We start from the raw sequence: 115,343 nt of genomic DNA on the forward strand, positions 1-115,343 counted from the left end.
CGCTATACTCCGATGGCTCCTCGAACTGGACTCGAACCAGTGACCCAATGATTAACAGTCATTTGCTCTACCAACTGAGCTATCGAGGAATTAATTTTATCTTGTTCGCAACACACTTCCTTTAAGAAAGATGGCGGAGGAGGAGAGATTCGAACTCTCGGTAGGCTATTAACCTACGCCAGTTTTCAAGACTGGTGCATTAAACCGCTCTGCCACCCCTCCGTTGCGAGCGAGATGTATATTACTGATTTGAAATTTCAGTGCAACATTTTTTTGTAAAAAAATTAACTTTTTTCACTTATATAGCCTTGTTCAGCCGAAGTACGTATCCAAACATTGGAATACCAGTAATATTGGCGACCAGAATTATCCGGCATAGTGCAGTTAATGCGACCACGACCTGTATTAAATGCCTTGCTTGCCGTAGCAATCACTTCTGTATCAGATACCCACTCTAACGTAGCCTTACCTTGGCCAGAGATATAACACGCCAAATCTTTTAAACGATATTCACCTTGCTTAAAGGTTAAATTGATAGAAACAGGCTTGTCCGTTGCGAAGTCACCGCCAGTCTTCTCAGAGATAAGTGGCATTGGTTTTGAATTGAGCTTCGTTTTTAGAGTGGATAGCTTTGCATAAGCACCTGACGCAGGAAAACGAGGAAGGTTCTGAAAATCGGAATCCGCACTTACCACACCAGACTGTTGACCAAATCCCACAATCTCTCTCTCTTTCAACATATTGCGAAGGGTAATATTAGACTCACCATAAGGATATGCTAGCATCTTTGGTGAATGACCAAGCTCTGCAGTCAATAAATTTTCTACATAATCCACTTCATTTTCCATTCGAGACAACCAAGCCTCATCAGACTCCCCTTCTTCTTTACGCAACATATAAGGGTGGTTAATTGTATGGTTTGCGAACACGCCGCCAGCTTGCTCCATCTCTTTCATTTGTTCCCATGTCAAAGCATTGCCACGCAGCTCTTCAACAGGCTCGCTATTAATGAATACTGTAAACGGGTAATCACGTTCAGATAGAATAGGAAAGGCTCCGCTATAAATATCACGATAGGAATCATCAAAAGTAATTGCCACCGCCTTATCAGGAAGAGCTTCCCCCAACCTCAATTTGTCTAAAGCAGTACGAAGCCCCACCACTTCAAATCCAGCGCTCTCTAAATAGTTCATATGCTCGGTAAATTCAGCTTCCGTAAGAGAAGTTGATCTAGGCGTCGTAGCACTCACATGGTGATATTGGAGAATAGGCAGATAATCTTGAGCCTGCGCCAAAAGACTAGCACTCAACGCCCCCATCAAAATTCCGTAGCGAACCTTAGATAACATACCTCTTCCTCATTTGTTTAATATTTGTGTTCATTCTACTAGGCCAACCAAACCAATGACTAGAAAAGCAACATAAAGCATAATTTCGAGCTCATTCTTTACCTGTTATAACACTATATTCTCAATCTTTGAAAATTCTACTATGACGTTAAATTGCATTTAGACCAAATACGATTAAAGGAAAATAATGATGAAAACACTTACAAAACTTCATGCCGAAAGAGGCATATGGATGATTCAATCCGATCACCCTAAATGCAGTCGTCATGAGGTAATCATAAAAATAAGGAAAACTGCAATTTGTGGTACTGATATGCATATTTATCAATGGAATGACTGGGCTCAAAATACAATCCCTACCCCCATGATTATTGGACATGAATTTATTGGAGAAATCGTTCAAGTAGGCTCCGACGTTACTGAACTAAAGATTGGAGATCGAGTTTCTGGAGAAGGGCACATCACATGTAATCAATGTAGAAACTGCCGTACTGGCCACCAACATTTATGCAGAAAAACAATAGGAGTTGGCGTTAATCGAAATGGCGCTTTTGCAGAATATCTTGTCATTCCGGCTAACAATACGATTAAAATCCCCAGCAATATTAGTGATGACATAGCCGCTATTCTAGATCCTCTAGGTAATGCCGCACATGCTGCATTATCTTTTGATTTAATCGGAAAAGATATTTTAATTACAGGAGCAGGCTCGATAGGCATTATGGCTGCAGCTATAGCAAAGCATGTTGGAGCCCGCCATGTAGTAATTACAGATATCAATGACTTCCGCTTAGAACTTGCAAAGAAAATGGGAGTCACCAGAGCAGTAAACGTGACAAAAGAACCTTTAAATAGCGTCATGAATGAATTAGACATAAATGAAGGATTTGATGTAGGACTAGAAATGTCAGGGAGCAGCAATGCTTTCCACTCAATGCTGGAAGGTATAAATCATGGAGGTAAAATCGCCTTACTGGGAATTCTTGAAACAAACACCACGATTGATTGGAATCAGGTTATTTTCAAAGGCCTTACTATCAAAGGAATCTATGGGCGAGAAATGTACGAGACCTGGTACAAAATGATTTCGATGTTGCAAACTGGGTTAGATATTAGCCAAGTCATTACACACCACTTTAAAATAGATGATTTTCAAGAAGCTTTCGATACCATCATTTCAGGACAATCAGGAAAAGTCATTCTAGACTGGAATTAAATACCGCTAAGATATTGCGTCTCGTAAGCGATCGAGTTAGCGTAATTCTTTTGAACGCAAACAGAGTAACAACATGTTAGAAATTGGCACTCAGACTCACCCTCTTCCTAATCAAGATGCCCTTTATATTTTATTGCATCGAAACCAAGTTCTGGTTGAGCAAGATAATCAATTTCTAATTCCTTTTACTCACTTCCAGCCCAACGCCAATATGAACGCAGTATATTGCGGTCAATGGCATGGACAAAATATCTTCGTCTGCCGCTTTAAATCTGTTCCAAAAGGCTTTAAAGAAATGGATCTGAGGGAGCTACTTTTCCTCCAAGACCAAGACAGTTACATCCTACTCAGCAGAGCACACCAATTATCAACTTGGGATAGAGATCACCAATTCTGTGGCCGATGCGGCACCGCTATGGAAGAAAAGCATGCAAAAGAACACACTAAGATATGCCCATCATGTAACCTTCGTCACTACCCACGTATATCTCCTTGCGTAATTATTTCGATTCGAAAAGATAATCAAGTATTACTTGCCCGTGGTTTGCACGCACCAAAAGGAAAGTTCAGTAACATTGCAGGCTTTGTTGAAGCTGGCGAGACGTTGGAACAAGCTGTTGCTCGTGAAATACGAGAAGAGATTGGAATTGAAGTCAAAAATATACGTTATGCGGGTAGCCAGCCTTGGTCTTTTCCACATCAACTTATGGTTGGTTTTTTTGCCGATTACGCAAGCGGTGAAATTACTCCTGCTCCTGGCGAAATAGATGAGGCCGATTGGTATCCTATTGATAACCTACCTCATATTCCCAATAGCGTGACGATTTCGGGGCAACTCATCCTGAACCATATAAAACACATAAAAGAGCAAAGTTAGCCTCCAATTTTCCTTTAAATTTATATTACCTTAATGAGAACTATGTGAACGAGTTACTGGCATCAATAGAACAAAAAGTACGACCGCTAATAGGACAAGGTAAAGTCGCTAACTACATTCCCGCTCTGGCAAACGTTAACCCGAATCAATTCGCTATTGCGGTTTACAGTAATGATGGACAGGTTTTTCAAGCCGGCCAAGCCAGCACAAACTTCTCCATTCAAAGTATTTCCAAGGTCTTCAGCTTAGCTCTGGCAATAAAGCATAATGGCGAAGAAATGTGGCAACGAGTGGGTCGTGAGCCTTCTGGCAATCCATTTAATTCATTGGCGCAACTGGAATACGAAGCAGGCGTTCCAAGAAACCCATTCATCAACGCTGGCGCTTTGGTCATCAGCGACATGAACCAATCTCGTTTTGCCTCACCTCACTACGCCATGAGAGAGTTTATTCGACGCCTAGCGGATAACCCTAATATACGTACTGACAAAGTCGTTGCCGCCTCTGAATACGAGTTTCGAGCACGCAATGCCTCGATGGCGTATTTAATGAAAGCGTTTGGTAATTTCGATAATGACGTAGAAGCGGTATTACACAATTACTTTGATAGCTGTGCGGTGAGTATGAACTGCATCGATCTCGCCAAAGCTTTCAGCTTCTTGGCAAACAAAGGCTATTCAAAACACAACAATGAACAAGTGTTAACACCCAAAGAAACGGCCCACGTTAATAGCTTACTTGCCACCAGCGGCTTATACGACGAAGCAGGAAGCTTTGCTTATCATGTTGGCTTACCAGGAAAAAGCGGCGTGGGCGGTGGTATTATTGCCATAGTGCCAAATCGCTTCTCAGTCTGCGTTTGGTCACCAGAATTAAACAAATCAGGAAACTCCTTGGCCGGTATCGCCGCCCTTGAAGCGCTATCAGAAAGTATCGGCTGGTCTGTGTTTGGTTAAGAGAGCACGATAAATAAAAAAGGCCTCATTATGAGGCCTTTTTTATTTATCCACACTATTCAGTGATGACTTTATAACACGGTACATAGGCCGTGCCAGGGAGCTTCATACGCTGCTGGCGTACAAAAGCTTCTAAAAGTGCATCCAGTTTATCTAATAGCACCTTATCACCATGTATTTCAAATGGCCCAAACTCTTTTATGTACGCCACGCCTTGCGCCTTCACATTGCCCGCGACAATAGAAGAAAAAGCACGGCGTAAATCCGCCGCTAACAAATGCGTTTCTTGATTAAAATGCAAATTCAGCTCACGAACCTTCGCGTGCGTTGGCTCAAAAGGATGCTGAAATTCTTCGGAAATGTGCAGCTTCCAGTTGTAATAAAACGCATCCTGATGCGCTTTACGGTACTTACGCACTTCTTCCATGCCTTGTTTCATCACGCGAGCCACTTCCACTTCATCTTCAATGATAATGCGGTATTTATTCTGCGCTTCAGCACCGAGAACGTCACCAATAAAAGCGTGGATTTGCTCAAAGTAATCAGCACTTTCTTTTGGTCCAGAAAAAACCAACGGAAAAGGCACATCGGCATTTTTAGGGTGAAGCAAAATGCCCAAGATATAAAGAATCTCTTCTGCGGTACCTGCCCCACCAGGGAAAACAACAATACCATGACCCGCACGTACGAAAGCTTCAAGGCGCTTTTCAATATCTGGCATGATAACCAGTTGATTCACTATAGGATTTGGAGATTCAGCAGCAATGATACCGGGCTCTGTTAAGCCCAAATACACACCATTTTGAATACGCTGTTTAGCATGGGCAATGGCGGCGCCTTTCATTGGCCCTTTCATCGCACCGGGGCCACAACCTGTGCAAATATTTAATTCACGCAACCCCAACTCATGACCCACTTTTTTCGTGTAATCGTATTCATGACGGGCAATCGAGTGACCACCCCAGCAAACAACCATGTCTGGATTTTGAATACGACGAAATACATCCGCATTACGTAACAATTCAAAAACAACGTTGGTTAACTTGTCAGAACTGGCGTTCTTTAAACCACTTTCGAGATTGTACTCATGTTGCGTAAAAATAATGTCTCGCAACACACTAAACAACATCTCACGGACGCTGCTAATCATTTTGCCATCGACAAAAGCACTGCTTGGTGCGTTTTTTAATTGCAGCTTAACGCCACGTTCTTGCTGTATAACCTGAATATCAAAATCTTTAAACTCTTCCATGACAGCTTGTGGGTCATCAGAGTCACTACCACAATTTAAAATAGCCAAAGCACAACGATGGAATAAGTCATAAAGAGAGCCAGACTCCTCTGACAAACGGGCTATTTCATCCTGTGACAACATTTCTAACGCACCTTTTGGTGCCACTAACGCATCAACACGATCTTCTTTTTGCATGATCGTTCTCCTTAATATCATTTTATTGCTTTTATTCAATTTCGATCATTTCTTTAAGGGTTATTTTTTCTTTATACGTCATCATATTGGTTCTTGATGCCGCATTTAGCAAGTGCAAGTTTTCAAAGGCTACAAAAAAATACTTAGAACAAAATCAATTATTTAGTACGTAATTGTTGATAATAAAGCGATTTCATTTCAATTAAACGACTGAAAGTCCGACGAAACTCAAATAACAAAGTACCATTCAAATAAAGGCTATCTAAAGGCACAGCAGCGCTTAATAACAACACAACTTGATGGTCATAGCATTCGTCAACCAAACTGATAAAGCGACGCACAGCGTCGTCCTTAACTCCTAAAGAGACCGCTCGCTCCCCTGTTCGACCTGAGCCTATTGCGCCATCTTCCGTTCCTCGCGCTTTAATATGCTCAAATGGCTCACTACTCAAATCAGGAATGCCTGTCACCATAATAGTTGCATAGCGTTTTGCTAATTCAATGTAATCCAGTGCGGAACGTGGACCATCGCATAAAGCGAAAAAATCAAACCATGCAATATTCGCAGCGACGGATCTCACATTGATTTTTCGACCACAAATTTGTAATGGCAATGAAGAAATATCACCAACAGCAATGCTTTCAAACAAAGTGGTCATATCTCGCGTATTTTGCTCGAAATAAACCTCTGTCGAACCTTTATGACGTAATCTATGATCAGCTTGGCCATTAAGGTGAATGCTGTCTAAATGATTCTGTAACAAGGCAATAGGCGCTTCAAAACGCTGTTTTTCTAACTGATTTTGAAAAAGGTTCTTAATCGCAATATTAGACGTTGCGACCAACACAACACCTTCTTCAAACAAAGCTTCCATCAAACCGTTTAACAACATGGCGTCACCAATATCGGAGACAAAGAACTCATCAAAGCACAACACGCGGCATTCAGACGCTAATCGCTTAGCAATACTTTTTAGTGGATTCGCCTGCCCAAAAGACACATTCAATTCCCGATGAAGACGTGCCATAAAATGATGGAAATGCAATCTCAAACCAATAGAAGGAGGCAAACAGGAAAAGAAAAGATCCATGAGAAAGGTCTTGCCACGGCCAACATCCCCCCATAGATACACGCCTTTAATAGGTGTGGAATTTGATTCAGGGGTGGAAGACATCAAAGCCGAATACACACGACTCAACGACGCCAATGCCACTTGCTGGCTCTCATCATAAATCGCGTGATTCCGCTCTAATTGCGTTTTATATACTTTTAAAGGAGATGTCATTTGAGGTAAATTCTCTTTAGCCTCTATCGACAATTTTTTGATACGCCGATTGTTGCTCAATTTGCTTTAGATAACGCCCAATATTTGGGTAATTGGTTAGATCTACTCTTCCACCGGCGACAATGAGTGGAAAGCTCATTTGAATGTCAGCACCGCTAAGCGTGTCACCAACAAACCAAGTTCTGTCACTTAAGGTATGTTCAATAAAGCTAAGCTGAGGTTCAAGACGGGGTGCAATAAAGTTCTCTTGAATTTTTCCCATCAACATTTTCGCAATGGGTTTGATAAAAAAAGGCATTGGGTTTTCAGGCACTTTCATCAGCACAAGCTTCATCACCAACAAAGGCATGAGCGAACCTTCTGCAAAATGCAGCCAATAACGATAATCCAGAAGCGCCTGACCCGATGTTGGTCGCAAGCGATTTTCTGTATCATATTGATCCAATAAGTACTCAATAATGGCACCGGTTTCTGCGATGGTGATATCACCATCTGTAATAACAGGGGATTTCCCTAAAGGATGAATCGCTTTTAAAGATTCAGGGCCAGAAAACGTAATAGGGTCTCTTTTGTACTCAACAATCGTGTATCCCACACCCAATTCTTCAAGTAACCATAAAACACGTTGTGAGCGAGAACGCTCTAAATGATGCACTTTTATCACAACCTTGCTCCTACTCTTCCTATTATCGTACTTAAAAAGTACCTGACTTCAAACAACACACATCCGCTTTATTAAACATAAAAATCGCAAATTAATACCATGCATTATCAAACAAATACAACCCAAAAACACTTCCATATTTTTTACACCTTTTAACATCACCTTTACTCCAAATCACCGTATCTCTTCAAAAAAAGGGCTGATATAGTTCACCGCGATTTTATGAAAACCTGCTACTTTCTATTAAAAAAATAAAATCAATATCCTTGAGCTATCATAAAGATATATGAAAATAGGCACTTTGTAACTTGTTGTATATGCGTTCTTCATTAAATGTTGAGAACTGATTTCATAATGAACAGGGTTTAAAACTTCTGGTATATAAACCATAAAGAACCTGCTCTATAACCATTTCATTTCTCAAAAACGCTCTATTCACAAGCCAAAGACGACTATCTATAAATATTGCCAGAAATCGTCCTCGGCTAATGGTCGACTCTTAGCAAAACATAATGAGATAACGAAATGAATTTCAAACAATTAGAAAATGTCAGCGAAGAGCAAATGCCCGTCGCCAAACACAAACGACATGGTGTGAAACACTTTCTTGGTCTGTATGCTGGTGAGCACGTTGCTGCAACCGAATTTGTAATTGGTGCAACCTTTGTTGCATTAGGCGCAAAGACCATGGACATCTTGTTAGGTCTTTTAATTGGTAACATTCTAGCCATCTTAAGCTGGACGTTAATCACCTCGCCTATCGCCACGCAAACACGTCTAAGCCTTTACACTTACTTAGAAAAAATTGCGGGCAAATCCATGACCAAGCTCTATAACTGGGCCAATGTCATCATATTCACCGTCATATCCGCCGCCATGATTACGGTCTCCAGTACCGCGGTGCGATACGCATTCAACATTCCCGCTCAATTAGATTGGTACCCAACAAACGCCTTGTTTGTTTTGGTAGTATTAGCCGTCGGTATTGTTGTGGTGTTTGTTGCCATGTACGGTTTTAAAGCAGTCTCTGAATTCTCTAGCATTTGTGGACCTTGGTTGTTCGTTATGTTCGGTTCAGGTGCGCTTGTGATGATGCCAGCCTTAGCGGATTCCGTATTAGGCACAACCTCCCTAAGCAGCTTTGGTGACTTTATTACCATTGGTGATCAGTCCATTTGGACAGGTGTGAACGCACAGGGTGAACCGGGTATTGGCTTACTTGAAGTGATCGGTTTTGCATGGGCAGCGAACACAATTACGCACTTTGGTCTAATCGACATGGCGTTACTACGTTATGCGAAAAAGCCAATTTACGGATTAGCAACCAGCTCTGGTATGCTTTTCGGTCACTTTATCGCATGGGTTTCTGCTGGCATCATGGGTGCAGGTACAGCGGTTTTGGTTCAAAAATCCATCAGTGCATTGGATCCAGGTGATGTAGCGACACAAGCACTTGGTCTATCAGGCTTTGTGATTGTTATCATCGCAGGTTGGACAACCGCCAATGCGAACCTTTACCGTGCCGGCCTTGCTGCGCAGGCGATCTTCACCAACTACTCAAGAAAACAAACCACCCTTACTGTTGGTTTAGTCACCGTTGTTGTGGCGTGTTTCCCATTTGTATTCGGTCAAATCCTACCGCTTCTAACCTACGCAGGCTTGTTGGTGGTTCCAGTGGGCGCAATTGTATTCGCTGAGCACGTTATCTTCCCTAAAATCGGCTTCAGCCGTTACTGGGTAAGCTACAAAAAAATGACCCACAGCACGCCAGCCGTTGCTTCTTGGGGAATTGGTTTGGTTTTCGGCTTTGGTCTCAACTTCGTAAACATCATGCCTTTCTACTACTTGTTCTTGCCAACTTGGGCATTAACTATCGTTGTCTACACGCTATTAGCAAAAGCTTACGGTGCCGGTAAAGCATACCCAGCTGAGCAAGCAGAAATGGAAGAATACGACCAACTGGTTGACGCTTTCCAAGAACAGCAAGCAAAAAAAGAAACGCCAATCGTAGAAGATACGTCTTTCCTATCGAAAGCCTTATCTCTTATTTCTTGGATTAGCCTTGCGATCACATTGGCTCTCGCTTGTATCACTATGTTTGATAGCGCCGATATGACGAGCTACCTAGAAAACCGTGACGCATTTTATTTCTATGGCTTTATTTGTACTGTCGTTTACTTTGTAGCGGCTTACACAGTATTACGTCGTAAAAAAGCGTTACAAGCATAAGCCATTTTTAGGACAAACTGATGACAACTTCTATTGAACTAAACCAGAAAAGCCTTCAGTCCTTGCCAGAATCCTTCGCTCGTCCAAGCTACGAGCGAAGCAATCTAAAAGCAGGCATTGTGCACATTGGCGTGGGCGGTTTTCATCGCTCTCATGAAGCGTATTACACAGACAAGCTTTTAGCGGAAACAATGACCCAAGACTGGGGCATCTGTGGCATTGGCTTACGTGAAGCGGATCGAAAAATCGGCGATATTCTGAAACAACAAGATTATCTTTATACTCTTGTTGTGAAGCACCCTAACGGCACAATCGAAAACCGCGTCATTGGCTCCATCATCGACTTTATGTTGGCGACGGACAACCCAACCGCAGTGATTGATAAAATGGCTCATGAAGACACGAAAATTGTCTCTCTAACCATTACCGAAGGTGGCTATAACTTTAATGCGGCAACCAATGAATTCGATTTCTCGAATCCAGACGTACAGCAGGATTTAGTGAACTTAGATGCGCCTGTCACTGTATTTGGCTATTTGACGGCGGCGTTGAAAAAACGTCGTGACCAAGGCTTGCCAGCATTCACTGTGCAATCTTGCGACAACATCCAGCACAACGGCAACATGACACAAAAAATGCTGCTTGCGTTTGCTCGCAAACAAGACGCTGAATTGGCTGATTGGATCGAGCAAGAAGTGCGTTTCCCAAATGCCATGGTTGATCGTATTACGCCAGTCACTACGCCAGCCGACATGGAAACGCTACGCGCTTCTGGCGTGGAAGACGCTTGGCCAGTGGTTTGTGAACCTTTCTGCCAGTGGGTTATCGAAGACGAATTTTCAAATGGTCGTCCACAATGGGAACAAGTGGGCGCGCAATTCGTACCGGATGTTACGCCATACGAAACCATGAAAATCCGCCTACTCAATGCTGGTCATTCTGTATTGGGTTTATTGGGTTCCATTCATGGACACGACACCATCGACGGCTGTATTGCAGATCCTTTGTTTGCTACTTACCTACGTCGCTTCATGGACATCGAAGCCTCACCGGTTCTAGATCCAGTAGAAGGCATTAACTTAGATGTGTACAAAAACACGCTAATCGAACGCTTTGGCAATCCAAACGTGAAAGACAATCTGTCTCGCATCTGTTTAGAAAGCTCAGCAAAACTGCCTAAGTTCCTGATCTCTACTATCAGTGAAAACCTCGCCAACGGCGGCAGCATTCATCATGCTGCTCTCGTCATTGCCGCTTGGTGTTATTACTCTGATAAAGGCACGGACAAAAACGGTAAGGCGCTGGACATCGTAGACGAGATGAAAGCATCGCTTCATCAAGCCGCGTCTGGTACAGAAAGCGACGTATTGTCTTTCTTAACGCTGAAAGACATCTTTGGTGACTTGATCGAACAGACCGCTTTCACGGAAGAATACACTCAACAAGTGAAAGCCCTGTACGCCAACCCAGACATTGCAGTCTTAATGCAAGAAATCATCAAATAATCTCAAAACAACAGCTATTAAAAAGCCCGATAAACTCACCTGGAAATGAGTCTATCGGGCTTTTTAATCCACTAATCGGTAATGAATTTATCAACAAACTTTGTCAAAGGTATCGCTCGGCTGTAGTGGAAACCTTGCATATAATCACACCCTAAATGGCTTAACTCTTTCCCTATGCTTTGGTTTTCTACCCCTTCAGCAACCACACTGCAGTTTAAGCTTTTAGCTAAAAACAATGTGGACTTCACTATTGAGTGATTGACGGATCCAACGCTCATATCAACAATAAATGAACGATCAATTTTTATTTGATTAACGGGAAGCTCACGTAATAAAGAAAGAGAAGAAAAGCCTGTACCAAAATCATCAACACTGAACCGGAAGCCTATTTCACTTAGCTTAAGCATCATTTTCTTACCTGCATATAAGTCCTTCATCATAGCGCTTTCCGTTATCTCAAACATTAAGTGACCAGTACAAGAAGAATCTTTTTCAATAAGCTGAACCGCCAACAGATATAGAGTTTCACTTTGTAAATCTTGAGCAGATAAGTTGATATGCAAGCAGCCAGTGAAGCCACTTTTTTTCATTTCCTGTAAATCTAAAAACGATTTATTCAACACCCAAGCAGTAATTTCACCGATTAAAACGCTCTGCTCGGCAATCCCAATAAACTTATCTGGGGAGATATAACTACCATCAGCTTGAGGCCAGCGAATAAGCGCTTCTGCACCATAAATAGTGTTATCTGGATTCACAATAGGCTGATAATGCAGCTCAAACTCGTCTCCTTCTAGTGCTGCTTTTATACCCGTAGAAATAATAAGTTTTTCGCTTCCACCAGCATCAAACTCATCCTTATAAAGCACATACTTTTGATGATGCTTTTTAGATTCGTACATAGCAATATCTGCTTGCTTCTGCAGCTTATCTAATTCAGTTGCTTGGTGCGGGAATAGGCTAATACCAATACTCAGGTACACATTGATATCATAACCCATCACTTGAAAGGGTTGTTTTAAGGAATCATGAATAAGGTCCACGACATGAAGATAGTTCTTCTCTTCATTGGTATTCACGATTAAAGCGAACTCATCACCGCCCATACGGGAAACAAAGGTATCAGGAGGTAAAAGCTCTCTAAAGCGAGCAGACACAGCAATTAATAACTCATCACCATAATGATGCCCTAAAGCGTCATTCACCTGCTTAAAGTTGTTTAAATCAATCGACAATAAACTAAATGGCGTTTGGCTTTCTGCATACTCCGTCATACGCTGTAAAATATGCTTTCTATTGGGTAAATTGGTCAAACTGTCATGCAAGGCATTATGGTGTTCTATCTCAGCAATTTCTTCCAATTTAATAATGCTTCTATGACTCAATTTACTCACCATAAAAACAAACATGCCGCCACCAAATAAAATACAAGAGATTATCGAGTGAATCAGATCAGAAGCAAGCAGTTTGAACTGCAAATAAAGCACTCCAATATAACCTGCAACAAAAAGAACAATTAAAAAAAGTAGAATATTCCAGCCAAAGTCTTTACCCCTAGAACAAATCTCATAGGTCGGCTTGAGGCTTAATATCAAAGCCATAATACCCAGTAAAATCAACGTAATATAAAACCACACCATAGCATTTAAAACCTATAATCGAAGATTCTGTTCTCGGATAACACTTAATAAATGACAATTTGAAAATGGTAAACAATAACTTCTTATGAATTTTCTTCCACTTTTACACAATGCCTTTTCTTCATTATACGACACCTTGCCGTCGTTAGGAGAAATAGTGAAAGATCAATTAGGACTATGAATAAACAAAAATGGCTGGTTGCTTGAACCCTAAACACTTCCTCGGACGATTGTTTATTCGTCTCTAATGCCTTAGCTATCTCAGGGTAATAGGTCAACTCTCGGCCATTGTCCGTTATGATTGTATGTAGGTGATCTTTAAACGACATCAAGAGTTTTATGTTAGTTTGAGTCATATCTTTAGCCGACTTCGAACGCACTTCCTTTCCAATAAAGCCACAATGGAGTTCGTCCCATATTTGACTAAAATCGTGTCTATCTCCCAATCACCAAAACGTTTTTTTGTCTCTACAATGGCTAGACGCTCATCAATAGATGACCTTATTAACCTCATAACATTCGATAAAACACATTCCCCTTGAAGAGGTATTATTTAATAACTATCATTACATAATAATTATTATTAAAGTTATCCAATGGAAAAATCAAAAGCGTCTACAAAAAGCAGCACTCTATTTGTTGCCTCCTTAGAAAAAGGTTTGCGTGTATTAAAGGCCTTTGGGCAAAAGCAAGATGGCTACAACATGTCGAATCTCAGTTTAGCTGAAATTGCTGCGGCTTGTAATCTTGATAATAGCGCCGCCCAACGATTTACGAACACACTTGTTGAACTGGGCTATTTAGAAAAAAACCCTCGCACCAAACGTTATCGCCCTAGTGTTAACTTAATGGATTTGTCCTATTCCTATTTGCTTTGTGATCCTTTGGTTGAAACCGCAATGCCAATATTGATTGAGGTGAGCCGTAAGCACAATACCTCGATTAACCTTGGTGTGTTGCAAGGCTGTGACATTATTTATTCTGCTCGAATTCCCCATGAAAAAGTGCCTTATGCGGCGACGATTCCTGGGCGTCGAGTGCCGGCATTTTGCACCTCTGGAGGGATTGCCATCCTTTCTCATATGCCAGATGATTATATAGACAGTGTTTTGCACATATCAGATCAAAAAAAATACACAGATTGGACGATAACAGAAACGGAAGAAATTCGTGCACGTATTAAGCTTGCACGTTCCAATGGCTATGATTTAAGTTTCCAGCAATTAGAACCGGGGGAAATAAGTACCGCAGCGCCTATCCTTGATAGCCAAGGCATTCCTATTGCGGCCGTACAAATTCCGGTTTATATGCCAACGTGGACAGTAGAATCCGCAAGCAAAGAGATTGCTCCTATTGTCGTGGATGTGGCGAACACGATAACAAGAGCCCTTCGTTCTCACCCCAATCTGGTTTAATCAAAACGGCGCTTTTAACGCTGTTTACAAGGTCAAGGTGCGCTGTTAAGAGCGAAAAAAGCTCTGAGGCGCAATGTCTACTCTGCTATCTTGGGTGATCAATAAGTTGGCTTTATGCCCTATAGAGGCAAATTGATCCCCATCCCATTTCACACCACACCCTTCAGGCAATGCTAAAACGGTTTCGGTTGGATTCATGTAATGGAATTCTTCTAACCGTTCAGATCTTGATTCACCATTATGGCCGTCGATCGTTTGATCGGTAAAATGCGGATTCAAATGAACAGGAACAAGCTTCAAAGCATCGAATGATTGTGGTTGGCAAATTGGCATGTCATTGGTGGTTTTTATCGACAATCCCGCCACATTAGCGCCAGCACTCCACCCAATATAAGGGGTTCCGCTGGTCACTCTTTCTTGTATAGCCTTTATCAACCCGTGTTCTTCTAACGCAGCAAGTAAGGCGAAGGTATTACCTCCTCCCACCAAAATTGCCTTTGCGTTATGTACCGCCTGAATCGGGTCCGCAGCGTGATGAATGGAGGCAATCTTGTACCCAGTGGAAGCCATGGCATTGGCGACTTTTTCCTCGTAGGCGTCATAGCCGCCTTTTGTGCCAGCGTAAGGGATAAATAAAATCTCGTCGGTTTTATTACCAATAAAGTCCGTTATGAAAGGCAATGTGTGCTCAAGGTAAGGGGTTGCTCCGAGCTTTGAGCTGCTCAATAAAAGAACCTGCATTTTAAGCTTCCCTATTCGTTACGTTGTTTTGAAACTCGATTAACACTTGCTTATAGGTCTCTAAGTCTTTGGCTTTGTGAGTGCTGCAAGCAACCGTACGTAAAATTTGATGCCTTGGCTCGGATGGGTATTTGAAATAAGGAATCAAGAGACCCGCATCCTTAAAAGCCTCACTCAGTTTTTGCGCTTGAAACTCATCGGCCATGGCTAAGGCAACCACGGGTGAATCTTCTGTTACAACAGCAATGCCTGCGGATTTGGCCGCCGCTCTCATCGCTTTAGCGTCCTCTGCAAGGGCTTCTCTTAGTTGCGGCTCTGAGACAATGATATCAATCGACTTTGAACACGCAGATGCAATGGCGGGCGCTGTGATGGCGGTACCTCGACACAATGGGCTTCGAAGGCATTTGGCGATCCAATCCGCTGAACCAACAATAAAACCACCCGTACAACCTAGGGCTTTACTCATGCTGCCCATGATAATGGCATCGCCTGGCTGTAAGCCACACGCTTGCGCAACACCGCGGCCAGTTTGTCCATTGGCAAATACCCCATGGGCATCGTCTATAAACAACTTTGCGTGGTATTTCTCACAAAGTTCCGCCATGGCTTTTAGGTCTGGAATTTCACCACTGATACCAAAAATCCCATCGGTTGCCACAACGATACGCTTATCCGAGTTAGCACGTAGCTTTTCTTCAAGGTCATTAAGGTCAAGGTGTTTGTAAGACTGGAATCCTAGCGAAGCGCCGCGAATACCAAGCATCATGTTGGCGTGGGCGTTTATGTCACATAACACATGGTCATAACCCATCTCAGCGGCCGCATGGAAAAAAACAGGCCCACCATGATAACCCGCCCCCAAAATGACGGCTTTTTCTTCACCATAAAAAGCGGCTAATTTTTCTTCCAGCTCAACATGGATGTCACGTAACCCATAAGAAAACCGTGAAGACATTGGGCTAATTCCATATTGCCTAACCGCATCGACGACAGATTCAATCAGGCGATTATCGTTCGCTAGGCCTAAGTAATCATTTCCAGAAAAAGGCGTTAGTTTCATATTAGGTAAGGTATCTCTCTAGATTAAAGTGTTTTTTAAATTCAGGTGCTTTTTAAAACAAAGTGAGAACGATACACGGCGTTTCTAAGGTGGTTAGATCGCCGTATATCGCTTCAAGCATGCTATTAACAATGATTGTTATGGTAAGAATTTATTTACTTGCTCGTGGGTCAATCTCTTCACTCAGCCAATCTGCTAACAAATTCAAGCTGAAAATGATGCTCATCAAGACGATGCCGGGGCAAAGGATCAAGTACCATAATCCCGCGTAAATGAAGTCCTTTCCTTGGGCGATCATCATGCCTAAAGAAGGCTCGGTTATCGGCACACCAATACCAAGGAAACTCAACGTCGCTTCCAACATAATGACCACACCAAAATCAATCGCCGCGATAACAAACAAAGGGGCAAACGCATTAGGCACAATGTGTTTAATGGCGATACGGAAGTTAGACGCGCCAATGGCTCTTGCCCCCGTCACATAGTCTTCTTCTTTCACCACTAAAACAGATGAACGCATTGTGCGCGCATATTGCACCCAGCCACCAATAGAGATAGCGCAGATGACCAGCAGCATACTACTGCCTTGAAAAAGCCCTAAAAATAACATGGCGATTAGCGTGGTAGAGAAAGAAAGAATCGAATCCCCCATGCGCATAATGATTGTGTCTAACCAACCACCATAAAAACCCGCAATGAGCCCGACAAAGCCACCGATGATAGAAGTTAAAAACACCACGCTCACACCGACAATTAAAGAAGTTCGACTACCGTAAAGAATGGTACTCAAAATATCTCGACCTTGTACGTCTGTGCCTAAGTAAAAAGGCGCTTGCCCACCTTCTGCCCAAATAGGCGGAAGTAGCGAGTTATCCATACTCAAGCTTAAAAGATCATAAGGATTTTGAGGGGCAAGCCATGGCGCAAATAAGGCACCTAAAAACACCAGCGTTAATATTCCAGCACCGAAAACAGCCAGTTTGCGACGCAGGAAACGGCGTAATAACTTCCGCCCAGGGGATGCAGGAGCGGCAATCGAATTAGTCATAACGGATCCTCGGATTGAGAAAGGCATAAGTAATATCAACGAGCGTGTTGAGAATCACGATAAGGGTTGCGATTAAGATGATGTAGGTTGAAACGATAGGAAAATCGTTATCAAAAATCGCCGACAGTAATAAGTTGCCCGTACCCGGCCACTGAAAGATTTTCTCGGTCACAATCGAAAAGCCGACCAACTGACCAAACTGCAAACCAATAATGGTGATAACAGGAATCATCACATTACGTAATGCGTGCTTAAACAAGATAGGAAAACGGCTAAGCCCTTTTGCCCTAGCGGTACGGATATAATTTGAACGCAACGCTTCTTGCATACCGCTTCGAGTTAGACGGAACAACAAAGCAAGTTGTAAAAGCCCAAGGGTTAAAGCAGGTAACACTAAATGTTTGAGACCATCCCATGTAAGGAAGCCCGTTTCCCAACCCCAAGGTAATGTGATGAGTTCGCCTCGACCAAAAGGAGGGAAAATCGGAAACTCAACGGCAAAAAATAAAATCAGTAAGATACCCACGGCGAAAGTCGGCAAAGAGATACCAAACAATGACCCAACCACAGAGAATTTACTGAGTAGCGCACGAGGGAAAGCGGCAACCAAAACCCCCAATAAAACGCCAAATACGATGGCGATCACTTGTGCTGCGATGGCCAGCTCTATTGTCGCGGGTAAGCGTTGAAGAACAAGCTCTAACGCGGGTAAACGAGTCACATAAGAAATACCAAAGTTACCTTGCAACGCATTCGTTATAAAGTTGAAGTATTGAATATAAATAGAACGATCTAGGCCTAACGATACCCGTATGGCTTCAATCTCGGCTTGAGTCGCATATTGCCCTGCCATAGCAATGGCTGGATCACCAAGAAATTGAAAGATAATAAAGCCGAAAAAGGAAACGATAAACAGAACAACCATTCCTTGCATTATTCGCTTAGAGACGTATCGCCACATTGATAAAGCCTTTATTAGGAGATGAATAAAAGACTCCAGTAAATGTTTACCGGAGTCTAATTGTACTGATAGAAATGTCGCTTATTTACTTGTCACTTCTTTGAAAACCAACCATGTGTCTGGACGTGGTTTGAAATCAAATTTCGCGTTTTTAGTAATCGCATAAACATCCATTTGGTAATGGAGAGGGATAAGAGCAAAGCTTTCTTGAGACGCTAAGTTAAGTGCTTGCAACGCTTTTTCACGCTTCGCAACATCAATGATTTTAGCGGAATCTCTGATCATTTTATCGAGTTTGGCATTTGAGTAAGCCGCGCCGTTCCAACCACCTGTCCCTTTTTCGCTATCAACCGATGTCACTAGTTTGTCGAAAGAACGACCATAGTCATAAGAGCCATCGAACCAACCTAACAGGTAGAACTCTAGTTTGTTTTCTTGCAGTTCTTTAAACACGATAGATTTAGGCTTGGCCGCTACGTTTACTCGAATCCCTACTTTTGCTAGGTCGGCAGCAACCGCTGCGAGGATTTGCTCATCTTGGATATAACGGTCATTCGGTCCTGTTAACGTGATCTCAAAACCATCCGCGTAACCCGCTTCTTTTAATAAAGCTTTCGCTTTACTTGGGTTAAATACTGGTCTTTTAATGTCAGGGTTGTAACCAATTGTCGCAGGATCTGGAACCTGAGCAGCAAGGCTTGCGGCACCAAACATTACCTTATCAATAATTTGTTCTTCGTTGATTGCTATGCTGATCGCTTCACGTACACGTACATCAGAACCTGGCTGGCCTTCTGCATTAGACAAACCAAGGAAGATAGAACGACGAGCCGGTGTTTTTAGTACGTCGATCTTTTTATTTCTCTCGATCACCTTGATAGAAGAAACAGGCACATCTTGTAAAATATCGACAGAACCACTCATGATAGAAGCAAGTGCCGTTGATGCTTCCGTCACTGGTCGGATCGTTACCTTGTCCATCGCCGGAGCACCGCCCCAGTAATCTTCATTCGCAGCAAGAGCAACATGAGAACCTTTAATCCACTCAGCTAATTCATAAGCGCCGGTACCTATTGGATTTTGGCCAACATCGCCAGGTGAACGGTCTTGCGTAGACTCTTTATCCATCATAAAGATTTGTGGCAAGTTTTGAGAGAAAAACGCCACTGGCTGGTGTGTTTTGATATCAATAACCCATGGGTTACCTGCTAACGGCTCGATAGAAGCAATTTGAGCACCAAAGTTCACAAAGTTTGAGATTTCAGGATTGGTTAAGCGGTTAAAAGTAAACAACACATCATCAACCGTAAAGTCATTACCATTATGAAACTTCACACCCTGACGTAGGGTAAAACGCCACGTAAGTGCATCAATACGTTCCCAATCGGTTGCTAAAGAAGGGATAAGTTTACCATCTGAATTTCGTTGCAATAGGCCGTCGAAAATATTGGCCATCACACTCAAGTTTGAATCTGAACCAGAGCCATTAGGTTCCATTGTGGCCACATCGGAAGAAACACCCACCGTAATGTCAGAAGCAATGGCTGTTGAGGCGCAAGCAGTAAAAGCAAACATCGCTGTTACTGCTCCTTTTAATAGCGTTAATTTTTGCATTTTGTTTCCTTTGTAATATTTAGAATGTGTGACAATTAATTACATTGTAATATTTATTATTGAATAATAATCATATATAGCTATTATGAGGGAGTCAATATGACCAATAGGATTCCTTTTTAAAGAAATAAACTAAGAAAAACGAAGAAGGAAACGAAGGAAATGCCTACTTAATTTCCTTGGCTATTTGAAAAAGAATTTGAACGAATTGACTGTCTATCTTGAAGTGGATTCACCGTCGTAATAAGAAGCTAAACGATCAAGAGATGATATGGTCGTTATAAAAATGATTATCTAAGTGGTTTGCTATGTTTACTCTAATTAAAAATGCCAATGTCTACGCACCTACCGCCATCGGAATAAAAGACATTCTAGTGGCTGCGGGTAAGATTGTTAAAATCGAAAATCACATATCAGCGGATGCTCTGCCTGATATTGATGTCATAGACATGCAAGAAAAAACATTGATCCCAGGTTTTATTGACGGCCATGTGCATTTGATCGGTGGTGGCGGTGAAGGCGGTTTTCACACAAGAACACCTGAAGCACTCTTGAGCGACTTAACCCTTGCTGGCATTACAACGGTAGTGGGGTTGCTAGGAACAGATGGCGCAACTCGCCACAGTGAAAGTCTATTTGCCAAAGTGAAGGCACTGACGACAGAAGGGATCAGCAGTTACATGTTTACTGGTGGGTACAAAATCCCAACCAACACCATCACGGACTCTATTCAAAACGACATTATCTTTATCGACCCAGTTATCGGTTTAAAAACCGCTTTATCAGACCATCGCTCTTCACAACCTACTGTCGATGAGCTGGCTCGTATGGCGTCAGAGGCTCGCATTGCTGGGCTTGTATCAGGAAAGTGCGGGCGCATTGTCGTTCATATGGGTAACTCACCAAAAGGTTTCGACCCACTATTTGAGTTGATCGAAAAATCCGACATCCCTATTTCTCAATTTATACCGACACATGTGAATCGTACAAAGCACTTGGCAGAACAAGGTATGGAATGGTTGAAAAAAGGCGGTTATATCGACCTTACCTCAGGTGTTGACCCTGATTTGGGGGCAAGAGGCAGTATCAAAACATCCAGCTTTTTCAAGCAATGCAAAATCAATGGCCTCGACACTAGCAAAGTTTGCATTAGCTCTGACGGAAACGGCTCTATTCCTGTGTTTGATGAGAATCGAGCACTTGTCGGTATTGAGGTTGCTGGGTTTGGGTCATTACTCGACCAATTTAAAGCCATGATTCATATAGAGAATTTATCCATAACAGAAGCACTTGCTCCATTGACCTTATCCCCTGCAAACATGCTTGGTTTGGCGTCAACAAAAGGCAGCATTGCCGTTGGGAAAGATGCTGACTTCTTAATTCTTAATGAAGACTTAAGCATAGAACACACCTTTGCAAAGGGTATTTGCCATGTGAAAGCAGGCATTGCGCAAATCAAAGGGACTTTTGAGAAGTAAGATTTTTGAGAAGTAATGTTCTTAAAAAATAATAGTTTTGAGAAGTAATGTTTTTGATAAACCGTTTTTCAATTTAAGCAAACTAACAGAAAGGAACGTTTTTAATGTCATCTTTGTTAAGTGTTAATAATTTATCTGTCTCTTTTAATACGAACGACGGTATATTTGATGCCGTAAAAAACATTAGTTTCTCTCTAGAAAAGGGCGAAACCCTTGCCATCGTAGGCGAATCTGGCTCAGGCAAATCCGTATCAAGCAGTGCCATCATGCGTATTTTGCCGCCTAACGGTATCATCTCTAAAGAGTCCGACATTCAATACGACAAGCAACCTCTTCTTAATCTCTCTGAATCTGAGATGCGTGCTTTTCGCGGTAATCGCATCGGCATGATTTTCCAAGAGCCGATGACCTCTCTTAACCCTTATTTACGCGTCGGCACACAGGTCGCAGAAGCGGTCATGACACATCAATCGAGTGTGAATAAAAAGCAGGCCAAAGCTCGCGTACTCGAGTTGTTTGAGCTGGTACAACTGCCGTCACCCGAGAAAGCCTTCACAAAATATCCCCATGAGTTTTCAGGTGGTCAGTTGCAGCGCATTATGATCGCGATGGCGTTAATCAATGAACCAGACATTCTTATCGCAGACGAACCCACAACCGCTCTGGATGTCACGGTACAAAGCGAAGTACTTGATCTAATAAAAAGCATTCAACAAAAGATTGGCATGGCGATACTTTTTATTACTCATGATTTAGGCGTTGTTAAGCATTTGGCCGATCGAGTCATTGTCATGCGCCTTGGTGAAATCGTTGAAGAAGGCAGTACCGACGATGTTTTCAATAACCCGAAACACGACTACACCGAAATGCTGATTAATTCGATTCCTTCCGGAATGAAAGACCCAAGCGTTACCACGGATAAAGACTTAATCAAAGCCAATGACATTAAAGTTCAATACTTGATTAAGTCGAGTTTCTTGAGCAAAAACAATGTTTACTTCGATGCCGTGAAAGGCATCTCGCTTGACCTAAAACAAGGGGAAACATTGGGTGTTGTCGGTGAATCTGGCTCAGGTAAATCTACTCTAGGGCGAGCATTAATTGGCTTACAACCTAGCACTGGCGAGGTTCATTTTAAAGGCCAAGACATGAGCAAGCTAAGCGATAAAGAAAAGCTTGCTATGAAAAAAGACATTCAAGTGGTGTTCCAAGACCCATACAGCTCACTGCCTCCAAGAATGACGGTGGGCGAAATCGTTTCAGAAGGTTTAATAATTCACTACCCTGAGCTGAATAAAGAACAACGCTTAGCACGAGTTAAAAGCACGCTAGAAGAAGTGCGTTTAGATCCAGCGACCATGACTCGTTATCCCCATGAATTTTCTGGTGGCCAACGTCAACGTATCGCCATTGCTCGAGCACTCATCTTAGAGCCTTCCTTTATTGTTTTGGATGAGCCAACCTCAGCACTTGATCGGTCGGTGCAGCTGACAGTCATAGACTTACTACGTGAAATCCAGAAAAACCATAAGATTGGTTTCTTATTCATTAGCCACGACTTAAGCGTTGTAAAAGCCCTATCGGATCGTGTTTTAGTGATGCGCAATGGTGAAGTATTAGAACAAGGTACCGCTCAGGACATCTTTGAAAAACCACAGCATGATTATACGAAGACTCTTATCAATGCATCGTTTGATTTGGACTTAGCAAAACCAACCGATGCACTGCCTGCCTAAATGTGAGCAGTTGTACTTTAATGGTTCTTGAATTCAAATATAAGCTCTTCTTATTTATCGCTTTTCCAAAGCTTTACACCTTATAAAGTCAGGAGAAATAGTGAAAGATCAATTAGGGCTATGAATAAAAAAATAGCGCCTAAGTTAGACGCTATTTCAGTAAAAGGGGATAGGGCGTTTGGATTACTTTGAGATCGAGAACTTATTGTCGAACTCACGGAGCAAATACAGCACCAGGATCGCTGCTAACATTGGCCACGCTGCGAAAAAGAGAAGGTTTGATGCTCCCCAAGGATCCATATAACGGCCGAATGACACCAAGGTCGAACTCAAGTGCATGATCAAAATGACCAGTGTTACCCAGCGCTTTTGGAAGCCAATCAAGAAGCTCAATATAAGAGCCAACTGCAAGCCGCCCAGCAAATAAGAAACACCTGAGCTTAGCTCCGGAATAGAGTAAAAAACTTTAAACACAATGGCTGCGTGTTCAGGGTTAACAAACTTATCTAATGTCCACATTAACAAGACAATAAATACCCCTAAACGTAACCCTAACAAACTCCACTCTAGTTTCTCTCGTGGTACCGCGACATCATTTTTCATGAATAAAGCCTTCCTTTTAGATATCCAATTTAAGAGGTGACAATTATAGAGGGATCAAAAGCATGTAAGTTGCTTATTAAAACCTCTATAAATCACCTCAAGAAAGGTTTCATGATAAAAATAAAAGGAGATCGAAACAATTAGCCACAATCCATATGAACATTCTTATCTTGTTCAAGAGTTTGTGAACAAATTGATACTAAAAAGGAAAAATATGTCATATACATATTCAGCTATATCAAAGTGAGTTGAAATATTAATGATCGGTTGTCAAGACACGTAGCGCCACTCCCGCCGCCGATGTTCGATTTTCAACGCCCAACTTTGGAAAGATTTGCTCTAAGTGTTTATTCACAGTGCGAGGGCTCATTTCTAAAATCTCAGCGATCTCCCGATTGGTTTTGCCATTAGCAATCCAATGAAGTACTTCAGACTCTCTGTCTGTCAGGCTAAGCTCAAGCTTAAGACGAGCTGGCCCTGTTGGTTTGTCACCGTCTTCTAATTTAAATAAAAACTCTTTCTGTTCCGTCACTCCCATCATTTTCAACGCCAATGGATAATCCAAACCTTCCAGCGTCAAAACGTGACCAACCTCTGGTTCATGAGCAAGCCAAACACGAATCTGCAAGGCCAATTCAGTATTTTGCCACTCCTGACTGACTCGTGCTTTGGCTAACAAAGCATGAGTTTGTGGTGTCGCCCATGCAATTTGTCCTGTTGTTGTGGCCGTCAGTAGATGCTGGCCCATGCTGTCTAATGCCGATTGAGCATTGTTACTTAATCTTGCATTCGACAAATGAACGCGCATACGAGCGATCAATTCATTGGGTTGGATCGGCTTAGTAAGATAATCCACACCTCCCGCCTCCAGACCTCGCACTATGTCATTGGTGTCGCTCAAACCTGTCATAAAAATCACAGGAATAGAGGCCAAACTCGGATCGGCTTTTAAGGCCATACAAGTCTCGAAGCCATCCATATGAGGCATAATAGCATCCAATAAAATGATGTCTGGTCGAATTCGTTTCGCTATGGTTAAGGCTTGCTTTCCTTCAAGTGCTACCAGAACATCCATATTCGCCGCTTCCAAAGTATCGTGAATCAAACTCAGCGCATCTGGCGAGTCGTCCACTACTAATACAATGTCGCTTTTACTATTGGCTTTCATTATCGATCTCAAGTTTCACATAAATTTATAGCGAATGGCGTTTAACATATTGCACAATGCCATCAAACTGGAAGCTATCATAAAGGCTTTCTAATTGCTGCAAATGAGCTTGCGAGACTATCTCACGGCCTCGTAATTGATCCAACACACCTCGTACGCCTTTTTTGTAGCCCATTTCTGCAAATGCCATAAGCTCTCGCACGCTTTCATGGTCAGGAATACTCTGCGCTGCAAACTCTTGGGTATTTAAAGAGGCATCATCCCCTATGGCTGTGCGTGAATGAGCGCCATAAAATGCCGTATTTTGAATTGCCTGCTGCTCTGTGACTTCCTGATAATCCCAGTCCAGATTCAGCCAAGTTTTCATAGTTTCCAATAAAATACTGTTGTTGATTGGCTTCACCAAATACTGATTAAACACCGCTTGCTCATCCGGTTTACGAAGATCCTCTTGCGCATCGGCAGATAACATCACAATCGGTGCGCTAACGCCTTGATCACGAAGCTTCTTCGCTAAGGTCAAACCATCCATTTCAGGCATAGACACGTCCAGAATAAAAAGATCTGGCGACACCGAATGCATTTTATTCAAACAATCCAAACCATCATGCGCTTCTAAAACAATAAAACCAATCGGCGACAAAATATCAGACAACAAACCTCGCACAACAGGATCGTCGTCCACCACCATAATGTTCCGTTGGTAACCGCCATAGCTCACGATGCGCTTATTCTCAGGCACACAAAAGTCCCCTTGGCTCACCCAAGGCAACATCAAACTCACCGTAAACTCACTGCCTTCACCGACCACAGATTCGGCTTGCAAATCCCCACCCATGATTTCAGTAAGCAACTTAACAATCGTGAGGCCCAAACCAGTGCCAGGAAGATTTCCGGTACTGATATCGCGAACTCGTTCAAAAGGATCAAACACATGTTGCAAGTCTTCATCCTTAATACCGATGCCTGTGTCACGTATCACAAATTCCGCCACCTGATTACGGTAATTCACTTCAAACAATACCGCACCTTGCGGCGTATATTTCACCGCATTCGACAACAAATTAATCAGAATCTGACGCAATCTCTTCTCATCTGTCACCACATGCTGAGGCAAAGGCGCAAGGATTTTCGATTGGAATTGGATGCCTTTTGCCCGCGCCTGCATCGCAAACATACTGTTTAGTTGATCAATTAACTTAGGCAAATCCACAGTGTTTCGATAAAGATCAAAACGCCCCGCTTCTATTTTGGAAATATCCAACAACCCTTCAATTAAATCTGCCAAATACACACCACTACGCTGGATAATATCCAAACCATTTTGATGCCCTGAAGGCGTATTTTCTTTTTCCGACAAAAGCTGCGCATAACCTATTATCGACTGTAATGGCGTACGCAATTCATGGCTAATGCCGGTTAAGTAGCGGCTTTTCGCATCATTGGCTTTTTCAGCTTGTTCTTTCGCATCCTGCAATGCCATGTCTGTTTCTTGGTGAGCGTCAATTTCTCGCACCAATTTTCGAGTCTGACGATTAGACTCTTTCTGCGCCACCACACGACTCTCATGAGCCAATAAAAAGAGCCAAGACAAAACACCAGAGACAATTAATAGAATAAAAAACAACGCCCACATGGTGTCTTGTAACAAAAGTTTTTCTGTCGCCAGATCGGGGGCCATTTGCCGATAAATCAACATCATCAAAGCGCCATTGATCAAATTGATCAAAGTAAGCAGAGACAAAAAAGCGCCAAATCGAGACTTTAGCCCTCTCACCAAACTTTTCGGCAAAAACAACTTAAAGAAGTAATCACTTTGCTTACCTATATTGGCTTGTGGCTTACAACTATCCAAACAGCGCACATCCAAAGAACAACACAATGAACAAATCGGCTGTAAGTAAGCGGAGCAATAGCTCATGTCTTCGGATTCAAAACGGTTCTGGCAAATACCACAGGTTAACATCACATAATTCGACTGTGGGGTTTTCGCCGCCTCAATCAAAGGAATCAACTCAGGGCTTTGTCTCGCAATGTAATATTTTCCCTTGGTGTACCACGCAATCAGCGGTACCAGAACAAAACAGCTAGCAAGGGAAATAAAGTGACACAAACTTTTCGCCACCTCACCAAACACGCCCAAATAACTGACCAAGCCCAAAACAGTTGCAAACAACATAGACCCTGTACCAACAGGATTTATGTCGTACAAATGCGCCCTTTTGAACTCCACATAATTAGGACTTAATCCTAAAGGCTTATTAATCAATAAATCCGCTGACAAACTGCCCAGCCAGCTCACCGCACTGATGGCAAAAACACCCAATATGGCACCGAGTGCTTGATAAATCCCCAGCTCCATTAACAACAAAGCAATAGTGACATTAAACACTAACCACACCACTCGTCCCGGATGCGAATGAGTTAACCGAGAAAAGAAATTCGACCAAGCAATGGAGCCTGCATAAGCGTTGGTGAGATTGATCTTCATCTGACAAATAAAGACAAACACCGCCGCCAACAACAAAGCCGTCGTCGGCGACGAAGTCAAAAAGAAAAAGATGCGCTGATACAAATAGGTTGGATCGGTCGCCTGCACCGCGGTCGCGCCATCAGAAATAGCAAGGTAAGCAAGAAAGGAGCCGAGCAACATCTTCAACGCCCCCATAAACACCCAACCAGGCCCTGCTAAAATCAGCCAAAACCACCAGCGTTTACGATTCGCCTGTGTCTTTTCTGGCAAAAAGCGCAAGTAATCGACCTGTTCACCAATTTGCGCCATCAAAGCAAACAACACAGACGCCGCAGAACCGAATAGAATCCAATCAAAGCTCGCACTATTCGCCATATCGCTTGGCGCATATTGCGTCCAACCTTCAAAGGCCTGATATTCTTGCGTCACCACCACTCCCAACGCAGCAAACTGCAAGACTAGCCAGATCCATTGGGTTGAATGCTGAAAACGACTAATGGCACGAATACCATGGGTTACGATGGGAATAACAAAAAAAGCGGATAAGGCATAACCGATCACCAAAGGAATACCAAGTAACACTTCCATGGCGGAGGCTAGAATCGCCGCCTCAATGGCAAAAAAGATAAAGGTGAAAGACGCATAAATCAGCGACGTAATCGTCGAGCCAAGATACCCAAAACCCGCGCCACGAGTCAGTAAATCAATGTCTAACCCATGTTTCGCTGAATAATAAGCAATTGGAAAACCAGTAACGAAAAACACCGTCAACACAACCAAAATGGCGGCAACCGCATTAGTAAAACCGTAGCCTAAAGTGATAACCGCCGCTAAACCTTCTAACGCCAAGAAGGCGGCAGCGCCAAGCGCAGTATGCCCGACCCGCTCAATACTCATGGTGTGACCTTGCTTGGAAGTGTAACGCAATGCGTAATCTTCCATAGTTTGGTCAGCAACCCACTTATTGTAGTGGCGTCGCACTTTAAAGATTTTCTGCGCAGCGGGCATATTTACTCACAATTAAAAATGAAAACATCAAAGTGAAGGCGAAAAATTACGCAACACTCAATAGCAAGCCTGTCGCAGCAATCATAGAACCACTAATACGAATCATCATAGGTGACGCAAAGCGTGTCATCACTTGCCCTAAACCAAGCCCAAGAGCATGCAAGCCCGCTGTTGCAGAAACAAAACCCAACGCATAGTGAGCGCTGCTTGCATCAATCGGCATTTCTACTCCATGAGCCGCACCGTGGAACAAAGCGAAGCTACCAGCAACCGCCACACAAGTAATAAATGACAAACGCTTAGCAGCGAACACCAAGGTACCTAAAACAATCACAGAAAGCAGAATACCTTGCTCAACAAAAGGCAGATTCAAACCTGCAAGCGCTAAGCCACCACCAGCCAACATAGTCAGCACAAACGCCGTCGGTACAGCCCACAAAGCACGACCTTTCATATTCGATGCCCACAAGCCAATCGCCAACATTGCCAAAAGATGATCTAAGCCACCAAAAGGATGAGACAAACCACTCATGAAACTGGAAGCATGGTCGTGCCCAGGATGTGCAAACGTCATGCAAGAAACCAATAAAAGCGCCGCTGCTGTCATGCCTTTATACATTAATGAAACCATCGTTTTCTCCTAACTATTCTTTTCTTAAATAATCTTTAAACGACTGCTTTTGCAGGCGGTAACTCTTTTGTTTCTAGCATGCCTTCAGCCACAATAAATTGGATAATGTCATCCAAACCTTGCGCTTGCTTCAGGTTAGAAAAAACAAAAGGGCGATCGCCACGCATCATTTTTGCATCACGATCCATGACATCCAATGAAGCGCCTACCAAAGGCGCTAAGTCCGTTTTATTAATGATCAACAAATCCGATTTGGTAATACCCGGCCCGCCTTTACGGGGGATTTTATCCCCTGCCGATACATCGATAACGTAAATGGTTAAGTCGGATAATTCAGGGCTAAAAGTCGCACTCAAGTTATCCCCACCAGACTCCACAAACACCACATCCAACTCACCATGGCGCGCCAATAATTGATCAATCGCCGCCAAGTTCATAGACGCATCTTCACGAATGGCAGTATGAGGACAACCACCTGTTTCAACGCCAACAATGCGATCCGCCTCAAGGGCTTCATGCTCCGTCAGAAACTTCGCGTCTTCTTGAGTGTAAATATCATTCGTCACCACAGCGATGTTGTAATGCTCTCGCATCGCAGAGCATAAAGAGCGCAATAAGGCCGTTTTACCAGAACCAACTGGGCCACCAACGCCAACACGCAATGTTTGCTTTTTCATGTTTTTTATTCCTGTTTTATCTAATTAAAATCTGATCTTGTAAGCTCTAGCTAACGTCACCCTCTCCTTAAAAAAGGGAAACTGGGAGGGTCAAGAGCGAAACAATCTTGAATATTGAGTTTCATGTTGAGCACTGGCAATGGAGATCATAGGTAAACCAGCGCCAATACGTTCTTCGTCTATCTGGGTAGAAAGCTCAATAGCCTGTTGAATCGAGTCTTGTAATTCACCCAGCAATTCCTGCGCTTGGGTCTGCCCAAGTGGCACTAATTTGGTGGCTGCGACCACTTGATTCTCTAACCAAGACCAAGCGAACCCTAATGCCGCCAGTTCGAATTCGATATTCCAATGGTTTGCAGCCAAGGCGAACAAGCTGACAAAGCTGATGTCTTCTGAACGATCAAACGGCGTTTCTATACCTAAGCTCGTCATTAAGCGTAATAAAGCCTCGCCCATGGCCGTGTCATTGAGTCGTAATTCTTTGGTTTCACGACATGCCAATACCAAATCATTCAGCTCGATCAATCGGGTAGAATCTTTTTCCACAGCCGCCAGCATACAAAGACGTAAAATAGGCAAATCCACACGAGCGACTGAGGTTTCCATTTGCAGACCAACCCAATCTGCCACATCTGTTTTCTTTTTCACCCAGCCTTTGTCTATAGCGAATTCCATACCCTGAGAAAAGGCATAACCGCCAACAGGCAAACTCACGCTGCTCAACTGCAACAAACGTAAAACACTAGTGTCCGTGGCTGTGATGACCATGGCTGTAAGCCCCTGATTCTGGATTAAACACAGCGTCTTCGTGAGTCACCACCAAACCAAGCAAATGCAGCATTTCTTCTAATACATGATCTGGCTTGATGCGTAACCAACGTTCGCCTACTTGCACTTTTGTGTGTCGGTTACCAAGGTGATAACAGGCTTTCGCAAAGGTTTCCCAGTCGTCACAACTAGCATGAGCAACACTTTCGACAGCCCCTATTATTTGGATGGTTTTACCGCATTCTGAACGTAAGTATTCGCCCACTAATAGCGGCTTACCACGTTCTAAAAACACACGAATCTCTTCGCCGTTTTCCCCTTCTAGCTTTAAACGGCCACGCTCTCTTTGCTCATGACTTAAGATGACGCTGGTGTAAACCTCATCATGGCAGTGTGTGCCAAGACGAGTGTAAATATCTAACATAAAAGACCTCAAAAACGCCTAACGATGCTGGCTTAAAATAAGTTATAAAGCTGTGCCAAAGGCAATGATTCTGCTGGTTCACACGTTAATAATTCACCATCCGCACGCACCTCATAAGTTTGTGGATCAACCTGAATATCCGGCATCCAATCATTATGAATCATGTCTTTCTTGGCGATATTACGAGTGTTTTTGCACTCTACTAAATTACGCTCTAATCCCAGACTTTCTTTCAGTCCATTATCCAATGCCGCTTTAGAAACAAACGTCACAGACGTAGCGGCAGCGGCCTTACCAAAAGAACCAAACATAGGGCGATAATGCACAGGTTGCGGTGTCGGTATAGACGCATTTGGGTCACCCATTGGCGCATTCGCGATCATGCCGCCTTTGATGATCAAAGAAGGTTTTACCGCGAAAAACGCCGGACTCCACAAAACCAAATCCGCCAACTTCCCTTCTTCAATGGAACCTACTTCATGGCTAATACCATGAGTAATGGCTGGGTTAATGGTGTATTTGGCGATATAACGTTTCGCGCGGAAGTTATCCGCACCCAATTCTTTATCTTCTGGTAACAAGCCAAATTGCTGCTTCATTTTGTGAGCCGTTTGCCAAGTCCGCGTTACCACTTCCCCCACTCGCCCCATGGCTTGAGAATCAGAGGAAATCATCGAGAAAGCACCACGATCATGGAAGATGTCTTCCGCAGCAATGGTTTCTTTACGAATACGAGAATCCGCAAAAGCCACATCCTCTGGAATATTGCTGTCCAAGTGATGACACACCATCAACATGTCTAAATGCTCGTCGACTGTGTTGTGAGTATAAGGTCGCGTTGGATTCGTAGAAGATGGCAACACATTTGAAAAACCCGCCGCGCGAATAATATCTGGCGCATGACCACCGCCCGCGCCTTCTGTGTGATAAGTATGAATTACACGATCTTTAAACGCCGATAACGTGCTGTCTACAAAACCAGACTCGTTCAAGGTATCCGTATGAATTGCCACTTGCACATCGTACTTTTCAGCAACCGACAAACAACAATCAATAGACGCTGGCGTGGTGCCCCAATCTTCATGGAGTTTTAAACCACACGCACCGGCTTCCAATTGTTCTTCCAACGCTTCTGGCAAACTTGCGTTGCCTTTACCAAGAAACCCCAAATTCATCGGCATGTCGTCTGTGGCTTGCAGCATTTTTCCCATATGCCACGGCCCCGGTGTACAAGTGGTTGCTTTGGTGCCTGTCGCTGGGCCAGTTCCGCCGCCAATCATTGTGGTCACGCCAGAGGTCAGCGCCTCTTCAATTTGTTGTGGGCAAATAAAGTGAATGTGCGCGTCAATGCCACCCGCCGTTAAAATACTGCCTTCACCAGCAATCACTTCTGTGCCCGGGCCAACGATAATATCAACGTTATCTTGCACATCGGGATTACCCGCTTTGCCGACTTTGGTAATGCGGCCATTTTTGATGCCCACATCGCCTTTCACAATTCCCCAGTGATCCAATACCAGCGCATTAGTGATGACAGTATCGACCGCAAACTCATTACTGACTTGGCTTTGTCCCATGCCATCACGAATAACTTTACCCCCGCCGAATTTCACTTCATCGCCATAGGTGGTGAAATCTTTTTCCACCTGAATCCAAATATCTGTGTCGCCTAAACGAACTCGATCGCCAGTGGTCGGGCCGAACATTTGTGCGTAGCTTTGTCTGTCCATCGTGGTCATTTCGCAGCCCCCTTATCCAGTGTTCCCATGACATCGCCACGGAATCCATAAATCGTTTTCGTGCCAGCGTATTCCACCAGCTCTACTTCCCGACCTTGGCCCGGTTCAAAGCGAACGGCGGTACCAGAAGCAATATTCAAACGAAAACCTTTGGTAGGCTCACGATCAAACGTTAAAGCCGGATTCACTTCATAAAAATGATAATGAGAGCCAATTTGCACTGGGCGATCACCCATATTTTCAACACGAACTTTAAGCCTTCTGCGGCCTACGTTCAGTTCAATATCACCTTCCGCAACCTGTATTTCACCTGGAATCATGATGTTTCTCCTTCCCTTTTCAGGAATCAAAAAAAGGAACTAATTGATCGGGTTATGGACTGTTACTAACTTAGTACCGTCTGGAAATGTCGCTTCTACTTGTACCTCGTGAATCAAATCCACCACGCCATCCATCACTTGGTCTGCGCTGAGCAAGGTTTTACCGTAACTCATTAATTCCGCTACGGTCTTTCCGTCGCGAGCACCTTCGATAATTTCCATGGTGATGTACGCCATGGCTTCAGGGTAATTGAGCTTAAGCCCTCGATTTAAGCGACGTTCAGCCAACAAGGCAGCTGTAAACACCAATAGTTTGTCTTTTTCTCTTGGAAGCAATTCCATATTGTCACCTTCAGAAACAAAATTAAGTTGCCCAGATTCTAGGCTCACACGCTGTTTTTCCCTTCAGTACTGGGCGAATGTCTCGCCAGCATTGAATAAATAACTGTTTCATTTGCTCAGAATCATCATGCACACTTCGCACCATAATGTATTCGTCTACCAAGCTTGCTCCGCTTAAAGAGACGTGATTCGTACAATGTGTGCGGAGTTTATCAATCAACTCATCATGATTTGCATTTGAGTCAAATGGACCCGCAATCATCAGACCGTTAATTGGGTTACCACCCAAGCCAGCTTTAGCATAAAAAATATCTTGGCTGTCTTTGTCTATCACAAAACGCTCACGCACTTTCAAACGGCCGTTTTGTCGAATTTGAAAACCCTGTTCAGCATACCCCTCTCCAAAACTCGCTTTGTTAGCGGGCAATCCAAAACAAGTAATTTCCCAGCCAATAAACTGAGCGTTTTCTTCTAGATCGATGCAATTTTCAAGTCGGGTATGCGCATTCGGGTAAAGAATGGTTTCCTGTGGAAGCCATTCCATCAGACTATTTCTCCCTACATGTAATTGAGTAATTTGGTGCTGCAAGGTTTTGTCTTCACGAGCCCGATACACTCGTCCAGCACCGGGAGTGGTTATCAGAACATGAGTGTTTTCAGCCAAATTCGCAGTAATCGTTAAACAATCACCTGACACCAAACCACCTGGAGGATGCAATAAATACACATGAGCTGTATCAGCGCCTTCAGGATAAAAGGGCTTTTGTACGTACAAAGGCCCTTTATGATCGCAAGTTTTTAATACTGTACCGCGTGCTGTCTTACTAAAGCCTAAAGTAAGAAAGGCATGCCATTGGGAAACCGTCAAAGCTATACCGCCAAATATTGTTTGATCAAAGTATCATTCAAATTTTCCATTTTATCTGATGCAACAATACGTCCTTTTTCCATTAATCGAAACTCTTTACCCACTCGTCTTGCGAAGCCAAGTTTTTGCTCAACAAGAATTACCGTTAGGCTTTCTTCTTCATTGAGTTTAAGAATAACGTCACCAATTTGTTTCACTATATTCGGCTGAATACCTTCATTTGGTTCATCAAGAATCAATACTTTCGGCTCTAACACCAAGGCGCGACCAATCGCCAGTTGCTGCTGCTGACCGCCAGACAAATCCCCACCGCGACGGTGCAACATGTCTTTCAATACAGGGAACAGCTCAAAGATTTTCTCTGGTATCTCTTTCGGACTGTCGCTTGTGCGCTTACCACGAACGGGCAAACCAATGCGCAGGTTTTCTTCCACTGTGAGCATAGGGAAAATATCTCGTCCTTGGGGAACATAACCGATGCCAGCGTAAGCGCGCTTTTCCGCACTTTGCTTGCTCAAGGCTTCCCCTTCCATGGTGATGTCGCCACTTTTGATTGGTAGCAACCCCATGATGGCTTTGAGAAGCGTGGTTTTACCCACACCGTTGCGTCCCATAATGCAGGTAATGGAGCCTGCTTTTATCTCTAAGTCCAACCCCCAAAGAATTTGAGTGCCGCCATAGAGTTGATCCACATTATTAATTGAAATCATGCGCTTTCCCCTGCTTCTTCTCCTAGGTAAACCTCAATCACCTCTTTGTTACTTTGGATCTGATCCATCGTCCCTTCGGCAAGAACAGAGCCTTGGTGCAATACCGTCACGGTTCTGGCGATACTGCGGACAAATTCCATATCGTGCTCGACCACAATCACCGTACGCTCGCCCGCTAAAGACGTTAATAGCTCAGCGGTGCGCTCCGTTTCTTGCGCCGTCATCCCCGCAACAGGTTCATCAATCAACAGCAAACGAGGGTCAGCCGCCAATAACATACCTATCTCTAACCATTGTTTTTGCCCATGAGACAAAGCGCCAGCAAGCATAAAACGATGCTTAGCAAGGCCAATGGTTTTTAGCACCTCATCAATGCGGTCAATTTGTGTCGGCGTCAGTTTTGAAAACAAGGTTGGCAATACGCCTTTGTCTGTCTTTAGCGACAACTCCAAATTATCGAACACCGTTTGCTCTTCAAATACAGTGGGTTTCTGGAACTTACGCCCAATACCAAGCTGAGCAATTTCCGCTTCGTCTTTATTTAACAGGTTATGGTTTTGACCAAAATAGACGGTGCCGGAATCACATTGGGTTTTGCCAGTAATCACATCCATTAAGGTGGTTTTACCCGCGCCATTGGCACCAATCAAACAACGCAATTCGCCATCATTTACATAAAGGTTAAGATTATTCAGAGCCTTAAAACCATCGAAGCTTAGGTTCAAATCTTCCACGTATAAAATCATCTGATTATCAACGTTTACCTTAGCGTCCGCTGGCGCGAGAAATGGCCACACTTGATCACGACGAAAAGTGTCACGCAGATTTTCTACGGTATTTTCTAGGCTGCTCATACTTGCGCCTCCTGTGAATGCTTAGAACGACGTTTCGCCACTAGCTGCTCGTACAATCCCATCAACCCTTTTGGTAAATACAAGGTCACTAAAACAAACATGGCACCCAGAGCAAACAACCAAGCGTCTGGCAAAATGGCCGTAAATCGCGTTTTTGCGTAGTTCACCAAAATCGCCCCAATCACCGCACCAATTAAGGTGCCACGGCCACCAACGGCTACCCAAATAACAATCTCAATGGAATTAATTGGCGAGAACTCACCCGGATTAATAATGCCCACTTGAGGCACATACAACGCCCCAGCAAGCCCTGCAATAATCGCTGAGAACACAAACAACCAGACTTTATAACGATCTGTGCGATAACCAATAAAGCGAGCGCGGGATTCCGCATCACGCACCGCCAGCACGACCTTACCAAAACGAGACGACAGAATGCGCTGACTGATCACAAACACAATCGCCAAGAGAAACGCGGTAATCATAAACAAACTGACCCGAGTCGAATCCGCCTGTAAGTCAAAACCAACAATCTCTTTAAAATCCGTTAAACCATTGTTGCCACCAAAGCCCATTTCATTACGGAAAAAAGCCAGCAATAAAGCGTACGTCAGCGCCTGCGTCATGATCGACAAATACACGCCTGTCACTCGTGAGCGAAACGCCAACCAACCAAAGACAAAAGCCAACAGACCCGGAACCGTCACCGCCATAACCATGGCAAACCAGAATTGATCCATCCCTAACCAGAACCAAGGCAATTCTTTCCAATCTAAGAACACCATAAAATCGGGTAACAATGGATTACCATAAACTCCTCTGTCACCTATTTGACGCATCAAATACATTCCCATGGCGTAACCACCAAGCGCAAAAAATGCGCCGTGACCCAAACTCAAAATACCGCAATACCCCCAAATAATGTCCACCGCCAAGGCCAACATGGCGTAACACAAATATTTGCCTAGTAAAGTGATGGTGTAAGTACTCACATACAAAGCCGAATCGGCAGGGAGAAACAGGTTCGCCGCTGAAGCCAATAAAGTAACGGTTAAAAGAATCACCACAAACGGCAAGGTATGTTTGCCGGAAGAGCGCCCAGCGCAAAACCATTCTGTAAGACGTGTCATTCTGCCGCCCTCCCTTTTTGTGGAAAGAGTCCTTTAGGACGTTTTTGAATAAAGAGAATAATAAACACCAGCACGATGATTGCCGCCAGAACCGCTCCTGTAGTTGGCTCCAGAAACTTCGTCGCAATGCCCAAAGAAAACGCCGCAACTAAAGTCCCCAATAAGTTACCAACGCCACCAAACACAACCACCATAAAGGAATCAATAATGTAAGCTTGACCAAGATTCGGCCCCACATTGGTAAGCTGGCTTAACGCCACACCAGCCACGCCAGCAATGCCCGAACCCAGACCAAACGTCATAGCGTCTACCCGATGGGTTTTCACACCCATGGCTTTTGCCATATTACGATTTTGCGACACAGCACGAACGTTTAAGCCCAATGAGGTTTTACGCAAAATCACCACCAAAGCGATAAACACCAACAAGGCAAACGCCAAGATATACAAACGATTCAGAGTTAAAGACAACACGGGATTAATTTCCCACGAGCCACTCATCCAGCTTGGTGTGGACACTTGGCGATTCAAAGGAGAAAAAATAGTACGTACAAGCTGCTGTAGAATGAGGCTAATACCGAAAGTCGCCAACAAGGTTTCCAATGGACGACCATGCAAATGACGAATCACCAAGCGTTCAATCAATACGCCCATCAACCCCGACACTAGAAACGCCGCAGGAATAGCGACCCAAATAGAATGATCAATATGATTCGGCATCAATAACTGCACCACATACGTGGTGTACGCGCCAAGCATAATCATTTCACCGTGTGCCATATTAATCACGCCCATGACACCAAAAGTAATGGCCAAACCGATGGACGCCAACAGCAACACAGAACCCAAACTCAAGCCAAAGAACAGCTGATCCACAAAAGCAAAACGCTGTGCTCTTTGAGCGATTTTTTCTAAACCGACACTGGCGGCTTTGGCAATGGCTGGATTGTCATCGTTCACGAGTGTTGTTAGCTGATTTCGCACACTGTTTTCCAAGCTACCTGACAAGGTATCAATGGCAATCAAACGACTGGAAACAGACAAATTCACTTGTTTAGATGTATACATGGCTAATGCCAAATCCATTGCTTCTTTTACATCGCGATTCTGTTCATTTGGGTAACGCTCTTCCAGTAAAGCAATCGTACTGTCATCCAATTTAGATAATAAAGAACGTACCGCGGTTTCACGCACAATAGGCGATTCGGCCGTTAGTTGAATTCGCGCGATAGCCGTACGCAAATGACCGCGCAATTTGTTATTTACTCGTATTTTTTTAACATCACGTTTACCAATGCCGTCTTGATCTTGCCCGGTGAAAACATCTTGATATCTTTTCTCACCCTTAGCTTCGTAGCGGCCAACAAGGCGCTTATTTGCTTTAACGTAATACAAATCGCCTGCCAATAAAGTCGAAAATAAAGGCAATATGCTTTCGTCTGAATTGGCTTCAATTTTTTCTAACAAAGGCGGCATATCTTTTAATTTAGCGCCAGTCAGCTCTGTTAATAAGGCATCCAATTGAGTGGACTCAGCATACGACGGAAGGGATAAGAGCCCAAAAAGACAGCAACAAAGTGCAATAAAATGTCTCAAGGTTGTACTCCATGCATTGGTAAAAAAGAGAGAACGAAAAAGAAAACTAAAAAAGGCTCTCTAACGGTAAAGTCAGAGAGCCATTATTAGCTAGGTAAGCAGTCGTTGCTTAGAAATTCTGACCAGAACACGCTTTCGTTTTCGTGTTGTAGTTACCGCACTCAATTGGCGCTGTCCAATCAGAAATCAGATCTTTAGATCCGGGCAGGAAGTCAGACCAAGCATCACCCGGCACCACACCTTCTGTTTCCCAAACCACTTCAAACTGACCATCGTCTTGGATTTCGCCAATCAGCACAGGCTTGCTCAAGTGGTGGTTCTTGTTCATCACGGCAATGCCGCCAGTTAAGTTTTCAGTCTTCTGACCGATCATGGCTTTCTCAACCGCATCCACATCCGTTGTACCTGCTTCGGTGACGGCGTTCGCCCACATTTTGAAACCAATGTACGTTGCTTCCATTGGGTCATTGGTTACGCGATCCGGGTTGTTAGTGAAAGCTTTCCACTGTGTGATGAACTCTTCGTTCGCATCACTCTCAACACTTTGGAAGTAGTTCCATGCCGCTAGGTGACCAACCAAAGGCGTAGTGTCTAAACCAGATAACTCTTCTTCACCCACAGAGAAAGCAACAACCGGAATGTCTTCTGCTGAAATACCTTGGTTACCTAACTCTTTGTAGAAAGGTACGTTGGCATCACCATTGATGGTAGACACCACGGCTGTTTTCTTACCTTCGCTACCAAATTTTTTCACATCAGATACGATTGACTGCCAATCAGAGTGACCAAAAGGTGTGTAGTTGACCATGATATCTTCTGGCGCTACACCTTTTGCTTTTAAGTACGCTTCAAGAATTTTATTTGTTGTACGTGGGTAAACATAATCCGTTCCCGCAAGAACAAAGCGTTCAACATCCAATTCATTCATCAAGTAATCAACCGCTGGGATCGCTTGCTGATTCGGCGCAGCGCCTGTGTAAAATACGTTTTTAGACGACTCTTCCCCTTCGTATTGAACAGGGTAAAACATCAAACCATTTAGTTCTTCAAGAACTGGCAAAACAGACTTACGAGACACAGACGTCCAGCTTCCGAAGATGACATCTACTTCTTCTTGAGTGATCAACTCACGCCCTTTCTCAGCAAACAAAGGCCAGTTTGATGCTGGGTCAACCACAACCGCTTCTAGCTTTTTACCTAGCAAACCGCCTTTTTTATTTTGCTCTTCCACCATCATTAAGACAGTGTCTTTCAATGTCGTTTCAGAAATCGCCATGGTGCCAGACAAAGAGTGCAATACACCGACTTTGATCGTATCAGCCGCCATAGAAGGAAGTGCGATCAGGGTTGCACCAGAAAGTGCTATCGCAGAAGCAAGAGTCTTGATTTTCATAATTGAAGCCGTCCTATTGTGATTTATAATTTGTATTGAGCAGTGATAGAAAGTCTCAAGCGGCTTAAGTTAAGCACCGTCGAAACATCAATATCAGTCCACTCAGTATTCAGAAACCACAATAAGAAAGGTATGCGCGAAATGACCTAGAGGTATACGTCATTTGACGTATACCTCTAGGAAAGAAAAGAAAGAATTACAATTTTTGAACGATGTTTTCTGTATAGCCATATGAAACAGACTTCGCTAATTCAACAATAGCGCATTTCATTTTTCCATCCGTCAGGTTTTCCCAACTGGCATGAAGGCTAAGGAGCGGTGGTGATTCTACACCTTGCAAAACAACTAAATCACCACTATCCAATTCATTTTTAATGGCAGCTATAGGTAACGTTGCAATACCTAACCCTTCTTGAACCAAATGACTAATAATCGATATAGACGTCACACAATGTATTTGCTTTGGCTTTAAGCCTTTATTCTCAAACATAGAGCACAAAGCCAAATGAGGTTGAGAATCTCGAGTAAAGGTGATGATTTCTGATTCAGCAATGTCATCGAATGTAGCATGTCTATGAACCAAGTGACTGTCTTTATGACAAACCCAACAGATTTCCAAAGGATTTAAAGCAGAGCTAACAACTGTACTATCTAAAACTGGAGCCGTTTGAATAATTATGTCCAAAGCCCCTTTGGCAAAGAGAGCTTGCAGATGCATCGTCGGTTCTGCGGTTAATTCAAACTCAATATTAGGGTAAAGGATTTTAAGTTGAGTTAGGAATTCCCCCAACCAAGTGTGAACAATGGATTCAATTACACCAATTCGTATATTTCTAACGATACTATTATGGTGCTTTAAGGATTCTAGTAGGTCTTGTTCAGCGTCTAATAAACATTCCGCTTTTTCTAATAGCAAATACCCTTTATTTGTCAGCACAACATCATGCTTTGTTCGATCAAACAATCGACAGTCAAACTCTGCTTCAATTGAAGAAATTCGCCCAGATATCGTCGCCTGAGACACATTAAGTTTTTGCGCAGCCGCACGAAAACTTTTTAATCGAGCCACCCATACAAACGCTTCAACAAACCTAATATTCATTTTTTGCCTCAGTAAAAAAGGAAAGCCCCATTAATCCGGCCTGCTAACAATCCGTTTTCGTCCTATAGTACTCACCTCTGCTTCCAGTCATGAGCCACGCCACTTAACAACTACTTTGAATTTGTAAAAAATCTGTTACCAACTTTCTTCGAAATTACCTTTATCCCACGCCCGCCGCACAAAACAAGTATCATAAAAGCTGATCACTCTCGATCATAATTTACCGCTTGCTTAAGTGAAAATGAAATATTATTTTCATTAATGGAACAAAAAGTGCAAGTAACAATTAACCCTACAAACAAAATAAGAAATAAATAAATAAATCCAAAAGGTGCAAATATGAAGAAAAAACTGGTCTACCTCCTTTCAGCAATAACATTAAGCTCCGCTTCACTTCCTGCTTTTGCCGCAGATGAACCCATTAGATGGAAATTAGCCGAAACCTGGCCTAAAGGTTTGCCAATTTACAGTGAAGGTTCGCACGAGTTCGCAGAAAGAGTAAAAGAGCTTTCTGACGGCCGTTTAATTATTACGATTGATTCGGCGAACAAACATAAAGCGCCTCTAGGTATTTTTGACTTCGTAAAATCAGGTCAATATGAAATGGGACACTCAGCGTCTTATTACTGGAAGGGAAAAGATATAAACACTTTATTCTTCACAACTATGCCTTTCGGCATGATTACCGCTGAACGTTTTGCTTGGTATTACTACGGCGGCGGTGCAGAGCTTGCGCAAAAAGTTTATGGCCAATACGGCATCACCCAGTATCCAGGTGGTAATGGTGGCAACCAAATGGGGGGCTGGTTTAAAAAAGAAATCAACGGCCTAGAAGATATTAAAGGCCTGAAAATGCGCATTCCTGGTTTCGCTGGCGAAGTTATGGCGAAAGTCGGTGCAACCGTTGTCAACATTCCACCAGGCGAGCTTTATACAGCACTAGAACGTAACACAATTGACTCATTAGAGTGGGTTGGGCCAGCGATGGACCTTCGTATGGGCTTCCATAAAATTGCACCTTACTACTACACTAGTTGGCACGAGCCAGGTTCTGGTTTGCAATACATGGTTAACGACAAAGCATTTAATGAATTACCGAAAGACCTTCAAAGCATCTTAAAAACAGCAATGAAAGAATCCGCTTTCGAAATTTCAACTCGTATGACCCATGAGCATTCGGAAAACTGGGAAAAGATCAAACAAGAGTACCCAAATATCGAAATCAAAACTTTCCCACCAGAAGTTATGGACGCTTTGAAATCAGCTAACCAAGAATTGATTGCTGACCTAGAAGCTCGTGGAGGATTAACTGCTGAAATTATTCAGTCCCAACGGGAATATTTACGCAAAGTCAGAAACTGGACAAGTATCTCTGATAAAGCTTATTTGAATAACTAAGTTAAGAAAAAGCCCTAATCTCCATTAGGGCTTTTTCTATTGTAATAATGGATTCCTTCATGCTGCTAAAAATAGAAAAAATCATTAATAAAATCATGGATATGGTTGGTCATGTGTCGAGCTTTTTACTCATCGCACTTACCCTGATTATTTCCTATAACGTTATTGGCCGTTACGCTTTTAATCGTTCTTCCATTGCTTTGGATGAACTGTCTTGGCATATCTACTCTTCACTTTTCTTGTTAGGTGTCTCTTACGCTTTAAAAACCGAGTCTCACGTGAGAGTTGATATTGTATTTGAGCGTTTATCCTCTCGTACGCAAGCCATTATTAACACTGTTGGCTCTTTAGTGTTCCTATTTCCGCTTTGTTTAATCACTGTTTATTACGGCTGGCAGTTTATGATGGAAGCCTATCAATGGGGTGAACATCCAGACACATTAGCGGGCTGGCTTACACAATTATTCACAACAGGAATCGGAGAAAAAAGCTCAGACCCTGGTGGCCTACTCAACAGATTTTTAATCAAAGGAATGATTCCTTTGTCTTTTCTTTTCTTAATCTTAAGTAGCGTGGCATTCCTTATAAAAAATGTCTCAACCTTACTCAACAGACAAAATGAAACCGCCAATTAAAACACTCTCTACTGGCTGTCTTTTTTTAAGTATTCAAGGTATTAACATGATCGGAATTTCCATTTTTATTTTAGCGCTGGTACTGCTTTTGTTTGGCTTCCCTGTCGCCTTTACATTTGCTGGCGTTGGTATTTTATTTGTAGTTTTGTTCGCAGACCCAAGCCAACTGGCGCAAATCCCTTATCGTATCTATGCCAATATGGGAGAAAACGGTGGCGGCACTGTGTTGATGGCCATTCCACTGTTCATCTTTATGGGACTCATTTTGCAACGCACCAAACTGGCTGAGCAGTTGCTCGTTTCAATGGGGCGTTTATTTGGCTCTGTACGAGGTGGATTAGCCATTTCAACGGTTCTTGTGGGAACCTTATTAGCCGCTTCCACAGGTGTAGTAGGTGCCAGTGTTGTCGCAATGGGTTTGATCTCTATGCCTATTATGATGCGCTATGGCTACAACAAAGCATTATCCGCTGGCACCATATGTGCGGCCGGAACATTGGGTCAATTAATCCCACCTTCTATTGTGCTTATCATTCTAGGGGATGTACTCAGCATTCCTGTAGGGGATTTATTCCGTGCGGCGGTGAAACCAGGATTAGTCTTAGTTGGCTGTTATATCGCATACATCGTCATCTTCTGCCTTATTAAACCCGATGCAGCACCGGTTATTCCTTTAGAAGACGATGATACATCACGAAAGAAAGCCATTCTGGATGCATTGATGGCAGTCATTCCGCCTCTACTTCTTATCCTAGTTGTTTTAGGCTCCATTTTTTATGGCATAGCAACCGCCACAGAGTCTTCTGCTTTAGGTTGTATCGGTGCCGTGGTATTGGCCATTGTCTATCGTAAATTTTCTCTATCGATGTTGTTTGAAAGTGCCAACGAGACAGTAAAAATAACCGCTATGGTATTCGCGGTTATTATTGGCGCATCAATTTTTTCCATGGGCTTTTCCTACACAGGCGGAGAAGACGAAGTCGAGCGTTTATTGCTGAATATACCGGGTGAAAAATGGGGATTCTTAGTTTTCACTATGCTGCTTGTGATGGCGTTGGGCTTTTTCTTAGACTACATAGAAATCTCCTACATTGTCCTGCCTCTTGTGTACGTGGTTGTTGAAGCGCTAAATATCAACCCAATCTGGTTTGCTATTTTGGTCGCGATGAACCTACAAACCTCATTCTTAACACCACCTTTTGGCTTCGCTCTGTTTTATTTAAAAGGCGTCGCCCCGCCAGGTGTTAATACATTTGATATTTACAGAGGCGTTATTCCGTTTATCTTGATTCAAATTGCCGTTGTTGTGTCCTTGCTACTTTTCCCAGAGCTATATGGGATCAGTCCTGAAGCACCTAGTTTGTGGTAGATAATTAGAAAAGTGGGCTCTTGCTATCTGAGCAGGAGCTCACTTACTTATGCATTTAATTCTAATTTTTCAAAAAACAAATAATCAAACATGGTTATCAAAAAGTCATTCTTTTATCACTTAGCCATTCGAATAGCACATCTCCTTTCTCCCAAAGTTTGAAACAATAATCGCGAATTCCACATTTCATGACTATTAAATAGTTAGCAGTCAAAGGATAATCGTTACATTAGCTAACAATAATTTAAGGAAGAGTATGTTTAATCAAGTTGTCAGTATTTTGTTTCCAATACTAGGATTAGCATTCGCAGGCTTATGTGTAGGACATTGGATTAAGCCAGACTTCCGACCTATCAACCGAGTGAACATGGATGTGTTTGTCCCAGCACTGACCTTCTCCTCTCTTGTCGTTATGCCGCTTGATATCAGCCAAATACCTCTACTAAGCGCCTCAGTTTTTGCCGTTATCATTCCGGGGGCGTTAATGCTACCGGTATGTTACTTCCTCAAAATCAGATACAAGGTGTGGGCACCGCCATTGATGTTTCGAAACAGTGGGAATTTAGCAATTCCTCTGTTCACATATGCTTTTGGACAAACGGCTGTCGCGCCCGCCGTTATGTTATTTGTCGTGTCATCTTGTCTTCACTTTAGTCTTGGCTTAGCCATTGTCAGCAAAGGCATTTCGCTTTTACAGCTCACTCGCATGCCAATTTTTGTCTCCGCTGTTTTCGCACTAGTACTCAACTTGATCGGCGTGGGGATTTGGGAACCTTTGCTGAATGCGACCACTTTACTAGGGCAAGCCGCCATTCCAATTATGCTTGTGTCTTTGGGAGCTCAAATGTGCAATATGCGTTTGAGTGGACTAAAAACAGGACTAATGTGTACCGGGTTATCTCTAGTGACAGGCGGCATTTCATTTGGGTTAATTTACCTGTTTATCCCGCTCTCTACGTTACACCTGAAAATGATGCTGCTTTTCACTCTTTTTCCACCAGCCGTACTCAACTACTTGCTGGCAGAGCGTTTTGATTTAGAACCTGAACGCGTAGCCTCCATGGTATTATTCAGTAACTTCTTTTGCGTTGTGACCTTGCCCATAATGCTCTCCATTGCCCTATCTCTAGAATAAAGATTTTAGCTTTCACCCAAGCTCAGCCTTAGCACGCGAAACAATTCTCCGCTACGCTCCAAACCAGCCGCTTAACGCGGCCTCAACCCCATTATCGCCCTTTTAATCACAAGTAACTCTCTAATAACACTCAAATATTCAAGATGAGTGTTATTAGAGTTGAATGAATGACGACGTTAAAAAGACAAGCCACAAAAATATTAGCGGTTCTTCATTCCTCAAAAGAACCTGTAGTCAGAAAAGATCCCTTCAACTAAACTCGTTAAACGCCTGCTCTATTTCCGCGAAACACTCCGATCTCAGATCAGAGTGTTTGGCTTATTGAGTATGGGAAATACGTCTCGTTATTTGGCTAACTCAGACGTTATGTCTTCGATTTGTTTTGTAATCGCGTCGTCTTTCTCAGGGCTGTATTGATCCGCTTTGATGAATTGCACATCGCTCACGCCGATGAAGTTTAAGCAGTGAATTAACCATGGCGTTAAAAAGTCTTGGTCAGAGCCAATCTGTGTGCCACCAGAGGTAATCACAACAAAGACCTTTTTGTTTTCCAATAAACCAACTGGGCCATTCTCGCCATAAGAAAAGGTTTCTTTGGCACGACAAAGAAGGTCAATAAACGCTTTAAATGACGCGGGTGCGAAGAAGTTGTAAACCGGTATACCGATCACCCAAACATCGGATTCTTTTGCGGATTTAACAATATTATTTGAGACGCTTATTACGGATTTTTGCTCTTCTGTTCGTTGGTCATCTGGTGTGAAATAACTGGTTACCATTAGATCGTTTAAAAAAGGCAAACCCGCACTGACATCCAGCGCATTGGTTTCTACGGTTGTTTTATTCGATAAGGTTTCTACGAATTGCTTTGTTAAACGTTTACTGTGTGATTGCTCATTTCTAGCGCTTGAGTCAATGTGCCATATTTTCATGTTATTCCCCTTAATCAGAGTCATTCTAAAAGTGTCTCAATCAGTATTTTTGATGTTTATTAAAGCGTCGTTATTAAAGAAAAAGCGCCATTAATCGTCGTTATTCCGCTCTTCTGGTAAATCACTAAGATACTCCACAAACTCAACCTCATAACCATCAGGGTCTAAGAAGTAAGCGTTCTTTCTAAATGCATTCTTTGCACCCTCTGTATTTACATCAAAACCAGCGCTCTTTAGACGAGCGATAACAGCATCCAAACTATTAGTCACAAAAGAAAAATGCGCCAAACCTACTTGATGGCCACTTAAGTCACGATTCTCACCGACACCGTTATCGTTCAGCGCAATGTATTGGTAATCATCGCCAAAATGCATCCAGTGGCGATCCACGCCAGACCATTGATTAGCGCCTTTACTTCTAATCTTCCAATGAGGTAACGCTGCCTGATAAAAATGAAGAGACGCTTCAATGTCTTTTATCACTAAATTTACATGTTCTAATTTCATTCGGTTTACCTCCTAATTTCATTTCCTATTTTCTTTCTATCCACAAAGAATGATGCCACTATAAAACCTCAAGTTAACCTGAGGTAAAGTGTTTTGATCATTTATTTGGAGTGAATGTGAAACAAGTGGATCTAACCGTTGGTCGGGTGGCCGAAAGGTGTGGCGTAAAAGTATCAACTTTGCATTTTTACGAAGAAAAAGGACTCATACATAGTTCCCGAAATCAGGGGAATCAACGACGCTATAAAAAGGACGTGCTGCGCCGCGTATCATTAATTAAAGCGGCACAGAAAATGGGAGTCAGTCTAGAAGAGATCAAAAGTGCTTTGGCCACCTTGCCAGAAAATCGAACCCCAACAAATGAAGATTGGGCGGCGTTGGCTTCCCATTGGAAACAAGGTCTAAATGAGAGAATACAGTATCTAGAAAATCTTCGAGACCTATTAACAGGTTGTATAGGGTGTGGTTGTTTATCAATGGGGAACTGCCCTATTTATAATGAAAACGATAAATTATCTGAACAAGGCCCAGGGCCCGTTTTACTAGATAAAAAATAATCAAAAAAACATCTGCGATATGACAACCCACCTTTTATTTAGTAAGTTAGATGTCATCAATTCACATTAGTAGAGAACATAATGCGTCCTAGTACCGAACTAAAAGAACTGTGTGTAGATGACTGGAAAGCCGCCTCTAGTCATGATTTTTGCCAAGAGTTAGCTAAGGGGACATTGCCTTTAGAGAAGATGAAAGTGTATTTAGTACAGGACTACACCTTCATTGATAATTTTGTAAAACTAGCGGCAAGCGCCATACATCATGCACCGACACTTGCTGACAGATTACCTCTAGCGGCTTTTCTTGGCATCATCGCTGGCCCTGAAAATACCTACTTTCAACGCTCATTTGATGCCCTTGGAATAACAGCCGAAGAGCACATCAACCCTCAACTATTAGAGCCTTGTGCGAATTTTCAAATGCTGATGGCAAAAGCCGCACAAAGTGGTCAATACGCTAATATGATTGCCGTTTTATGTGTCGCTGAGTGGACTTACTTAAGCTGGGCTGACAATTTCAAATCACTGGCAAAAGACCTACCCTTTTACTTTCAAGAATGGATAGACCTACACAGTGGCGACTACTTTGAGTCTGTCGTTGAACATTTGCGTTCTCAACTTGATAGTGCATATTCCTCAGCATCACAGGCTGAGAAAGAGTCCATCCAGCAATACTTTAAAGAAGCCGTCCGTTTGGAAAAACAGTTTTTTGATAGTTGCTACCAGAGCATCAAATAAAATGAACTCGAAGTAGCCCCTCTAGGGGGCTGATTTCTCAAACTGTCATAATACCAAAGCACAATTTATTATTGTCTAAGTCCCTTACATACGCGGAGAAAAACGGCCCACGAACGTTTGGTTTTCCGTCACAGCGGCCGCCAAGTGCAATGGCTTTTTGATGCAAACGTGTGACCTCTTCCTCAGAGTCGACACCAAACCCCAGCATGGTGCCATTGCCATTCGTCGCTTCTTCTTTATCAAAAGGAATCGCTAGTGCAAACGCGGCCATCTGATCATTTTGCCAATAGGTCATTCTGTCTGTGGCAAAGGTTTGCATAAATCTCGTCTGTTCAAATAAAGCATCGTAAAATTGAACGGCTACAGGCATGTTGTTGGTACCCAGTACGACGTAATTCATGTTCATTTTAAGATTCCTTATCCGTCATAGTGTCAGAAGTAGAAGCCACAGCAGACGCAAAATACGCCATGATCTCAGCTCGGGTCATTTCTTTGGTTTGGTTCGAGAAGCAATAATAATCAGGGCGCTGATCGCTGAAATATTGCATGTCCATTTCAATCTCATTCAGATCTGAGAAAATCCCAACAGGCATGTTATAAGCCCCTGTTTCCTTCAACTGATAAAACAAATGAGTGCCGCAATCCGAGCAAAACCCTCGCGACGCCCATGCGGATGAATCATAGTGTTTTATGTGATCTTGCCCTTCGATAATCACCTCTGTGCCGCATTGCACAGCAAAGAAAGGCGCTCCGCCCCAACCACGACAATCGTCACAATGGCAAACGGTAAATTTAGGATTAATCTGATTGGCGGTGATGTTCACAGCACCACACAAACACCGTGCTTTTGCTTTTAACATTAGGCTGTTCCTTATTCAGTGAGAGTGTTCGGATAAATAATTTGAACACTCAGATGTCTTACGAAATGCATTCTACGAACATCAACTGACAGCCCTATGTCAGGGGTTGAGGGAATTTTTTTATAAGAAGGGAATTATTCTGTATAACGACGAAAATAGTCTTCCAATGTCATGTTGTGAGGTGTGAAAGTGTCGGTGAGTAGATCGAGGGTTTGTATTCTATCTAGGCGGAAGTTTCTAAAGTCTTGTCGTAAACGACACCAAGCCACAAGAATCCAACCGTTTCTGGTGTTTAATAAGGCAAACGGCTCAATACGCCGGTTTGTTGGTTGAGCGCTTTCATCTTTATAAGCAATATCAACCAGAAAAAAGTTGGTCAGCGCTTGTTGCAAGATGGATAAATTATCGCTGTTTTTTTCTTGTGCCTTCATTTGGCTAAATTGCGTTCGCTCTGAAAGGAGATTGACCTTCGCCTTATTGTCACTGTTAAGCGAGGCTTTAATTTTATCAATCGCATCGGAGTAATACTTTACCAGCGAAGCGTCTTTGTTGTGCAACACCAACTGCTCTACCATCACCAAGGCATTGGCTTCGTTTTCGGTAAACATAATAGGCGGCAAGCGATAACCGTCTACCAGCCGATAGCCTTTCCCTTCGTCCGTATAAATCGGCACGCCTGAACTTTCCAAGGCTCGAATATCACGATAAATCGTTCGTACACTGACCGAAAAGCGTTCGGCTAATTCGATCGCCGTCACCAAGGATTTCGTCTGTAATTGCGTTGTAATCGCTGACAACCGAGACAATCGTTTTACATCACCGTCACTCAAAGCACCTGCCCCTTTTTAGATATTTAAAACTACAAATATTTGAAATAAAACTCTACGGCGCCACCCTAACCCCTTTTTAGAGTGTTTCACGCTATGAATCAATGTCACTGTACAGATGCAATTATGATCCAGACTGTCCTAATCATGATCCAATTTCATTATCTTTCAGCTGTCATTATGATTGAATAGCATTAACTGGGCTTTCTAAAATGAACCACTAATATGAAAAAATTAACGCTATTAGATGGCGGTATCGGCCGTGAACTCAAGCGCATTGGTGCACCTTTTTCACAACCACTGTGGAGCGCGCAAGCTTTGATAGAGGCGCCTGATTTTGTTGCTCAAGCTCATCAGAACTTTATTGATGCAGGCGCTGAAATCATCACGGTTAACAGCTATGCTTGCGTGCCTTTTCATCTTGGTAAAACACTTTATCAAGAACAAGGCGCTACACTTGCAGCACAAGCCGCCATCATTGCCAAAAACGTTGCCACCAAAGCCAATCAAACAATACAAGTTGCAGGATCACTTCCGCCACCTCTTGGTTCCTATCGTCCTGACTTATTTGAAGCAGATCAAGCTCATGACATATTAACCACATTGCATGAAGCCCAAGACGAACACGTTGATTTATGGATCGCAGAAACCATCGCCAGTATTGCCGAAACAACCACCATTGCTCATGTTCTTAAAAGAACAGACAAACCTTGTTATTACGCCTTCACACTAAGCGATGAGTTAGGCGAAATAGCGACATTGCGTTCAGGCGAGTTAGTCTCCAATGCCATAGAACATCTCTTAAAAGAAGCACACTTGAGGGAAAATATAGACGGCATATTCTTCAACTGTTCCATTCCTGAAGTCATGAGACAAGCCATCATTGATGACGAAAAGTGTTTTAGCTAAACACTCCAAAACACTTAACATAGGCGCTTACGCCAATAGTTTCAAACCCATAATTCAAGGCCATGAAGCCAACCTCAATATACAAGGTTCCCGAGATTTATCGCCTGAAGAGTACCTAGACTACGCGAAAGAATGGCACAACCTTGGCGCCAACATAATCGGCGGTTGCTGCGGTATTGAACCAGGTCACATCAAAGCGCTCCAAGAGTGGGAAAAGAAACTTTAAAACAACACTACACAATAAGCGCATTAAAAAACCTAGCAGGCTAGGCTCTTAGTTCTTTCTTAAACTAATCTATAAATTAAAAAGCTTGGACTGCAAGCTTATGCGCCTGTCATCATTAAGCTGGAATGACAGAATCCATATTGGAATTCTCAGCAATGAAGCTCACTGCAGAATGTTGCTTTAGTTGCGAAATGATTTTTGGGCTCTTATCATGAGTCACATTGACATTGACATTGACAATGACAATGACCTCACCATTATCTAAGTGGTGATGAAAGAAACACCTCTTACCAAAGCCAACTACAATATTTAGGAGTGGTGCACTTCGAGGTTGAATTCGCGGACTTTATTATTTTCTTTATTTTACATGTATATTTTTGTATCTAAATTCAAAAAATCAAACTTAGAAATTACAAAATCACAACGTAAAAATTGGATACTCCTATTACTTTGATGATTAGATTTAAATACAGCCTTATTTGGACCTTCTCATTTAGATGAAAACACCAATCGAAACTCCCCTTTCATTATCCACACTGCCCTCAATTGTATTCCAGTTTTCTTCTGATGGTGTGATGCTGACGGATGACCAAAGGAACGTTATCGACATTAATCCCAAATTCGAGCTGATAACAGGTTACTGCAGAGAAGAAATTATTGGAAAAAAACCAAGCATACTTTCTTCTGGTGTTCATGATAAGAAGTTTTATGATGAGATGTCAGCATCACTAAAAACTCATGGTAACTGGTGTGGAGATATATGGAACACACATAAAAATGGAGAGATTTATTTAGAAAACCTTTCTATTACAACAGTTTATGGCAATGACAAAAAACCTTTACTTTATTTGGCCATGATAAGAGATATTACGGAACAGAGACTGCACAGAGATAAACTGGAACATGAATCTTTATATGACCCGTTAACAAACTTACCAAATAGAAAACTCCTTACTCAAACATTAGAAGATTCGATTCAGAAAGATGATTTAGGCGACAATAAAATTTGCGTATTTTACTTAGACCTAGATGGCTTCAAGCAAGTTAATGACAATCTAGGACATCATGTAGGCGATCAAGTACTTGTTGAAATCGCTACACGATTTAATAGATGCCTCCATAAAAAAGGTATTATTTCAAGAATAGGTGGGGACGAATTTGCCGGTATTCTTAAAGCCAATAAAAGTGATCTACACCACTTTAAAACTTTGCATGAAATTCTTAATTCAGTCACCACACCATTAAATTTAAAAGGACAAGATGTGGTTTTATCCGCAAGTATTGGAGTCACATTCTGGCCACAATCAGAAAAAATAGAGAGTAATAAACTATTACAACAAGCGGACTTTGCAATGTATCAGGCAAAGCGAAAAGGCAAAAATAGATTTGAGACTTTTGACCAGAGCCACATATTTGATGAAACAAAAAAATCCCCTTAAGACTCTCGCCTTAAAGGGATTTCTAATATCTAGATTATTAAACCGAAGATATTAATCTTGATTAATAAAGTAGTTAATCACATAAGCTGGCAACTCTGCCGCTGGTACAACGATTTGCTCCATTGTGTCGCGGTCACGAACCGTCACTGGTGCGCCTTCTTTTTCAATAGAATCAAAGTCGACTGTCACACAGATTGGTGTACCGACTTCGTCATGACGACGGTAGCCTTTACCTACGTTACCTGTGTTTTCATAAAGAATACGACCCAAACCCAGCTTCTGAAGCTTGTTTTTAAGCTCCTTCGCAAGTGCGACGATTTCTGGCTTGTTCTTTTTAAGCGGCATGATAGCGACTTTGATCGGCGCGAGATGTGGCTTAAATTTAAGAACCGTACGAGTCGAGCCGTTTTCCAGTTCTTCTTCTGTATACGCTTCTGTCATAACCGCCAACAAACCTCGGTCAAGACCAGCAGAAGGTTCGATACAGAAAGGCACTTCCCATTTGTTCGCTTCCAAATCACGAACGGCTAACTTAGCCGTAGAGTGCTCGTTTTTCTTCACTTTTGCAGAAAGACCGAATTCTTCTTGTGCTTTAGTGTGAGAACCCAAATCGTAATCTGTACGGTTAGCAACACCTTCTAATTCTTCAAAACCATGTGGAAACTTGTACAAGATATCCACAGTTGATTTTGAATAATGGGCAAGATCGTCACCTGTTACGTATTCAAATTCGATATTTTCACTGGTTAAACCCTGATCCAACCACCACTGTTTGCGTGTGTTGACCCAGAATTCATGCCATTTTTCATCTTCACCCGGCTTACAGAAGAACTCCAATTCCATTTGTTCGAATTCACGAACACGGAAAATAAAGTTACGTGGAGTGATTTCATTACGGAAAGATTTACCAATTTGCGCAATACCGAAAGGCAAGCTGCGAGATGTCGAATCCACCACGTTTTTGAAGTTGGTAAAAATACCTTGTGCTGTTTCAGGACGAAGGTAAGTATAAGACTCTTCATCAACCATTGGGCCAACGTTGGTTTTGAACATCAAGTTGAAATCACGAGGTTCCGTCACACTGGTTGAACCACAATTGTCACAGACTTTTATGTCTTTCATGTGGTCAGCACGCATGCGTGATTTACATTCGTGGCAATCCACCATTGGGTCGGTAAAAGTGTCTTCGTGACCTGAGTATTTGTAGACGTGCTTGTTTTGAACAATCGCCGCGTCTAAGCCTTCTACGTCATCACGCTCATAAACCATTGAGCGCCACCAAGCGGCTTTTAGGTTGTTTTTCAATTCAATACCTAACGGACCGTAATCGTAAGCACCTTGCATACCACCGTAGATTTCACTGCCTTGGAAAATAAATCCACGACGTTTACAAAGAGAGACGAGTTCATCCATTGTTTTAGCTGGCATTTCTAAACACACCTTAAGCAAAATTCGTTAAAAAAGACGTAAAACCAAGCGATTCTACGTTCAAGCAATCGTTATAGCCGTACATTGTACTCTTTGCCCGTATTTCGCTCAATGGCGATTCATCTAACAGATAGAGGGTAAAGCTATGTAAAAAGCACAAGAGAAGACGATAACAGGCTGGCATTTATAGAATAATTCGTATGAATACACTATTTTACACCTGCTTGCGCTCTACCCGCATCAATAAATCCAATCAAATTTGATCTAACTTTCCTTTGGTCGCGTATCAATAGTCTCTGATCTAAACAAATAAAGACGATAGAGTATTGATCATGCTGACGATTTTTTATGATGGTTATTGCCCACTTTGCACAGCAGAAATGAACCTGCTGCGGGATTTAGATAATAAAAAAAAGCTTATACTTGAAGACATTCACGCCGCTGATTTCTCCGAACGCTTTCCCCATATTGACCCAATCCAAGCCGATAAAATACTTCATGGACAACTACAAAACGGTAAAGTGATAAAGGGTTTAGAGGTTACTTGTTTGGCTTGGAAGTTGGTTGAAAAACACAAATGGATGCAAGTGTTACGTTGGCCTGTGATTCGTCTTTTTGCAGATCTTGGCTACCTATTTTTTGCCCGTTATCGCCACTCTATTTCATCCTTTGTCACTGGTAAACCACGCTGCACATCCTGCCAGAAGGAGCTTTAATATGTCATCTTTTTACGCCCTAATCATTGGCGCTGGTAGTACTATTGCTCAAGCCGCCATAGCACAATTCAAGCAAAACCCAGATTGTCTTGGTGTGTTTGCGGTAAGCCGGTCATTACCCACTAAAGATAGCCACTCAGCCAAAATAGAGAAAAAAGTCCGCTGGTTCATCTGCGATAATTCCGAGTCGAGCATCCAAGACGTCATCCAGCAGATCAGTCAACATTCCCCAAATATCACGAAAGTACTGATCTGCAACGGCGTTCTGCATGGTACGCAGCAGAATAACGAAACCATGATGCCCGAGAAAAAATTAGAAGATATTAACGCCGAACAACTGGAAGCCGTTTTCCATGCAAATACCGTGGTTCCTATGCTTTGGCTCAGCAAACTTGTGCCTTTGCTAAAAGGTAAAGAAGCGACTCAAGTAGCCTTATTCAGCGCTCGCGTAGGAAGTATTTCAGACAATAAATCTGGTGGTTGGTACAGTTATCGAGCCTCCAAAGCCGCACTAAATATGCTGATTCAAAACAGTGCTATCGAATACGCTAGAAGAGCTAAAAACGTCAAACTCATCGCTTTTCATCCGGGTACAACAGACACGCCGTTATCCAAGCCTTTTCAGCGTTCAGTACCTAAAAACAAGCTCTTTACACCTGAGTTTGTGGCTTCTCAGCTATTAACCATCATGGATTCTTTTGAGATGAATGCTATTGAAGGGCTCTCCATTGAAGGAAATAGAAATGCGGCATTTTTAGATTGGAATAACCAAGCAATCAATTGGTGATTGCTTGGTTTCCTAATCGAGCGTGGTCAGGTAAGACTCACGCTCTATAACGGCGCGTTGGATCAGACGCTTTCGTCGCTTGGTATTCGTTAATCGTTAACTGCTCAAGTGCCATGACAATGTTGCCGTAAACAAATGAGCCGTAGAACAACACATCACCTTCACGTAAAGAAGAAGGGTGAAGCGTTTAATGATTAATATTTGAAACCGGGTCACGCCATACTTGTGCCGCGTTTTTTCTTTTCTAATCAGTAATGCAACCTTTGCTTTGATTTTACTTCAACAAAGGATCATCTTTTGGTAAGAGTTTTTGAATCCACAAAGCCAACTTATGCTTCATACTAGGTAAATCTTCTTTATCTGGTGGTAATGCCACAACCAACTTATCCAATACTAACAAACGATAAATCGCTTCGGTTTTTTCATTAGCAGACATGGTTGCAGAGAAGCCATCATAGCCACGTTTCAGTGCGTAATTTTCACCAACTTGGATGGCTTTTTTACTAAGCGCCGCCTCATTCTTTATTTTTTTCATGTTTTCCTCATCTTTTGGCTTATCGAATACTTGCCTATGGAAGCACAACTCACGCAATAAGATTGTCGACACACGGGATAAAAACGCGATTAGGATTCGGTTTCAGACTCTATCAGTTTTTTAGAAGTTGCTGAATCTTTCTTGTCATAGAAATCCAAAAAACACAATAACACCGTGTTCTAGCAGGAAAAAACTATTTTAGTATTGGCATGTACGACTAAAAGATAAGGGTAAAAAGAGACAAGTGTCGACAATCTATCCATCTTGATAATCAATTAAAACAGAACTATAGACAAAAATATTATCAACAATTAAAAGGCATTTTAGAATGCCCTAGATGACCTTAAAACGAGCTAAACGACACATAATATTTGCGCAACCTTATGATCTCAGTATGATACTGGGATCATAAGGAGACGTTATGTATTCACCTGATAATTCAACCGTCAATTCAGTAGACCAGCATCGCCACTGTTTTTTATTGAAGGGATCAACTCATGAGGTTTTGTCAGATTTTTTACATTTAAGTGAAGCGCTTTCCGCCCCGCTCATTTGCTCTTACGATGTCAGCGTTTATGACGCACTTATGACCCCATCAACGCCATTCCTCACTCGAACTTTCAAGCAAGTCCGTCAAGAACTCGGCAGCACTCATAACGCAGTATTGGTCGATTTAACTCAAGGTATCTCCGCCAGCGTATTGGCTATCTTATCTGGAACAGTTCGTGGCAACGGCATCTTTGCTATTGCGCTTCCAAATGATGATTGGCTGTCTTTAGTGGATCTGGATTTGCCTCGCTACTTACCTTGGCCTTATAAACCAGAGCAAATTGATTCTAGCTTTAAGCGCTTTTTCTTAAGTCATTTAGAAAGCCCAAATTCGCCTTTCCAATCGATAACCCGAAAGACAATTACAGCTTTACCTGCCCTCATATCTGTTGATGAAAATGCTCCTCTCACTCAGGAACAATCTACAGTTCAAGCCAGCGTACTAGATCAGCAAGCAGAGTCTTATATTCTGATTGCTCCTCGTGGCCGTGGTAAATCGACTTTACTTGGAGACAGCATTGCTAAATTACTGAAAGAGGGAAAACGAGTTGCCGTAACTGCGCCAAATCAAGCGGCTATCAGTACATTGAAAGCTCGCTTTGAGCATACAGCGCACTCTATTGATCTAGGCCAGAATTTGCCATTTTTCGCTCCTGATGCGTTATTGGCCGATGAAAACCGATGGGATTATTTATTCGTTGATGAAGCTTCGATGATTCCTGTGCCCTTGCTCATTGCGCTCAACCAAAAAGCAAAACACTGTGTTTTCAGCACCACAGATTATGGTTACGAAGGCGCTGGAAAAGGTTTTGGAATACGCTTTTGCCAATACTTGAAACAACTTAATCCGTCATTAAAAGAGCTTACTTTACAGCAGCCGATTCGATGGGGGGGAAATGACCCACTGGAAAGTTGGATCAATGATTGCTTCTTTTTAGGTGCTATCGGCCAAGTCGCTACAACTCATAATTCAGCAGCTTCGAATGAATACCAACACTTTGTAGGCAAGGAGTGGCTAAGTAAAACAGAATTATTAGCTCAAACCTTCCAACTTTTAGTAAGTGCTCACTATCAAACTTCGTCTGATAATTTGCGTTGGATATTAGACGATCCTTCTATTTCCACCTTTTTGTCGTTACAAGGAAATGCTTTAAATAGTGTGGCTATCATCACGAAAGAAGGCGACCTTCCCGATACACTTTGCCTTGATGTAATGCAAGGTACTCGACGCCCACGAGGGCACCTCATTCCTCAGTCTTTATTGGCTCATGAAGGCATAGCAGACGCAGGGCAATATACTTATTGGCGAATTAGCCGTATTGCCACAGAACAGGATCAACAGAACAAAGGTTTGGCCAGTGAGTTAATTCGTCATATCGAAGAGGTCGCCAAAGGACAATGTGATTTTCTTTGTACCAGCTTTGCAGCAACCGCAGATGTGGTGGCTTTTTGGCTCAAAAATGGCTTTATCCCTGTTCGCCTTGGTACTGGAAAAGACCAAGCTAGCGGCTGCTATTCCTTAATGATGGTCAAAGCCATGCACGCCAAAGCCAGCGACCTTGCCTCATTATGGCATCAGTATTATTGTGCGAATCTCAATTTGTCTAGAGATTACCAAGACCTCTCAGCCGATCTTGTAGAAAAGCTTGTTCAGTCCACACAAACAACCAGCCTTACAAAAGAAGACCTGAACCAGAAAGATGTACTCGACCTTACCTTATTTACTCAACATCACCGGCCTTATCCAACCATTCGAGCGCAACTGACACGCCTTGCCCAAAGTGTGATAGCAAATGAAAAACTGACTAAAGCACACCCTGAATATAACTTTTTGAATAGCATCATCAATCAACCGCATGACCAAATAGACTTTACGCACTTCGGGCTAAAAACGAAGAAGCAGGTGGAGAAACATTTGAAGAAGGTCGTAGGGGAATTGCTTCTTTAAAAATGCGGGTGGAATTCCGCCCATTTGGATTTTTCCTATGAGTGTAATCTCCCCCTTTTTTAGCTTTCTCTCCAATTTTAACAAACAAAAAAAGCGCCAACATACAAATATTTTCTTTTTAAATCAAAAGCTTGAAACAAAAACAAAGCATTTGGCACGTTTCCTGTAATGACTGAGGGCCAAAGCAAATCCGCTTTTATGGTTTGTTTCAGGTGCTGTTTAACTTTTTAGATAGCGCTAGATGAAACTGGAAAAGCGGCTAAACAATAATAAATTCGTTTTTTGGAGTCATATAATAATGAAAAAAATCAGCCTTACTCTGACCTCTCTAGCTCTTGCTTTAACTGCAGGAACGGCTATCGCCAATTGTGATCCAGGCGAGCGCGTTGTTAAATTCAGCCATGTAACAGGCGGTACCACTCACCCTAAAGTCGTTGCAGCAAACAGCCTAGCAGAACGTGTAAACACCGAAATGAACGGTAAGCTGTGTGTAGAAGTTTATCCAAACTCAACACTGTTTGGTGATTCTAAAGAGCTTGAAGCTCTTCTATTAGGTGACGTTCAACTACTTGCGCCTTCACTTTCTAAGTTTGGTTCTTACACTGACAAACTGGGCGTATTTGACTTACCTTTCATCTTTAAAGACATGGATCATGCGATCCGTTTTACCAATACTCCAGCAGGTAAAGACCTTCTTAACGCAATGAAAGACGACATCGGCTTTGTTGGTCTAGGCTACTGGATGTCTGGCATGAAATACTTCTCTGCGAAGAAACCACTTCTTGTTCCTAGCGATGCAGAAGGTATGAAGTTCCGAGTTCAAACATCAGACGTTTCAAAACAGATGATCGATGCAATGGGTGCTTCACCACAAGCCATGGCGTTCTCTGAAGTTTACGGCGCACTACAAACCGGCGTTGTGGATGGTCAAGAAAACACTTGGTCTAACATCTACACGAAGAAATTCTACGAAGTTCAAGACAGCACAACAGAAACAAGCCACCAATTATTGGCTTACTTGTTCATGACGTCTTCTGAATTCCTAGACAGCCTATCTGACGAAGATCGCGCGCAATTCTTGCAAATTGCAGACGAAGTGACTCAAGCAGCAAACTTACACGTGAAAGCAGCTGAAGCTGCTAACCGTGCAAATATTCTAAAAGCAGGCGGTAAAATTAATACCTTAACGCCAGAACAACGCCAAGAATGGGTGGATGCAATGGCACCTGTTTGGAAGCAGTTTGAGCGTTATATTGGTAAAGATTTGATTCAAGCTGCTGCTGACGCTTAATCACTTTCTACCCAGCAGTGAGCTGACCTTGTTGCGTTAGAGCAAGGTCAGCTTTTGTGGTTTTACTCTGTGACTTCTCGATATCCATCTTTGTGAGATAGATTCAAAAACACCAGACATTCCCCTTCACTGCTTTGATCTGTTAAGACGCATTTGATTTAGGAGTTCCCATGGCACTTTGGCCGCATCTTTATTTATGTATTTTTATTCTTGTTCTTTGGATACTCGAACGCTTATTTCCTAAGGCAATGAACAAAGCAGAAGAAAACCTACTCGTTCTTGTCATTTTTTCCATTATGGCGGTGTCGTTCGGACAAGTTATCGCACGTTATGGATTTAATACAGGCTGGGATGCAGCACTTGAGTTCAATACGATTGCTTTTTCATGGTTGATTTTATTGGGCATGAGTTATGGCATAAAAACCAATTTGCACCTTGGTGTCGACATCGTTTTGAACGCTGTACCGAAAGGTATAGCAAAAACACTGTCTTTAATCGGCGCAGCTGGTGCCATGCTTTATGGCCTAATCCTATTGGATTCTACTTGGTTGGCGCTATTAGGAATTGATGTAAATGGTGGCGCCATTGCTTACTGGTCGAAGATGTTCAAAATCGGCATAGGCACAGAAGAACTGCGCTACCCTATTTTCATACAAGATATGTTTGACCTACGCCCACGCGTTCAGCGTTGGTTAGTACTGGTTATTCTACCGATAAGCTTAGCCCTGCTGACTTATCGCTCTTTACAAGCCTTTATCGACATCGCTCGCGGCAAACGTTCAAGATTGATCAGTGGACATGAAGCCGAAGATCTTGTGAAAGAAAACCAAAACGTACTAAAAGACTAACGCAGGAGCTTTATTGTGCATTCAATCATTCTATTTTCTATGGTTCTCACCCTGCTATTTATCGGCTTGCCTGTGGGTATCACGTTGGGCTTATCGTCCATTTTATTCATTACTTTTTTCTCCCATGACTCTTTGTCTTCTGTAGCTATTTCTTTATTTGGTGTCGGTAATCACTACACCTTATTGGCGATTCCTTTCTTCATCATCGCGTCGTCTTATATGTCGACTGGCGGTGTGGCAAAACGCCTGATTAACTTCGCGATAGCTAGTGTTGGCCATTTCCGTGGTGGCTTGGCAATGGCGTCTGTCTTGGCGTGTATGATGTTCGCAGCCTTATCTGGTTCATCTCCAGCCACTGTGGTTGCGATTGGTACTATTGCTATCGCGGGCATGACTCAGGTGGGTTACTCAAAAGAATTCGCAGCAGGCATCATTGCCAACGCAGGGACTTTGGGGATTCTGATTCCACCTTCTATCGTTATGGTGGTTTACGCAGCATCCGTTGACGTCTCTGTGGGTCGTATGTTCTTGGCTGGGGTTATTCCAGGCTTAATGGCTGGCGGTATGTTGATGTTAGCGATTTATGTTGTTGCTCGTATCAAGAAGCTTCCTGCTGAAGAATGGAAAGGTTTTGGGAACCTAATTCGTGGTGGTAAAGAAGCGGGTTGGGGCTTGTTCCTTATCGTTATCATCATGGGCGGTATTTACGGCGGTGTATTCACACCAACGGAAGCAGCTGTAGTAGCTGCAGTTTACTCAATGTTTATCGCACTTTTTGTCTACCGTGATATGGGGCCATTACAAGGTCACGCTTGGGTCAATGAAGACGATGCACCTCATGCTCGTGTTGGATTTAACGGGCTTGTCTATGGTGTCTCTTTCTTCCTTATCTGGGAAATTATGTCTTTCTTTATTTGGGCAGAAAGCGAAACCATAACTGGCGGAGATCGCGCAACATGGGGCGCAATTCTGTCTGTCTCGTTGAGCATTTTCTATGTCTATAAGCGCTCTAGTAAATTAGACGAATCCATCTTGACTTGTCTTGCGGCTGGCTTCCCTATTTGGGGACGCAACCTGTCTCTTATGACACGTAAATTCTTCCCAACTATGTTTGGTAATGAATCTCGTAAAGTCATGTTAGAAGGCACAAAAACCACCATTATGTTGATGTTCATTATCGCCAATGCTTTGTTGTTTGCTCACACTTTATCAGCAGAGCGCATTCCGCAAATGATCACCGAATGGATGCTAGGCGTTGGCTTCAACTGGTTCACTTTCTTGATTGCCGTGAACATTTTGCTGTTGATTGGCGGTCAGTTTATGGAGCCTTCTGGTCTTTTGGTTATCGTTGCGCCAGTGGTTTTCCCAATTGCGATGGAACTGGGTGTTGACCCGATTCACCTAGGTATCATCATGGTGGTTAACATGGAAATCGGTATGATCACACCGCCGATTGGTCTGAACCTCTTTGTGACTTCTGGTATCACAGGAATGAGTTTAGCCCGCGTAGTAAAAGCTGCTATGCCATTTGTTGCTGTCTTGATGGTGTTCTTGATTCTCGTGACCTACATCCCCGCGCTATCTACAGCCTTGCCTTACAGCATCATGGGGCCAGAAATCATCCAATAAAGAAAAGTTGATTGATTTTTAAAGATAAAAACGCCCGATCGGGCGTTTTTTTACTCGCTGAAAAAGCAATGTACTCGCAAGGTATTAAGCCGAAAGTTCTTTTCGAATGATTTCTGCGCCTGCACTTAATGCCTTAAGTTTGCCTCTGGCAATGTCACGGGGCAAAGGCGCCATACCACAATTGGTACAAGGGTAAAGCTTGTCTGCATCAACATATTTCAGTACTTTTCTCAGTGTATCAGCCACTTCTTCCGGCGTTTCAATGGTGTTCGTTGCCACATCAATGGCGCCCACCATGATTTTCTTACCGCGCACAAGTTCCAGCAGATCAATCGGTACATGCGAGTTATGACACTCTAAAGAAATAATATCGATGTTCGACTTCTGCAACTTAGGGAAGACCCCTTCGTATTGTCGCCATTCATTACCTAGTGTTTTCTTCCAATCGGTATTCGCTTTAATGCCATAGCCATAACAAATATGCACAGCCGTTTCACACTTAAGTCCTTCAATTGCTCTTTCTAAACACGCAATGCCCCAAGCATTCACCTCGTCAAAAAAGACATTAAAAGCCGGTTCATCAAATTGGATAATATCCACACCAACCGCTTCTAATTCTTTGGCCTCTTGGTTGAGGATTTTGGCGAATTCCCAAGCCAGTTTTTCACGGCTTTTATAGTGGTCGTCATACAGTGTGTCGATCATTGTCATAGGGCCTGGTAGCGCCCATTTAATTGGTTTTTTAGTTTGCTGGCGTAAGAATTTTGCATCTTCAACAAAGACAGGCTTTTGCCGACTAACAGGACCAACCACCGTCGGTACACTGGCATCATAACGGTCGCGAATTTTAACGGTTTTACGCTTCTCAAAATCGACGCCATTCAGGTTTTCAATAAAAGTGGTGACAAAATGTTGGCGTGTTTGTTCGCCATCACTCACAATATCAATACCAGCTTGTTGCTGTTCTTGTAGCGACACACGCAGTGCATCCTGTTTACCATCCACTAATTCCTGCGCTTGTAATTTCCACGGCGACCATAATGTTTCCGCCTGAGCAAGCCAAGAAGGTTTCGGCAGACTACCTGCCGTTGAAGTCGGTAGCAGTATTTTTTTAATCGTGTTCATAATCAGTCACTTCCTATATAAGCCATTCTACTTTGGCAACTTAAAGCGCGTAATTGGCAGACCATTTTTCAAGCTCAACTTGGTATGGTTTGATGAAGTTGTCATGGGCAAACTGCCCTTGCTCAATCCCTAATCGACTGCGCTCTTCTCGGTCATAAATAATATGCGTCAATGAATGATCTAAGTTCTTCAAATTGGGTTGGTAACATGACCCAGCAACGGAATTTGCATTATAAATTTCAGGTCGATAAATCTTTTGGAACGTCTCCATCGTGCTAATGGTGCTGATCAATTCAAGATTGGTGTAATCATTGAATAAGTCGCCGAAGAAATAAAAAGCCAACGGCGCAACACTGTTTGGCGGCATGAAGTAACGTACCTGCAACCCCATTTTCTGAAAGTATTGTTCCGTTAAAGAGGTATCATTCGGTTGATATTCAACCCCTAAGACAGGATGTTGATTTTCAATCTGATGGTAGGTTTTGTTGTCCGAGACACTCAAACAAATAACTGGCCGCTTTTTAAAATGCGCGTTATAAGCGGCCGAGTTCACGAAATATTGAAACAACTTGCCATGTAATTCACCAAAATCATCAGGGATACTAAAAGATGATTGGCCTTTATTGTGCTCGGACAACAAAATGCTGAAATCATAATCGCGTACATACGACGAAAAGTTGTTGCCAACAATACCTTCAATTCTCTCATTGTTTTTATGGTCAACAATGTTCGTCTTTAACACCTCAATAGACGGAAATGTTTTACCATTACCTTCCACATCGATATCAACCGAAACGATTTCAAGCTCAATAGCATAACGATCACCGTTGGGGTTATCCCAATGGGCCAAGGCATTAAAGCTGTTATTAATCATGTTTAAAGCATTACGCAAATTCTGTTGGCGATTCTCACCTCTCGCCAAGTTTGCAAAGTTAGTGGTAATACGTGAACTCTCTGAAGGCTGATAGTTTTCATCGAGGCAAATGTTCTTAATTTTAAACGCGAAATTCTTACTCATGGTGTTTATCCAATCTCTCATTCTTTGTCATTATTCTAGACTCGAACACGATCATGAATAAAACTATTTAAATTCAAAATAAAGTGAGTAAAATTAATACAGATTTTCAAATTAAAAGATTTTTTGGAAGGCAAATGTTTTCAGAAGAGAGGTTTTTAAAAAAGTTCAGCGTTTAGAATAAGAGAACAGAAAAGCCAATTCATAAAGACCTCTCTGCTCAATAATTAGTGGAATCTCAAACTCAGCTCTTATCTTGCTAACCAACCACCATCCACTGCAATGGTATAACCATGCACATAGCGTGACGCTTCGGATGCAAGGAAAACAATCGGCCCAGCCATGTCTTCTGGTGTGCCCCAACGACCAGCTGGAATTCGTCCGAGTATTTCACTGGATCGATTCTCGTCTGCTCGTAAAGCTTCAGTATTGTTGGTTTCCATATAACCCGGTGCAATAGCGTTAACATTAATGCCCTGTTGCGCCCATTCATTGGCTAATGCTTTTGTTAAACCAAGAACACCGCTTTTTGATGACGTATAAGAAGGGACTCGAATACCACCTTGATAAGACAACATAGACGCAATGTTGATGATGTTACCTGTACTTTTCTGAGAGATGATTTGTTTCGCAAAAGCTTGAGACATAAAAAAGACCATTTTCACATTCAGGTCCATCACGTCATCCCAATCTTGTTCCGTGAAATCGATCGCCTCATTACGGCGAATAATGCCAGCGTTGTTTACCAAAATGTCAACTTTACCAAAGGTTGAAATGGCTTCTTTTATAGCAAGATCAGCCGTCTCAATTTTGCTTATGTCTGCGATAACACTGTGAAAACGGCGGCCTGTTCTTTCTATTAAAGCCGCAGTTTCAGAAGGAACACTTCTATTTACACCCACGATGTCTGCCCCTGCATGCGCAAGTGCCAACGCCATACCTTGTCCTAGCCCTGTATTGCAGCCAGTAATAATGGCGACCTTCCCACTTAGATCAAACATGTTATTCATCGTGTCTCCTAACTCGTGCAAGTAAACAGGGTGAGAAATATTACATAACGAGAGTTAGCTGTAAAAAAGGGCGTACTTTTTAACTATCTCCCTCATAAATAACGTATCCATTCCGATTCGATTTTTTAACTTCATAGAGGGCTGTGTCGGCCATTTTTATGGCTCTTTCTAAAGACTTTTCATTATTCATATGAATAAAAGCAGCACCAATACTTACAGTAAAATGGTGGTTTTCACCTTCAACGTCTACTTCATGCGCACGAACGTTTTTTAATATAGAGTTTGTTAAGTGTGCCAGATCAACAGAATTAGTTTGTTTTAAAAACACGACAAACTCATCACCACCAAAACGCCCAACCAAATTGGGCTTTTTAATAAAATCACTCAATATAGAACTCAAAGCCATTAAGACATTGTCTCCACCGACATGCCCCAATTTGTCATTAATTTCTTTTAAGTTGTCTAAATCTAATAAAAAAACCGCCGATTGATTTACTGTTTCTTTGGCTGCCTGTGAGTCTGCTGTAGCCGATAGTTCTGCAAGAATCCGCTTACTCTCTTGGTAGAAATAACCTCGGTTATACATCTGAGTTAAGCTGTCTGTGCTAGCTAACTCAGCCATTTTAATTTCCAAAGAATCAATCTTGAAAAATAAGCCAATTAAAAACCAAGATAAAAGAGGTGTAACAGTAAATGTGACACAGGTAATCAGCACGATGTCTTCTAAGAAAACATCAGTGAAATCAAAAGCTTTAACGAGAAGGTAATTCATCAGACAGGCTAACACTGTAGCCACAACAGTTAAAACAGACACTAACCCAAAACGCCCTAATTTCCGCAGCATAGATCTAATTAAGGGTGTCATAAGACCGCCACGAAATGACGCTTTTTAGGAAAGCTGTTCATGCCCATTTTCTTGACCTTAAATGCAATTATAAAACGCCTGTGCTTTTAAACGACTCAATGAAAGTATTCATTGAAAAATATGCCCTTGATTGTATTACAGTTATATTTTGAACCAAAGGGTTATAATTTAAATATGTCCTTATCTAGGCCATATTTACGCATTTTGTCGTAAAGGGTTTTTCTCGGTAAACCAAGTGCATCCATCGTCCCTTTTATAGAACCTTTTTGACGCATCAACTCTTGCTCTAATAAGGTTTTCTCAAAACGTTCCATCTGCTCAGGTAAGGTCATCACACCTGGATTATTTTCATTGGTGATGATTTCATCAAACTCAAAAGACCCTGCTTCCCCCATCAAGACATAACGTTCAGCAAGATTTCGTAACTCACGAACATTACCCGGCCATTCATAGTTCAATAAACTGTGCATTCGTGCTGCAGATAGAGGCTCGGATTCACGCTTATATTGCGCAGTCGCCACCAAACAAAAGTGTTGCCATAACAGTGAGATATCATCTTTTCGTTCACGTAATGGTGGAATATCCACACGTACCACATTCAGTCGATAATAAAGATCTTCTCGAAACGTGCCACCTTCGCTTAATTTTTTTAAGTCCACTTTGGTGGCCGCCAAAATACGCAAGTCCAAATCAATCGACATGTTTGACCCTAAACGCTCCAAGCGACGCTCTTCCAACACCCGCAATAAGCGAATCTGCATAGACATGGGCATGCTTTCAATTTCATCAAGAAATAACGTACCGCCATTGGCATGCTCTAACTTGCCAATACGTTGAGTTTTAGCATCGGTAAAAGCACCTTTTTCATGACCAAACAGTTCAGATTCCATAATAGAATCCGGCACAGCACCGCAGTTAATTGCTACAAAAGCATGACCTCGGCGAGAGCTGTGTTCATGAATATAACGAGCAACTAATTCCTTTCCTGTGCCTGTTTCTCCTTGAATTAAAATGTCCGCGCCCGTATCTGCCACATGCAATAACGCTTGACGTAAGCGATGGATGCCAGCCGTATTACCGATAATACGAGGTCCAGGTGCATTTTGAGCAACCAATTCAAGACGTAGACTTCTGTTTTCTAAGGTTAAATGGCGCTTCTCTGTGGCACGTCTGACCACTTCAATAAAATCTTCGTTGGAAAAAGGCTTTTCAATAAAGTCATAAGCACCATCACGAATGGCATTCACCGCCATGCTGATGTCACCATGTCCTGTAATGACAATGAAAGGAATCTCGGCGTCAATTTTCTTCACCTCTTCAAAGAGTGCCAAACCGCTTTTTCCCGGTAAGTTAATATCACTGACAATAACACCTGAAAAATCTAGAGAAAGGCGTTCAATAACTCCCTGAGCACTGGAAAACTCAGCCACTTCGAAATCTTCTAGCTGCAAGGTTTGAGAGATCGCCATACGAACGGCTTGCTCATCATCGATTAATATTACCTGCTTGTTATCTAGCATGAATCTTCCTTTTGAAAAGCATTATGACTTAATCTCATGAATCACGGACGATGAATAAAAACGCGGTAGCCTAACACAAAATTCAGCCCCTCCAGTGGGCAGATTACTGGCACTGATTTGTCCGCCCATGGCATCAATAATTCGCTGACTGATAGACAAACCTAACCCCAATCCTAAACCTGACGATTTCGACGTAAAGAAAGGCTCAAAGAGGTTTCGTGCCGCTTCCTCACTCAAACCATTCCCCGTATCTTGAACGCAAATAATCACATCGTCCGCGGTGGCTTTTTGCTCAATACAAACCCGTCGTTCAAAGCCAGAGGATTCCAAAATAGCATCTGCAGCGTTAGCCAACAAATTCACCAAAACTTGCTCTAAAAAGACCATATCGCCATTCACAATCAAGTCTTTATCGTCCGTCACAACAAGCTCAATCCCCACCTCTTTGTAGCGAGTTCCCATGATCTTTATGGCACCCATAATGGCAGTCTGAACGGCTATTGGCCCTTGATGAACATCGCCTTTTCGCGCAAACACTTTAAAGCGAGAAATGATGTCACTCATGTGCTGACCTAATTGGCTAATGTGTTGCAAATTTATCTGCGCCTGATCGTATTTTCCTCGATCAAGAAACGTCAAACCATTTCCTGCAAAAGCTCGAATCGCCGTTAATGGTTGATTTAATTCATGACTTAATCCAGCACTCAGCTGACCAAGCACCGCCAGCTTAGCTGTTTGAATAAGCTCTCGCTGAGTGCCTTTGTGTTCTTCAATTTCCTGACGAAGTCGCGTGTTTGCGCCTTCCAGTTCATAAGTCCGCTCTCGAACGCGCTCCTCTAAGTCAATTCGCGCCTGAGTGATTTCTTGCTCATAACGCTTCCGCTCCGTCATATTATGGAAAGTCACCAAATAGCTTAAGCGATTGGGTAATTGCATCTCACACAAGGTCATTTCCACTGGCACAGGCACTTGTTCTGGATAACACAAGCTACCTTCTCTCGTTAGCACTTTAACCCCAAGATTATTAATAGCGTCAAACAAATTGTCCGAAGAAAAAGGAGAAGAACTTTCTTTGTCCGTTCGGAACAGTTGACACAAAGGCTGACCAACCAAAGGTGCCAATGGTTGCCCAACGAGTCTTTCAACCGCTGGGTTAAATGACTCAATTTTGTGGTTGTCGTCTAACGTCACTAAACCAGCCTGTGTATTTTGAATCACTTCACGAATATACGCCTGATTATGACGAGTCATTTCATTAGCGTCAGATCGCTCCCGCAGCATTCGTGTGCGCAACATGGCCAAACCAAATAGCAAAGCCGTGATTGTCACACCACCAGCAAAAATTGCGCGCCATAATGCAATATCTTCATTAATGGCTTTTAGCGGTGCCAATATGGATATTTGAAAGTCTAATTGGCTAATGGGGAGGCTCATATTGAGATAAGATACGCGATTCGAATGCTCACCATTATTTATGTGACGGCTCTCAACAATATCGACGATAGACGCATTTTCATTGAAAGGCTTTTGATAAGTAATGGCTAATTTTTCAATCACCTTATCACCGTATCGCTGAGAATCGGCAATACGCTTTAACTCTTCGTGAGACAGTTCGCCTAGTACTCGGTAGAGCCAGCTAGAACGGGAACCACTGAACACAACATTATCTGGATCCAACAATACAAATTCATAATGCTGATTAGCGAAACGCTTTTCAAATTGCGTCAAATCTACTTTGACAACCGCCACACCAATAATGGAATCGCCTTCATAAATAGGGTACGAAAAATAATAACCACGACGATTCGACATAATGCCCAAAGCATAATAACGCCCCGCCTTACCTTTAATGGCGTCTTTAAAATAAGGGCGAAACACATAGTTACTGCCGACAAAGCTACTTGGGCCAGCATAGTTTGAAGCGGCGATGGTCAAGCCATCCGCGTTCAAAATATAACTGTCTGAGGCCTCTGTGATACGATTAATCTGTTCTAATTCGCGGTTGAGCTGATGAATATCAGATTCAAAACCGTTTCTAAGTGCTTTTCTCACTAGGTCATTAGAAGCCAGCAAGGTTGGCATATGTTGGTATTTGGCAATTGCACTCTCTAAAACGCTGGCCAACTGACCAAGCTGTTCAAAAGAGTCAACTTCCAAGGCTTTTATCTGTTGATGACGCAGTGCTTCACCACCTTTCCAGATCAGTAAAACCACAACAAAAAAAGCACAGAGATACATCAAAGCAGATCGCTTTGGTGACAGTAAATCCTGTATATTCAAGCCAATTTTCTCTCTCAACACTTCCACCTTTTTATTATTATTGAAAAACTAAGAACGAGAATGAGCAAACGGCATTACTTCTGCAATGTGCTTTTTTTCACACATTAACATCAACAACCTATCTATGCCTAAGGCCACACCAGCGCATTCAGGCATACCGCTTTTTAAAGCGCTGAGTAAACGTTCATCGAATTGTCTGTCAGCCAATTTCATCTCATTGCGGGACGCTTTGTCTTTCTCGAAACGATGCGTCTGTTCCTCAGCATCAGTTAATTCATGATAACCATTGGCCAGTTCCATGCCTTGCCAATATAGTTCAAAGCGCGCAGCGACCCATTGATCATTATCATCCATGTGAGTTTTCGCAAGAGCCGCCTGAGATGCAGGATAACTGTGAATAAAGCAAGGTTGCTCTGTACCAATCGCGGCTTCCACTACACTTGCGAAAATTAGCTCCAGCAAAGTGTCTCTATCTGTTTCTTGCAATCCATACTCCGTATGTTTATGAGCACATTCTTGCAGTGCGCACAGACTAGCAGACAAAGGATCCAAACCAGTATGACGCAAAAAAGCATCTTGGTAACTTAGCCGCTCACACATCAAAGTATCATCATCCAATATGTATGCGAGCAAAGCTTGAATTTCATCCATCAACTGCCAATGATCAAAACCCACTCGATACCATTCCAGCATGGTGAATTCGATGCTATGACGACGCCCAACATCTTCCGCGCGAAATACTTTCCCCAATTGATAAATAGAACCGGAGCCTGCACAAAGTAGGCGTTTCATGGCGTATTCAGGGGACGTTTGCAGATAATACGTTAGGTCTTCACCTTGCGAACGAGTGTGACTGGTTAAGACTTCGATATGTGGATCAGAAATACTCCCCAAAGACAAACAAGGTGTATCTACTTCCATCACATCGTGAGCATCAAAAAAAGCACGAACTGTTTTTAATAGTTGGGCTCGCTTTCTCAAAACGGGAAGGTCTGCACTGGGTTGCCATAAGGACGCATTGTACATAGCAAAAGCTCTGGAAAAATAAAATCCATCATAGCAAATACTAAGGTTCCATGGTGAGAACTGAAGCCTATTTGCTTTATTGAGTTACTAAAGTACGTACTTTCTATCTGTATAAAGAATCCTAGTGGCTAAGAGTAATTATTAAAGAACACTTAACAGATAAGGATACGTTATAATATAACAATATTTAATAATCCCTTAGGAGATCAACATGTCTAACCCCATTCCTGTTACCGTACTCACTGGCTTTCTTGGTAGCGGTAAGACCACCTTGCTTAACCGTATATTGTCTGAAGATCACGGCCTGCGTATCGCTGTGATTGAAAATGAGTTTGGTGAAATCGGCATAGATCAAGATCTAGTCATTAATGCTGATGAAGAAATATTCGAGATGAACAACGGCTGCATTTGCTGCACCGTACGTGGCGACTTAATCCGCATCCTCCATGAATTAGCAGAACGCAAAGACAAATTCGACCGCGTCATTCTAGAAACTACTGGCATGGCAGATCCTGGCCCTGTGGCACAAACCTTTTTTGTTGATCCTTCGATCAGCGAACAATATGAACTGGATGGCATCATCACTCTAGTAGACGCCAAACACATCAGCACTCACCTAGACGAAAGTACCGACGAAGTCATGGCTCAAGTGGCGTTCGCTGATCGCATCATATTGAACAAAGCCGACTTAGTCTCAGAAGACGACATGCTTGGTTTGAAAAAGCGCCTAAAAGGCATGAACCAAATGGCGGGCTTCTATTCTGCGACCATGGCTGATGCACCTATAGCCGAGCTGTTAGACATTGGTGGATTCAACATTCAGCGCGCCATAGACATGAAACCCAACTTCTTAGAACCAGAATACCCATTTGAATGGGGTGGAATATGGCAACTGCCTGCTGGAAAATACCACTTTAAGATGGCCAACGGCCCAGATCCTGACATGGCATTTCTTATCACTGACGTTAAACATACAGCTGAAACCGCTGTCTTGAACTTGGCAGAAACCGTCTTTGTGAGATTTTCCAAATCTGGAGAGCCTATTTCTCATGGGCAAACACTAAGAGAAAGAAACCAATGCTACCGCCTACAGCTTGAAGGCCAAGATCATTATGAATTTCATTTAGAACTGGCTACAGATCAAGACATCGCCGTGTTCTCTCAGCACACGCCAGAAGAGTTTAAATTAGCGCTTTTAGACAAAGACAGCACCGAGCGTTTCCCTGTGGTAGAACACTGTTTTAATGCCGAACATGAACACAACGATGCCGTTTCTTCACTTTCTATCGAGTTAGCAGGCAGATTTGATGGCGATATCCTCAATGCTTGGATGGGAATGTTTCTACAAGAAAAAGGCGTCGATGTGTATCGAATGAAAGGCGTGCTTGCCATTCATGACGAAGTGCATCGTATTGTGTATCAAGGCGTTCACATGCTATTTGGCGGGCAACTTGGAAAACCGTGGGGAGATGAAACACCAACCAACCGCATGATCTTTATTGGTAAAAACCTTGATGAAGACTACATTCGCGGCTCATTGGAAAGATGCTTATATAAATAACACTTCCGCCCTTAGTGATATAAAATAGAGCATTGAGTGGAAGCAAAATCACTCAATGCTCCTTCCATCTCAAATGACCAACACGACTTTAATTCCATGAAAGATATAAAAAATGTTTTCCGTAATCTCGAAAAGCTATTAAGAGACGCCAGCTGGTTTGACGATGATTGGGAAATATACAACCGTGGTCCGTATCTTCAACTCTACAAATCAAACTGGCACAACCACAACCAAGGCGGCGTTCATTTCGAGACCTTCATTGAGGCACCGCAAATCAAACAAAAGTCGTTTCCTATCTGCATGCACGCCGAAGAAGACTGCCCTTCACAACCAGAATTTATTGAAAAGTTTCTTAAACTAGAAAGCGGCCGTATAAAAAGCTGGAAAGGCTACCAAACCATCGGCAAGGGCTATCACATCTGCGAGCGCACCATGCCGCTTAACTTCAAAAGCCTAGAACAACGCATCTTTGAAGAACTGAACCGACTTCGCCAACTGGCAGACAGTATTGAACAAGCATTCGACGAAGTGAAGGGTGAGCCAGAATGGTAAAGCGTCAGAAAAGTCCCTGCATCGACCTTTGTGATTTCTCAGGGCCCAAAGGCTGGTGTTTAGGTTGCGCTCGCACCCGCCCAGAATGCAACCAATGGCAAAAAATGAAGCCTTATGACAAAAACAAAATAGAAAAAGAACTGCAAAAACGCATGAACCAAATCAAAAATCAGAACGGTAAATAAACACAACCGTTATAATAGTGTTTAAAACAAACCAAATAGCCACTTATGAATTAACCTGCCCGGTGCTAACGCACCAATACCCGCTCCAACAAGTCCAAAAAAAGCACCTTTAGCAAATCCCTTATGACGTTTGATATTACCGACTCGAGCAAAATAGATAGACGCCGCGACACAGATCAATACCCAAATAGACAACAAGTGAATAATGCCAAAGGGTCCAATAACTGGCGTAAATTCTCTTATTCCAAAAGATGATACAGCCACAATAACCATTGCCAACATCCAAGAATGGCCAATAAACTTATGCTGTACCGTTCCCTTACGGGTCGTTAACTGAATAGTACCAGTGATAAGGGCCCAAATGGCCGCAGATATGTGAAGAGTTAAAAGCATAATAATCCTCTAAAATTACCCCCACAGGAGAAAGCTGCGTAAACATTCTTTATCATAGTAAGTACTTTAAACCTACAAATAAAAAAGCCTTCGATAGTGTTCTATCAAAGGCTTCTTTTGATTTGCTTGCTTTAGCTAAGAAGCCAAAAATCATTTACCAGTCGCGCGGGAAACGTATTCACCACTGCGTGTATCAATACGCAATACTTCACCGATGTTGATGAACAATGGCACACGAACCATAGCGCCAGTTACCAAGTAAGCAGGCTTAGAACCGCCGTTTGCAGTATCACCTTTTACGCCTGGATCCGTGTCTTTCACTTCAAGCTCAATGAAGTTTGGTGGAGTCACAGCAAGAGGTGCACCGTTGTATAAAGTCACAACATATTTTTCTTGCTCTTTCAGCCAATTTTTCGTGTCAGAAATGGCATTTTCATCTGCTGCGTGTTGCTCGAAAGAGCCATCAACTGCCATGAAGTGCCAGAATTCGCCGTCGGTGTACAAGTACTCCATATCGGTTTCCATCACGTCAGCGGCTTCAAGAGATTCACCTGATTTGAAAGTACGCTCCCAAACGCGACCACTCTTTAAGTTACGCAATTTTAGACGGTTAAAAGCTTGGCCTTTACCTGGTCTAACGTGTTCGTTTTCTAAAACAGAACATGGGTCGCCATCAACCATTACTTTCGCGCCAGTGCGCATATCGCTAGTAGAAATATTAGCCATAAATCCTCACGGTATAAATTTAGAGAAAAGGCTCAGACTGGCGTATCATGTCAGTCTAAAGGTCTTTTATAAGATCTTTAAAAGCCATCAGCCTACGAAAGGCCAAAAAAGTTGGCGCCATAATAACCCAAATTAACAACATTTTGCAGATATTTGACGTGATTCCCATTAAAACACAGAACACAACAAGCTGGCCCCAACACCTCACGCAGGCAATCACCTCTCTGAATGACCTTGTTGAAAGCCTTGGTTTACCTAAGGATCTCCTCACTCAAGGTCAAGACGCTCAACACAGCTTCAAACTTCTGGTGCCACGACCTTATTTGTCTCGAATGGAATACGGCAATCCGAACGATCCTTTATTACGCCAAGTCATGCCAGACGCAGCAGAAATGCTGGAAGTAGCAGGCTACAAAAAAGACCCATTAGAAGAAGCTGATCATAATCCGCAAAAAGCCATTGTGCATAAATACAAACGCCGCTTGCTGGTTATCACCACAGGAACCTGTGCGGTAAATTGCCGTTATTGCTTCCGTCGCCACTTTCCTTATGGTGACAACCAACTGGCTCAAGCGGAATGGCAATCTGTCATTGATTACCTCATTGCACATCCAGAGGTCAATGAAGTGATCTTGAGCGGTGGCGATCCATTGATGATGAAAGACGCTTTACTCGCCAATAAGGTTCGTCAAATCGAGGCTCTACCACAAATCAAACGACTACGTATTCACTCTCGTTTACCTGTGGTGATTCCTGCTCGTGTGTGTGATGACATGCTGGATTGGATAAAACAAAGCCGCTTAGACATCATTATGGTTTGGCATATAAATCACGCTAACGAAGTAGATGAAGAGCTTGCCAAAGCCGCATTCAAACTGACGCAAGTGGGCGTCACCTTGCTCAACCAAGGCGTATTATTGAAGGGCGTCAATGATTCAGTAGAAGCGCAAGTGAACTTAAGCGAAGCGGTATTTTCGGTAGGTATTTTGCCTTATTACATGTTCACGCTCGACCCAGTAGAAGGCGCAGCCCATTTTGATGTGTCCATTGAAGAAGCCCAACAACTCATGGGAAAAGTCGCCGCAGAATTACCCGGTTATTTAGTGCCTAAGCTCGCGAAAGAGATTCCGGGACGAACATCAAAAACCGTGTTCGCACCGGTTTTGTCATAAATCACTAACGCGACAAAGCAATGCGTCCGACTTTCACTTGGTTTTGGCGTATTTTGACTCTCGGTGCCAGTTCATAAATATCGCCGTTCCCACCCACTAACTGCTGCGGAACATGGCTCGCTTTGGCAACCTTGCCATTGCCTCGTAGGTGCTCTGGTTCCCCATGAACAGGCACCGCGATTTGTGGTTGAACCCAAGTGTAAAGTTGCTTCAATTCTTCCACACAAGGATGCCCACTGACGTGAATGGGCAGCTCTGTATCCTGTTGCTGTAAGGTGCGAATTTTTTGGCCTTTGAATTGTTCCACCAAACGCATAATGGCGTCTTCGTTGCCGGGTATCATCATGGCGGAAAAAATCACCATGTCGTCCGCTTCTAACGTTAAGTCGAAACAGTTCCCTGCCGCAAGGCGATTCAAAGTCGCTCGAGGCTCCCCTTGGCTTCCAGTGACCACAGCAAGCACTTCTTCTCGCGGCAAATACCCAAGATGCGCTGCATCGATTAAAGGCAAGTCATCAGGCCAATGTCCTGTCGCCTTGGCCGCACCCACCATGTTTGTTAAAGAGCGGCCAATCAGCGCCAAATAGCGCCCTGTTTCTTGCGCCACACGACCAAGCGCCACCAGCCGAGCCACGTTGCTGCTGAAACAACCAACCACCACTCGATTCTTTTCTGGGGCAATTGTCGCCAACAGAGCTTCATAGCAATCGTGCTCCGAAATGGAATGACCGTCTCGTAACGCATTGGTCGAGTCGCACATCATGGCGAGAATGTTTTCTTTGGCGAGTGCTTTGAAATTTGCAGGGGAAAAGCCTCCGCCAATAATAGGTTTCTTATCAATTTTCCAATCCCCTGTGTGGAAAATCCGCCCTGCTGACGTGTCAATGGTCATGGCAAAAGGTTCTGGGACAGAATGAGTCAAGGCGAGCCAAGTTACGTTAAACACGCCGATTTTTTGGTTCTCATCTTCTTTCACCACAATGACAGGAACGTCGTCCGCTAAACCCACTTGCACTAGTTTACGACGCAAGACTTCGGCAGTAAAAGCCGTGGTGTAAACAGGACATTTGAAACGACGCCAGAGAAAAGGCAAAGCGCCCACATGATCTTCATGGGCGTGCGTTATGACAATGCCTGCAAGACGTTCTTTTTGTTCAGAGATAAAACGGGGATCAGCACAAACCACTTCCGCTGTATGGAGATCGTCTGGTTTTAAAGGCTCGTTGAATGAGACGCCGCAATCTATCATCAACCATTGGCCGTCATGGCCATAAAGGTTCATATTCATACCGATTTCGCCGGTGCCACCCAATGGCAAAAACCACAAATCGTCTTGTCCTGGTATTAATGGTGAAATAATTAACTCCTTTTAACGTTTAAAACCATTTTGGTCTTCAGGTAATTTCTCTAGCTTTTGAGACACTCAGCTAACAATTTGGTTCCGGCCACTATTCTTAGCTTCGTACAATTTCTCGTCCGCTTTATTGACACAAATCTTCAATCTGTATGCTGTCACTACTTTCATGATGCACAACCTAAAAACTCATTGTGATATGTTCTTTTCCGGCCAACTCTGTATTTTTTAGCTCATATTTGACAGATGTTTCAAAATGAAACGAACCTCACGACCACTCCTTAGAAAAAACAATCACCCCAGAGTCAATACACTCAAAAGAGCTAAAGCTGCCGGCAAACCTTGAACAAAAACAATGGATTTCTTCACTGTCAGGCTGCCATAAATCGCCGCGACAACAACGCAAGATAAGAAGAAAACTTGCAGCTGCATCGCAAAGGCTTCGTTGCCATGCATTAAGCTAAACACCAAACCCGCTGCCAAAAAGCCATTATAAAGTCCTTGATTTGCTGCCATGGCTTTTGTTTGTTTGGCCAAAGCCGGGTCAATACCAAATACTTTTAACGTTCTTGGCTTAGTCCACATAAACATTTCCAATACCAAAATATAAAAATGTTCGATAGCGACTAAGGCAACTAGAATAAAAGTGAGTGTGTGCATGTTTTGGATGAGTCCATCGTGTGAGGAGAGTTGATTATTTATAGCATAGACAGGATGTGACCACACGTTATCCCTCTAAGTTTCTTTTATCCTTCAACTTTTCATTGCATCCCCAATACAAGGCACTTAACCTAACTCACCATAAATTTCTCTCATCTTTTTGGTTATGGATTAATGCATTGAGCCGTTTTATAGCAAACATTAAAGATAAAAAAGTCGGCATGCTCATGTCGCTTTTTGTGGTTTTCAGCCTAACTGTTTTAGGTCTCTACGCCATCAAATATTTTGGTACACAATACACGGAAGAAATCCTTCAAAAACAACTCGACGATGCAGGCTTAACGCCTTTCGTTCATTATCAAACCGTGCACTTCAATCCTTTTACACTGACACCATCTATAGAAGAAGTAAGTTTTGGCTTTAAAAATTCGCCTTGGTTGCTGTTCAGCCGAATCTCCCTAAACAGTTACCCATTAACCTACCCTGATCTAGATGTGGATTTCTGGATAAAGAACAGCCTAGCAGGAAACCTTTCCTACGACACAAGGCGTCTAATGAAAGCCGCTGGCATCACCACACTATTAGGCAAAGGCTCTTTATCTTCTAAGATCAATGAAGACCATGTAACTTCCGAATTCAAGCTCGACATTAAAGGCTTAGGCATATTATCGACTTCTAGCCATATTCGTTTATTGAACAATGAGCTATCCATGCACGAGATACGTACAGACTTACTTGCGTCCATCGCCATGGGGCAACCTTTAGGGCTCTTTTTCATTCATGGTGAGGCTTTGGAAATTAACGATTTGGACATTCGCTATCAGGATGCAGGACTCGTTACTTGGCTGATTCCTGAGGCACCCAAAAGCCAGCAGGAAGAAAAACAACTGGCTAGCTTACTGAAGCTTCTAAGCCAAAGCTTAGGCTTCGCGAGAGCGAACTCAGTGGAAGCGGATGAAATTGCCAACGCCTTGGTCGGTTTTTTGAAACCTTCTCAAGATCCATCATTAAACACTCAAGCAAACAAAAAACAGCTACGCTTACAAATGTCGCCTTCAAAGCCACTTAGCTTACAAGAACTGGCTCTAATGGCTCATGAAACGCGCTTATACAGAGACAGCAATATGCGATTAACCCACTAACGTCACAATCGACCATCAGGATTGCAATGGAAAACGTCACCATTTTAGTAGACGTGCAAAACGTCTATTACACAACAAGAGATACTTTTAAGCGTCCCTTTGATTACAACGCGTTCTGGAAGCAAGCCACAGAAGGCCGAAATGTGGTGAAAGCTATCGCCTACGCCATAGACAGAGGCGACGAAAAACAACGACAATTTCAAAACATCTTGCGAGCCATTGGCTTTGAGGTGAAATTAAAGCCTTTTATTCAACGATCCGATGGCTCTGCCAAAGGCGATTGGGATGTTGGCATCGCGATTGATGGCATTGAATATGGCAAAGAAAGCGATGTGTTGGTGTTAGTATCGGGCGACGGGGATTTTGCCTTACTGGCAGATACACTCAGGGAAAAATACCAAACCAAGGTAGAGGTCTACGGCGTAGAAGCTTTAACCGCGCAGAGTCTAATTTACTCTGCCGATCACTTTATTCCAGTTTGTAATAAATTGTTGCTCACATAAGCTTTATTGAATGCGAATGATTACAATATGATATTACAATTCTTTTCATAGTGTTGAATTTACATGCGTAGTATTCAAACTGACATACAGTTTGTTAAAACCAAAGCTGCATTGCACAGACGCCTTAGCCTAATTAATGGGCTAATCGTATTGGCGTTCGGTATAATAAATCTCTATCTACAACAGTTTGATATCGCTTTCCTAGAAGCTGTTCTCGGAATTCTAAATATTTACTTTTTTTGGTCTGCAAAACGCACTGGTACAGTTAACGCTCGTCGCATCAATTTTCTACTGTTTTCCATTTCAGCCGTTATGTTTTACACCTTCAGCACAGTGGATTTAAGAACAGGCATCAGTTATTGGTTGCTTATTCTGCCTCCTCTTTATTGTATTTTCTTAGGTCCTAAAAAAGGCTTGATTTACTCTATTCTGGTGCTTATCCCTACACTGTATTTGATCATTACCAAAAGTGACACAGAGCAACTGTTCGCTTATCGCTCTGCCTTGAATTTCACTGGTGCTTACTTTTTGGCTTATTCAGTCTGCTTTTTGTACGAGAATCAATACATTAAAAATAGCCAAATACTCCATCATATGGCTTATAAAGACCCGCTCACAGAAGTAAAAAATCGTCATGCCTTAGAAATTTTCTTCGAAGAATTTAATTCTGCTAAAGATAGTAATGCCCAAACAACCCAGCTTTTGATTTTGGATGTGGACTACTTCAAAAAGATCAACGACCAGTTTGGGCACGAAGTAGGTGATCTCATCTTAGTAGAGTTCTCCAGCTTTTTAAGAAAACATGTAGGCAAAGACAACGCTTACCGGATTGGAGGAGAAGAATTCTTAGTTACCTTACAAAACTCGTCTCCATTAGACGCCTGCAATTCTGCTGAAAACCTACGTAAAAGCATTGAAAAACATGAGTTTAAAGTCGCGCAAAACACAATCACTTTAACCGTGAGCATTGGTATATCTGAGTTAAAAAAAGGAATGGAATTCAACGCATTCTTACGAAACGCAGACCAAAACCTCTACCTTGCTAAAAACCAAGGCCGAAACATCGTTCGTCATGATGGCGGTCTTTGTTCTGAAATAAGCTAACACTCAGATTTTTACAAAGACATCAAAAGAAGGTTTCTAAAAATAAACTCTCAACTTTATCTCTTGCCCAGGGAGTTTTACGCAAAAACTTCAAACTGGATTTGATAGAAGGGTCACTTTTAAAGCAATTAATGTTGATGCGCACAGCCAACTCTTCCCAACCGTAATGATCAATCAACTCTATCAATATCTGCTCTAACGTGATGCCGTGCAAAGGATTATTGGCTTGTGTTTCATTCATTTCTAATCTGCTCTATTCATTGATTCATACTAAGCTGAAGTATACAGCAAGTAGGAATAAACTCACTGACTCTGCAATATACTTACATTGGTATTTGACTAATGACGCCGTTCCCAGAAGAATAGCTTCAAATAAAGTATTTATTCATTATAGGAGCACAACAATGGGAATCTTATCAGGCTTAAAAAGTTTATTTGCCGGAGGCGAAAGCGCACCAGAGCCAACCGAAGAAGCTATTGAATACAAAGGCTTTATGATCACGCCAGCGCCGATAAAAGATGCAGGACAACTAAGAGTCGCAGCAACCATTACCAAAGGTGAGGGTGAGGAACAACAAGTGCACAACTTCATTCGTTCAGACCTCATCCCAGGCCGTGACGAATGCATTGAAGTAACATTACGCAAAGCCAAAATGACAATCGATCAACTTGGTGACAACATCTTTGGTTAAGCACACAAATTAGAAGGCGATTTATTATGAGCGTACCAATAGGACAGCACTGGACACAAGTCAGCCAAGGTGAAGACTTATTGGGCGCAGACTTCATTGCCCGAACCTTCGCTTTTCCTGGGTCGAAAACGCAAGTACACACAACATTGGTTCATCATATCGGCCGACCAAGAACCGCCAAGGCCATTCTTTATGTTCACGGATACACAGATTACTTTTTCCAAAAAGGCTTAGCAGAATACTTTATCAAGCTTGGCTATCGCTTTTACGCTGTGGACTTACAGGGTTACGGCCGCTCTATCCGTCCATCTACACCACCCAATTGGTGTGATTCCATCGAACAATACGGGCAAGATTTAGACATAGCGCTCGCCACAATGCGACAAGATGGCGTGAAACAAGTGGTCATAATGGCACATTCAACAGGTGGGCTTATTGCGTCGTCTTATCTTGCTCAACCTTACGCAATTCCAGAAAGAGAAAGCCATTACAACAAAGCTTTTCCAGAAGTCACAGGGCTCATACTCAACAGCCCATTTCTGGCTCTACCGTTTCCGCCTGCTCTGCTTAACCGAATCGGTTGGCCAATACGCGCTTTAGTATCGATATTTCCTTTTGCGTTTTTACGAGCCAAGAAAATCAACACTTACGCTAAGACATTGCACACTCGATTTGGGGGAGAATGGGATTACCGATTGGATTGGAAACCCGCGGAAGGTTTTAATTTATCTTTCCGTTGGCTAAAAGAAATTATCCGTGCGCAACATAATCTCGCGACGCAGAAAATAGATATCCCTACACTACTTTGTCGTTCAGAAATCAGCACGATTGGCAAAAAAACGGTAGAAGAAATCCAACAAGGAGATGGCGTATTAGACATAGACAGCATGGAGCAAGCCGCCGAAAAAACCTTTTCGAATCTAGACAAAACCATCATCCCAAAAGGCTTCCACGATCTTTATCTGTCTCATCAAGAAGCGCGTGAGGCCTATTTGTCCGCTATATCTAAATGGCTAAAACGCTGATATCAAGCACCTTGACGGCGCATCACCCAATCCAACAAACAAGTTGGTAGAACTCGTCTCATTAAGACAGCTCCGTAAGTGGGTAAAGTCACATAATAACGCGCTTTTGGGCGTGACGATTCCAAAGCATGAATTAACTTGCTCACTACCGCACTCGCTGACAATGTTTGAGACGACGTTGCGCCTTCCTTACTTAAACGAGCAACAGCCTCTTCATAACCTTTCTTATGACGGCTATTTTCCATATCAATATTTTCTTTGAGTGCCACCAAAGCATTGACGCGAAAGCGACTTTCAATCGGGCCTGGCTCAATCAAACTTACTTTAATCGGTGTATCTGAAAGTTCCAATCGCAAAGTATCTGTCAAACCTTCTAAAGCAAACTTACTGGCGTTATAGGCGCCACGGAAAGGCGCAGCCACCAAGCCCAATACAGAACTATTGTTCACAATACGTCCATAACCTTGCGTCAACATTAGCTTCAATACTTTTGTCGTGAGTTCATGAGTCCCAAAAAAGTTACTTTCAAATTGAGTTCGTAACACCTCTACAGGTAAATCTTCCACCGCTCCGGGCTGTCCATAAGCGCCATTGTTAAACAGAGCAAACAGCTTACCCTGAGTAATCGCCAAGGTCTCTTCTAAGCCTTGCTGAATAGAAGTTGAATCCGCCAAATCCAACTGAACGACGTGTTTAATACCTTGTTCTTTTAATACTCCCACGTCTTCCTTTTTTCGGCAGCTGGCAACCACCAGAAAATTTCGATCTTGTAGCATCTTCGCGGCTTCCAAACCTATCCCTGAAGAACACCCAGTAATTAGAACGGCGTATTGCATGCTTGTCTCCTATTCCACTTTCACTCGTACTTTTTAAGCCACTTCTCTTGGCGACCCAATGCGTTTACCTTTATAACGCTTCAACACTATACGGAAACGCAGGATCAAGATAGTCGCCAACAAACACAAACCAGCGCCCAAGCCAATATAAAAGCCGCGAACAGACAAGGTCTCAGACCAAGGGCTGTAATGAGATAACCAGTAACCAAATGGCATACTCAAGCCAAACAAAGACACACCAAAAGCAATCATAGAAGAACGCGTATCACGGAAACCACGCAAAGCTCCGGTGAAAACCGCTTGTAGCATATCTGGGAATTGATAAAAGGCCGAGATCACCAAAATGCCCGCCGCCAAAGCCACAACTTCCTCGTTAGTGCTGTAGATATAAGGAATATGATTATGGAAAAGCTGAGTCACTATGAAACAAGCCATCACATAAGTTAGACCAAGTCCGACAATGACACGAACGCGTTTGATAACGCCTTCGACACCTTCCTTAGACATAGCTTTCGCCACAACAATGGCCGTCACCGCACTCATCGCCATCAAAGGTGTGAACAAGAAAGCTGTATAAGACATGACAATTTGTCCGCCGCCTAACGCCAAATCACCAAAGGCAGAAATCAACCAAGTCATTGAAGAGAAAAGACCAACTTCAAAAGCAAAAGCAAAACCCGCTGGTGCACCGACGTTTAACAAAATCGAGAATTTACGTGTGTAACGCCACACTAATCGAGTGAATAACGGCGTTTTATTAATAAAACGGTCGTACACAAAAAAGATGGTTACAGCTAAATACAAAGACAACAAAGACGCTACCGCCGCACCTTCTGCACCCAATTCAGGGAAGCCGAAATTGCCAAAAATAAGCACGTAGTTAAATAAGATATTCAGTACTAAACCCGTGCTCGCAACGAATAAAGGAAAGCCAGGACGGCCTGCGGCTTCAAACAGATTTTTATAGGACGTCATCAGAGCCAACATAGGCAAAGCAGGCGCAAATATGTACAAGTAATTTACCGACACTCGACGAGTTTCTTCCTCTGTCGCCATCATGCCTGCAAAATGTGGCAACACAAAAACCACCAACAAACTCGCCAACACACCTAAGCCGATAGACAAACCCACAGCTTGAGACATATAAAGATTCACCAACTTAGGCTGACGACCATGCAAATGACGCGTCACCAAGGGCGTAATTCCAAACGTCACCCCAATCAAAAAGCACCCTACTGGCAACCAAAGACTCGACGCCAATCCAACTGCAGCTAAATGCAACGCACTGTAATGCCCTAGCATGATGGTATCTACCACGCTGATCGACAATTCCAATGTCATCGTGAGTACCATAGGAAACAATAAATGAAGGACTTCTTTCAAAACAGGAAAACGCTTAACCACACATCACCGCCGACTATCCATAGAACACAAAAAAACAGCCGAGCAATTTACCACCTATCCCCCAACAATGCACAGAAAACCACCACAGCCAAAACACACCAGCTTACATCATTGTATTTATGGGAAATTCTCGCGACAATGACGCGCCCTAAAAACTCAATTATGGACGATCTTTATTACATGACTATTCTCGCGACGCTCGGCCCATTACTTATCTCATTACTTTTCGGTTATTGGGTGAATATCAAAGTGTTTTCTCCCGCTCGAGTGGCGAAGTGGCTAGAGCAGCTGGTGTATCTAATTTTGGGGTTAATAGGCTTCAGTCTTGGTGCGCTCGACAATCTTGCAGAAAAGCTACTGGTTGCTGGATATCAAGCTGTCGTGTTTTTTGTGCTCGTTAGTGCGATCAGCTTATTTGGGCTTTATATAAGTGGAAGGCGCTTCGGTGTCACACATGCAAAACATTTATCGCAGAACCCAGAGGGTAAACAAAGCCATGCTTTAATGGATGCTGCGAAATCCATAGCTTGGGTCGTTGCCGGGATCATTGTGGGATTTTTCACCAAAGATTGGGTGTCCGGCATCGATGAAATGGTGACTTTTTTACTCTACTTCTTATTGTTCTTGATTGGCTGCCAACTCAGACAAGGCAACTATCGCCTACGCAAACTCTTCCTAAACTCTCAAGGCGTTATTATTGCGCTGGTCACCATCATCACGACCTTATTCGCTGGCTGGTTAGGCAGCTTAGTATTAGGTCTCAGCTGGCACCAAGGGCTTGCTGTTGTCTCTGGATTTGGTTGGTACAGCCTATCGGGCATTTTAATCACCGGGCTTGGCGATCCAGTACTTGGTACCACAGCCTTCTTACTTGACCTCAGCCGCGAAATTCTCGCTCTAATGCTCATCCCGTTTCTTGCCCGATTAAACAGTCACATGTCCGTTGGTTACTCTGGCGCCACTGCTATGGATTTCACCTTGCCTATGTTAGGTAAGTTTCATGGCGCGCAAATCGTCCCTGTTTGCATCGCCAGCGGATTCATCATGAGCATACTCTGCCCAATCTTGATTCCTCTTTTCATTGGCATCAACCCAAGTTAACCTCTCCCAGCCCCCTTCTTAACAAAACTGGGGCTAGGAGGAGGTTAAATTTGTCAAAAATTCGTAAAGATCGAATTGTAAAGAAACGACCTTTAGCAAACACCGTCATGCTTGTGTAAAAGCGATTGTCTCCTATAAGAGCTGCAGATTAACCTCATTGCATGCTTTGTCCTTTGCGGAGCCGTTTGTAAATGAAAAAAGATCTTTTGGAACTCAAACAAAGTGTGCAGGTGAAGGGGTCGCTTTGGTAAAAACGCTCAAACATAAAATTGGCATAAAACACCTAGCTTATGTTAGAACAGATACTAACGGATCTGGCTCCGCGAAGCACAAAGCGTATTAATATCTGAATTTATATGTTTCTAATTTTTTTCCGCTTGATAAAATACTGAATCGAAACGCTATGCGAACTGAACTCTGTCTAAGTGCTTAGATCACTCAGTGACAACTTTCAAAATAATCATGGAACACTTTTTATGAAAAAATCTCTTATTGCTGCGCTGGTTATCTCTTCAGCGTCTTATTCCTACGCAGCTGACACAATCACTCTAGATTCAAAAGAACAGCGCCTTGGTTACAGCATAGGCAAAATGTTTGGTTCACGCATGTCACAAGACTTTTCAGAATTGGATATCGCAACCTTCATGGCGGGTTTTAAAAGTGCATTTGCAGGTGAAGAAGGCCAAATGACACTGGATGAAGTTCAACAAACTATCCAAACCTACCAGCAAGAACAAGCAGAGCTTGCTCAGCTTGAACAAGAAAAACAAGCCGCTGAAGCAAAATCCGCAAGCGAAGCTTGGTTGAAAGAAAAAGAAGCCGAAGAAGGCGTGATGAAAACAGAATCTGGCTTGTTATATAAAATCATCACCGAAGGAACAGGTGAGAAACCAGCTGCAACAGACACAGTAGAAGTAGACTACGAAGGTAGCCTAATTGACGGTACTGTATTTGACAGCTCATACGAACGTGGCGAATCCATCACCTTCCCACTAAATGGTGTAATCCCTGGCTGGACAGAAGGTCTACAACTTATGCCTGTTGGCTCTAAGTACGAACTGTATATCCCAACAGATCTAGCTTACGGCCCTGGCGGCACAGGCCCAATTTCACCATACGCTGCACTTAAATTTGTTGTGGAATTACACAGCATTCAAGCTGCAGAGTAATCTTCTTTCTCTGTCGTTACACTGACGAGAAAAACGAAAAGCTGTTTCAGAATTTCTGAAGCAGCTTTTTTATTCCCTTCAAGCTCACAATAGAAAGCTATTGAAGAAAGCAAGCGACTAAAGGAGAATAACGGCTAACTCAGAACTCGCTAGAAAAGGGAAAGACGTGAAACTTAAAGAGTACATACCCTCATTCATAAATATCATCAAACTAAGAAGTCTCTCTCTAGAAAAGCTGAAATCAACAAATGCTCCTACACTACCAGTGATTGTAACATTAACCTCCATCCCTTCTCGTTTGCATATCATTGACATTACGATTCGCAGTATTTTAAACCAACCTCAAAAGCCACAAAAAATTGTACTTTGGCTGCATGAAGAGCTGCAAAACAAGCTTCCCAAAAAGCTAACGGATCTTGTAGGTGAGATATTTGAAATACGCTTTCAAAAAGAGCTCACCTGCTCACATAGAAAACTGATTTACTCTCTAAAAGAGTTTCCAGATACAGCCCTTATAACTTGCGACGACGACCTAATTTACCGCCCAGAGTGGCTTGCTTCGCTTTACAACGACCATCAAGCCTACCCGAACAGTGTCATTGCAAATGAATGTCGAATGATTACATATAATGAAAGTGGAAAGTTATTACCATACAAACAATGGACATACCTAAAAACACCAGGTGTTGTCGATAAAAAGTTACTTCCTATTGGATATGGTGGGGTTTTATACCCTAAAAATGCTTTGCATGAAGATGCAACCAATCCTGACCTTTTTTTAAAACTAGCGCCAAAGGCAGACGACTTGTGGTTTAAAATGATGTCCCTGTTAAAAGAAACAGAAGTAAGAAGGTCATCAAATCCATGTCAAAAACCAATACCAATTGCAGGCTCACAAGCGATATCTTTGAAGAAAACAAATGTCAGAGAAGATAGAAATAGGCCACAGTGGCTGATACTTTGCGAACATTACGATGTAAAGCTCTAAACACGCAATAGAAAACCAAAGCGTATAGATTATTTAATTGAGCTACGCGCTTTTTTTTGTGCTGATAAAAATGATATGTAACGGTGAATAGAAGTAGCTGATACTTTATCTTGGAGAATGAGCTTATTTAAAGAAATTCCCCATTCTACACGAGTACGCTCAACCACTTCCAAAACTGTGAGCAAGGCATCAGCTTTTAAAGATCGTATTTCTTTAGCTATTTGAGTAAGGGTTCGAACCTTAAGTTCTTGATAAGCTTTTTTCTGTTGCCCAGTGGCAACAAAAGCACCTACGCTCGTAATACATCTCAACCAACTCAGATAAGCTCCTGTTTCATATTTACGGCCTGTTGCACCACTATTATGAATACGATATTGATACACTACATCAGGAATTAATACTAAGCGGTTCGCTTTACTAAATACCTCTACGCAAAATAACAAGTCTTGTGCCATACGATATCCAGGCGTAAAACGAATATTTTTAAAACTTGATGTACGGAAAATTTTCCCCCAAGGATGGCCGCGTAGCTTTTCATGTTTAAGCAGTACAGTAAAGCATTCACTCTCAATATACTCTTCTTTCTTCTTTACTGAATAGTTAACTAAACGTGGAGATTGAGCCGCTTTGAAGGAGGTATTATTTCCTTTGACAATATCAGCGCCTGATTCTTCTATTGCCTTATAAAGTGTTTCTAAAGCTGTTTCTGGAACAATATCATCAGGGTCAACAAAGACAAAGTATTTACCTTGTACTTGCTCTAGACCTGAATTTCGAGCGACTGAACTGCCACCATTTTCAACATGTTCAATAAGCACAATGTTGTCATATTTTGCTACGTATTCACGACAAATAGCCAAACTATTATCTGGAGACTTGTCTTCGACTAGAACAATCTGCAAAGAGCCCTGGAAGGATTGTGAGAGAAGAGAGTCTAAGCAATGTGAAATATATTTTTCGACATTATAGACAGGCAGAATTAAAGACAAATCACAAGTTTCGACGTTCATAAAACTTTATACTCTATTACTTATTTTTTAACAGATCTTACAATAGCAAAGACCATACCTAAAAAAACCAAAGCCTTTTGGATATAATTTATACAGCTATTTTTTCACCGTTAGCAGGCTATCTTTTTCTTCATGTTTTATTGCAGCCCAGAAAATCGTGATCGAAAAAAAGTACATCATGACCCCAATATCATGTGAAAATATAACTTCAGTAAAACCAAAATCGATATAAGACATTGGCACTACAGCGCCAGCAAGAGCATAAGATTTGATATTCCAATTATTGCCCTCTCTTATTTTTTTCATAAATAGTTTCAGCGGAATAAAATATAAAGCCAGTAAAAAAGCTAACCCAACTAGACCTCTTTTAGATACAGTATCAAGCACCTCATTATGAGCATGAAAAAAACGTACCGAACTTTGGCTTATATATTCCGAATCAGCTAATTCCTGCTTTATACTTCTTATTTGACTCTCACCGACACCAAAAATAGGAGAATCTAAAAACATATAAATAGCAGACTTCCACATATCAAAACGCATACCTACAGAAGTTACTTTATTCGTTTCTTGTACATAGTTTGAAACATTACTTACTGCTGCCTCGACTCGATGTTTTATACCTGTTTGAGGTGTAAAAAAAGCAACCGAAACCATCATGAAAAATGTTCCAAAAGCGAGAGCTATTCGCTTTCTTCCTAACAACTCTCTGCTTTCCCATAGTAGAAAAATAATAATAAAAGGGATCGCGACCCACCCCCCCCGAGAACCTGAAAGTATTGAACTAGCTACACCAGAGAGTCCACCAATTAAAAATAAAATTGTAAGTGGTATTTTTTTGCAACTATAATAATAAATGGCTCCAACAAAGCTTAAGAAGCCTAGCAGCATACTAATATCACCAAACATTATTGGGTTTTCTGCCCCCCTCGCCCTGGGCAAATCCAATATAGCTCTTTCATAAAGTGCTACCAAAAAAGCTGATATGGAACCAACACAAATACCATACCAAAGCACCTCTTTATAACCTGAAGCGCGTAACAATAGGATAAAAACTGGCAACACCACAATTATGAGAGAAAATCTATCAACCATTTTATGAACAAATATACCTGAATGAAACCAGTCAATTAAAATGGAAAAACAAATACTAATAAGAAATATCAGGAACACATAAAATAGAACTTTGTCATCATTATCTAGATTTTTCCAACAGTTTTTCAAAAAAAAGAGGGAAATGGATGATAGAAACAACAACCACGCCCCTATATGATAACCATCAGGAAAACTAATTGATAAGGCAAATATTAAACCAGCACAAAACCATACAAATTGACCTATTTTTCTCTCAAAAAACTTCATGCACTATATTACTCATCTTAATAATTCTTCAGGACTTTCCGCAACATATTATCAGCTTCATTTTCTGAGGAAGCCTCCACATAACACCTAAGCTCAGGCGCATTCCCTGAAGGTCTTAAGTGAATAATATCGCCGCTGTTTAAAGTCATGCGTAATCCGTCTGTTTCATCCATAGAAACCACTTCTAACTCTTCTCCTTGAGTTCCTATCACAGACAGTAGTTCAGCTTGTTTTGTTCTACTGTTTTTTATGTCGTTGATCAACTGTCGGCTGGTTTCTGTTGGGATACCTTTTATTCGGTCACTCGCGGTATGACGAGCAGGAAAGTCTTTCGTCAATTCGCTAATAGGACAGTCTTTTTCATGCGCCATAGCCAGCAAGATCAAAGCAGGCAGAACAGAATCACGAGTCGGTAAAGCATGAAGTGTTTGGCCATTTACCTCAAAATCTGAGCCTACCAAAAAACCACCATTGGCTTCGTAACCCACAAGGCGTGCATCAGGCATTTGCTCTAATAAAGTTTCCATTCCAGCGATCACATAAGGCGAGCCAATTTTGGTTCGTAATGTTTTACATTCCGCCCCCTGTAATTCACCCCTTAATTCAAGAACGGTATTCACATTCACAGGCGCGGCAACGTGGCTGGCTTTTAGATAGTCCGCACACAACACGCCAAGAATATCACCACGCAACCATTCGCCTTTTTCATTGGCGATCAATGGTCGATCACCATCGCCATCGGTAGAAATAATGGCATCCAATTGATGCTCTTGAGACCAAGCCAGACCTTTGGCAACGTCTTCTCGCGATACTGCTTCGGTATCAATGGGAACAAAAGTGTCTGTACGCTCTAGTGACACCACTTGCGCACCAAAATGCGCTAACAGTCGCTTAATCACATCACGAGCCACACTGGAATGCTCATACACACCAACTTTTTTGCCAGCTAGCATATTGCTTGGAAATAATGCTTTATAACGATCTTCAAAGGTCGTCATAGCATCGGTATTGACATCTGGAAGCAAGGTGTCAGGAAGCGCATCTGGCAAGGTAACAAAACCGTCCATAATAGCCGCTTCATCCGCTTTGCTGATTTCTCCATCAGGGCGATAAAACTTAATGCCATTACGATCAAAAGGAATGTGGCTGCCCGTAATCATCACGGCAGGCACTTGATGTTGCATGGCATAAAAGGCCAAAGCAGGCGTTGGAATCACACCACAGTAAACCGCTTCTGCGCCACTTTTCTCAATGGCAGCAATGCAGGCTTTTGCAATCTCAGGACTGCTAGGGCGTAAATCCAAACCAACTGCCACGCGTTGAGAGCCAGAACAAACACCCTGCAAAAAAGACGCAACAAAGGCAAAACACAATTCTGGCGTGAGATCCTTCACCAAACCACGAACGCCACTGGTACCAAACGCCACGCCCAATTCTTCACTCAATACTTTTACTTGCTTATTCATCAGCGATTAACGCCTATAACAGTCTGAAAAATAGACGATATCGTCTACTCAATGTATACATAATAAACAGAGCGCTCTGCTAATGTCGCTATGCTTTTATCAATATTGTCAATTTGGTGTAAGTCTATGTCATAGGTTTCTACAGTCCTTTTCGCCTCAAAACAACCAAAACGGTTCTCATTAGGGTTTCAATCTCCAACCAAATACTCCAATATTTAATGTAATAAAGATCGTACATTAGCTTTTGACGGGCATCCTCTATATTGGCCCCATAAGGATACAGAACTTGGGCCCAACCTGAAATTCCAGGACGAACTAAATGTCGCTCATGATAATAAGGAATTCCATGTTCATATTCTTCTACTAAAATATTCCACTCAGTTCGGGGACCGAATAGATGCATATCACCAACAAAGACATTCCACAGTTGCGGCAACTCATCTATTCTAGTTCGACGCATAACATTACCAAATGGAAAAATACGAGGATCTTCTTTTTGTGTATAGGGGTTAAACTCTGAGTTTTCATGCATACTGCGAAATTTAATCGCCTGAAACTCTTTTCCTTGCAATCCAACCCTAGCTTGTTTGAAGAAAACACGTCCTGGAGATTGTTTTTTTATCTTATAGACAGAAAATAACATCACTGGCCACACGAATGAAACCAACCCTAAACAAACAGAAATATCAACAACACGCTTAATCAAATAATTTAATCGATCATAAGCTTGAATTCGACCTAAGTAACTCAACTCCACCGATTCATAAGGGATATAGCATTTCCGTAAAAAGCTTTCCATGAAACTATGAAGAGTAAGGAGGTTAACACCTTTGAGGTCTAAACGTGTCAATTCTTTAATTAATTTAGGTTCTGCATTTTCACCCAAATTAATTACTAAAAAGTCTGGAGATAATGTCTCAATCCTTTCATTTATAGCAGATCTATTGAAGTCAATTATCGTATGTAGACGAATGTTATGCTTTTCTAGGTATGTGAACTCAAATTCGTTAAAAGAATAACCATTACCCAACACAAGCACTTCCGTACGACCATGAGAAGTTGAACGGCTCTTTCTGTTAATGACAAACTTTAATAAAAATACAAGAGAAGGAGTAATAACGATCCACATGAGAATCACAGATCGCGCAAAGCTAAAAATAGAATAATCAAGATAAGCCGCAAAAGATAAAACAAGAATACTAGACAACCAAGCCTTAAAGGTGATTTCAAGCTTCTTAGCTATGGAGCGTTCAAGATAACGACTATAACCACCTAAAAGCTGCGTAGACAACAGAAGGAATATTCCTGACAAAACGCCAAGCCAAATATAAGACGTTTTCCATGGCTGCTCACTCAAGAAAAACTGCATACATAACAAAGTTAGCAAAGGCAAGCAAAAATCGACAACTCGATAAGCCCACAAAACTCGTTTTGATTGATATCGGGGGATTTCTTCTTCTGTCATAAATAGCCCTTTAAACTCATCAAAACACTGTACTTCACTTCAATGTATTTCATGTACATATAAATACAGTTATCCATCAACTGACTGATTTAATACCAAAAAGAACTGCCACAAGAAATTTAGACAATTCTCCATACTCATATTCAGCCAAAGCTAACTTCCTACCATTTACCCCCATATTTCGTCTTTCATCTATAGGTGCTTGATAAAGCTTTAGGACGGAATCAGCTAATTTCACCGAATCCTGAGCTGGAACTAGCACTCCCGCGCCAGACTCCACAATAGGGTCAAAAGCCCCTGAATAAGCATGTATTATTGGCTTGCCGGAATAAAGATATTCAGGGATCTTATTTGCACCAATACCGAATCGATATAGGTCATCGTTAAGCCAGCCTATATAACAAGCATCAAACCGACTTAACATAGCTTGAATTTCAACCTTAGGGATTGGATCAATAAAAATCACATTATCTAAGTCTTTATCAATCACGGATTGTTGCAAGACCCGTTTTTCTTTGCCTGCACCAACTAACACAAATACTATGTCACTATTATTTTTTAACTGCTCAGCGCTTTCGATTAAGGTATCAATAGCATTAGCAACACCTAAAGTACCAGTATAGCCAACAATAAACTTATCCATCGGAAGTTTACTAGCAGTTTCTTGATTTAATGGTGTGTTCTGAGTTACTTCATCTAACGAAAAACCATTAGGAACCCAACTAAATTTAGATTTATCCATGCCTCTAGAAACCATATGCTCCACAGAGTTTTTTAAATTAGACACCACAGCATCGGATTCTCGGTAAGCCTTGTCTTCGACCCATTGCATAAAACGTATAAATGGATGCTTAGGTGAATACCCTCCAATCTCAGTTAAGGTTAGTGGCCAAATATCACGCACTTCAAACACTAAACGAGCTTTAAACTTTTTAGCTATTCGCTGAGCGCCCAAAAAAGAAATAGGTGATGGCGAAGAGCAAAGTACTACATCCGGTTTATCAGGAATAATTAGAGCTAACTTTTGAATACGCAATGAGAAAACAAACCAATTAAGCGCACGCTGTTTGCTGTGGGCTTCTTGGTAGTCCGGCATATTAATCCAAACCATATTAAAACCATCAACCTGCTCTACTTTGTAGGCACCATCCATTTCAACTTTATGACGCAATAAATGATGTGAAGCAGAAGCGATCAAATACACATTATAACCTTGCTTTACCAGTTCACGAGCGAAGTAGAAGTGTCGCCCCCCGATACCAGTTTCTGGAGTAGAAGCGTATTGATGAACGATCCAAACGGTTTTATTCACAGTTGACCTTAAAGTAATTTAGTTACTATTTTCTGAGAAGCCTGTCCCCCCCCATATAGCTGCTTGGTATCTATAACTTTTCGCCCGACATTCCGCGTAACTGTATCAATAATTTTATCGGTATCAGCTCCGACCAGTTCATTTACACCTTCTTCTATTAGCTCTTCCCATTCCGTCTGATCACGCATAGTGACGCAAGCTTTACCAAAGAAAAAGGCTTCTTTCTGAACGCCACCGCTATCAGTAAGCACTAAGTCACAATGATCTAACAACCATACCATTTCAAAATACCCAACAGGATCAATAAGATGGACGTTGAGCTCCAATCCTTGCTGCGCAATGAGTTTACGGGTACGAGGATGAAATGGTAGCACAACAGGCATAACACGTTCGTGAACTTCATTTAGAGCACAAACAATATTAGCAAGGCGTTCTGGATTATCAGTGTTTTCTGCTCGGTGTAAGGTTGTTAACACAAATTTCTCAGGTAATGTACCATGAGGAGCAACAGCACTTTTACCAAACAACATAGCCGAATCTTGCATTACATCTCCGACTTGTAAGACTTTTGTTGGCTTGTTATCAAACCCTTCGTTTTTTAAGTTTTGCATCGCCGTATCTGTTGGGCAAAATAAAATATCACTTATCTGATCTGTGAGTATACGGTTTATTTCTTCTGGCATTTGCATATTGAAACTACGCAAACCTGCCTCGACATGAGCGACAGGTATATGCAGTTTCGCTGCAGCCAATGCGCCAGCTAAAGTGGAGTTAGTATCACCATAAACCAACACTCGATCAGGTTTATGTGTTAATAAGGCCTGCTCAATTTCAATCAGCATCCGCCAGTCATATCCCCATGACTACCGCCATGAATATCAAGCTGTATGTCAGGGCGTGGGATATTGAGTTGGTTGAAAAAAATGTCAGACATATTCGAATCAAAATGTTGGCCTGTATGAAGCAGAATTTCTTCTATGCCTTCAGTTTGTTGAATGGCGCGAGAAACCACACAGGCTTTAATAAACTGCGGGCGCGCCCCGATAATAGTTAATATTTTTTGCATAATTGACTCTTTTTAAAATTGTGCTAAATGTAATATCTATACTTCTTTCTGGATTAAGCTATCTAATAGAGCTGTTTTTATACGCTCACTTGCTACCCCATCACCATAAGGATTATGGGCACAACTCATTTTCTCGTAAACTCCATTATCATCTAATAACAGCTGCACTTCTTTGGCTATTACATTGTCGTCTGTGCCTACTAGTTTTACTGTTCCTGCTTGTACTGCTTCAGGACGCTCAGTGGTATTACGCATTACCAATACAGGCGTCCCTAAACCAGGTGCTTCCTCTTGGACGCCACCACTATCGGTTAGCACTAGGTAAGCGTATTGCATTAAATAAACAAAAGACTCATACCCTAAAGGCTTAATCAAATGCACATTATTTAAATTACTCAACAAGCGATTAACAGGTTCTTGAACATTGGGATTTAAGTGAACAGGGTATATAAAATGAGTAGTGGGATTAGCGATAGCTAATAATTTCAAAGCCAAACAAATACTATCAAAGCCTTCACCAAAATTCTCTCGACGATGCCCAGTAATTAAAATATAACGGTTATTTAGAGCATCAACATTTAAACCAGCAATAGTTAACATCTTTAAAATTTCATTTTGAAGTCCAGACGACTGCTCAATCTTTTTAACAACCCACTGCAAGGCGTCAATAACAGTATTACCTGTCACTGTTATTGTTTTAGGATCAATTTGGTCAGCTAATAAGGCTTTTTTATTACGCTCTGTAGGTGCGAAATGAAGAGTAGCTAAACGCCCAGTCAAAACCCGGTTCGCTTCTTCAGGCCAAGGAGAAGTTAAGTCACCAGTTCGCAACCCAGCTTCTACATGCCCCACTGGAATTTTCTGATAAAAGGCAGCTAACGTAGCAGCAAAAGTCGTCGCTGTATCACCATGTACCAACACCATATCTGGCTTAAACGTTAGCAAAACATCACGTAAGCATAATAACACTCCAGAAGTAATATCATATAAATCTTGGTCTGAACGCATTAGGTTTAAATCATAATCAGGAGTTATCTCAAATAGATCTAACACTTGATCTAACATTTCTCTGTGTTGAGCCGTTACGCATACTTGACTATCAAAATTAGAGTCGGCAGCTAGACACTTGATTAAAGGCGCCATTTTTATGGCTTCTGGTCGCGTGCCAAAAACAGATAGAATTTTCATATATATTCCTAATTTTGTTTTTTTGAGCTAACTGAGATTGACATAAATGCTAGTTCTTTTTTTGCTAGAACTTCAGGAGAGAACTTATCAATTACATTAAAATTCGTAAGTGGTGATAAGCTTAACTGGTCCAATTTCATTTGACTAAAATCATCATTGCCAATAAAAATACAGTTAGGGAAACCTTCAAGCATTTCTCTACATACAGGTAAGTCAGAAACAATTATGGGTACTCCATAACTGGCCATCTCACACATCATGACCCCCTGTGCATCTAAACGTGTCGGCATTACTGCTGCAGAATAATGATTTAGCAACTCAGGTATATCCTTCTGTTCGATAAAAGTATCAAAAACAGTAACATTATCAGGTTTTGCAATATGCTTAAAAAGCTCACCCTTGCCAAAAATATGAAAAGTGAAGCTAGGGTTGTAACTAGCTAACTCAACCACCTTATCGACTGCGTATTTACGCCCATCTAATGGCCTAATGGTAATAAAATCCGCTTTTTTATAAGATGGATCACATATATATCTATTATTATAAAAAGCATGATTAATGGAGTTATTTATTATTTTTGATGATATCTCAGTTCTATTTTTTATTTTTAAATTTTTAAATCCTTCTTCTAACATCCACTCACTCACGAAAATACAACTTACTTTATTTCGTCTTAAAAGCTCTCTAATTAAAAGTAGTTTAAACTGATCATATTTTTTTCGTAATACCCTACTTATCCAAGAAGTATTATTTTGCCAAGAATAAGGAGATGGGTAATAGTCCTCGGTAAGCAAAATTTCATGTCCATGAAAGAACAAAATTATGCTCTTAATTCGCTTATAGTTTTTAGTTAAAAATTTATAGTGATTACGGATATTAGGAGCGTGAGACAAAATAACATCATATTCATCAAAATTAATTTCTCGTCTTTTGGTGAAGACTGTAACACCTTCAAAAACATAATCTTCTTTTGATGAGAAAGAAATCACATCAACTTCAATATTTTTTTTAAGATATTCAATATTACGACTATGAACGAAGCTCATGTTGTATATTTTTTGAGGGTTAGGATAACCTTCAGAAAGAACAAGTATCTTTTTTAGCATATCAAATCCTACACCGCCTGTTTTTCTCTTGCTTGCCAAGAGTTATTTTTGATATTACATTTATTTATTTCGCTACCACTCACTAACCTCAACTCAAGCTCTATTTAATCAGAGCTTGCTTTCGTTCGCATTTTTGAAAAAAATTGCATACGCCTCAATTAAGGTACCTACTCCATATTTGGGAGCCATAGTTTTTATAGTGCCAATTACTAATTTATTTTTCACAGTCGGCTCTGGAGTTAAGCCTTTGTAAGCATTCAAATCTACTCCAAAAGGCGTAATAGCTATATCTGTTATTTCTGAAGTCAAAACACGCGTCTCGTCCCCAAACTGATAATACCCAAGGATAATAATCAACAAAGCGTGCAGTCGTAGCATAATGTGCATTAACAATATCTGGTTGAAGTTTTTTTAATAGTCGGCGTACTGCTGGAGCCATTAAGAAATATCCTATGACACCACAAAAAGGAAAATCATGCACAGTAACTTCAGGTAAAAATGGATCACACGCTCTATGTTGAGTAACAACGTGGACATCATGCCCCACACTACTTAAACCATTAGCCTAACGAACTGTGTGAATAGATGACGCACCAGATAAAAGAACAACTTTCATACAACACCCTCATAAAAAAGTCATCTAAAACAGAACTAATCAAGGCTTCTACGTATTTCAGGCACCTTCATAGCATTATTAAAAGATACATCCAGACAAGAGTCAAAATAATCCTGAATTCAAGTTCGAAGTGCGACACTTTTTACTTGAATTCAGGACCATAAAACCCGAAAGCACATTTACGCTTTATCTCATCACTGGATAACTCCTAGAGTTTTTGAAGAATTACAGTGCTTATCGCACTTGAAAGCAATCATAACTTTTCAGTTATATTGACAACTATTACATATGCCAACAATCCAGTGCTAGTTATATACGACAATAATTTCTGATAAAATATCTTAACACCTTCATATTTCACATTAAATTTTAAAAAGTCAAAATCAATCACCAGAGCATGTGTTTTTTTTTAAAAGATTAAAAATCAAAACTATACTTCTCTTAAAAGCAAACAACCCAATAATAAAAAGTATAAAGGCAATACTGATGGCAGAAAAATCACCTCTTAAAAAAAATGCGTTTAAAATAGAAAAGAGTAACAATACTGAAATTAGCACATATGACCTAAGTCGAGGTATGGGCCTCCATGCCTTACATGCAAGTTCAGTTCTGAGAACATAAAAACACCAAAATGACAACCCGGTTGAAACAGCAGCACCTTCAGCCCCATATTTTGGTACTAAAAAATAGTTACCAATCATATTAATGATCACAGCACCTAGTGAAGCAAGCATCGAAAAAACACTCCTTCTAGAGATAGAAATACCAATAGAAGTTGTTTCCGAAAGAGTGTAAAAAAGCGGACCCAGCAAGCAAACTGTAACGAAATATTGAACTGAATTATATTCGATAGGTAATAAATAAGGCAACACCCATGAGAACAAACCAGATAAAACAACAATAAAATATATTACAGCTAAAAGGTGTTCAGATACTTCATTAATTCTTTTTAGATCTACACCTTCTTTTACCCATTTAAATACCAGAGGCGCCCATATTACATTGAAAACACTAGAAACAATAGAAGCCACCCCTGCAACACTTGCAGCAACAGAATAAACACCAAGTTCGGAAAAAGTAGAAAAACTCCGAAGAAAAAGCTTGTCCATTACATTTAATCCCCAACTAGCCAAACCACCTACAACAAGGGGAAATCCATACTGCAATAAACTTGTTAATTCCACCTTGCTGATAGGAATAGTTACTGACTCAATCAACTCAGCTCGTGTATTCCATATAAATACCAGAAACACAATAGAAATAGAAATCGCATTAGCAGTAATAAGATTGTAAAAATCTTTAATTAACCCAAAACAAATACTTAACAGTATAAATAGAACAAAAAAAAGCTTAGGTAACAATTGACTCATCGAATAGGCAAGCGCACGCTCTTCCATTCGCAATATTAAAGATAAAAATCTTGAACAAAAAGCTAAAATAATACAAATGGAACTAATGATTGTTAAATAATAATTTTCTTCATCATACAACCAGTAAGAAATAAACATCTCATCGATAAAATAAAGAACTATAATTACAGTGCTTAAAGATAAAAAGCCTGGCAAAAAAACTGTTTTAAATAATTTTGGTTTGGATTTAGCTTCATGGTATTCACGAACATAAGCCTGATCCAACCCTAGGCAAAATAACAGTACGCTAAAGCTTACAACGACTTGTAACATACTAATTTTACCCACGTCTTCAATAGTGTAGAACCAAGTAATTATAGGCAGAGAAATAAGACTAATTAATGCGATCCCGATTGGCCCAATCGAAAATAATAATATTTTTTTGAGTGTCATATTTTACCTTTAAAATTCACTTAAAAATATTTAGATAAAAATTATAAATATCTTAAATCTCATTCAAGAACCTAAAACTCTCTCATACATTTCGATCAGTTTTAGTTTTGGATGTGAACATTCGATACAATCATAATCTAATCCATAATTCATTCCCCCTATCTCGGAAATTATATTTATCACTTCATTATTACCATTAACAAAATTCCTTTTATCTATCTTTTTCAATGACTGATAAGCATCAATATCAGCTAATATAGCCCTCCCTATTTGCATCGGCTCTACACCCCATCCTAAATCACCTGATAACGGCATAGGTACATGATCTAGGCTGAATTTGCGTTAATTGAGGGTTATATATTGCTTTAACTCCTCTGAGCTAAAATATACTCCTCATTAATTTTCATTTCCGAGCCAAATTCATCAGTAAAAAACAGCTTCAGATCATTCTTATTTTCATCAAATAATCCAGACACTACAGCCTATCAGTATTGCTCGCAAGCCTTCTCCTCTTTTTGAGCAAAAAAACCAAATTGCTCTATCAACTTATCAATAACACGGACAGACGAAGGGGAAATAAGCAAAGATCGACGGTAGGCGAATTCGTTGTAGAGTCTAAAGATATAGTTTTTAATACTTCTCGACGCATTAACCACCTTCATAACATCAGATCCCCATAAGGTAGCAACAACAAGATACTTTTTACTAACAGTTAAAGTTAACAGAATATAATAATTAGGGGCATGGGTATGTATTAAATCAGGTGAATTTTTATTAATAACCTCATTCAATTTAGACGAATATATATTCGTTACAGAAATTATCTTGAATATCGAAAGGCGCACAAATCACATCAACATTTCTATAAATGAATCGATCTTTCAATTTTGTAACCAAAGGATTCTTCGAGGACTTAAGTAAAAGAACTTTCATCTAATAATATATCCATGCATCGGCAAACTAAAAACCCTTTTCGCCAGTCTTTCTGCAACCGGAAAACCACCTTGTTCATAACCTAGATATCTAAAAACCGTTTGCTGATGCATGCAAGTTCCATAATAAATCATGGTTGGAATACCTTGTTTTTTATACTTTGCCATAATCTCATCACGTTTTTCTGACACTAAAGTATATTGTGCCCAAGAGCTCACATAGCCAACAGGCACTTTAGGTGTATTAAGTTTGTCGCCTAATTCAGCTTCATACTGTTGCGCTATTTTGTTTCGCTTAATAAGCTCTTGTGGAAATTCTGCTAGTTTTTCTAATAAAATAGCAGCTTGAATGGTATCTAAACGAGAGTTCATCCCAATACGAACATTATCATATTTGTCATTACCTTTACCGTGCACTCTTAACGATTTTAAGAGCTCAGCGTATTCATCATTGTTAGTGAAAACGGCTCCGCCGTCGCCATAACAACCTAGTGGTTTTGCAGGAAAGAAGCTGGTTGTGGCGATATCGCCAAAGCTACCAGCAATTCTTTTATTACCTTGCTGATCGGTAATAGAACCACCAAAACCCTGTGCAGCATCTTCAATAAGTTTTAAATTATATTTTTCCGCTATACGCTCTAGCTCAGGATAGTTAGCTGGCAAGCCGAATAGATCTACGGCAACGATTGCTTTTAGGTTTAATTTCCCTTCTGCAATTGTCGCTTTTATGCGCTTTTCTAGATCAATAGGGCAAATATTAAATGTTATTTCGTCTGAATCTACAAAGACTGGCGTCGCTTTTTGAAATGCTATGGTTTCTGCTGTCGCAAAAAAGGTAAAGGTTGGACAAAAAACAGCATCACCTTCTTTAATATCTAAAACCATCATGGCGAGAGTTAATGCATCGGTGCCATTTGCACAAGCAATAGCATGCTTAACGCCTACGTATTCCGCAAGTTCCTCTTCTAACTCTTGTACTTCCGGCCCCATGATATATTGACCATGATCAAGTACATTTTGAATGCGCTTATCTATACGTGTTTTTAAGTGCTGGTACTGAGCAGCCAAATCGATAAATTGCATATTAATTAACCTTTTTTACTAGATTATTAGCAAGTACGTACCTTTCTTGAGTATGTTGACAAACCGCTTCGCCCTCTCCTGTGAAAGGCAAATCTAGCTTCTCGCCGTATTCGCTCATCCAACCAATTTGCTTACCAGGTACACCAACAACCATTGCGTAGGCAGGTACATCTTTATTGACAACGGCACCAGCACCTACAAAGGCATGCTCACCAATGGTCACGCCGCAAACAATGGTACAATTAGCACCTAATGTTGCGCCTCTTTTTACCAAGGTATCGCGGTATTCGTCTTTACGTTCGATCAATGAGCGCGGGTTATATACATTGGTAAACACCATACTTGGCCCGCAAAATACACCTTCTTCTAGATTGACATTGTCATAGATAGATACGTTATTTTGTATCTTGCATTTATCACCAATCTTAACTTTATTACCAATAAACACATTTTGACCAAGCGATACACCCTTACCAATTTTTGCACCGCCGCACACATGTACAAAATGCCATACACGAGAATCATCACCTATTTGAGCACCATCATCTACGATCGCACTTTCATGTTGATAAAAAGCCATGCTATTTTTCAACCTTTGCTTGCTTAATGACTTTAGCCAAAAGAGGGTGTGGGTTAGTTGGGTTTTCAACCAACGGGGATTTTCGCATCACATCTACTGTTTCAATCGCTGCGCGGTTATCTTCAACGCCATAACCATTACCCGCTAGAATGCGCTCATAACTTTGGGTATGAAGGTCCGTAAAGCCACCTGAAAATTCCAATTCTTCACCCTCAATATCAATACTACGATAAGTGGACTTCTCACCATGAACAGCATTGTCTGGTAAATAATTGGCATCAATAGACAAGAACCAACGAACATTAGCACGCTCATACTGCAAATAACCGGATGATGTTTTAGCATCTCGATAATGCACTTCGTTGTGTTTGATATCGCCAAATATAAAGTGAAGCATGTCGTAGAAATGCACACCAATATTGGTGGCAACCCCACCAGACTTCTCATCAAAACCTTTCCAAGATTTTAAGTACCACTTGCCACGCGAAGTTAAATACGTCAAATCAACATCAAAGACTTTATCCGCTGGTGCTGCTTGCACTTTTTCGCGCAAGGCAATAATAGAAGGGTGCAAACGAAGCTGTAAAATCGAGTTTACTTTTGCCCCATGTTCTTTTTCGTAACGGTTTAATGTATCTAAGTCCGAGGTATTGAGCACCAATGGCTTTTCACAAATCACATCTATGCCATTTTGTAGAGCAAACTTCATGTGTGGCAGATGCAAATAGTTAGGCGATGCGACAGCAATGTAATCTAATTTTTCACCATTAAGCTTCAGATCTTCAACAAAAGCGGAAAAAGCTTCAAACTCAGTAAAAAATTCAGCATTTGGAAAATGGCTATCCATAATACCAACAGAGTCATTCACATCCATCGCTACAACCAAATCATGACCAGTCTCTTTGATCGCTTTTAAATGTCGAGGAGCTATGTAACCAGCAGCACCAATAAGTGCAAATCGTTTCATTTTCGTTTCACCAGAATTGTTAGATGTTATAAGCGTAAGTCAGACTGACCGTAAGGTAAGACATATTTCACATCATAAAGCACATGATTCTCTTTACCTAGTTTGCGAATTTTCGCCTCACCCCAATCCTTATAATCAGAGTGATCTACTGCCAAAATAATCGCATCGTAAGTACCGTCTTTTAGCTCATTAATTAAGTCAATGTTGTATTCATACCTCACTTCCTGAGGATCTGCCCAATGATCATAAACATCAACATTCATATTGAAGCTTTGTAGTTCTTTAATCATATCGACGATTTTGGTGTTTCGCACATCTGGACAGTCGCCTTTAAAAGTGAATCCGAGCACTAAGACTTTCGCTTCATCAATATGAATTTTGCGTTTAGAAACCGCTTTAACAAGTTGAGTGGCTGTGTATTGCCCCATACCATCATTTATACGGCGACCAGCTAAAATAACTTCAGGCTGATAGCCAACATCTTTGGCTTTATAGGTCAAATAATATGGATCTACACTAATGCAGTGACCACCGACTAGACCCGGCTTAAACGGCAAGAAATTCCATTTGGTTCCTGCAGCATCCAATACTTCTTGAGTATCAATACCAAGAATATTAAAGATCTTCGCAAACTCATTAATAATCGCGATATTCAAATCACGCTGGGTGTTTTCTATCACTTTAGCCGCTTCTGCCACTTTGATCGAGCTTGCAGAATGCGTACCTGCAACAATAATGCTGCGATACAAATCATCAACGATTTTTGCAATTTCAGGCGTAGAACCTGAAGTGATTTTTTTAATTTTAGTTAAGGTATTAACTTTGTCGCCTGGGTTAATACGCTCGGGGCTATAGCCTGCAAAAAAATCTACATTGAACTTAAGACCAGACTCTTTCTCTATGATAGGAATACAAACGTCTTCTGTCGCACCAGGATATACTGTGGATTCATAAATCACGATATCATTTGGCTTGATAACTTTTGCCAACATGGACGACGCCTTACGGAGAGGCGTTAAATCTGGTGCATTGCTTTCATCAATTGGAGTAGGGACGGTTACGATATAAACATTACTGTCTTTTATATCTTCTATACTTGAGGAAAATTTCAACAAAGAAGCTTCTATTAACTCTTCAGGTGAGACTTCTAAAGTCGAATCTTTACCTGAAAGTAACTCGTTCACGCGCGCTTGGTTGATATCAAACCCAACTACAGATTGTTTTTTACCAAATTCAACGGCTAAAGGAAGCCCTACATAACCCAACCCGATTACTGTAATTTTCTTCATTGTCCATCCAATTGTTAAACTAAATTTCGATATATCATCGGATTGCACCTCGTGCCTCATATTATCCGGCCTACTACATAGCGACTACAACTTCACCTCTTCTCGAAGTTGCTCTATTTCTTTTTCAAGTTCATCGTACTCTTTTCGTTTTCGCTTAAGAAAACGTTGTGTGAGTAATAGCCTATCTTGGATACCTTGCGGGGTGAGTAGATACAAATACTTCACTTTATTAGTGTTGTTTTTAAAGTTTTCGGTTTTAATTAAGCCTTTTTCAATTAATGCTTTTAAGCAAAAGTTAGCCTTTCCTAAGCTAATACCTAAGCGTCTTGCCAATTCTCGCTGGCTTATATCTGGATTCTTCTGCACCTCTTTGAGAATTTTGTAACGATCTTCCTCTGTTAGCACCGACACTCACCTTTAAATTAGCTTAACGAATCAATTGAAAGACACTGTCACTCTATCGCGTTCAATGAATGAACAATATTAGGTTAAGGGTTTTAGAAATGCAAAAATGTATTGGAGATGCCCCGTAAATTTTTTTATCTAAAGATGGAAAAAATAACTGAGAAGTAAAAGCTCTCTCCTGCGTTTTTTTGCGGAAAAAGCTAAAGGAGAAAGTTAACTTAGAATACTTTTAATATAGGCTTCGATTTCTGGACTCTGGCTATTTTCAAAGAAACATTGCTGAAAACGCTCGCCAGATATCGCCGTTCGAACCAGTTCTTGGTCGATGGATTTTAAAGTATCTAAGTAGTTTTCTTTGATAACAGCCGCTTTCACATCATTAAGGATGCTCGCATTGCGAACTTGTGGTTCTTTACGTTCTTGGGGGTAACCTTCTCCACGAGAACCGCTGAAGGCTTTCTCAAAAATATAACGTACGTTGAGCTCGGCGCCCCAGCCATAGCCTTTTGCAAAGGCTAGAGCTAAAGCGTTGCCGTTATTAATTTGGTTAAACAAGAAAGCATCCGAAGGTTCAAGACAGTAACCGCACACAACGCCAGGATGAACATTTAGCGACATCATTGCGCCTTGCCCTGTTCCACAGCCTGCCACGACAAAATCTACTGCTTTAGAGTTCAGTAATATACTTGCCATGATGCCCAAGTGAATATAGGTAAGGTGGTGATCTTTACTGTCACTCATTCCCACATTATGAACATCGTAATTAAGAGGGAGCGCTACTGTATTCAGTTGCTCTAACACCACGGCATTTTTATCTGCCTGGCTGTTTTCCATCATGAGTGCAATTTTCATAACTATCTCCGAGTTTTTATGTTTATTAGAGAGATGGTAAAAATAGTTTCCTAAGTCATCTTAAGATCTTTGCACTTTAAAAAGTCTTAATAACCTTTTGTTTCTAAAAAATCTTTACGCATTGGAGTGAAGTTATCAATCAATATACCTTTTTCAATGCACTTACAGCCATGCATGATATTTGGTACTTTGTAGATGGTGTCACCCTCTTGCACAAGTCGAGTGTCATCACCAACGGTAAACTCGAATTTACCAGACTTAACGTAAGTTAATTGCTCATGAGGATGGTTGTGCATTGGCGCAACAGTGCCAGTTTCGAAGTGAACTTCTACAGTCATAATGTTCTCAGAATACTGCATCACTTTACGTGATAAACCGCCACCCAAATCTTCAAGTTCTACGTCTTTATTAAATGAAAACATAATTATTTACCCTGCAAATTTAATGTTAATACTATAATACTATAACAGGCCTCCAAAATAGCATTCAAGATTTAATAGGGCCTGTAGGGTTATATTGACTATTTCTCGAGTACTTTTTCAAAACCAAATAAAGTACTGATAATCATTATCAAAAATACGATGCTATTGAGCCGTTTTTTTATTTAAACAGGACGATTAAATGAAACCTTTACTCTTTTTCCTCTCCCTACTTTTTAGTATGGGATCGCACTCTCAAAACTTAACCATGGCCACTGTGAAGCCGCTAGAGTTCTCCCAACAGGAGCTTATTTCCTTACCACTAAGTGAACTGAAATCCATTGAGAAGTCACTTCTAAAGCAATACTCAGTAATGACAAAATACATTGAACTCACAAATGATAAAATGATAAAGAAACCCTACATCAAGATTCCTTACAATAAGACAAGTTACATAGACAACATTTTAAGTGCGCAAAAATGGATTAATACCAATGCAGATACAGTAAATAGCACTATTAAGATAGCTGCATTCAAATCTCAGCCTGTAAAAATTTTTATCTCTAAAGCAACACTCAAAGATGATGTATACGAATGTGAGGCTTTACCTATTCTAATTAACATGCACCTTGGTGAAATCCATCACTACGCTCTGTCCTGTGATACTGGCAATAGAGCCAAACCACAGCTAGAAACCATGCTAATTCTAGGTTATTCATTGAACTATAAACTCAAAAACTTGAGTACAAAGGTCATGGATATTGATCCATTATCGATTGATGCAGAAATTATCCAGGTGGATTTAGACAATACAAATAAAATTGATTTGAACGCGACTATTAGCCTTAGAAGTTAATGACCGTAAAGTAAGCCTCTTTTGCTGCATTAATAACAAAAGAGGCTTATTACTTTATTTTTTATAAATAAAACAATACCTTATATTATTCCACCGTTACGGACTTAGCCAAGTTACGCGGTTGGTCTACGTCTGTACCTTTCACGACAGCGACATGATAAGACAGTAGCTGCAGCGGAATAGTATGGACAATTGGCTCCAAAATACTGTCAACTTTTGGCACTTCGGTGAAGATAATGTTGTCTTCACTATGAAGGTCTGTGCCTTTATCTGCGAATACGTATAACTCACCGCCGCGTGCTGCGACCTCTTGTAGATTAGATTTAAGCTTGTCTAACATATCGTTATGAGGAACAAGGGCGATAATTGGCATATTTTCATCAACCAAGGCTAAAGGCCCATGCTTTAGCTCTCCTGCTGGATAAGCTTCGGCATGAATATAAGAAATTTCTTTTAACTTCAAAGAGCCTTCCAGAGCAATTGGAAACATGGTGCCGCGCCCTAAAAACAAGGCGTTATGTTTGTTAGCAAAACGGTCTGCAACTTTTTTGATATGCGCATCTTCTGCTAAAGCTGCGTTCACATAAGCAGGAAGCGAGCGCATCGCTTGAACTAATTCTTTTTCTTTCTCTGAGGACAAACCATTTTCAACTGCAATCGCGACGCTGGTAATCAACAAAGCCGTTAGTTGTGTGGTGAAAGCTTTTGTCGATGCAACGCCAATTTCTGGGCCAGCGTTAGTCAATAAAGTGAGCACTGACTCACGTACAAGCGTACTAGATGGAACGTTGCATATGGCTAGTGTAGTCAAATAATCAAGCTCTTTCGCCATGCGCAGGGCTGCTAGAGTATCAGCCGTTTCGCCTGATTGAGACAAAGTCAAAAACAGGGTTTTCTTTGGTACAGCTACTTTACGGTAGCGATATTCGCTGGCCACTTCGACGCTGCACGGCAACCCGGCAAGGCCCTCGATCCAATATTTCGCCACCATTCCAGCGTGATAACTGGTACCACAGGCAACAATGTGAACGTTTTCTATGTCTTTTAAGAAAACAGAGTCTGCACCAAAGCAACTGGTTAATACTTTACTTTCACTGATACGACCTTCCAAACAAGCATTGATAACCTTTGGCTGCTCGTAGATTTCTTTCATCATGTAGTGACGAAACTCACCTTTATCTGTGGCATCTACACTGTGATTAAATACGCTAACAGGACGATTTTGCACTTCGCCTTTGTCGTCATAAATAGTAACTTGATCACGAGTGACATCAACCACATCACCTTCTTCTAGAAAGATAAATTGGTCTGTCACATGCAATAACGCCAATTGATCCGACGCAACAAAATTCTCTTCAATACCAACACCAACCACGAGCGGGCTACCTTTTCGTGCTGCAATAAAACGTTCATTGTCATCATTTTGCACCACACCAATAGCAAATGCGCCTTCCAACTTTTCCAGGCTGGCTTGAACTGCTTTCAATAAATTTGGCTCTGTTTTGAGTGCATCATGAATAAGGTGAACGATAACTTCTGTGTCCGTTTCAGACTTGAATTCATAACCTTTGGCTTTAAGCTCACGGCGTAATGGTTCATGGTTTTCAATGATACCGTTGTGTACTAAGGCAAGATCATCACCCGAAAAGTGAGGGTGAGCATTGGCCTCTGTTGGCTTACCATGAGTCGCCCAACGGGTATGGGCAATACCTATTTTCCCATCTAAAGGTTGTGCTGAAAATTTATCTTTTAAAGCCTGCACCTTACCAACCGCTCGGTGTGAAGAAACACCATTCTCGTTGTTAATCGCCACACCTGATGAGTCGTAGCCACGATATTCAAGGCGACTAAGGCCTTCAACTAAAATTTTTGACACATTACGGCGTGCTATAGCACCCACTATTCCGCACATGAGAGAATCCTTCTTTGAGCTCACAAACAGGGGTCAGATCCCTTAAAAAAATAGAGCTTTCGTTTGATTTGATAGTATTCAATTAAGGGACCTGACCCCTTCTATTATTCGAGTCTTATTTTTTAACTGGTCGAGGCCAATTATCTTTGTTTATTTGGCGCGCTCTGGCGAAGGCTAGCTGCCTCTCGTTAACGGCTTTTGTAATAGTTGATCCTGCAGCAATGGTAGCACCTTCAGCAACTTGCACTGGCGCGACTAATGATGTGTTCGAGCCGATAAAAACGTTATCGGCCACTTGAGTCAGATGTTTATTCACCCCGTCGTAGTTACAAGTGATAGTGCCTGCACCTACGTTTACATTAGCGCCCATTTCTGTGTCACCGATATAACTCAAGTGATTCACTTTACTGCCTTCACCGATAAGCGCTTTTTTGGTTTCGACAAAGTTTCCTATTTTAGCTTTTTTCTCTAATTCGGTGCCAGGACGCAGGCGAGCGAATGGGCCAATATCACAAGCTTCGCCCACTTGGCTGTCGTCGATTAAAGTGTTGCTTTTGATAATGGTATTGTCGCCAATGGAACAATCTTTTAAGTGGCAATTTGGCCCAATTTCTACGCCACTACCCAAAACAACTTTTCCCTCAAAAACACAATTCACATCTATGATGACGTCTTGCCCTGTGGTTAATTTGCCACGAACATCAATGCGAGATGGGTCCAATAAAGTCGCGCCATTTTGCATTAAGGCGATTGCTTGCTGATTCTGTAATTCACGTTCTAATGCCGCCAATTGCACTCGGTCGTTTACACCTGCCACTTCGGCTTCGTTTTCTGGGTTAACCGTGACGATCTCGACGCCATCTCGCGCCGCCATAGCAATAATGTCAGTTAGGTAATATTCGCCTTGAGCATTATCGTTAGTTAAGCTCGCCAACCAAGTTTGCAAGTGGTTATTTGGAGCAAGCAAAATACCAGTATTAACTTCTTTGATGGCTAATTCGCTTTCTGAAGCGTCTTTTTGTTCGACGATAGCGGTTACCCTGCAAGTCTCATCACGCACGATACGGCCATAACCAGTTGGATTATCCAAAGAAATGGTAAGCAAAACCAATGTATTTGGTGTCGATAAAGCCGACATTTTTTCGAGAGTGCTAGCACGAATCAAAGGCACATCACCATAAAGCGTTAAAGTTGCTCCGTCTGCCTGTAAAAAAGGTGCAACACGACGTAATGCGTCACCTGTTCCTTGAGGGTCATTTTGCCAAACCACATTGGCTGAAAATCCCTGACAATTGGCTTCGACTTGCTCACCTTGATGACCGACAACAAGGTGTAATCTTGCATTACTGAGTGTGCTGGCTGTGGCTAATACGCGGTTTACCATAGGTACACCGCCAACTTTGTGAAGTACTTTTGAGAAGCTTGATTTCATTCGGCTACCCTTTCCGGCAGCGAGGATTACTATGTCCTGAGTCATGAAACGTCCTTGTGTTGGCGTTTAAAAATAAGAAGAAAACTAGAATGGCATCTATTAGATCGCTTTCATCAAAACACCACAAGTCAACTTGTCACAAAAAAAATGACAATTTTTTATAAAACTCCGTAAGCTGATGATTTTTGGCAACTCTAAAGAAAGAAAGTAAAAAAAATTGTCAGAAAGAATTTTCTAAATTCCACCACTAATGCTTGGCTTAGGGCAAACATTACATTCAGCCTGCAACAGATCAACCAGCAATCTCGTAGCAGGCCCTGTGCGCTCACCTTTTCCAAAAATGGCGTAGAGATAAAAGTTGCGATCACCACCAGAAACAAGATCCAGCTTTTTTAATTTACCGCTATTAAGTTCATCGAAAATGTCAGCCTTAGGCAACCAAGCAAAGCCGATTCCACTGACGACAATTTCCAGAGCCGATTGCACGCTAGACACAGTCCAACGTCGTTCAGTGCCAAGCCAACCTGCATCCACTGAACTATCTAAGGCGGAATCTCTAATGACAAGTTGCAGCTCACGGCTTAAACGCCCGTTATTAATTGGACCTTCTTCTTGAAATAAAGAGTGATCTGGGGACGCCACCGCCATCATTTCCACTTCTACAATAGGATCAGCAAGATAACCTTTGGGAACAATAGAACTGAGCACCAAGTCAGGGTTACCAAGAGTGAGGGCTTCCGTCCCACCGCTTAATACCACCTCTCGTAACTGCACTTGGGTACCTTGGCTTTGTGGCTCAAAGGCTTTTAATGCACGCAGTAATACAGGCGTCGGAAAAACTTGATCAACGACTAACTCTAACTCTGGCTCCCAACCTTGCCCTAACGTATGAGCTAGCTGTTCTAATTCCACAGCTTCTTTTAGCAAATGACGGGAGCGGCGCAGCAATACTTCGCCTCTTTCCGTTAACTGCGCTTTACGACCCTCAATACTTAATAAAGGATAACCTAACTGCTCTTGTAACTTTGCCACCGTATAACTCACTGAAGATTGACTTTTATGCAACGCCTCTGCCGCTTGAGCAAAGCCGCCCTTATCGACGACAGATTGCAAAACTCGCCATTGCTCCAATGTAACTCTAGGGGCTTTCAATGTAACTCTAGGGGCTTTCAATGTTTGTTTCCTTCTGAAGCGGACATAATATTCTCTTTAAAATATCGTATTTTTCGATAGTTATCTCCTAAAAAATCTGCTTTTTAATCTAATAAACTAATCATAGGATATAAACATCTTAAAACATCGAGCTGACCAAGCTCACATCTGCTACGGAGAATTTTTAATGGCTACTTTATTGCGTATTGATTCCAGTGCTTCTGGGAATAATTCAAAGTCTCGTCAACTAGCAAACGAATTTGTTGAACAATGGAAACAAGACAACCCAGATGGCAAAGTCGTTCTGAAGAACAGAAAGCCATTGTCGCGATAAGTAATGAGTTGATCGACGAGATTGAATCGGCTGATCTTGTAACAATCTCAGCGCCTATGTATAACTTCGGGGTTCCTTCAACCCTGAAATCATATTTTGATTATATTGCTCGTGCAGGCCGTACGTTTAAATACACTGAAACTGGCCCTGTCGGTTTGCTGAATAAAAACGCGTATGTATTTGTTACCAGTGGCAGTTTCCTAGCAGATTCCCCAATGGACCACCAAATCCCTTATCTCAATACGTTTTTAGGTTTTGTTGGCATTGAAGTGAAACACACTTTCATTGCTGGAGGACAGGCAATGGGCGAGGTTGGTGAAGAAGCGTTTAACAAAGCAAAAGTACAAATAGCAGCACAGACTGTCTCGTAACCTTCTTCATTAACGTAAAGTAAGCACAATTCAGCGAGATCTCGCATCTTGTTGGATTGCCTTCTTGCCTCATTCACCCAACCTACACGGGCTTATAAACCGTTGGCTTTTAGGCCGATGCGTTTACGTCTTACATCCACTTCTAACACTGTCACACTGACGACCTGACCAACCCTTATTAGATCCCGAGGGTCTTTTACAAACCTATCGGCCAGTTGAGATATGTGAATAAGCCCATCTTGATGCACTCCCAAATCCACAAAGGCACCAAATGCAGCCACGTTAGTGACGACACCTTCTAATGTCATACCTTCTTGCAGATCTTCAAGTATCTGTATGCTCTGATCAAAAGCCGCATAACGAAACTCAGGGCGGGGATCTCGGCCCGGTTTGGCAAGCTCATTTAAGATGTCTTTATAGGTGAAATCGCCTGCTTGCGCGAAGCTAGGGGCAAGCTGTTTAAGTTGCTGTAAAGCGCTACTGTTGTTTAATAACTCGTTTGCTTTTAACGCGAGATGATCAGCCATGTTTCGCACCAACGGATAAGACTCAGGGTGCACACCAGATTCATCGAGAGGCTCTTTACCATTGAGAATGCGTAGGAAACCTGCGCATTGCTCGAAGCATTTGTCGCCTATACCTTTGATTTTTCGTAGTTCCGCCCGGGACTCAATACGACCTTTTTGCTGTCTATAATCCACGATATTTTGCGCTATTCGATTCGTTAAGCCTGAAACATAAGAAAGCAAAGACACAGAAGCCAAGTTAATGTCCACGCCTACTCGGTTTACACAGTCCTCCACAACATTTCCTAACGTCTTACTAAGCTGAGTCGCTTTGACGTCATGCTGATATTGCCCAACGCCAATGGCTTGTGGGTCGATTTTAACAAGCTCAGCCAATGGGTCTTGGAAGCGTCGTGCAATAGAAATTGCCCCTCGAATGGTGACATCCAAATCAGGGAATTCTTGTATCGCAATGGAAGAGGCCGAATACACGGACGCACCCGCTTCACTAACCACAATCGCTCGACAATCTAGATCTGCCTGTGCGATCAGCTCTTTCATGAGTGTTTCTGTTTCACGAGACGCCGTTCCGTTACCTATGGCGACCCAGCCAATTTTGTACTGTTTAATAAGCTTGACTAATAATCCACAAGCTTCTTGCGTGCGATTTTGCGGCCCATGAGGATAAATAACACCATAATCTAACAAACTACCTTGTTCATCGATAACGGCTAGTTTTACACCATTTCGGAAACCAGGATCCACCCCTAGCACTCGAAAAGCGCCTGCTGGCGCAGCCATTAATAAATCCTGGAGGTTGTTTGCGAAAACTTGAATAGCGCCTTCTTCTGCTCTCTCTTTTAATTGTGCTAATACATCATTTTCTAGTTTGGCTAGGAGTTTATGTTCCCATATGATGTTTAAATAGCGCCATTGGACAACACTAAAGTTGTAGGATATTTGAGCATTCGAGTTCAATAATTGATTCAGGTGAGAAAAAGCGAGGCTTCTTGGATAACCTACCTCACCCATTAAATGAATGCTTAATTTTAATATAGTTTCTTTCTTTCCGCGAAGTAATGCTAAAACCCTATGATCTGGTACTTTTTTAACAGGCTCTTGATATTCAAAATAATCTCGGTATTTTTCGCCTTGCTCTTTCTTTCCTCGTAAAACTCGGCTACATAATTGTCCATTTTTTAAAAGCTCTATTCTACCTTGTTTTAAAACCTCACTATCAGTTGAAATCGCTTCGCTTAATATTTCAACAACACCTTCTAAAGCAGCTTCAGGCGTTATATTCACATTATGGTTACGTAACCATGCCTGCACCGCTGATGTGCTATCTGTATAATCTCCAGACCAAATAGCCAATGCCAAAGGTTGCAAACCTTTATCCTTAGCATCATCCGCTTTGCTTTTCCGAGCTTTCTTAAAAGGTGCGTATAAATCTTCTAATTCATTTTTTGTTTTCGCATTCCGAATTTTTTGTTTTATCTGTTCTGATGCCACAGATTCTTTTACTAATAAGCCAAGAATACTTTCCTTACGCTTATTTAATTCAACAAGATATTGCCATTTATCATAGAAAGAACGTAAATCCATATCACTCATGCCATCAGTGTTTTCTTTTCTGTATCTGGCGATGAAAGGAACCGTTGATCCTTCCTCAAACAATTGAATGATGTTGTCACTGTATTTCTTTGAAATGAAAAAATCGGCACTCAGTTCTTTTGATATAGCATCCATTAATCGTCCTATTGCTTACACTTTTATTGCATTTAAAACACATTTTTTTATTAGCATGTTGAGTTTTTTTTCATTAGAATAATTTAATGGAATTATGAAAAACCATAATGTCATGTAACATTATAAAATCATACTAAAATGCACTGCTAGTAATTTAAGTATCTCTCAAACTTAAGAGTTCATATTATAACCAAAAGACAGTATTTAATTTGTCTGAATTATAAGTTCTTGCCTGAGCCCTACTGTTTTATACAATCGGCTATAAAAAGTTTTAGGGTTGAATTTTAACACTTTTTTACTGAGCATAAGGAATTTCTTCGGTGCAGGGTAGTACCCATTTTAAAGATAACTAGGAGAAATCAATGAGTTTATTATTAGAGTTAGCTGGCAACAAAGCAAAAGCTCGAGCGGCCGCTAAAGAATTAACT

The 115,343-nt window shown here is 41.8% G+C and carries 111 protein-coding genes, 2 tRNA genes and 2 pseudogenes (1 of these 115 running past the window's edge); 40 read left to right on the forward strand and 75 right to left on the reverse strand.

What is annotated here, in order from left to right; all coding sequences use genetic code 11:
• Positions 1-13 precede the first annotated feature (13 nt).
• The 3 genes from ABFY09_RS08695 to ABFY09_RS08705 form a co-directional block, all read right to left on the reverse strand.
• Positions 14-89, reverse strand: a tRNA-Asn gene (locus ABFY09_RS08695).
• 42 nt (positions 90-131) lie between these two features.
• A tRNA-Ser gene (locus ABFY09_RS08700) sits at positions 132-222 on the reverse strand.
• Positions 223-284: 62 nt separating this feature from the next.
• On the reverse strand, positions 285-1,349 hold the full coding sequence (locus ABFY09_RS08705; RefSeq protein ID WP_347983921.1) for a polysaccharide deacetylase family protein: 1,065 nt from the start codon (positions 1,347-1,349) through the stop codon (positions 285-287).
• 190 nt (positions 1,350-1,539) lie between these two features.
• Here ABFY09_RS08705 and tdh point away from each other — a divergent pair, with 190 nt between their 5' ends.
• From tdh to glsB, 3 genes are all read left to right on the forward strand, one after another.
• On the forward strand, positions 1,540-2,565 hold the full coding sequence (gene tdh / locus ABFY09_RS08710; protein ID WP_347984108.1) for an L-threonine 3-dehydrogenase: 1,026 nt from the start codon (positions 1,540-1,542) through the stop codon (positions 2,563-2,565).
• 73 nt (positions 2,566-2,638) lie between these two features.
• Positions 2,639-3,442, forward strand: coding sequence for an NAD(+) diphosphatase (nudC, locus tag ABFY09_RS08715; protein ID WP_347983922.1), 804 nt, complete (start codon positions 2,639-2,641; stop codon positions 3,440-3,442).
• A 44-nt stretch (positions 3,443-3,486) separates the two neighbouring features.
• The gene (glsB, locus tag ABFY09_RS08720; protein WP_347983923.1) at positions 3,487-4,398 is read left to right on the forward strand and encodes a glutaminase B; all 912 of its coding nucleotides are present in this window, start codon (positions 3,487-3,489) and stop codon (positions 4,396-4,398) included.
• A gap of 55 nt (positions 4,399-4,453) precedes the next feature.
• On the opposite strand, the gene ppnN is transcribed toward glsB, so the two are convergent.
• From ppnN to ABFY09_RS08735, 3 genes are all read right to left on the reverse strand, one after another.
• Complete coding sequence (ppnN, locus tag ABFY09_RS08725) at positions 4,454-5,827, reverse strand: nucleotide 5'-monophosphate nucleosidase PpnN (protein ID WP_347983924.1); 1,374 nt, start codon at positions 5,825-5,827, stop codon at positions 4,454-4,456.
• 158 nt (positions 5,828-5,985) lie between these two features.
• The gene (gene zapE / locus ABFY09_RS08730; protein ID WP_347983925.1) at positions 5,986-7,113 is read right to left on the reverse strand and encodes a cell division protein ZapE; all 1,128 of its coding nucleotides are present in this window, start codon (positions 7,111-7,113) and stop codon (positions 5,986-5,988) included.
• Positions 7,114-7,129: 16 nt separating this feature from the next.
• A complete protein-coding gene (locus tag ABFY09_RS08735) occupies positions 7,130-7,777 on the reverse strand; it encodes a glutathione S-transferase (protein ID WP_347983926.1) in 648 nt (215 codons plus the stop codon).
• A gap of 525 nt (positions 7,778-8,302) precedes the next feature.
• Between ABFY09_RS08735 and ABFY09_RS08740 the strand changes: the two genes are divergently transcribed.
• Together ABFY09_RS08740 and ABFY09_RS08745 are read left to right on the forward strand one after the other, a co-directional pair.
• Entirely contained in the window at positions 8,303-10,006 is a 1,704-nt protein-coding gene (locus ABFY09_RS08740; protein ID WP_347983927.1) for a hypothetical protein, read from the forward strand.
• Positions 10,007-10,026: 20 nt separating this feature from the next.
• Complete coding sequence (locus ABFY09_RS08745) at positions 10,027-11,511, forward strand: mannitol dehydrogenase family protein (RefSeq protein WP_347983928.1); 1,485 nt, start codon at positions 10,027-10,029, stop codon at positions 11,509-11,511.
• Between the two features lie 71 nt (positions 11,512-11,582).
• Here the strand turns inward: ABFY09_RS08745 and ABFY09_RS08750 are convergent, their stop codons facing one another.
• Complete coding sequence (locus ABFY09_RS08750) at positions 11,583-13,151, reverse strand: EAL domain-containing protein (protein WP_347983929.1); 1,569 nt, start codon at positions 13,149-13,151, stop codon at positions 11,583-11,585.
• A 175-nt stretch (positions 13,152-13,326) separates the two neighbouring features.
• Positions 13,327-13,647 (reverse strand): annotated as a pseudogene (locus tag ABFY09_RS08755) (IS30 family transposase); the annotation flags it as partial.
• Positions 13,648-13,747: 100 nt separating this feature from the next.
• Here ABFY09_RS08755 and ABFY09_RS08760 point away from each other — a divergent pair.
• The gene (locus tag ABFY09_RS08760) at positions 13,748-14,566 is read left to right on the forward strand and encodes an IclR family transcriptional regulator C-terminal domain-containing protein (RefSeq protein ID WP_347983930.1); all 819 of its coding nucleotides are present in this window, start codon (positions 13,748-13,750) and stop codon (positions 14,564-14,566) included.
• 45 nt (positions 14,567-14,611) lie between these two features.
• Here the strand turns inward: ABFY09_RS08760 and pepE are convergent, their stop codons facing one another.
• From pepE to ABFY09_RS08785, 5 genes are all read right to left on the reverse strand, one after another.
• A complete protein-coding gene (pepE, locus tag ABFY09_RS08765) occupies positions 14,612-15,307 on the reverse strand; it encodes a dipeptidase PepE (protein ID WP_347983931.1) in 696 nt (231 codons plus the stop codon).
• A 1-nt stretch (position 15,308) separates the two neighbouring features.
• A complete protein-coding gene (locus tag ABFY09_RS08770; RefSeq protein ID WP_347983932.1) occupies positions 15,309-16,370 on the reverse strand; it encodes a pyridoxal phosphate-dependent aminotransferase family protein in 1,062 nt (353 codons plus the stop codon).
• A gap of 151 nt (positions 16,371-16,521) precedes the next feature.
• Complete coding sequence (locus tag ABFY09_RS08775) at positions 16,522-17,418, reverse strand: ABC transporter permease (protein WP_347983933.1); 897 nt, start codon at positions 17,416-17,418, stop codon at positions 16,522-16,524.
• On the reverse strand, positions 17,411-18,379 hold the full coding sequence (locus tag ABFY09_RS08780) for an ABC transporter permease (RefSeq protein WP_347983934.1): 969 nt from the start codon (positions 18,377-18,379) through the stop codon (positions 17,411-17,413). Before ABFY09_RS08780 ends, ABFY09_RS08775 begins: the two co-directional genes overlap by 8 nt.
• Positions 18,380-18,460: 81 nt before the next feature.
• Positions 18,461-19,993 (reverse strand): ABC transporter substrate-binding protein, encoded by a 1,533-nt coding sequence (locus tag ABFY09_RS08785; RefSeq protein WP_347983935.1) that lies wholly within the window; start codon positions 19,991-19,993, stop codon positions 18,461-18,463.
• A gap of 308 nt (positions 19,994-20,301) precedes the next feature.
• On the opposite strand from ABFY09_RS08785, the gene iadA reads away from it, so the two are divergent.
• Together iadA and ABFY09_RS08795 are read left to right on the forward strand one after the other, a co-directional pair.
• Positions 20,302-21,471 carry a beta-aspartyl-peptidase gene (gene iadA, locus ABFY09_RS08790; protein ID WP_347983936.1) on the forward strand — a complete coding sequence of 390 codons (1,170 nt, stop codon included), beginning with the start codon at positions 20,302-20,304 and terminating at the stop codon, positions 21,469-21,471.
• 104 nt (positions 21,472-21,575) lie between these two features.
• Positions 21,576-23,207, forward strand: a complete 1,632-nt coding sequence (locus ABFY09_RS08795; protein ID WP_347983937.1) for an ABC transporter ATP-binding protein — start codon at positions 21,576-21,578, stop codon at positions 23,205-23,207.
• Positions 23,208-23,390: 183 nt separating this feature from the next.
• Here ABFY09_RS08795 and ABFY09_RS08800 read toward each other — a convergent pair whose 3' ends face one another.
• From ABFY09_RS08800 to ABFY09_RS08880, 17 genes are all read right to left on the reverse strand, one after another.
• The gene (locus ABFY09_RS08800) at positions 23,391-23,810 is read right to left on the reverse strand and encodes a hypothetical protein (RefSeq protein WP_347983938.1); all 420 of its coding nucleotides are present in this window, start codon (positions 23,808-23,810) and stop codon (positions 23,391-23,393) included.
• 256 nt (positions 23,811-24,066) lie between these two features.
• Positions 24,067-24,978 (reverse strand): response regulator transcription factor, encoded by a 912-nt coding sequence (locus tag ABFY09_RS08805; RefSeq protein ID WP_347983939.1) that lies wholly within the window; start codon positions 24,976-24,978, stop codon positions 24,067-24,069.
• Positions 24,979-25,003: 25 nt separating this feature from the next.
• On the reverse strand, positions 25,004-28,459 hold the full coding sequence (locus ABFY09_RS08810; protein WP_347983940.1) for an ATP-binding protein: 3,456 nt from the start codon (positions 28,457-28,459) through the stop codon (positions 25,004-25,006).
• Between the two features lie 46 nt (positions 28,460-28,505).
• Positions 28,506-29,090: a HupE/UreJ family protein gene (locus ABFY09_RS08815; protein ID WP_347983941.1), complete on the reverse strand. Its 585-nt coding sequence runs from the start codon at positions 29,088-29,090 to the stop codon at positions 28,506-28,508.
• Positions 29,091-29,125: 35 nt separating this feature from the next.
• The gene (ureG, locus tag ABFY09_RS08820; protein WP_347983942.1) at positions 29,126-29,767 is read right to left on the reverse strand and encodes an urease accessory protein UreG; all 642 of its coding nucleotides are present in this window, start codon (positions 29,765-29,767) and stop codon (positions 29,126-29,128) included.
• 90 nt (positions 29,768-29,857) lie between these two features.
• On the reverse strand, positions 29,858-30,535 hold the full coding sequence (locus ABFY09_RS08825) for an urease accessory UreF family protein (protein ID WP_347983943.1): 678 nt from the start codon (positions 30,533-30,535) through the stop codon (positions 29,858-29,860).
• A complete protein-coding gene (ureE, locus tag ABFY09_RS08830; protein ID WP_347983944.1) occupies positions 30,510-30,959 on the reverse strand; it encodes an urease accessory protein UreE in 450 nt (149 codons plus the stop codon). The genes ABFY09_RS08825 and ureE overlap by 26 nt, the downstream gene beginning before the upstream one ends.
• Positions 30,960-30,991: 32 nt before the next feature.
• Entirely contained in the window at positions 30,992-32,698 is a 1,707-nt protein-coding gene (gene ureC, locus ABFY09_RS08835) for an urease subunit alpha (protein ID WP_347983945.1), read from the reverse strand.
• Positions 32,695-33,018: an urease subunit beta gene (locus ABFY09_RS08840; RefSeq protein WP_347983946.1), complete on the reverse strand. Its 324-nt coding sequence runs from the start codon at positions 33,016-33,018 to the stop codon at positions 32,695-32,697. The genes ureC and ABFY09_RS08840 overlap by 4 nt, the downstream gene beginning before the upstream one ends.
• Positions 33,019-33,057: 39 nt before the next feature.
• Positions 33,058-33,360, reverse strand: a complete 303-nt coding sequence (locus ABFY09_RS08845) for an urease subunit gamma (RefSeq protein WP_067013674.1) — start codon at positions 33,358-33,360, stop codon at positions 33,058-33,060.
• 22 nt (positions 33,361-33,382) lie between these two features.
• Positions 33,383-34,228: an urease accessory protein UreD gene (locus ABFY09_RS08850; RefSeq protein WP_347983947.1), complete on the reverse strand. Its 846-nt coding sequence runs from the start codon at positions 34,226-34,228 to the stop codon at positions 33,383-33,385.
• Between the two features lie 2 nt (positions 34,229-34,230).
• On the reverse strand, positions 34,231-34,938 hold the full coding sequence (gene urtE, locus ABFY09_RS08855) for an urea ABC transporter ATP-binding subunit UrtE (RefSeq protein WP_347983948.1): 708 nt from the start codon (positions 34,936-34,938) through the stop codon (positions 34,231-34,233).
• Positions 34,935-35,792, reverse strand: coding sequence for an urea ABC transporter ATP-binding protein UrtD (gene urtD / locus ABFY09_RS08860; RefSeq protein WP_347983949.1), 858 nt, complete (start codon positions 35,790-35,792; stop codon positions 34,935-34,937). The genes urtE and urtD overlap by 4 nt, the downstream gene beginning before the upstream one ends.
• A complete protein-coding gene (gene urtC / locus ABFY09_RS08865; RefSeq protein ID WP_347983950.1) occupies positions 35,789-36,922 on the reverse strand; it encodes an urea ABC transporter permease subunit UrtC in 1,134 nt (377 codons plus the stop codon). The genes urtD and urtC overlap by 4 nt, the downstream gene beginning before the upstream one ends.
• The gene (gene urtB, locus ABFY09_RS08870; protein WP_347983951.1) at positions 36,919-38,517 is read right to left on the reverse strand and encodes an urea ABC transporter permease subunit UrtB; all 1,599 of its coding nucleotides are present in this window, start codon (positions 38,515-38,517) and stop codon (positions 36,919-36,921) included. Before urtB ends, urtC begins: the two co-directional genes overlap by 4 nt.
• Before the next feature lie 109 nt (positions 38,518-38,626).
• A complete protein-coding gene (urtA, locus tag ABFY09_RS08875; RefSeq protein ID WP_347983952.1) occupies positions 38,627-39,910 on the reverse strand; it encodes an urea ABC transporter substrate-binding protein in 1,284 nt (427 codons plus the stop codon).
• Positions 39,911-40,106: 196 nt separating this feature from the next.
• Entirely contained in the window at positions 40,107-41,012 is a 906-nt protein-coding gene (locus ABFY09_RS08880; protein ID WP_347983953.1) for a LysR family transcriptional regulator, read from the reverse strand.
• Positions 41,013-41,351: 339 nt separating this feature from the next.
• On the opposite strand from ABFY09_RS08880, the gene dctP reads away from it, so the two are divergent.
• The 5 genes and pseudogenes from dctP to ABFY09_RS08905 form a co-directional block, all read left to right on the forward strand.
• Positions 41,352-42,410 carry a TRAP transporter substrate-binding protein DctP gene (gene dctP, locus ABFY09_RS08885; RefSeq protein ID WP_347983954.1) on the forward strand — a complete coding sequence of 353 codons (1,059 nt, stop codon included), beginning with the start codon at positions 41,352-41,354 and terminating at the stop codon, positions 42,408-42,410.
• Between the two features lie 59 nt (positions 42,411-42,469).
• Positions 42,470-43,045 (forward strand): TRAP transporter small permease subunit, encoded by a 576-nt coding sequence (locus ABFY09_RS08890; protein ID WP_347983955.1) that lies wholly within the window; start codon positions 42,470-42,472, stop codon positions 43,043-43,045.
• Between the two features lie 46 nt (positions 43,046-43,091).
• Positions 43,092-44,414: a TRAP transporter large permease subunit gene (locus ABFY09_RS08895; protein WP_347983956.1), complete on the forward strand. Its 1,323-nt coding sequence runs from the start codon at positions 43,092-43,094 to the stop codon at positions 44,412-44,414.
• A gap of 256 nt (positions 44,415-44,670) precedes the next feature.
• Positions 44,671-45,549: an AEC family transporter gene (locus ABFY09_RS08900; RefSeq protein ID WP_347983957.1), complete on the forward strand. Its 879-nt coding sequence runs from the start codon at positions 44,671-44,673 to the stop codon at positions 45,547-45,549.
• A 167-nt stretch (positions 45,550-45,716) separates the two neighbouring features.
• Positions 45,717-45,785: pseudogene (locus ABFY09_RS08905) on the forward strand (type II toxin-antitoxin system prevent-host-death family antitoxin); the annotation flags it as partial.
• 108 nt (positions 45,786-45,893) lie between these two features.
• On the opposite strand, the gene ABFY09_RS08910 reads toward ABFY09_RS08905, so the two are convergent.
• Both ABFY09_RS08910 and ABFY09_RS08915 read right to left on the reverse strand, forming a co-directional pair.
• A complete protein-coding gene (locus tag ABFY09_RS08910; protein ID WP_347983958.1) occupies positions 45,894-46,481 on the reverse strand; it encodes an NAD(P)H-dependent oxidoreductase in 588 nt (195 codons plus the stop codon).
• A 90-nt stretch (positions 46,482-46,571) separates the two neighbouring features.
• Entirely contained in the window at positions 46,572-46,988 is a 417-nt protein-coding gene (locus ABFY09_RS08915) for a VOC family protein (RefSeq protein ID WP_347983959.1), read from the reverse strand.
• Positions 46,989-47,104: 116 nt separating this feature from the next.
• Between ABFY09_RS08915 and soxR the strand changes: the two genes are divergently transcribed.
• Together soxR and ABFY09_RS08925 are read left to right on the forward strand one after the other, a co-directional pair.
• Positions 47,105-47,545, forward strand: a complete 441-nt coding sequence (gene soxR, locus ABFY09_RS08920) for a redox-sensitive transcriptional activator SoxR (RefSeq protein ID WP_347983960.1) — start codon at positions 47,105-47,107, stop codon at positions 47,543-47,545.
• Positions 47,546-47,626: 81 nt separating this feature from the next.
• Positions 47,627-48,283, forward strand: a complete 657-nt coding sequence (locus tag ABFY09_RS08925) for a TenA family protein (protein WP_347983961.1) — start codon at positions 47,627-47,629, stop codon at positions 48,281-48,283.
• A gap of 37 nt (positions 48,284-48,320) precedes the next feature.
• Here ABFY09_RS08925 and ABFY09_RS08930 read toward each other — a convergent pair whose 3' ends face one another.
• The 3 genes from ABFY09_RS08930 to ABFY09_RS08940 form a co-directional block, all read right to left on the reverse strand.
• Positions 48,321-48,689, reverse strand: a complete 369-nt coding sequence (locus ABFY09_RS08930; RefSeq protein ID WP_347983962.1) for a VOC family protein — start codon at positions 48,687-48,689, stop codon at positions 48,321-48,323.
• A 1-nt stretch (position 48,690) separates the two neighbouring features.
• Positions 48,691-49,143, reverse strand: coding sequence for a GFA family protein (locus ABFY09_RS08935; RefSeq protein WP_347983963.1), 453 nt, complete (start codon positions 49,141-49,143; stop codon positions 48,691-48,693).
• 134 nt (positions 49,144-49,277) lie between these two features.
• Complete coding sequence (locus ABFY09_RS08940; protein WP_347983964.1) at positions 49,278-49,973, reverse strand: YafY family protein; 696 nt, start codon at positions 49,971-49,973, stop codon at positions 49,278-49,280.
• 222 nt (positions 49,974-50,195) lie between these two features.
• Here ABFY09_RS08940 and ABFY09_RS08945 point away from each other — a divergent pair, with 222 nt between their 5' ends.
• The 3 genes from ABFY09_RS08945 (at position 50,196) to ABFY09_RS08955 (ending at position 52,544) form a co-directional block, all read left to right on the forward strand.
• Entirely contained in the window at positions 50,196-50,879 is a 684-nt protein-coding gene (locus tag ABFY09_RS08945) for a homocysteine S-methyltransferase family protein (RefSeq protein ID WP_347983965.1), read from the forward strand.
• Positions 50,857-51,105, forward strand: a complete 249-nt coding sequence (locus tag ABFY09_RS08950) for a homocysteine S-methyltransferase family protein (RefSeq protein ID WP_347983966.1) — start codon at positions 50,857-50,859, stop codon at positions 51,103-51,105. Before ABFY09_RS08945 ends, ABFY09_RS08950 begins: the two co-directional genes overlap by 23 nt.
• Before the next feature lie 497 nt (positions 51,106-51,602).
• Positions 51,603-52,544: a diguanylate cyclase gene (locus tag ABFY09_RS08955; protein ID WP_347983967.1), complete on the forward strand. Its 942-nt coding sequence runs from the start codon at positions 51,603-51,605 to the stop codon at positions 52,542-52,544.
• 51 nt (positions 52,545-52,595) lie between these two features.
• Here the strand turns inward: ABFY09_RS08955 and ABFY09_RS08960 are convergent, their stop codons facing one another.
• Entirely contained in the window at positions 52,596-53,972 is a 1,377-nt protein-coding gene (locus ABFY09_RS08960) for a glycine--tRNA ligase (RefSeq protein WP_347983968.1), read from the reverse strand.
• 332 nt (positions 53,973-54,304) lie between these two features.
• On the opposite strand from ABFY09_RS08960, the gene ABFY09_RS08965 reads away from it, so the two are divergent.
• Both ABFY09_RS08965 and ABFY09_RS08970 read left to right on the forward strand, forming a co-directional pair.
• Complete coding sequence (locus tag ABFY09_RS08965) at positions 54,305-54,688, forward strand: DUF393 domain-containing protein (RefSeq protein ID WP_347983969.1); 384 nt, start codon at positions 54,305-54,307, stop codon at positions 54,686-54,688.
• A gap of 1 nt (position 54,689) precedes the next feature.
• The gene (locus ABFY09_RS08970; RefSeq protein WP_347983970.1) at positions 54,690-55,475 is read left to right on the forward strand and encodes an SDR family NAD(P)-dependent oxidoreductase; all 786 of its coding nucleotides are present in this window, start codon (positions 54,690-54,692) and stop codon (positions 55,473-55,475) included.
• Positions 55,476-55,749: 274 nt separating this feature from the next.
• Here the strand turns inward: ABFY09_RS08970 and ABFY09_RS08975 are convergent, their stop codons facing one another.
• Positions 55,750-56,010 carry a DUF5062 family protein gene (locus tag ABFY09_RS08975; protein ID WP_347983971.1) on the reverse strand — a complete coding sequence of 87 codons (261 nt, stop codon included), beginning with the start codon at positions 56,008-56,010 and terminating at the stop codon, positions 55,750-55,752.
• A 421-nt stretch (positions 56,011-56,431) separates the two neighbouring features.
• Between ABFY09_RS08975 and ABFY09_RS08980 the strand changes: the two genes are divergently transcribed.
• The 4 genes from ABFY09_RS08980 (at position 56,432) to ABFY09_RS08995 (ending at position 62,275) form a co-directional block, all read left to right on the forward strand.
• Positions 56,432-58,507, forward strand: a complete 2,076-nt coding sequence (locus tag ABFY09_RS08980) for a GNAT family N-acetyltransferase (protein ID WP_347983972.1) — start codon at positions 56,432-56,434, stop codon at positions 58,505-58,507.
• Positions 58,508-58,805: 298 nt separating this feature from the next.
• Complete coding sequence (locus tag ABFY09_RS08985; RefSeq protein ID WP_347983973.1) at positions 58,806-59,798, forward strand: TRAP transporter substrate-binding protein; 993 nt, start codon at positions 58,806-58,808, stop codon at positions 59,796-59,798.
• A 170-nt stretch (positions 59,799-59,968) separates the two neighbouring features.
• Positions 59,969-60,646 carry a TRAP transporter small permease gene (locus ABFY09_RS08990; RefSeq protein ID WP_347983974.1) on the forward strand — a complete coding sequence of 226 codons (678 nt, stop codon included), beginning with the start codon at positions 59,969-59,971 and terminating at the stop codon, positions 60,644-60,646.
• A gap of 15 nt (positions 60,647-60,661) precedes the next feature.
• Positions 60,662-62,275: a TRAP transporter large permease subunit gene (locus tag ABFY09_RS08995; RefSeq protein WP_347983975.1), complete on the forward strand. Its 1,614-nt coding sequence runs from the start codon at positions 60,662-60,664 to the stop codon at positions 62,273-62,275.
• A gap of 84 nt (positions 62,276-62,359) precedes the next feature.
• Here the strand turns inward: ABFY09_RS08995 and ABFY09_RS09000 are convergent, their stop codons facing one another.
• From ABFY09_RS09000 to epmA, 7 genes are all read right to left on the reverse strand, one after another.
• Positions 62,360-63,400, reverse strand: a complete 1,041-nt coding sequence (locus ABFY09_RS09000) for a methionine synthase (RefSeq protein WP_347983976.1) — start codon at positions 63,398-63,400, stop codon at positions 62,360-62,362.
• A gap of 40 nt (positions 63,401-63,440) precedes the next feature.
• A complete protein-coding gene (locus ABFY09_RS09005) occupies positions 63,441-64,418 on the reverse strand; it encodes a DUF1852 domain-containing protein (protein ID WP_347983977.1) in 978 nt (325 codons plus the stop codon).
• Positions 64,419-64,666: 248 nt separating this feature from the next.
• Positions 64,667-65,425: a 2-dehydro-3-deoxy-D-gluconate 5-dehydrogenase KduD gene (kduD, locus tag ABFY09_RS09010; RefSeq protein ID WP_347983978.1), complete on the reverse strand. Its 759-nt coding sequence runs from the start codon at positions 65,423-65,425 to the stop codon at positions 64,667-64,669.
• Positions 65,426-65,504: 79 nt separating this feature from the next.
• On the reverse strand, positions 65,505-66,239 hold the full coding sequence (locus ABFY09_RS09015; RefSeq protein ID WP_347983979.1) for a GGDEF domain-containing protein: 735 nt from the start codon (positions 66,237-66,239) through the stop codon (positions 65,505-65,507).
• Positions 66,240-66,451: 212 nt separating this feature from the next.
• Positions 66,452-67,810 carry a sigma-54 dependent transcriptional regulator gene (locus tag ABFY09_RS09020; RefSeq protein WP_347983980.1) on the reverse strand — a complete coding sequence of 453 codons (1,359 nt, stop codon included), beginning with the start codon at positions 67,808-67,810 and terminating at the stop codon, positions 66,452-66,454.
• A 21-nt stretch (positions 67,811-67,831) separates the two neighbouring features.
• Complete coding sequence (locus tag ABFY09_RS09025; RefSeq protein ID WP_347983981.1) at positions 67,832-70,111, reverse strand: ATP-binding protein; 2,280 nt, start codon at positions 70,109-70,111, stop codon at positions 67,832-67,834.
• A gap of 27 nt (positions 70,112-70,138) precedes the next feature.
• Positions 70,139-71,116 (reverse strand): EF-P lysine aminoacylase EpmA, encoded by a 978-nt coding sequence (epmA, locus tag ABFY09_RS09030; protein ID WP_347983982.1) that lies wholly within the window; start codon positions 71,114-71,116, stop codon positions 70,139-70,141.
• A gap of 211 nt (positions 71,117-71,327) precedes the next feature.
• Here epmA and ABFY09_RS09035 point away from each other — a divergent pair, with 211 nt between their 5' ends.
• The 3 genes from ABFY09_RS09035 to ABFY09_RS09045 are packed head-to-tail and all read left to right on the forward strand — an operon-like array spanning position 71,328 to position 73,414.
• Positions 71,328-72,677 carry a GTP-binding protein gene (locus ABFY09_RS09035; protein WP_347983983.1) on the forward strand — a complete coding sequence of 450 codons (1,350 nt, stop codon included), beginning with the start codon at positions 71,328-71,330 and terminating at the stop codon, positions 72,675-72,677.
• Positions 72,678-72,713: 36 nt separating this feature from the next.
• Entirely contained in the window at positions 72,714-73,229 is a 516-nt protein-coding gene (locus tag ABFY09_RS09040; RefSeq protein WP_347983984.1) for a hypothetical protein, read from the forward strand.
• The gene (locus tag ABFY09_RS09045) at positions 73,223-73,414 is read left to right on the forward strand and encodes a DUF1289 domain-containing protein (RefSeq protein ID WP_347983985.1); all 192 of its coding nucleotides are present in this window, start codon (positions 73,223-73,225) and stop codon (positions 73,412-73,414) included. Before ABFY09_RS09040 ends, ABFY09_RS09045 begins: the two co-directional genes overlap by 7 nt.
• A gap of 21 nt (positions 73,415-73,435) precedes the next feature.
• Here the strand turns inward: ABFY09_RS09045 and ABFY09_RS09050 are convergent, their stop codons facing one another.
• Both ABFY09_RS09050 and efp read right to left on the reverse strand, forming a co-directional pair.
• The gene (locus ABFY09_RS09050; protein WP_347983986.1) at positions 73,436-73,807 is read right to left on the reverse strand and encodes a DUF2306 domain-containing protein; all 372 of its coding nucleotides are present in this window, start codon (positions 73,805-73,807) and stop codon (positions 73,436-73,438) included.
• Between the two features lie 150 nt (positions 73,808-73,957).
• Complete coding sequence (gene efp / locus ABFY09_RS09055; protein WP_317002705.1) at positions 73,958-74,533, reverse strand: elongation factor P; 576 nt, start codon at positions 74,531-74,533, stop codon at positions 73,958-73,960.
• 158 nt (positions 74,534-74,691) lie between these two features.
• On the opposite strand from efp, the gene epmB reads away from it, so the two are divergent.
• Positions 74,692-75,705 (forward strand): EF-P beta-lysylation protein EpmB, encoded by a 1,014-nt coding sequence (gene epmB / locus ABFY09_RS09060; RefSeq protein WP_347983987.1) that lies wholly within the window; start codon positions 74,692-74,694, stop codon positions 75,703-75,705.
• A gap of 4 nt (positions 75,706-75,709) precedes the next feature.
• Here epmB and ABFY09_RS09065 read toward each other — a convergent pair whose 3' ends face one another.
• A complete protein-coding gene (locus ABFY09_RS09065) occupies positions 75,710-77,032 on the reverse strand; it encodes a ribonuclease J (protein WP_347983988.1) in 1,323 nt (440 codons plus the stop codon).
• A gap of 321 nt (positions 77,033-77,353) precedes the next feature.
• Entirely contained in the window at positions 77,354-77,719 is a 366-nt protein-coding gene (locus ABFY09_RS09070; protein WP_347983989.1) for a DUF1304 domain-containing protein, read from the reverse strand.
• Between the two features lie 179 nt (positions 77,720-77,898).
• Between ABFY09_RS09070 and ABFY09_RS09075 the strand changes: the two genes are divergently transcribed.
• From ABFY09_RS09075 to ABFY09_RS09085, 3 genes are all read left to right on the forward strand, one after another.
• Positions 77,899-78,861: a hypothetical protein gene (locus tag ABFY09_RS09075; protein WP_347983990.1), complete on the forward strand. Its 963-nt coding sequence runs from the start codon at positions 77,899-77,901 to the stop codon at positions 78,859-78,861.
• Positions 78,862-78,887: 26 nt separating this feature from the next.
• Entirely contained in the window at positions 78,888-79,364 is a 477-nt protein-coding gene (locus ABFY09_RS09080; protein ID WP_347983991.1) for an NYN domain-containing protein, read from the forward strand.
• Positions 79,365-79,427: 63 nt separating this feature from the next.
• Positions 79,428-80,468, forward strand: a complete 1,041-nt coding sequence (locus ABFY09_RS09085; protein WP_347983992.1) for a GGDEF domain-containing protein — start codon at positions 79,428-79,430, stop codon at positions 80,466-80,468.
• A 22-nt stretch (positions 80,469-80,490) separates the two neighbouring features.
• Here ABFY09_RS09085 and ABFY09_RS09090 read toward each other — a convergent pair whose 3' ends face one another.
• A complete protein-coding gene (locus ABFY09_RS09090) occupies positions 80,491-80,709 on the reverse strand; it encodes a VF530 family protein (protein ID WP_347983993.1) in 219 nt (72 codons plus the stop codon).
• 163 nt (positions 80,710-80,872) lie between these two features.
• On the opposite strand from ABFY09_RS09090, the gene ABFY09_RS09095 reads away from it, so the two are divergent.
• Both ABFY09_RS09095 and ABFY09_RS09100 read left to right on the forward strand, forming a co-directional pair.
• Positions 80,873-81,160 (forward strand): HlyU family transcriptional regulator, encoded by a 288-nt coding sequence (locus tag ABFY09_RS09095; RefSeq protein WP_347983994.1) that lies wholly within the window; start codon positions 80,873-80,875, stop codon positions 81,158-81,160.
• A 26-nt stretch (positions 81,161-81,186) separates the two neighbouring features.
• A complete protein-coding gene (locus tag ABFY09_RS09100; RefSeq protein WP_347983995.1) occupies positions 81,187-82,185 on the forward strand; it encodes an alpha/beta hydrolase in 999 nt (332 codons plus the stop codon).
• 2 nt (positions 82,186-82,187) lie between these two features.
• On the opposite strand, the gene ABFY09_RS09105 is transcribed toward ABFY09_RS09100, so the two are convergent.
• On the reverse strand, positions 82,188-83,021 hold the full coding sequence (locus ABFY09_RS09105) for an SDR family NAD(P)-dependent oxidoreductase (RefSeq protein ID WP_347983996.1): 834 nt from the start codon (positions 83,019-83,021) through the stop codon (positions 82,188-82,190).
• 33 nt (positions 83,022-83,054) lie between these two features.
• Positions 83,055-84,374 carry an MATE family efflux transporter gene (locus tag ABFY09_RS09110; protein WP_347984109.1) on the reverse strand — a complete coding sequence of 440 codons (1,320 nt, stop codon included), beginning with the start codon at positions 84,372-84,374 and terminating at the stop codon, positions 83,055-83,057.
• 12 nt (positions 84,375-84,386) lie between these two features.
• Between ABFY09_RS09110 and ABFY09_RS09115 the strand changes: the two genes are divergently transcribed.
• The 3 genes from ABFY09_RS09115 (at position 84,387) to ABFY09_RS09125 (ending at position 87,683) form a co-directional block, all read left to right on the forward strand.
• Positions 84,387-85,526, forward strand: coding sequence for a lysine exporter LysO family protein (locus ABFY09_RS09115; RefSeq protein ID WP_347983997.1), 1,140 nt, complete (start codon positions 84,387-84,389; stop codon positions 85,524-85,526).
• A gap of 476 nt (positions 85,527-86,002) precedes the next feature.
• Positions 86,003-86,695: an FKBP-type peptidyl-prolyl cis-trans isomerase gene (locus ABFY09_RS09120; protein ID WP_347983998.1), complete on the forward strand. Its 693-nt coding sequence runs from the start codon at positions 86,003-86,005 to the stop codon at positions 86,693-86,695.
• A 166-nt stretch (positions 86,696-86,861) separates the two neighbouring features.
• Positions 86,862-87,683, forward strand: a complete 822-nt coding sequence (locus ABFY09_RS09125; protein WP_347983999.1) for a hypothetical protein — start codon at positions 86,862-86,864, stop codon at positions 87,681-87,683.
• Between the two features lie 29 nt (positions 87,684-87,712).
• Here the strand turns inward: ABFY09_RS09125 and ABFY09_RS09130 are convergent, their stop codons facing one another.
• The 20 genes from ABFY09_RS09130 to ABFY09_RS09225 all read right to left on the reverse strand — a co-directional run bounded on the left by ABFY09_RS09130 (position 87,713) and on the right by ABFY09_RS09225 (position 106,606).
• Entirely contained in the window at positions 87,713-88,693 is a 981-nt protein-coding gene (locus tag ABFY09_RS09130; protein ID WP_347984000.1) for a glycosyltransferase, read from the reverse strand.
• Positions 88,694-88,789: 96 nt separating this feature from the next.
• On the reverse strand, positions 88,790-90,055 hold the full coding sequence (locus ABFY09_RS09135; protein ID WP_347984001.1) for an O-antigen ligase family protein: 1,266 nt from the start codon (positions 90,053-90,055) through the stop codon (positions 88,790-88,792).
• Between the two features lie 17 nt (positions 90,056-90,072).
• Complete coding sequence (locus tag ABFY09_RS09140; RefSeq protein ID WP_347984002.1) at positions 90,073-91,521, reverse strand: phosphomannomutase; 1,449 nt, start codon at positions 91,519-91,521, stop codon at positions 90,073-90,075.
• Between the two features lie 139 nt (positions 91,522-91,660).
• Entirely contained in the window at positions 91,661-92,986 is a 1,326-nt protein-coding gene (locus ABFY09_RS09145; protein ID WP_347984003.1) for an exopolysaccharide biosynthesis polyprenyl glycosylphosphotransferase, read from the reverse strand.
• A 76-nt stretch (positions 92,987-93,062) separates the two neighbouring features.
• Entirely contained in the window at positions 93,063-94,298 is a 1,236-nt protein-coding gene (locus tag ABFY09_RS09150; protein ID WP_347984004.1) for a glycosyltransferase family 4 protein, read from the reverse strand.
• 8 nt (positions 94,299-94,306) lie between these two features.
• Positions 94,307-95,140, reverse strand: a complete 834-nt coding sequence (gene wecB / locus ABFY09_RS09155) for a UDP-N-acetylglucosamine 2-epimerase (non-hydrolyzing) (protein ID WP_347984005.1) — start codon at positions 95,138-95,140, stop codon at positions 94,307-94,309.
• Positions 95,134-95,364, reverse strand: coding sequence for a UDP-N-acetylglucosamine 2-epimerase (locus tag ABFY09_RS09160; protein ID WP_347984006.1), 231 nt, complete (start codon positions 95,362-95,364; stop codon positions 95,134-95,136). Before ABFY09_RS09160 ends, wecB (ABFY09_RS09155) begins: the two co-directional genes overlap by 7 nt.
• A gap of 36 nt (positions 95,365-95,400) precedes the next feature.
• Positions 95,401-96,552: a UDP-N-acetylglucosamine 2-epimerase (non-hydrolyzing) gene (wecB, locus tag ABFY09_RS09165; protein WP_347984007.1), complete on the reverse strand. Its 1,152-nt coding sequence runs from the start codon at positions 96,550-96,552 to the stop codon at positions 95,401-95,403.
• An 8-nt stretch (positions 96,553-96,560) separates the two neighbouring features.
• Positions 96,561-97,697, reverse strand: coding sequence for a glycosyltransferase family 4 protein (locus tag ABFY09_RS09170; protein ID WP_347984008.1), 1,137 nt, complete (start codon positions 97,695-97,697; stop codon positions 96,561-96,563).
• 69 nt (positions 97,698-97,766) lie between these two features.
• Positions 97,767-97,967: a hypothetical protein gene (locus ABFY09_RS09175; RefSeq protein ID WP_347984009.1), complete on the reverse strand. Its 201-nt coding sequence runs from the start codon at positions 97,965-97,967 to the stop codon at positions 97,767-97,769.
• 690 nt (positions 97,968-98,657) lie between these two features.
• Complete coding sequence (locus tag ABFY09_RS09180) at positions 98,658-100,076, reverse strand: oligosaccharide flippase family protein (RefSeq protein ID WP_347984010.1); 1,419 nt, start codon at positions 100,074-100,076, stop codon at positions 98,658-98,660.
• Between the two features lie 63 nt (positions 100,077-100,139).
• The gene (locus ABFY09_RS09185) at positions 100,140-100,391 is read right to left on the reverse strand and encodes a hypothetical protein (RefSeq protein ID WP_347984011.1); all 252 of its coding nucleotides are present in this window, start codon (positions 100,389-100,391) and stop codon (positions 100,140-100,142) included.
• A 170-nt stretch (positions 100,392-100,561) separates the two neighbouring features.
• Positions 100,562-100,921 carry a glycosyltransferase gene (locus ABFY09_RS09190; protein WP_347984012.1) on the reverse strand — a complete coding sequence of 120 codons (360 nt, stop codon included), beginning with the start codon at positions 100,919-100,921 and terminating at the stop codon, positions 100,562-100,564.
• 84 nt (positions 100,922-101,005) lie between these two features.
• A complete protein-coding gene (locus ABFY09_RS09195; protein WP_347984013.1) occupies positions 101,006-102,091 on the reverse strand; it encodes a DegT/DnrJ/EryC1/StrS family aminotransferase in 1,086 nt (361 codons plus the stop codon).
• A 1-nt stretch (position 102,092) separates the two neighbouring features.
• On the reverse strand, positions 102,093-102,671 hold the full coding sequence (locus ABFY09_RS09200) for an acyltransferase (protein ID WP_347984014.1): 579 nt from the start codon (positions 102,669-102,671) through the stop codon (positions 102,093-102,095).
• Position 102,672: 1 nt separating this feature from the next.
• The gene (locus ABFY09_RS09205) at positions 102,673-103,638 is read right to left on the reverse strand and encodes a Gfo/Idh/MocA family oxidoreductase (protein ID WP_347984015.1); all 966 of its coding nucleotides are present in this window, start codon (positions 103,636-103,638) and stop codon (positions 102,673-102,675) included.
• A 26-nt stretch (positions 103,639-103,664) separates the two neighbouring features.
• On the reverse strand, positions 103,665-104,927 hold the full coding sequence (gene tviB, locus ABFY09_RS09210; protein ID WP_347984016.1) for a Vi polysaccharide biosynthesis UDP-N-acetylglucosamine C-6 dehydrogenase TviB: 1,263 nt from the start codon (positions 104,925-104,927) through the stop codon (positions 103,665-103,667).
• Between the two features lie 84 nt (positions 104,928-105,011).
• On the reverse strand, positions 105,012-105,332 hold the full coding sequence (locus ABFY09_RS09215) for a MarR family EPS-associated transcriptional regulator (protein WP_347984017.1): 321 nt from the start codon (positions 105,330-105,332) through the stop codon (positions 105,012-105,014).
• A gap of 213 nt (positions 105,333-105,545) precedes the next feature.
• On the reverse strand, positions 105,546-106,184 hold the full coding sequence (locus tag ABFY09_RS09220) for an RpiB/LacA/LacB family sugar-phosphate isomerase (protein ID WP_347984018.1): 639 nt from the start codon (positions 106,182-106,184) through the stop codon (positions 105,546-105,548).
• 86 nt (positions 106,185-106,270) lie between these two features.
• Entirely contained in the window at positions 106,271-106,606 is a 336-nt protein-coding gene (locus tag ABFY09_RS09225; protein WP_347984019.1) for a cupin domain-containing protein, read from the reverse strand.
• 199 nt (positions 106,607-106,805) lie between these two features.
• Between ABFY09_RS09225 and ABFY09_RS09230 the strand changes: the two genes are divergently transcribed.
• Positions 106,806-107,459, forward strand: a complete 654-nt coding sequence (locus ABFY09_RS09230; RefSeq protein ID WP_347984020.1) for a hypothetical protein — start codon at positions 106,806-106,808, stop codon at positions 107,457-107,459.
• An 85-nt stretch (positions 107,460-107,544) separates the two neighbouring features.
• Here ABFY09_RS09230 and glmS read toward each other — a convergent pair whose 3' ends face one another.
• The 3 genes from glmS to ABFY09_RS09245 all read right to left on the reverse strand — a co-directional run bounded on the left by glmS (position 107,545) and on the right by ABFY09_RS09245 (position 111,976).
• Complete coding sequence (gene glmS / locus ABFY09_RS09235) at positions 107,545-109,371, reverse strand: glutamine--fructose-6-phosphate transaminase (isomerizing) (RefSeq protein ID WP_347984021.1); 1,827 nt, start codon at positions 109,369-109,371, stop codon at positions 107,545-107,547.
• A gap of 115 nt (positions 109,372-109,486) precedes the next feature.
• Entirely contained in the window at positions 109,487-110,848 is a 1,362-nt protein-coding gene (gene glmU / locus ABFY09_RS09240) for a bifunctional UDP-N-acetylglucosamine diphosphorylase/glucosamine-1-phosphate N-acetyltransferase GlmU (protein ID WP_347984022.1), read from the reverse strand.
• 189 nt (positions 110,849-111,037) lie between these two features.
• Positions 111,038-111,976 (reverse strand): LysR family transcriptional regulator, encoded by a 939-nt coding sequence (locus ABFY09_RS09245; protein WP_347984023.1) that lies wholly within the window; start codon positions 111,974-111,976, stop codon positions 111,038-111,040.
• 166 nt (positions 111,977-112,142) lie between these two features.
• Between ABFY09_RS09245 and ABFY09_RS09250 the strand changes: the two genes are divergently transcribed.
• Together ABFY09_RS09250 and ABFY09_RS09255 are read left to right on the forward strand one after the other, a co-directional pair.
• Positions 112,143-112,289 (forward strand): hypothetical protein, encoded by a 147-nt coding sequence (locus ABFY09_RS09250; RefSeq protein WP_347984024.1) that lies wholly within the window; start codon positions 112,143-112,145, stop codon positions 112,287-112,289.
• Complete coding sequence (locus tag ABFY09_RS09255; RefSeq protein WP_347984025.1) at positions 112,226-112,660, forward strand: NAD(P)H-dependent oxidoreductase; 435 nt, start codon at positions 112,226-112,228, stop codon at positions 112,658-112,660. Before ABFY09_RS09250 ends, ABFY09_RS09255 begins: the two co-directional genes overlap by 64 nt.
• Positions 112,661-112,752: 92 nt before the next feature.
• Here ABFY09_RS09255 and ABFY09_RS09260 read toward each other — a convergent pair whose 3' ends face one another.
• A complete protein-coding gene (locus tag ABFY09_RS09260; RefSeq protein ID WP_347984026.1) occupies positions 112,753-114,915 on the reverse strand; it encodes a Tex family protein in 2,163 nt (720 codons plus the stop codon).
• A 362-nt stretch (positions 114,916-115,277) separates the two neighbouring features.
• Here ABFY09_RS09260 and ABFY09_RS09265 point away from each other — a divergent pair, with 362 nt between their 5' ends.
• A protein-coding gene (locus ABFY09_RS09265) for an H-NS histone family protein (RefSeq protein ID WP_347984027.1) crosses the window boundary here: on the forward strand, positions 115,278-115,343 show its beginning. 342 nt of this gene lie beyond the right edge of the window; the window shows 66 of its 408 coding nt (coding positions 1-66); the start codon lies at positions 115,278-115,280; its stop codon lies off the right edge, out of view.

Source organism: Marinomonas sp. 5E14-1 (genome assembly GCF_039939215.1).
In the GTDB taxonomy this organism is placed as follows: Bacteria; Pseudomonadota; Gammaproteobacteria; order Pseudomonadales; family Marinomonadaceae; genus Marinomonas.

Excerpts from the sequence above, each read along its gene's own strand:
- ABFY09_RS08705 (WP_347983921.1), bottom strand. The coding sequence starts at position 1,349 with ATGTTATCTAAGGTTCGCTACGGAATTTTGATGGGGGCGTTGAGTGCT.
- tdh (WP_347984108.1), top strand. The coding sequence starts at position 1,540 with ATGAAAACACTTACAAAACTTCATGCCGAAAGAGGCATATGGATGATT.
- nudC (WP_347983922.1), top strand. The coding sequence starts at position 2,639 with ATGTTAGAAATTGGCACTCAGACTCACCCTCTTCCTAATCAAGATGCC.
- ppnN (WP_347983924.1), bottom strand. The coding sequence starts at position 5,827 with ATGCAAAAAGAAGATCGTGTTGATGCGTTAGTGGCACCAAAAGGTGCG.
- zapE (WP_347983925.1), bottom strand. The coding sequence starts at position 7,113 with ATGACATCTCCTTTAAAAGTATATAAAACGCAATTAGAGCGGAATCAC.
- ABFY09_RS08740 (WP_347983927.1), top strand. The coding sequence starts at position 8,303 with ATGAATTTCAAACAATTAGAAAATGTCAGCGAAGAGCAAATGCCCGTC.
- ABFY09_RS08745 (WP_347983928.1), top strand. The coding sequence starts at position 10,027 with ATGACAACTTCTATTGAACTAAACCAGAAAAGCCTTCAGTCCTTGCCA.
- ABFY09_RS08750 (WP_347983929.1), bottom strand. The coding sequence starts at position 13,151 with ATGGTGTGGTTTTATATTACGTTGATTTTACTGGGTATTATGGCTTTG.
- ABFY09_RS08760 (WP_347983930.1), top strand. The coding sequence starts at position 13,748 with ATGGAAAAATCAAAAGCGTCTACAAAAAGCAGCACTCTATTTGTTGCC.
- pepE (WP_347983931.1), bottom strand. The coding sequence starts at position 15,307 with ATGCAGGTTCTTTTATTGAGCAGCTCAAAGCTCGGAGCAACCCCTTAC.
- ABFY09_RS08770 (WP_347983932.1), bottom strand. The coding sequence starts at position 16,370 with ATGAAACTAACGCCTTTTTCTGGAAATGATTACTTAGGCCTAGCGAAC.
- ABFY09_RS08775 (WP_347983933.1), bottom strand. The coding sequence starts at position 17,418 with ATGACTAATTCGATTGCCGCTCCTGCATCCCCTGGGCGGAAGTTATTA.
- ABFY09_RS08780 (WP_347983934.1), bottom strand. The coding sequence starts at position 18,379 with ATGTGGCGATACGTCTCTAAGCGAATAATGCAAGGAATGGTTGTTCTG.
- ABFY09_RS08785 (WP_347983935.1), bottom strand. The coding sequence starts at position 19,993 with ATGCAAAAATTAACGCTATTAAAAGGAGCAGTAACAGCGATGTTTGCT.
- iadA (WP_347983936.1), top strand. The coding sequence starts at position 20,302 with ATGTTTACTCTAATTAAAAATGCCAATGTCTACGCACCTACCGCCATC.
- ABFY09_RS08795 (WP_347983937.1), top strand. The coding sequence starts at position 21,576 with ATGTCATCTTTGTTAAGTGTTAATAATTTATCTGTCTCTTTTAATACG.
- ABFY09_RS08800 (WP_347983938.1), bottom strand. The coding sequence starts at position 23,810 with ATGAAAAATGATGTCGCGGTACCACGAGAGAAACTAGAGTGGAGTTTG.
- ABFY09_RS08805 (WP_347983939.1), bottom strand. The coding sequence starts at position 24,978 with ATGAAAGCCAATAGTAAAAGCGACATTGTATTAGTAGTGGACGACTCG.
- ABFY09_RS08810 (WP_347983940.1), bottom strand. The coding sequence starts at position 28,459 with ATGCCCGCTGCGCAGAAAATCTTTAAAGTGCGACGCCACTACAATAAG.
- ABFY09_RS08815 (WP_347983941.1), bottom strand. The coding sequence starts at position 29,090 with ATGGTTTCATTAATGTATAAAGGCATGACAGCAGCGGCGCTTTTATTG.
- ureG (WP_347983942.1), bottom strand. The coding sequence starts at position 29,767 with ATGAAAAAGCAAACATTGCGTGTTGGCGTTGGTGGCCCAGTTGGTTCT.
- ABFY09_RS08825 (WP_347983943.1), bottom strand. The coding sequence starts at position 30,535 with ATGGTCATCACAGCCACGGACACTAGTGTTTTACGTTTGTTGCAGTTG.
- ureE (WP_347983944.1), bottom strand. The coding sequence starts at position 30,959 with ATGTTAGATATTTACACTCGTCTTGGCACACACTGCCATGATGAGGTT.
- ureC (WP_347983945.1), bottom strand. The coding sequence starts at position 32,698 with ATGACCACGATGGACAGACAAAGCTACGCACAAATGTTCGGCCCGACC.
- ABFY09_RS08840 (WP_347983946.1), bottom strand. The coding sequence starts at position 33,018 with ATGATTCCAGGTGAAATACAGGTTGCGGAAGGTGATATTGAACTGAAC.
- ABFY09_RS08845 (WP_067013674.1), bottom strand. The coding sequence starts at position 33,360 with ATGGAATTGCTTCCAAGAGAAAAAGACAAACTATTGGTGTTTACAGCT.
- urtE (WP_347983948.1), bottom strand. The coding sequence starts at position 34,938 with ATGATTTCAATTAATAATGTGGATCAACTCTATGGCGGCACTCAAATT.
- urtD (WP_347983949.1), bottom strand. The coding sequence starts at position 35,792 with ATGAGCAGCCTAGAAAATACCGTAGAAAATCTGCGTGACACTTTTCGT.
- urtC (WP_347983950.1), bottom strand. The coding sequence starts at position 36,922 with ATGACACGTCTTACAGAATGGTTTTGCGCTGGGCGCTCTTCCGGCAAA.
- urtA (WP_347983952.1), bottom strand. The coding sequence starts at position 39,910 with ATGAAAATCAAGACTCTTGCTTCTGCGATAGCACTTTCTGGTGCAACC.
- ABFY09_RS08880 (WP_347983953.1), bottom strand. The coding sequence starts at position 41,012 with ATGAATATTAGGTTTGTTGAAGCGTTTGTATGGGTGGCTCGATTAAAA.
- dctP (WP_347983954.1), top strand. The coding sequence starts at position 41,352 with ATGAAGAAAAAACTGGTCTACCTCCTTTCAGCAATAACATTAAGCTCC.
- ABFY09_RS08890 (WP_347983955.1), top strand. The coding sequence starts at position 42,470 with ATGCTGCTAAAAATAGAAAAAATCATTAATAAAATCATGGATATGGTT.
- ABFY09_RS08895 (WP_347983956.1), top strand. The coding sequence starts at position 43,092 with ATGATCGGAATTTCCATTTTTATTTTAGCGCTGGTACTGCTTTTGTTT.
- ABFY09_RS08900 (WP_347983957.1), top strand. The coding sequence starts at position 44,671 with ATGTTTAATCAAGTTGTCAGTATTTTGTTTCCAATACTAGGATTAGCA.
- ABFY09_RS08910 (WP_347983958.1), bottom strand. The coding sequence starts at position 46,481 with ATGAAAATATGGCACATTGACTCAAGCGCTAGAAATGAGCAATCACAC.
- ABFY09_RS08915 (WP_347983959.1), bottom strand. The coding sequence starts at position 46,988 with ATGAAATTAGAACATGTAAATTTAGTGATAAAAGACATTGAAGCGTCT.
- ABFY09_RS08925 (WP_347983961.1), top strand. The coding sequence starts at position 47,627 with ATGCGTCCTAGTACCGAACTAAAAGAACTGTGTGTAGATGACTGGAAA.
- ABFY09_RS08930 (WP_347983962.1), bottom strand. The coding sequence starts at position 48,689 with ATGAACATGAATTACGTCGTACTGGGTACCAACAACATGCCTGTAGCC.
- ABFY09_RS08935 (WP_347983963.1), bottom strand. The coding sequence starts at position 49,143 with ATGTTAAAAGCAAAAGCACGGTGTTTGTGTGGTGCTGTGAACATCACC.
- ABFY09_RS08945 (WP_347983965.1), top strand. The coding sequence starts at position 50,196 with ATGAAAAAATTAACGCTATTAGATGGCGGTATCGGCCGTGAACTCAAG.
- ABFY09_RS08950 (WP_347983966.1), top strand. The coding sequence starts at position 50,857 with ATGACGAAAAGTGTTTTAGCTAAACACTCCAAAACACTTAACATAGGC.
- ABFY09_RS08955 (WP_347983967.1), top strand. The coding sequence starts at position 51,603 with ATGAAAACACCAATCGAAACTCCCCTTTCATTATCCACACTGCCCTCA.
- ABFY09_RS08960 (WP_347983968.1), bottom strand. The coding sequence starts at position 53,972 with ATGCCAGCTAAAACAATGGATGAACTCGTCTCTCTTTGTAAACGTCGT.
- ABFY09_RS08965 (WP_347983969.1), top strand. The coding sequence starts at position 54,305 with ATGCTGACGATTTTTTATGATGGTTATTGCCCACTTTGCACAGCAGAA.
- ABFY09_RS08970 (WP_347983970.1), top strand. The coding sequence starts at position 54,690 with ATGTCATCTTTTTACGCCCTAATCATTGGCGCTGGTAGTACTATTGCT.
- ABFY09_RS08975 (WP_347983971.1), bottom strand. The coding sequence starts at position 56,010 with ATGAAAAAAATAAAGAATGAGGCGGCGCTTAGTAAAAAAGCCATCCAA.
- ABFY09_RS08980 (WP_347983972.1), top strand. The coding sequence starts at position 56,432 with ATGTATTCACCTGATAATTCAACCGTCAATTCAGTAGACCAGCATCGC.
- ABFY09_RS08985 (WP_347983973.1), top strand. The coding sequence starts at position 58,806 with ATGAAAAAAATCAGCCTTACTCTGACCTCTCTAGCTCTTGCTTTAACT.
- ABFY09_RS08990 (WP_347983974.1), top strand. The coding sequence starts at position 59,969 with ATGGCACTTTGGCCGCATCTTTATTTATGTATTTTTATTCTTGTTCTT.
- ABFY09_RS09000 (WP_347983976.1), bottom strand. The coding sequence starts at position 63,400 with ATGAACACGATTAAAAAAATACTGCTACCGACTTCAACGGCAGGTAGT.
- ABFY09_RS09005 (WP_347983977.1), bottom strand. The coding sequence starts at position 64,418 with ATGAGTAAGAATTTCGCGTTTAAAATTAAGAACATTTGCCTCGATGAA.
- kduD (WP_347983978.1), bottom strand. The coding sequence starts at position 65,425 with ATGAATAACATGTTTGATCTAAGTGGGAAGGTCGCCATTATTACTGGC.
- ABFY09_RS09020 (WP_347983980.1), bottom strand. The coding sequence starts at position 67,810 with ATGCTAGATAACAAGCAGGTAATATTAATCGATGATGAGCAAGCCGTT.
- epmA (WP_347983982.1), bottom strand. The coding sequence starts at position 71,116 with ATGTACAATGCGTCCTTATGGCAACCCAGTGCAGACCTTCCCGTTTTG.
- ABFY09_RS09035 (WP_347983983.1), top strand. The coding sequence starts at position 71,328 with ATGTCTAACCCCATTCCTGTTACCGTACTCACTGGCTTTCTTGGTAGC.
- ABFY09_RS09045 (WP_347983985.1), top strand. The coding sequence starts at position 73,223 with ATGGTAAAGCGTCAGAAAAGTCCCTGCATCGACCTTTGTGATTTCTCA.
- ABFY09_RS09050 (WP_347983986.1), bottom strand. The coding sequence starts at position 73,807 with ATGCTTTTAACTCTTCACATATCTGCGGCCATTTGGGCCCTTATCACT.
- efp (WP_317002705.1), bottom strand. The coding sequence starts at position 74,533 with ATGGCTAATATTTCTACTAGCGATATGCGCACTGGCGCGAAAGTAATG.
- ABFY09_RS09070 (WP_347983989.1), bottom strand. The coding sequence starts at position 77,719 with ATGCACACACTCACTTTTATTCTAGTTGCCTTAGTCGCTATCGAACAT.
- ABFY09_RS09080 (WP_347983991.1), top strand. The coding sequence starts at position 78,888 with ATGGAAAACGTCACCATTTTAGTAGACGTGCAAAACGTCTATTACACA.
- ABFY09_RS09085 (WP_347983992.1), top strand. The coding sequence starts at position 79,428 with ATGCGTAGTATTCAAACTGACATACAGTTTGTTAAAACCAAAGCTGCA.
- ABFY09_RS09090 (WP_347983993.1), bottom strand. The coding sequence starts at position 80,709 with ATGAATGAAACACAAGCCAATAATCCTTTGCACGGCATCACGTTAGAG.
- ABFY09_RS09095 (WP_347983994.1), top strand. The coding sequence starts at position 80,873 with ATGGGAATCTTATCAGGCTTAAAAAGTTTATTTGCCGGAGGCGAAAGC.
- ABFY09_RS09100 (WP_347983995.1), top strand. The coding sequence starts at position 81,187 with ATGAGCGTACCAATAGGACAGCACTGGACACAAGTCAGCCAAGGTGAA.
- ABFY09_RS09105 (WP_347983996.1), bottom strand. The coding sequence starts at position 83,021 with ATGCAATACGCCGTTCTAATTACTGGGTGTTCTTCAGGGATAGGTTTG.
- ABFY09_RS09110 (WP_347984109.1), bottom strand. The coding sequence starts at position 84,374 with ATGGTACTCACGATGACATTGGAATTGTCGATCAGCGTGGTAGATACC.
- ABFY09_RS09115 (WP_347983997.1), top strand. The coding sequence starts at position 84,387 with ATGAAGGACTTCTTTCAAAACAGGAAAACGCTTAACCACACATCACCG.
- ABFY09_RS09120 (WP_347983998.1), top strand. The coding sequence starts at position 86,003 with ATGAAAAAATCTCTTATTGCTGCGCTGGTTATCTCTTCAGCGTCTTAT.
- ABFY09_RS09130 (WP_347984000.1), bottom strand. The coding sequence starts at position 88,693 with ATGAACGTCGAAACTTGTGATTTGTCTTTAATTCTGCCTGTCTATAAT.
- ABFY09_RS09135 (WP_347984001.1), bottom strand. The coding sequence starts at position 90,055 with ATGAAGTTTTTTGAGAGAAAAATAGGTCAATTTGTATGGTTTTGTGCT.
- ABFY09_RS09140 (WP_347984002.1), bottom strand. The coding sequence starts at position 91,521 with ATGAATAAGCAAGTAAAAGTATTGAGTGAAGAATTGGGCGTGGCGTTT.
- ABFY09_RS09145 (WP_347984003.1), bottom strand. The coding sequence starts at position 92,986 with ATGACAGAAGAAGAAATCCCCCGATATCAATCAAAACGAGTTTTGTGG.
- wecB (WP_347984005.1), bottom strand. The coding sequence starts at position 95,140 with ATGCTGATTGAAATTGAGCAGGCCTTATTAACACATAAACCTGATCGA.
- ABFY09_RS09160 (WP_347984006.1), bottom strand. The coding sequence starts at position 95,364 with ATGCAAAAAATATTAACTATTATCGGGGCGCGCCCGCAGTTTATTAAA.
- wecB (WP_347984007.1), bottom strand. The coding sequence starts at position 96,552 with ATGAAAATTCTATCTGTTTTTGGCACGCGACCAGAAGCCATAAAAATG.
- ABFY09_RS09180 (WP_347984010.1), bottom strand. The coding sequence starts at position 100,076 with ATGACACTCAAAAAAATATTATTATTTTCGATTGGGCCAATCGGGATC.
- ABFY09_RS09185 (WP_347984011.1), bottom strand. The coding sequence starts at position 100,391 with ATGCCGTTATCAGGTGATTTAGGATGGGGTGTAGAGCCGATGCAAATA.
- ABFY09_RS09195 (WP_347984013.1), bottom strand. The coding sequence starts at position 102,091 with ATGCAATTTATCGATTTGGCTGCTCAGTACCAGCACTTAAAAACACGT.
- ABFY09_RS09200 (WP_347984014.1), bottom strand. The coding sequence starts at position 102,671 with ATGGCTTTTTATCAACATGAAAGTGCGATCGTAGATGATGGTGCTCAA.
- ABFY09_RS09205 (WP_347984015.1), bottom strand. The coding sequence starts at position 103,638 with ATGAAACGATTTGCACTTATTGGTGCTGCTGGTTACATAGCTCCTCGA.
- tviB (WP_347984016.1), bottom strand. The coding sequence starts at position 104,927 with ATGAAGAAAATTACAGTAATCGGGTTGGGTTATGTAGGGCTTCCTTTA.
- ABFY09_RS09220 (WP_347984018.1), bottom strand. The coding sequence starts at position 106,184 with ATGAAAATTGCACTCATGATGGAAAACAGCCAGGCAGATAAAAATGCC.
- ABFY09_RS09225 (WP_347984019.1), bottom strand. The coding sequence starts at position 106,606 with ATGTTTTCATTTAATAAAGACGTAGAACTTGAAGATTTGGGTGGCGGT.
- ABFY09_RS09230 (WP_347984020.1), top strand. The coding sequence starts at position 106,806 with ATGAAACCTTTACTCTTTTTCCTCTCCCTACTTTTTAGTATGGGATCG.
- glmS (WP_347984021.1), bottom strand. The coding sequence starts at position 109,371 with ATGTGCGGAATAGTGGGTGCTATAGCACGCCGTAATGTGTCAAAAATT.
- glmU (WP_347984022.1), bottom strand. The coding sequence starts at position 110,848 with ATGACTCAGGACATAGTAATCCTCGCTGCCGGAAAGGGTAGCCGAATG.
- ABFY09_RS09250 (WP_347984024.1), top strand. The coding sequence starts at position 112,143 with ATGGCTACTTTATTGCGTATTGATTCCAGTGCTTCTGGGAATAATTCA.
- ABFY09_RS09255 (WP_347984025.1), top strand. The coding sequence starts at position 112,226 with ATGGAAACAAGACAACCCAGATGGCAAAGTCGTTCTGAAGAACAGAAA.
- ABFY09_RS09260 (WP_347984026.1), bottom strand. The coding sequence starts at position 114,915 with ATGGATGCTATATCAAAAGAACTGAGTGCCGATTTTTTCATTTCAAAG.